Annotated in this window: 95 protein-coding genes, 2 tRNA genes and 2 pseudogenes (1 of these 99 running past the window's edge); 55 read left to right on the plus strand and 44 right to left on the minus strand. The window is 67.4% G+C overall.

The window, feature by feature from the left end; all coding sequences use genetic code 11:
* Positions 1-256: 256 nt before the first annotated feature.
* Positions 257-721, minus strand: a pseudogene (locus tag R5W23_RS30930) (transposase); the annotation flags it as partial.
* A gap of 135 nt (positions 722-856) precedes the next feature.
* On the opposite strand from R5W23_RS30930, the pseudogene R5W23_RS32850 reads away from it, so the two are divergent.
* Both R5W23_RS32850 and R5W23_RS30935 read left to right on the plus strand, forming a co-directional pair.
* Positions 857-1219: pseudogene (locus R5W23_RS32850) on the plus strand (ISAs1 family transposase); the annotation flags it as partial.
* Positions 1220-1307: 88 nt separating this feature from the next.
* Positions 1308-1997 carry an ISAs1 family transposase gene (locus R5W23_RS30935; RefSeq protein ID WP_320689715.1) on the plus strand — a complete coding sequence of 230 codons (690 nt, stop codon included), beginning with the start codon at positions 1308-1310 and terminating at the stop codon, positions 1995-1997.
* Positions 1998-2328: 331 nt separating this feature from the next.
* On the opposite strand, the gene R5W23_RS30940 is transcribed toward R5W23_RS30935, so the two are convergent.
* The gene (locus R5W23_RS30940; RefSeq protein WP_320689716.1) at positions 2329-4029 is read right to left on the minus strand and encodes a sigma-70 family RNA polymerase sigma factor; all 1701 of its coding nucleotides are present in this window, start codon (positions 4027-4029) and stop codon (positions 2329-2331) included.
* Between the two features lie 879 nt (positions 4030-4908).
* On the opposite strand from R5W23_RS30940, the gene R5W23_RS30945 reads away from it, so the two are divergent.
* Complete coding sequence (locus R5W23_RS30945) at positions 4909-6111, plus strand: hypothetical protein (RefSeq protein WP_320689717.1); 1203 nt, start codon at positions 4909-4911, stop codon at positions 6109-6111.
* Between the two features lie 78 nt (positions 6112-6189).
* Here the strand turns inward: R5W23_RS30945 and R5W23_RS30950 are convergent, their stop codons facing one another.
* Together R5W23_RS30950 and R5W23_RS30955 are read right to left on the minus strand one after the other, a co-directional pair.
* Entirely contained in the window at positions 6190-7482 is a 1293-nt protein-coding gene (locus R5W23_RS30950) for a glucose-1-phosphate adenylyltransferase (RefSeq protein WP_261190513.1), read from the minus strand.
* A 199-nt stretch (positions 7483-7681) separates the two neighbouring features.
* A complete protein-coding gene (locus tag R5W23_RS30955) occupies positions 7682-9670 on the minus strand; it encodes a protein kinase domain-containing protein (RefSeq protein WP_320689718.1) in 1989 nt (662 codons plus the stop codon).
* A 445-nt stretch (positions 9671-10115) separates the two neighbouring features.
* On the opposite strand from R5W23_RS30955, the gene R5W23_RS30960 reads away from it, so the two are divergent.
* Complete coding sequence (locus tag R5W23_RS30960) at positions 10116-11315, plus strand: ATP-grasp domain-containing protein (RefSeq protein WP_320689719.1); 1200 nt, start codon at positions 10116-10118, stop codon at positions 11313-11315.
* Between the two features lie 28 nt (positions 11316-11343).
* Here R5W23_RS30960 and R5W23_RS30965 read toward each other — a convergent pair whose 3' ends face one another.
* Complete coding sequence (locus tag R5W23_RS30965) at positions 11344-12459, minus strand: C2 family cysteine protease (RefSeq protein ID WP_320689720.1); 1116 nt, start codon at positions 12457-12459, stop codon at positions 11344-11346.
* 242 nt (positions 12460-12701) lie between these two features.
* Between R5W23_RS30965 and R5W23_RS30970 the strand changes: the two genes are divergently transcribed.
* The 14 genes from R5W23_RS30970 to R5W23_RS31035 all read left to right on the plus strand — a co-directional run bounded on the left by R5W23_RS30970 (position 12702) and on the right by R5W23_RS31035 (position 30656).
* The gene (locus R5W23_RS30970; protein ID WP_010040221.1) at positions 12702-13367 is read left to right on the plus strand and encodes a hydrolase; all 666 of its coding nucleotides are present in this window, start codon (positions 12702-12704) and stop codon (positions 13365-13367) included.
* A gap of 4 nt (positions 13368-13371) precedes the next feature.
* Complete coding sequence (locus R5W23_RS30975; RefSeq protein WP_320689721.1) at positions 13372-13953, plus strand: antibiotic biosynthesis monooxygenase; 582 nt, start codon at positions 13372-13374, stop codon at positions 13951-13953.
* The gene (locus R5W23_RS30980) at positions 13950-15791 is read left to right on the plus strand and encodes an amidohydrolase (RefSeq protein ID WP_320689722.1); all 1842 of its coding nucleotides are present in this window, start codon (positions 13950-13952) and stop codon (positions 15789-15791) included. Before R5W23_RS30975 ends, R5W23_RS30980 begins: the two co-directional genes overlap by 4 nt.
* Before the next feature lie 121 nt (positions 15792-15912).
* Positions 15913-16332 (plus strand): hypothetical protein, encoded by a 420-nt coding sequence (locus R5W23_RS30985; RefSeq protein ID WP_261190110.1) that lies wholly within the window; start codon positions 15913-15915, stop codon positions 16330-16332.
* Positions 16333-16337: 5 nt separating this feature from the next.
* Complete coding sequence (locus R5W23_RS30990; protein ID WP_261190109.1) at positions 16338-16511, plus strand: hypothetical protein; 174 nt, start codon at positions 16338-16340, stop codon at positions 16509-16511.
* Positions 16512-17142: 631 nt separating this feature from the next.
* Complete coding sequence (locus R5W23_RS30995) at positions 17143-17433, plus strand: hypothetical protein (protein ID WP_261190108.1); 291 nt, start codon at positions 17143-17145, stop codon at positions 17431-17433.
* A 449-nt stretch (positions 17434-17882) separates the two neighbouring features.
* Positions 17883-21209, plus strand: a complete 3327-nt coding sequence (locus R5W23_RS31000; RefSeq protein WP_320689723.1) for a WD40 repeat domain-containing serine/threonine-protein kinase — start codon at positions 17883-17885, stop codon at positions 21207-21209.
* 179 nt (positions 21210-21388) lie between these two features.
* The gene (locus R5W23_RS31005; RefSeq protein ID WP_320689724.1) at positions 21389-23491 is read left to right on the plus strand and encodes a catalase; all 2103 of its coding nucleotides are present in this window, start codon (positions 21389-21391) and stop codon (positions 23489-23491) included.
* Between the two features lie 77 nt (positions 23492-23568).
* Positions 23569-24081: a hypothetical protein gene (locus R5W23_RS31010; protein WP_320689725.1), complete on the plus strand. Its 513-nt coding sequence runs from the start codon at positions 23569-23571 to the stop codon at positions 24079-24081.
* A gap of 109 nt (positions 24082-24190) precedes the next feature.
* The gene (locus tag R5W23_RS31015) at positions 24191-24880 is read left to right on the plus strand and encodes a class I SAM-dependent methyltransferase (RefSeq protein ID WP_320689726.1); all 690 of its coding nucleotides are present in this window, start codon (positions 24191-24193) and stop codon (positions 24878-24880) included.
* A gap of 11 nt (positions 24881-24891) precedes the next feature.
* Positions 24892-25863 carry a carbon-nitrogen hydrolase family protein gene (locus tag R5W23_RS31020; protein ID WP_320689727.1) on the plus strand — a complete coding sequence of 324 codons (972 nt, stop codon included), beginning with the start codon at positions 24892-24894 and terminating at the stop codon, positions 25861-25863.
* 70 nt (positions 25864-25933) lie between these two features.
* The gene (locus tag R5W23_RS31025) at positions 25934-26533 is read left to right on the plus strand and encodes a MarC family protein (protein WP_320689728.1); all 600 of its coding nucleotides are present in this window, start codon (positions 25934-25936) and stop codon (positions 26531-26533) included.
* Between the two features lie 379 nt (positions 26534-26912).
* On the plus strand, positions 26913-29603 hold the full coding sequence (locus tag R5W23_RS31030; protein ID WP_320689729.1) for a VIT and vWA domain-containing protein: 2691 nt from the start codon (positions 26913-26915) through the stop codon (positions 29601-29603).
* A 153-nt stretch (positions 29604-29756) separates the two neighbouring features.
* On the plus strand, positions 29757-30656 hold the full coding sequence (locus R5W23_RS31035; protein ID WP_320689730.1) for a WD40 repeat domain-containing protein: 900 nt from the start codon (positions 29757-29759) through the stop codon (positions 30654-30656).
* A gap of 6 nt (positions 30657-30662) precedes the next feature.
* Here R5W23_RS31035 and R5W23_RS31040 read toward each other — a convergent pair whose 3' ends face one another.
* Together R5W23_RS31040 and R5W23_RS31045 are read right to left on the minus strand one after the other, a co-directional pair.
* Entirely contained in the window at positions 30663-31214 is a 552-nt protein-coding gene (locus R5W23_RS31040) for a 3'-5' exonuclease (RefSeq protein ID WP_010044456.1), read from the minus strand.
* A gap of 123 nt (positions 31215-31337) precedes the next feature.
* The gene (locus R5W23_RS31045) at positions 31338-32771 is read right to left on the minus strand and encodes an outer membrane protein assembly factor BamB family protein (RefSeq protein ID WP_320689731.1); all 1434 of its coding nucleotides are present in this window, start codon (positions 32769-32771) and stop codon (positions 31338-31340) included.
* Positions 32772-33067: 296 nt separating this feature from the next.
* Between R5W23_RS31045 and R5W23_RS31050 the strand changes: the two genes are divergently transcribed.
* From R5W23_RS31050 to R5W23_RS31065, 4 genes are all read left to right on the plus strand, one after another.
* On the plus strand, positions 33068-34144 hold the full coding sequence (locus R5W23_RS31050; RefSeq protein WP_407936178.1) for a DUF2891 domain-containing protein: 1077 nt from the start codon (positions 33068-33070) through the stop codon (positions 34142-34144).
* Positions 34145-34262: 118 nt separating this feature from the next.
* On the plus strand, positions 34263-39362 hold the full coding sequence (locus R5W23_RS31055; protein WP_320689733.1) for a PAS domain S-box protein: 5100 nt from the start codon (positions 34263-34265) through the stop codon (positions 39360-39362).
* Between the two features lie 18 nt (positions 39363-39380).
* Positions 39381-41285, plus strand: coding sequence for an ATP-binding response regulator (locus R5W23_RS31060; RefSeq protein ID WP_320689734.1), 1905 nt, complete (start codon positions 39381-39383; stop codon positions 41283-41285).
* Positions 41286-41624: 339 nt separating this feature from the next.
* On the plus strand, positions 41625-44516 hold the full coding sequence (locus tag R5W23_RS31065; RefSeq protein WP_320689735.1) for a protein kinase domain-containing protein: 2892 nt from the start codon (positions 41625-41627) through the stop codon (positions 44514-44516).
* A 95-nt stretch (positions 44517-44611) separates the two neighbouring features.
* Here R5W23_RS31065 and R5W23_RS31070 read toward each other — a convergent pair whose 3' ends face one another.
* Positions 44612-44872, minus strand: coding sequence for a hypothetical protein (locus R5W23_RS31070; protein ID WP_261189981.1), 261 nt, complete (start codon positions 44870-44872; stop codon positions 44612-44614).
* Positions 44873-45238: 366 nt separating this feature from the next.
* On the opposite strand from R5W23_RS31070, the gene R5W23_RS31075 reads away from it, so the two are divergent.
* The 3 genes from R5W23_RS31075 to R5W23_RS31085 all read left to right on the plus strand — a co-directional run bounded on the left by R5W23_RS31075 (position 45239) and on the right by R5W23_RS31085 (position 47889).
* On the plus strand, positions 45239-46174 hold the full coding sequence (locus R5W23_RS31075) for a hypothetical protein (protein ID WP_320689736.1): 936 nt from the start codon (positions 45239-45241) through the stop codon (positions 46172-46174).
* Between the two features lie 22 nt (positions 46175-46196).
* Positions 46197-47063 carry a hypothetical protein gene (locus R5W23_RS31080; protein ID WP_320689737.1) on the plus strand — a complete coding sequence of 289 codons (867 nt, stop codon included), beginning with the start codon at positions 46197-46199 and terminating at the stop codon, positions 47061-47063.
* A gap of 442 nt (positions 47064-47505) precedes the next feature.
* The gene (locus R5W23_RS31085; protein ID WP_320689738.1) at positions 47506-47889 is read left to right on the plus strand and encodes a response regulator; all 384 of its coding nucleotides are present in this window, start codon (positions 47506-47508) and stop codon (positions 47887-47889) included.
* 290 nt (positions 47890-48179) lie between these two features.
* Here R5W23_RS31085 and R5W23_RS31090 read toward each other — a convergent pair whose 3' ends face one another.
* From R5W23_RS31090 to proC, 16 genes are all read right to left on the minus strand, one after another.
* Positions 48180-50636 (minus strand): hypothetical protein, encoded by a 2457-nt coding sequence (locus R5W23_RS31090; RefSeq protein WP_320689739.1) that lies wholly within the window; start codon positions 50634-50636, stop codon positions 48180-48182.
* 139 nt (positions 50637-50775) lie between these two features.
* Positions 50776-51033, minus strand: coding sequence for a hypothetical protein (locus R5W23_RS31095; RefSeq protein ID WP_320689740.1), 258 nt, complete (start codon positions 51031-51033; stop codon positions 50776-50778).
* 115 nt (positions 51034-51148) lie between these two features.
* Positions 51149-51529, minus strand: a complete 381-nt coding sequence (locus R5W23_RS31100; protein WP_320689741.1) for a hypothetical protein — start codon at positions 51527-51529, stop codon at positions 51149-51151.
* A 479-nt stretch (positions 51530-52008) separates the two neighbouring features.
* The gene (locus R5W23_RS31105; RefSeq protein WP_320689742.1) at positions 52009-53052 is read right to left on the minus strand and encodes a hypothetical protein; all 1044 of its coding nucleotides are present in this window, start codon (positions 53050-53052) and stop codon (positions 52009-52011) included.
* A 92-nt stretch (positions 53053-53144) separates the two neighbouring features.
* Positions 53145-53525, minus strand: coding sequence for a hypothetical protein (locus R5W23_RS31110; protein WP_320689743.1), 381 nt, complete (start codon positions 53523-53525; stop codon positions 53145-53147).
* An 86-nt stretch (positions 53526-53611) separates the two neighbouring features.
* Positions 53612-54091 carry an SMI1/KNR4 family protein gene (locus R5W23_RS31115; protein WP_320689744.1) on the minus strand — a complete coding sequence of 160 codons (480 nt, stop codon included), beginning with the start codon at positions 54089-54091 and terminating at the stop codon, positions 53612-53614.
* A gap of 416 nt (positions 54092-54507) precedes the next feature.
* Positions 54508-55146 (minus strand): hypothetical protein, encoded by a 639-nt coding sequence (locus R5W23_RS31120; RefSeq protein WP_320689745.1) that lies wholly within the window; start codon positions 55144-55146, stop codon positions 54508-54510.
* Positions 55147-55252: 106 nt separating this feature from the next.
* Positions 55253-55666 carry a hypothetical protein gene (locus R5W23_RS31125; RefSeq protein WP_320689746.1) on the minus strand — a complete coding sequence of 138 codons (414 nt, stop codon included), beginning with the start codon at positions 55664-55666 and terminating at the stop codon, positions 55253-55255.
* A 125-nt stretch (positions 55667-55791) separates the two neighbouring features.
* On the minus strand, positions 55792-56337 hold the full coding sequence (locus R5W23_RS31130; RefSeq protein ID WP_320689747.1) for a hypothetical protein: 546 nt from the start codon (positions 56335-56337) through the stop codon (positions 55792-55794).
* A 135-nt stretch (positions 56338-56472) separates the two neighbouring features.
* Positions 56473-57060, minus strand: a complete 588-nt coding sequence (locus R5W23_RS31135) for a hypothetical protein (protein ID WP_320689748.1) — start codon at positions 57058-57060, stop codon at positions 56473-56475.
* Positions 57061-57170: 110 nt separating this feature from the next.
* Positions 57171-57662, minus strand: coding sequence for a DUF2314 domain-containing protein (locus R5W23_RS31140; protein WP_320689749.1), 492 nt, complete (start codon positions 57660-57662; stop codon positions 57171-57173).
* Positions 57663-57776: 114 nt separating this feature from the next.
* The gene (locus R5W23_RS31145) at positions 57777-58409 is read right to left on the minus strand and encodes a hypothetical protein (RefSeq protein WP_261187770.1); all 633 of its coding nucleotides are present in this window, start codon (positions 58407-58409) and stop codon (positions 57777-57779) included.
* Between the two features lie 837 nt (positions 58410-59246).
* A complete protein-coding gene (locus tag R5W23_RS31150; RefSeq protein ID WP_320689750.1) occupies positions 59247-59660 on the minus strand; it encodes a hypothetical protein in 414 nt (137 codons plus the stop codon).
* 34 nt (positions 59661-59694) lie between these two features.
* On the minus strand, positions 59695-59937 hold the full coding sequence (locus R5W23_RS31155; protein ID WP_320689751.1) for a hypothetical protein: 243 nt from the start codon (positions 59935-59937) through the stop codon (positions 59695-59697).
* Between the two features lie 226 nt (positions 59938-60163).
* A complete protein-coding gene (guaA, locus tag R5W23_RS31160) occupies positions 60164-61708 on the minus strand; it encodes a glutamine-hydrolyzing GMP synthase (protein WP_320689752.1) in 1545 nt (514 codons plus the stop codon).
* Positions 61709-61821: 113 nt separating this feature from the next.
* A complete protein-coding gene (proC, locus tag R5W23_RS31165; RefSeq protein WP_320689753.1) occupies positions 61822-62652 on the minus strand; it encodes a pyrroline-5-carboxylate reductase in 831 nt (276 codons plus the stop codon).
* A gap of 170 nt (positions 62653-62822) precedes the next feature.
* Here proC and R5W23_RS31170 point away from each other — a divergent pair, with 170 nt between their 5' ends.
* From R5W23_RS31170 to R5W23_RS31180, 3 genes are read left to right on the plus strand one after another with little or no spacing between them, the layout of a single operon-like run.
* Positions 62823-64232: an MFS transporter gene (locus R5W23_RS31170; protein ID WP_320689754.1), complete on the plus strand. Its 1410-nt coding sequence runs from the start codon at positions 62823-62825 to the stop codon at positions 64230-64232.
* 36 nt (positions 64233-64268) lie between these two features.
* Positions 64269-64523: a hypothetical protein gene (locus R5W23_RS31175; RefSeq protein ID WP_109570810.1), complete on the plus strand. Its 255-nt coding sequence runs from the start codon at positions 64269-64271 to the stop codon at positions 64521-64523.
* Between the two features lie 33 nt (positions 64524-64556).
* Positions 64557-64958, plus strand: coding sequence for a hypothetical protein (locus R5W23_RS31180; protein WP_320689755.1), 402 nt, complete (start codon positions 64557-64559; stop codon positions 64956-64958).
* A 176-nt stretch (positions 64959-65134) separates the two neighbouring features.
* Here R5W23_RS31180 and R5W23_RS31185 read toward each other — a convergent pair whose 3' ends face one another.
* The 7 genes from R5W23_RS31185 to R5W23_RS31215 all read right to left on the minus strand — a co-directional run bounded on the left by R5W23_RS31185 (position 65135) and on the right by R5W23_RS31215 (position 69960).
* Complete coding sequence (locus R5W23_RS31185) at positions 65135-66613, minus strand: hypothetical protein (protein ID WP_320689756.1); 1479 nt, start codon at positions 66611-66613, stop codon at positions 65135-65137.
* A gap of 83 nt (positions 66614-66696) precedes the next feature.
* Positions 66697-67011, minus strand: a complete 315-nt coding sequence (locus R5W23_RS31190; protein ID WP_261187760.1) for a P-II family nitrogen regulator — start codon at positions 67009-67011, stop codon at positions 66697-66699.
* Positions 67012-67028: 17 nt separating this feature from the next.
* Positions 67029-67376, minus strand: coding sequence for a hypothetical protein (locus tag R5W23_RS31195; RefSeq protein WP_261187759.1), 348 nt, complete (start codon positions 67374-67376; stop codon positions 67029-67031).
* A 23-nt stretch (positions 67377-67399) separates the two neighbouring features.
* Positions 67400-67978 (minus strand): hypothetical protein, encoded by a 579-nt coding sequence (locus R5W23_RS31200; protein WP_320689757.1) that lies wholly within the window; start codon positions 67976-67978, stop codon positions 67400-67402.
* Between the two features lie 4 nt (positions 67979-67982).
* On the minus strand, positions 67983-68222 hold the full coding sequence (locus R5W23_RS31205; protein WP_261187756.1) for a DUF350 domain-containing protein: 240 nt from the start codon (positions 68220-68222) through the stop codon (positions 67983-67985).
* 156 nt (positions 68223-68378) lie between these two features.
* A complete protein-coding gene (locus tag R5W23_RS31210; protein ID WP_320689758.1) occupies positions 68379-69464 on the minus strand; it encodes a DUF1559 domain-containing protein in 1086 nt (361 codons plus the stop codon).
* Positions 69465-69510: 46 nt separating this feature from the next.
* Positions 69511-69960 (minus strand): hypothetical protein, encoded by a 450-nt coding sequence (locus R5W23_RS31215; RefSeq protein ID WP_320689760.1) that lies wholly within the window; start codon positions 69958-69960, stop codon positions 69511-69513.
* Positions 69961-70202: 242 nt separating this feature from the next.
* On the opposite strand from R5W23_RS31215, the gene R5W23_RS31220 reads away from it, so the two are divergent.
* The 6 genes from R5W23_RS31220 (at position 70203) to holA (ending at position 77106) form a co-directional block, all read left to right on the plus strand.
* Positions 70203-71147, plus strand: coding sequence for a DUF1559 domain-containing protein (locus R5W23_RS31220; protein ID WP_261187751.1), 945 nt, complete (start codon positions 70203-70205; stop codon positions 71145-71147).
* 41 nt (positions 71148-71188) lie between these two features.
* Positions 71189-71620 carry a hypothetical protein gene (locus R5W23_RS31225; protein WP_320689761.1) on the plus strand — a complete coding sequence of 144 codons (432 nt, stop codon included), beginning with the start codon at positions 71189-71191 and terminating at the stop codon, positions 71618-71620.
* A 724-nt stretch (positions 71621-72344) separates the two neighbouring features.
* On the plus strand, positions 72345-73817 hold the full coding sequence (gene rho, locus R5W23_RS31230; protein ID WP_261187749.1) for a transcription termination factor Rho: 1473 nt from the start codon (positions 72345-72347) through the stop codon (positions 73815-73817).
* 86 nt (positions 73818-73903) lie between these two features.
* Complete coding sequence (locus R5W23_RS31235; RefSeq protein ID WP_320689762.1) at positions 73904-74584, plus strand: hypothetical protein; 681 nt, start codon at positions 73904-73906, stop codon at positions 74582-74584.
* Positions 74585-75414: 830 nt separating this feature from the next.
* Positions 75415-76077, plus strand: a complete 663-nt coding sequence (locus tag R5W23_RS31240) for an NAD(P)H-hydrate epimerase (protein ID WP_320689763.1) — start codon at positions 75415-75417, stop codon at positions 76075-76077.
* A 9-nt stretch (positions 76078-76086) separates the two neighbouring features.
* On the plus strand, positions 76087-77106 hold the full coding sequence (gene holA / locus R5W23_RS31245) for a DNA polymerase III subunit delta (RefSeq protein ID WP_320689764.1): 1020 nt from the start codon (positions 76087-76089) through the stop codon (positions 77104-77106).
* Positions 77107-77181: 75 nt separating this feature from the next.
* Here holA and R5W23_RS31250 read toward each other — a convergent pair whose 3' ends face one another.
* Positions 77182-77511 carry a tRNA-binding protein gene (locus tag R5W23_RS31250; RefSeq protein WP_320689765.1) on the minus strand — a complete coding sequence of 110 codons (330 nt, stop codon included), beginning with the start codon at positions 77509-77511 and terminating at the stop codon, positions 77182-77184.
* 74 nt (positions 77512-77585) lie between these two features.
* On the opposite strand from R5W23_RS31250, the gene R5W23_RS31255 reads away from it, so the two are divergent.
* The gene (locus tag R5W23_RS31255) at positions 77586-78626 is read left to right on the plus strand and encodes an aldo/keto reductase (protein ID WP_261187744.1); all 1041 of its coding nucleotides are present in this window, start codon (positions 77586-77588) and stop codon (positions 78624-78626) included.
* Positions 78627-78775: 149 nt separating this feature from the next.
* On the opposite strand, the gene R5W23_RS31260 is transcribed toward R5W23_RS31255, so the two are convergent.
* The 4 genes from R5W23_RS31260 to lptD form a co-directional block, all read right to left on the minus strand.
* Complete coding sequence (locus tag R5W23_RS31260; RefSeq protein ID WP_320689767.1) at positions 78776-79924, minus strand: hypothetical protein; 1149 nt, start codon at positions 79922-79924, stop codon at positions 78776-78778.
* 323 nt (positions 79925-80247) lie between these two features.
* Positions 80248-81000 (minus strand): succinate dehydrogenase/fumarate reductase iron-sulfur subunit, encoded by a 753-nt coding sequence (locus R5W23_RS31265; RefSeq protein WP_261187741.1) that lies wholly within the window; start codon positions 80998-81000, stop codon positions 80248-80250.
* Between the two features lie 117 nt (positions 81001-81117).
* Positions 81118-81540, minus strand: a complete 423-nt coding sequence (locus R5W23_RS31270) for a diacylglycerol kinase (protein ID WP_320689768.1) — start codon at positions 81538-81540, stop codon at positions 81118-81120.
* Positions 81541-81656: 116 nt separating this feature from the next.
* Positions 81657-84239, minus strand: a complete 2583-nt coding sequence (gene lptD / locus R5W23_RS31275) for an LPS assembly protein LptD (protein WP_261187738.1) — start codon at positions 84237-84239, stop codon at positions 81657-81659.
* Positions 84240-84818: 579 nt separating this feature from the next.
* Here lptD and R5W23_RS31280 point away from each other — a divergent pair.
* From R5W23_RS31280 to R5W23_RS31290, 3 genes are all read left to right on the plus strand, one after another.
* Positions 84819-85994, plus strand: coding sequence for a HEAT repeat domain-containing protein (locus R5W23_RS31280; RefSeq protein ID WP_320689769.1), 1176 nt, complete (start codon positions 84819-84821; stop codon positions 85992-85994).
* A 445-nt stretch (positions 85995-86439) separates the two neighbouring features.
* Entirely contained in the window at positions 86440-87672 is a 1233-nt protein-coding gene (locus R5W23_RS31285) for a HAMP domain-containing sensor histidine kinase (RefSeq protein ID WP_320689770.1), read from the plus strand.
* A 5-nt stretch (positions 87673-87677) separates the two neighbouring features.
* Positions 87678-88397, plus strand: coding sequence for a response regulator (locus R5W23_RS31290; RefSeq protein WP_010049152.1), 720 nt, complete (start codon positions 87678-87680; stop codon positions 88395-88397).
* Between the two features lie 192 nt (positions 88398-88589).
* Here R5W23_RS31290 and R5W23_RS31295 read toward each other — a convergent pair whose 3' ends face one another.
* Entirely contained in the window at positions 88590-88835 is a 246-nt protein-coding gene (locus R5W23_RS31295; RefSeq protein ID WP_320689771.1) for a hypothetical protein, read from the minus strand.
* Positions 88801-89775, minus strand: a complete 975-nt coding sequence (locus R5W23_RS31300; RefSeq protein ID WP_320689772.1) for a hypothetical protein — start codon at positions 89773-89775, stop codon at positions 88801-88803. Before R5W23_RS31300 ends, R5W23_RS31295 begins: the two co-directional genes overlap by 35 nt.
* 594 nt (positions 89776-90369) lie before the next feature.
* On the opposite strand from R5W23_RS31300, the gene R5W23_RS31305 reads away from it, so the two are divergent.
* From R5W23_RS31305 to R5W23_RS31335, 7 genes are all read left to right on the plus strand, one after another.
* Complete coding sequence (locus tag R5W23_RS31305) at positions 90370-91473, plus strand: DUF444 family protein (RefSeq protein ID WP_010034815.1); 1104 nt, start codon at positions 90370-90372, stop codon at positions 91471-91473.
* Positions 91474-91497: 24 nt separating this feature from the next.
* The gene (locus R5W23_RS31310; RefSeq protein ID WP_320689773.1) at positions 91498-91848 is read left to right on the plus strand and encodes a hypothetical protein; all 351 of its coding nucleotides are present in this window, start codon (positions 91498-91500) and stop codon (positions 91846-91848) included.
* Between the two features lie 2 nt (positions 91849-91850).
* Complete coding sequence (locus R5W23_RS31315; protein WP_320689774.1) at positions 91851-92144, plus strand: hypothetical protein; 294 nt, start codon at positions 91851-91853, stop codon at positions 92142-92144.
* 6 nt (positions 92145-92150) lie between these two features.
* Positions 92151-94556 (plus strand): transporter substrate-binding protein, encoded by a 2406-nt coding sequence (locus tag R5W23_RS31320; protein WP_320689775.1) that lies wholly within the window; start codon positions 92151-92153, stop codon positions 94554-94556.
* 60 nt (positions 94557-94616) lie between these two features.
* Positions 94617-96683 (plus strand): SpoVR family protein, encoded by a 2067-nt coding sequence (locus R5W23_RS31325; RefSeq protein WP_320689776.1) that lies wholly within the window; start codon positions 94617-94619, stop codon positions 96681-96683.
* Positions 96646-97122 carry a hypothetical protein gene (locus R5W23_RS31330; protein ID WP_320689777.1) on the plus strand — a complete coding sequence of 159 codons (477 nt, stop codon included), beginning with the start codon at positions 96646-96648 and terminating at the stop codon, positions 97120-97122. The genes R5W23_RS31325 and R5W23_RS31330 overlap by 38 nt, the downstream gene beginning before the upstream one ends.
* Before the next feature lie 397 nt (positions 97123-97519).
* The gene (locus R5W23_RS31335) at positions 97520-97783 is read left to right on the plus strand and encodes a DUF3072 domain-containing protein (RefSeq protein WP_320689778.1); all 264 of its coding nucleotides are present in this window, start codon (positions 97520-97522) and stop codon (positions 97781-97783) included.
* A gap of 18 nt (positions 97784-97801) precedes the next feature.
* On the opposite strand, the gene R5W23_RS31340 is transcribed toward R5W23_RS31335, so the two are convergent.
* From R5W23_RS31340 to R5W23_RS31355, 4 genes are all read right to left on the minus strand, one after another.
* The gene (locus R5W23_RS31340; protein ID WP_320689779.1) at positions 97802-100786 is read right to left on the minus strand and encodes a M1 family aminopeptidase; all 2985 of its coding nucleotides are present in this window, start codon (positions 100784-100786) and stop codon (positions 97802-97804) included.
* Positions 100787-100859: 73 nt separating this feature from the next.
* Positions 100860-101090 carry a Trm112 family protein gene (locus R5W23_RS31345; RefSeq protein WP_320689780.1) on the minus strand — a complete coding sequence of 77 codons (231 nt, stop codon included), beginning with the start codon at positions 101088-101090 and terminating at the stop codon, positions 100860-100862.
* Positions 101091-101725: 635 nt separating this feature from the next.
* Positions 101726-101798 (minus strand) — tRNA-Lys (locus tag R5W23_RS31350).
* Positions 101799-102222: 424 nt separating this feature from the next.
* Positions 102223-102309: transfer RNA gene (locus R5W23_RS31355), tRNA-Ser, on the minus strand.
* Positions 102310-102881: 572 nt separating this feature from the next.
* On the opposite strand from R5W23_RS31355, the gene R5W23_RS31360 reads away from it, so the two are divergent.
* The 4 genes from R5W23_RS31360 to R5W23_RS31375 are packed head-to-tail and all read left to right on the plus strand — an operon-like array spanning position 102882 to position 105264.
* The gene (locus R5W23_RS31360; protein ID WP_320689781.1) at positions 102882-103577 is read left to right on the plus strand and encodes a hypothetical protein; all 696 of its coding nucleotides are present in this window, start codon (positions 102882-102884) and stop codon (positions 103575-103577) included.
* Positions 103577-104038, plus strand: coding sequence for a hypothetical protein (locus R5W23_RS31365; RefSeq protein ID WP_320689782.1), 462 nt, complete (start codon positions 103577-103579; stop codon positions 104036-104038). Before R5W23_RS31360 ends, R5W23_RS31365 begins: the two co-directional genes overlap by 1 nt.
* Before the next feature lie 4 nt (positions 104039-104042).
* Positions 104043-104816, plus strand: a complete 774-nt coding sequence (locus R5W23_RS31370) for a hypothetical protein (protein ID WP_320689783.1) — start codon at positions 104043-104045, stop codon at positions 104814-104816.
* Positions 104809-105264: a hypothetical protein gene (locus tag R5W23_RS31375; protein ID WP_320689784.1), complete on the plus strand. Its 456-nt coding sequence runs from the start codon at positions 104809-104811 to the stop codon at positions 105262-105264. Before R5W23_RS31370 ends, R5W23_RS31375 begins: the two co-directional genes overlap by 8 nt.
* A gap of 572 nt (positions 105265-105836) precedes the next feature.
* Here R5W23_RS31375 and hemA read toward each other — a convergent pair.
* Positions 105837-107114 (minus strand): glutamyl-tRNA reductase, encoded by a 1278-nt coding sequence (gene hemA, locus R5W23_RS31380; protein ID WP_261187717.1) that lies wholly within the window; start codon positions 107112-107114, stop codon positions 105837-105839.
* On the minus strand, positions 107111-107944 hold the full coding sequence (ccsA, locus tag R5W23_RS31385; protein WP_261187715.1) for a cytochrome c biogenesis protein CcsA: 834 nt from the start codon (positions 107942-107944) through the stop codon (positions 107111-107113). Before ccsA ends, hemA begins: the two co-directional genes overlap by 4 nt.
* A gap of 384 nt (positions 107945-108328) precedes the next feature.
* Between ccsA and R5W23_RS31390 the strand changes: the two genes are divergently transcribed.
* The 6 genes from R5W23_RS31390 to miaA all read left to right on the plus strand — a co-directional run.
* Entirely contained in the window at positions 108329-111673 is a 3345-nt protein-coding gene (locus tag R5W23_RS31390; RefSeq protein ID WP_320689785.1) for a sigma-70 family RNA polymerase sigma factor, read from the plus strand.
* A gap of 155 nt (positions 111674-111828) precedes the next feature.
* Positions 111829-112794 carry a DUF1559 domain-containing protein gene (locus R5W23_RS31395; protein WP_320689786.1) on the plus strand — a complete coding sequence of 322 codons (966 nt, stop codon included), beginning with the start codon at positions 111829-111831 and terminating at the stop codon, positions 112792-112794.
* Positions 112795-112826: 32 nt separating this feature from the next.
* On the plus strand, positions 112827-113312 hold the full coding sequence (locus tag R5W23_RS31400; RefSeq protein ID WP_320689787.1) for a carboxypeptidase-like regulatory domain-containing protein: 486 nt from the start codon (positions 112827-112829) through the stop codon (positions 113310-113312).
* Positions 113309-114208 (plus strand): alpha/beta hydrolase, encoded by a 900-nt coding sequence (locus R5W23_RS31405; protein WP_320689788.1) that lies wholly within the window; start codon positions 113309-113311, stop codon positions 114206-114208. The genes R5W23_RS31400 and R5W23_RS31405 overlap by 4 nt, the downstream gene beginning before the upstream one ends.
* Before the next feature lie 199 nt (positions 114209-114407).
* The gene (locus R5W23_RS31410) at positions 114408-115031 is read left to right on the plus strand and encodes a Uma2 family endonuclease (protein ID WP_081471779.1); all 624 of its coding nucleotides are present in this window, start codon (positions 114408-114410) and stop codon (positions 115029-115031) included.
* A gap of 20 nt (positions 115032-115051) precedes the next feature.
* On the plus strand, positions 115052-115343 hold the 5' portion of the coding sequence (miaA, locus tag R5W23_RS31415; protein ID WP_320689789.1) for a tRNA (adenosine(37)-N6)-dimethylallyltransferase MiaA. 671 nt of this gene lie beyond the right edge of the window; only the first 292 of its 963 coding nucleotides appear in the window; the start codon lies at positions 115052-115054; its stop codon lies off the right edge, out of view.

Genomic DNA, 115343 nt, shown 5'->3' on the forward strand with positions numbered 1-115343 from the left:
AGAGGGTTACAGATCAATCGGATTCGGTATCACCGGCCGCCGGCAGTTGGTGACGCCGCAACCACCTCACCAGTCCCGCACCCCCTCGCTCGTACAGCACACCCTTCGCCTGCGTCGACCACGCCGTCCGCTTGGGCTCGTCGCCCGGCCACGTCGTCCTCGCGTACTCGTGCACGTGTTCGGCCGCGTGATACCAGTCCAGGATGCACGACGTGCCCTCGTCGAAGTGTCGATGGACCGCCTCCTCTAGAGCCTGTTATGAACTTGTTTCATCGACCTCTTGGGCCAGTTTCATGACGCGTGTGAGCATGAGGCCCGTGAATGCCACCCAGTGCCACCCGGCCAGAATCTCGGCGGTGCGCTCGTAGTCCCGTGCCAACCGCCGGAACCGAGCCAGCCACCCGAAGCTGCGCTCGACCACCCAGCGCCTCGGCAGCAGCACGAACCCCTTCTTGGCCTCGGGCAGCTTGACCACCTCCAGTCGGATGCCGTGGGCCGCCGCATCCGCCGCCGGCTGGTCCCCGGTGTACCCCTGGTCCACGAACGCCAGGGTGACCGTCTGCCCGGTCGCCTCCTGAACGTTTGAGGACAGATCGAACACCTGCGCCCGCTCTTGTTCGCTGGCGGCCGTCACCCGCACCGCCAGCAGCAATCCCAGCGTGTCCACGGCCACATGCACCTTGGACCCGCGGCGCCGCTTGTACCCGTGAAGTTCCCCACGAAAAGTGGACAGCTTTTAGCGGTGGGTTGGGTTATGCGTTCGTTCGTACTCATCTGGGGCAACGTTAGGGCTCACGCACTATGAAGTGGTGGCCGTGTAAGGGTTTGTGCGTATCACGGGGTCAGGAGGACACCGATGGCTTTGCCCCTGACCAGCGTCTTTGCGGACCTGCCGGACCCGCGAACCGAGACGGCGAACAAGATCCACACGCTGACGGACATCCTGACCATCGCCACCTGTGCGGTGATCGCCGGGGCCGAGGGATGGGAGGACATCGCCGAGTACGGCCGTTCTAAGGAAGCCTTCTTCCGCCGGTTCCTCGAGCTCAAGAACGGCGTCCCGAGCCACGACACCTTCTACCGGGTGTTCACCACGCTCGACCCCGACGCCTTCGCCGACCGGTTCGCCCGATGGACGGCCGAGGGGTGCGAGGCGACCGGGCTGACCCGACCCGACATCGACGGTCCGACCCACGTCGCGGTGGACGGGAAGAGTGCCCGCCGGTCGGCCAAGCCGACGTTCTCTGGGTGCCTGCACTTGGTCGAGGTGTGGGACATCGGGAGCACTGATCCTCGGCCAGCGGTCGGTGCCCGAGGGCGGGCACGAGATCACCACGTTCCGGGACGTGCTCGCCACCCTGGACCTGACGGGGGCGGTGGTGACGCTGGACGCCGCCGGGTGCCAGACCGAGACGCTGGAGGTGATCCGGGCGCGGGGCGGGGAGTACGTGGTGTGCGTGAAGGGGAACCAACCGACCCTGCGGGACGCCATCGCCGGGGTGTTCGACCGGGCGGGCGAGGCGGAGTTCGCCGGGTGCGACGGGCACACGTCGGTGACCGACGCGCACGGCCGGCACGAGGAGCGGAATGTGACGGTGGTGCACGACCCAGACGGGCTGCCGGCCGGTTGGGCGGGTGTCGGCTCGGTAGCCCTGGTGTGCCGGGACCGGCAGGTGACGGGGAAGCCGAACGAGAGCATCGCCCACTACTACCTGAGCAGCCTGCGGGTGGGGGCGGCGGAGCTGGCCGATTACATCCGCCGGCACTGGCACATTGAGGCGATGCACTGGGTACTGGACGTGGCGTTTCGGGAGGACGAGAGCCGGACCGAGGCCGGGCACGCGGGTGCCAACCTGGGGATGATCCGGCGGGTGGCTCTGTCCCTGCTCAAGCGGGCCGGGAAGAAGGGCAGTATCCACACCCGACGGCTCAGGGCGGCATGGGACGATCAGTACTTGGTTCAAGTACTCCAAGGACTCTTTCCGCATAATGCGTAAGCCCTACCATCATCCGAGACGCGGTCGGCAGCTACCTGACCAAACCTCACATCGGCTTTCCAAAACATGGCACCGCGTAACACCTACCAAAGATAGACCGCATTCGTGGCCGCGAACAGTATAAATGAGTCATCGAGGTCGACCTCGCCCGTGCGACCGCACGACCTGCCGGAGCGTGGGCCTCGATGCTGCTCTTACAGTAGCGGCGGAAGACCTGGTAGCCAAAGCAACACAGCCGTCACAAAACGATTGTTCCGGATGGCTCGGGCGTCCCAGGTCAGCCATTGGACCGAACGTTCAAGACGCCACAGAATTGACATTCCTCCGCCGGTTAAGGCACTTCGACGTTCTCTTTCGCCGCCCATTCCCGGAGCATCTTCATCCCGCGGACATTGATCTGTCGCACCCGCTCCTTTGTGATCCCGAAGTGCTGACCGATCTGCTCCAAGGTCATCTCCTCCGAGCCGTCCAAACCGGTGCGCATCCGGATCACTTCACGAGTGCGGGCGTCTAGATGATCGAGCAGCCGGTTCACCCGGGCGCGGGCTTGATCGGCCAGAGCGAGTACCTCTTGCTCGTCGGTGCGAATGTCGGCTTTCGCCTCGAACAACTCGTCGTGCCCCGTCATGTACCGCTGCTTGTGGGTCTTCGCGTCCGGGATGGACCGCGCGAAGTTCTTCATGATCGCCCACGTCGCGTAGGTCGAGAACTTGTTTCCGCGGGCGTAATCGAACTTTTCCACCGCCCGCATCAGCGACAGGTTCCCGTCGCTCACGAGGTCGTCGATGTTCTCGCCGAGAGCGAGCTTCTGCTTCGCCTGGGCGTACACCAACCGCTGGTTGCAGTTGATGAGCACGTCGCGGGTGTCGCGAATACCCTGTTTCAACTGCTCGGCCTTCCTTAATTCTTCCACCGTCGCACGGGCCGGATCAATGGCGCTCTGAAGCTGGTGCAACTTGTGCTTCAGGAAGTTCATCTTCCGGAACACGTGCTGCTCCTGCTCCTTCGTGAGCAGCGGCCACTCGTACAGATGGGCCATGTGCGGCGGCACGTCCTTCGGCGGCGTCTTGCCGGCCCGCTTGGCGTCGAACTCGCTCTGCCCCGGCATCTCGCCGGCGATCTCGGCTTCCTTCGACGGATCGTCGAAGTCCGGGTTATACATGTAATCGATCGGCTGTTGAACCAGTTCTTTGGCGCGCACCTCGTTCACCACGCGGTACATGCTGGTCCGGGTTCGGCCGAATCGTTTGGCTATGGCGCTCACGGTGTCCCCCGCGGGGTTGGCGTTCTTCAGATCGATCTCGTGTTGCCGCTTCGCCATGTAGATCTCCTGCTTTGCGGCCTCACTGAGCGGCCCGGCGGTGTGTGGGTACAGTGCCCTTTCCGGGTGGACGCGGTCAAAATTCTTGATCGTGTACCGCACCGCCTCGGGACTGCGGTGCAACTGGGACGCGATCTTCTTGCTCACCTCGGTCAGCGTCCCGCCGGCGTCACGCAGCTCCCGTGCCAGCTTCAGAATGTCTTCTTTTTCAGCGTCCGTCAGGTGGCTGAACCGGGCGCCTTTCTCCACAAGCACCTTGTGTTCCGCCACGAACTTTTCCACCGCCGCGGTCGGAAACCCGAGCTGGCTCCGCCCGTTGACTTTTACCCGCCGGGCCGCCAGCCCTTTAACGCGCCACCGCGAAATTGTTTTGGTCGAGACGTTGAACTTCTGGCTCACCTCGTCGAGCGTGAGCATCGGTTCAACGGTCTGCTCGACCGGCTGTGCCGGCAGTGACCGCTCGACCCGCCGGACGAACTGCGCGAGATCGTGCTTGAGGCTCTCACCGCTCAGCAGCAAGTCCGGGTGCGCGTCGGAGCGGAATTCGGTGACGCGAAAACAGACATACTGGTACGGATAAGCCTTGCCCGGCTCGATTTCGGTCAGCAGTTTCTGAGCGTTAGCGATCTGGAGCTGCCGGCGCGCAACCGGGGCGAACCGGGTCTGCTGCTCGGTCAGTTCCTTGAGTGCTTGATTCTTGAACGTGTTCACCGGCTCCTCCCGGCCGCGGGCGGTGCCCGCTATGGCTCATCTCTATCTGAACACCGGAACACTGGACTCCGGTGGTAAAATTGGTTCGGTACTCCAACTTGTCATTCGCCAAGGCCCAGCGGGGGTTTTAAAGCCCATTTGCTACCACGAAATACTCTTCACAGCCCGCCGGTCTTACCTAAACGCTTCGGACGGCAGTTCGTGACCGAAAAGCTCGTCTTGTACCAAGCCGTTGGATTGGATACCTTTAACCGTCCTTGAGGTTCACCTGTTCAGGCCATCCATAAGTTTCGAATAGAACGGGATGCCTTGTCGTATCGATCTCGGGGTACGTCTCGTTGCGAAGTCGCTTGTGGAAGAAGCACGTCCCTTGCCAATGAACAAAAGTTGATGCTTCAAAGACAGCCATCTGGTACGCTAGCCATTTAGTGGACTGCACTTACGCGGACGGTTTTTGCCGCGATTATTTATCCGCCAAGCAGTTGAAAGCCGATAGGGTGTCGGAAAGACACTCCGTTTTCTTCAAAGTGCTCCTTTTTGCAAACCGTTCCGTACCACTTAGATCAACTCGCGCCAAGTCTTACATTTCTCCCAATCGCTAAAGAAGCCACAGTTTAAGCGGCCGGCGGAACGAAGCCGATTTCGGCGTAAGTTCATGTCCGACCGGTTCAAAAGTCACTGTAAAATGGTGCGACATTGACCGGTGAGGATGTCATGCGACCAGCCCTTGGGTTAAGCCGAACTGTCTTCTCAGTGCTGCTTCTCGCATCATTCGCGATTCACGCGGCCGCTCAAGAGAGCGTTGTTCTGTCCGAACCGTTCAAACACGGGCACACTACCAAGGTGGACGTGCATGTCAAACTCACCGGAAAACTCTCATTGCCCCCAACCGAGAAAGGGAAACCCGCGCAACTGGTCCCGGTGATCGGTGCCAGCAAACTCACCTACGAGGAGCGGTTGCTCAAGCCTGAAACGGAAGAACTGGCCGAAGACAAGATGCTGCTCAAAACGGTACGGGTCTACCGTGACATCTCTTTCGATCGCACCGTCGGCGAGGTCAAACAGGACGCCGGCATTCGGCCGTCGGTTCGCCGGATGGTGCTGGTGCGTTCCGGGAACCGCAAGGCCCCGTTCTCACCGGACGGCCCACTCACCTGGGGCGAGATCGATGTCGTCCGCACCGACGTGTTCAACCCGGCACTGGTTCCGGGCCTGCTCCCTTCCGCGCCTGTGAAGCCCGGTCAGAGTTGGAAGGCGTCCGCTGCTGCGGTTGCCGAACTGACCGAACTCGAACAGGTTGAAGCGGGCGACATTACGGTCGAGTTCGTGGGCGTCGCGAAACTGAACGGCCGCCGGCTGGCGCGGCTGAAGCTGAACGGGACGCTGCGCGGTGTGAACCTGGACGGGCCGAGCCGCCAGAAGATTGAAGGGACCGCGTACTTCGATCTCGATGCGAGCCTCCTTCATTACTTGTCGGTCAAGGGCACGCACGAGTTGCTCGACGGCAAGGGGCAAACGCTCGGGGCCGTCGAGGGGCAGTTCACGATGACGCGGTCCGCCGTCGCGCAGATGCCCGCCGACCTCTCGGACACGTCGCTGCGCGACCTCACGCTGACGCGCACCGCGGAGAACACGCTACTCCTCTACGACAACGAGGACCTGGGAGTTCGGTTCCTGTACCCGCGGGGTTGGCGGGTGGGGGCGGTGCAGGGCAGACAGGTGACGCTCGATCACGCCCGTGGTGCCGGGGTTCTGATCACGATCGAGCCGCCCGCAAAGGTGCCCTCCGCCGACGACTACCTGAAAGAAGTGAGCGGCTTTCTGGCCAAGCAAAAGGCGCAGATAGCGGCGACCGAAAAGCCAGCGCGGTTGCGTGCCGAGCCGGTGCAACTCGACCGGTTCTCGATCGATGCGACCATCGGCGCCGATAAAGTGCGGCTGGAGTACGCGGTTCTGAAACAGTCCGACGGCGGGGTAACGGTCGCGGCCCGGTTGCCCGCAGACGATCCGTCGGTGCGCCCGGAGGTTACGCGGATCGTCCGTAGCCTGAGTGTAACGAAGAAGATTGAAGAGCGGAAGTGATCGCTCGAACGCCGGCCCTGCCAGTCTCTTTTATGAGAGGTCGGGCCGGCGATGGTTAAGTCGCATAACGACGGGCGCTCACACCACGGTACCGTCCGGGATGATCCCGCCGCGGGGCACGCAGATGATTCCGTCACGGATGTGGAACGATCCGCTCGGGCCGTCCATCTCTTGGACGCCGCTCTCGTTGGTGAGCCGGACCCCGTGACCGATCCGGCAGTCCTTATCCAGAATGGCCTGCGCGATCACGGTGTTGTTGCCGATGTTCAGGTCCGGGCGCCCCTTTTTCTTGTTCTCCTCCCGCTGCGCATCGGTCTCGAACTTGTCGGCCCCAATTACCACCGTGTCTCGGATCGAGCAGTTGTTACCGATCCTGCTCCTGACGCCGACCAGGCTCCGCTCGATCCGCGTGTCGGCCCCGATCACGCACCCGTCGGCCACAACGCTTTGTACCAGCGACGCTCCGTTGATCCGACTCGCCGGCAGGTTCCGCATCCGGGTGTAGATGACGCCTTCAGGCGCGAAGAAGTCGAACGGCGGGTTCGACCCTGCCAGTGCTAAGCTCGCTTCGTGGTAACTCCGGACGGTGCCCAGGTCCTCCCAGTACCCGTCGAACAGGTGCGCGCAAATGTTCTTGGTCTTATAGTTCCGGGGGAACACTTCTTTGCCGAAGTCGGTCGCGAGCGGTTTAGCGGTGAGCAGCTCGTACAGGACCGGCGTTTTGAACAGGTAGATCCCCATGTTAGCGAGGTAGTGGCGGTTCCGGCACTCGATCCCGCGGCGCTCGATCCACTCCGCCGACGTGTAGTACGGGGCACGCTCTTCCGGCGTTTTGGGCTTCTCCACGAACCCGGTGACGCGACTCTGGGCGTCCATGCTGAGCAGGCCGAACCCCACTGTATCGCGTTCCGGCACCGGGATCGCGGCGAGGGTGATGTCGGCCTTGCACGCCCGGTGCGTTTCGAACAGTTGGCGGAAGTCCATCCGGTACAGCTGGTCGCCCGAGAGAATGAGCACCTCGTCGGGGTCTTCGCGCTCGATGTAGGACAAGTTCTGCCGCACCGCGTCCGCGGTGCCCTGGTACCAGTCGGCGCTCTCGTTGGTTTGCTGCGCCGCCAGCACCTCGACGAACCCCTTACTAAACATGTCGAACTTGTAGGTGTTCGCGATGTGCCGGTGGAGGCTCACGCTGAGGAACTGCGTCAGCACATAAATGCTGTGCAGCTCACTGTTAATGCAGTTCGAGATCGGGATGTCGATGAGGCGGTATTTGCCCGCCACCGGGACCGCCGGCTTGGACCGGGATTTGGTGAGCGGGAACAGCCGGGTGCCCCGGCCGCCCCCCAAAATGATGGCCAAGACGGAACGCATGATGCGGAGCCTCGGAGCGAGCTGAACGAATGGGGCCGGGTGGACTGGAGAGCCGGCCGTCTGAAGTGGATGCTAACAGGGTGCCGATCGTTGACCTAGCCGAAACTCGGAAGGTCGCAACTCGTACAGTCGGGGTCGGTGCAGTTGCGCCGCGGCCCCCGACTGTACGAGTTGCGACATTTGGATACCGGGCGGGGCGTTAGGCTTTACGCGGGAGCACGTTCAACCAGAACTCGACCTTCCCGACGCGCACGTCGTCCAACCCGACCGATACGAGCCCTGGCGTCCAGCCCTCCGCGCTCTCCCACGGGACGTGAAGGTCCAGGCTCAGCCGGTGCGGCTGCCCGCGCCATTGGCACTTCATAAGGGCCTTGCCGACTCCGGCGTTCGCGACCGAAACGTGGACCGCCAGCTCGGCCCCGCGTGCCACCTCGCGAGCGAGGTACCCGGTGCCCACTTGCTCCGCGTCGCCCTGAAACGCCCGGGACAGGGTGCGGACGCTCGCCACCGCATCTGGGGGGTGCAGGAAGATCGTGAGCCGCACCGTTTGGCCCGGGGGGGCTGCCGACGGGCCGAACACGGTGACCTGAACGGCGTCGCGGGGCGCCTTCCAGAACAGCACGTTCCGCCTCAACGTCTTCCACATCGCCGAACTGGCCGGCGGCTCCCCGGGCTCCCCGGGCGGCGGGGGCCGCCGCGCGCCGGCCGCCCCGGGTTCCTCGTCGGCCGTGTGCCACTGGACCGGGGTGGGCGCCGACAGCCGCGGGTCCGGGGGCGGGGGGAGCGCCCGCCGCTCGCGGCTCCCGTCGTTCATCGCGCCGAGCAACCGATTACCCATCACCGGTCCCTCCGAAGGCACTTGCGGCACGGGCGACGGAACGGCGAGCGAACGTTCGGCCGCGCGGGCCGAGCCGGGGGCGTTGCGCGGGGTGTCGGCGCACTCGTGCGCCAGCGGGAGCGGGCCGGGCACCGTTTCGGGCGCCTCCGGCAGGTCGAACGTGACGGACGCGTCGGAGTCGTCGCGGGCGGCCGGACGCAGCACCCCGGACCCGCTCTCGGTCCACGAGATGGCCCCGCTGCCCGCCCCCCCCTTCTGCAACCGCGACAGCAGAAGCGACTCGAGCTCGATCTGATCGGACGCCGAGGGGTCCGAAGGGGGCGCGAGCGCCGAGAGCTGCTCCTCGACTTCCGCGAGCGACGCGAACCGGGCGGCCGGGTCCGGGTGCATCATCCGCTCGAGCACGGCGGCCAAGTCGTGCGGCACGCTCGTGTTAACCACTGCGACCGACGGCGGCGCCTCGCTCCGCTTGGCGCGGAACTGCTCGGCGAGCGTCGGGTGCGGGTACGGGGCCAGCCCGGTGAGCGCGAAGTACCCCACCGCCGCCAGCGCGTACTGGTCGCACGCCGGGGCGGCGCTCAACGGGTTGAGTGCCAGCTCGGGCGCCCCAAACGACAGCACCCCGGCCGCCGCGAAGGCCGCCGACAGGGAGTCGAGCAGCGCCTCGTCCGCCTCCAGGCTCTGCGCCAGAAGCGCGCCGGCCCCGAGCTCGAGCAGCCGGGGCAATCCGTCTTCGGCCAGCCGCACGCAGTCTGGGGTCAGCGCCCCGTGGGTGACCCCGCGGGCGTGGCACGCCGCGAGGGCATTCGCGAGGTGCCCCAGGAGGGCGATCGCGTCGCCCGGGGCGAGCGGGCCGTTGCCTTCCACCAGCTCAGCCAGTCCGATTCCGTCGGCGTGCGGCCAAACGAGGTAATGGAACCCGTTGGCCGAATCGACTTCGACGAGCGGCAGCACCGCCGGGTGAATGGGGCCGGCCGAGAGCGCCCGGGCGAGCTGCTTCGCTTGCCGCGCCCGCCACAGCGACCGCAGCGGCGTCACCCGCAGCGCGAACCGCCCGGGGTGCGCCACGTGGGTCGCGGCGAACAGCGGCCCGAACGTGCCGCGCCCGGCGGGGCCGGTGAGCCGGTACGGGCCGAGGGCCAGAACCGCACTCTCTCCCGCCCGCACCCGCGACGCCTGAAACGGCGTCAGCGCGCCGCGGGCGGCGAGGAACTCCACCAATGCGGCCGCCGTGCCGCCCGGGAACTCGGCCACGAGCGCGGCCAACTGGTCCAGGTCCACGACCCGGCAGCGGACCAACTCGTCGGCGAGGGTCGCAGCGTCCTTCGCGTTCGCGGGCGCAAGGGCCATTGGTGCGGTTGGGGTTGCTCGGGCCGGAGCTGAACATTGCGGTCGGGTACAATTCGGCGCGCCGTGGCGTGCCCCCGGTACAGCCTAGTACACGTTTCCGGTTGTAACGATATGAGGGCGCACAGGCGCGACCGTAACCGTTCGCGCCCGCATCGGTGTCAGGTTCGTGGATAAGAATCGTGTCAGGTGCCAGCGCCGTGGGCGTTCCGCTGCCCGATTTTCCCTCCTCATAATGAGCGGATGTGGCGGATCGGCCCGGTGGTGCCCCAACGCATCCCGATCTGCTTCACCCGCGGGGAGCACCCGCCCTGGGGCGCCGGGAGCACTATTTGCTGCCTTCCGTTTGTCCCACCCAAATTTCGTGACGCCCACACTTCGAGCCGTCCGGAGAGGGGCGTGGGTTAGGTTCTTCACCCCGTAGCCGCTGCGCGGTATCCTCTCTCCCATGTCACTCACTGTTCTCGCACTCGCATCGTACTTCAAAGGCAACCGGTTCCTCGAACGGCTCAAGGCCGAGGGGTGTACCGTGTACCTGCTCACCGTCGAGACGGCCCTGGGCGAGCCGTGGGCGCGGCACGCCTGCGACGACGTGTTCGCGGTCAAGACCTTCCTGGACAGTCGCGCACTCGTCAACTCCGTCGCGTACATCATGCGGACGCGCAAGATCGACCGCGTCGTGGCCCTCGACGACTTCGACGTGGAGGTCGGCGCGCACCTGCGCGAGCACTTCCGGCTCACCCACACCGGGCACAACGAATCGACCGCGCGCTACTTTCGCGACAAGCTCGCGATGCGGGTCCGCGCCCGCGAACTCGGCATCCGCATCCCCGACTTCACGCCGGTCTTCAACCACGACGACGTGCGCGCGTTCCTGGCGCGGGTGCCGGGGCCGTGGCTCGTCAAGCCGCGGTCGGAAGCGAGCGCGGCGGGCATCCGCAAGCTGCACACCGCCGACGAGGTGTGGAGGCGCATCGACGAACTGGGCGACGATCAGTCGTTCTGCTTGGTCGAGCAGATGGTGCCCGGCGACCTGTTCCACGTCGATTCGCTGGTCGCGAACGGGAAGGTGATCTTCGCGGAGGTGAACGCCTACTGGCGGCCGCTGCTCGACGTGTACCAGGGCGGCGGCGTGTACGCGACCCGCACGGTGCCGCGGGAGCACCCGGAAGTGGCGGCGCTGAAAGCGGCCAACGCCCAGGTGCTCGACGGGTTCGGGTTGGGCTGGGGCGCGTCGCACACCGAGTTCATGAAGGCGCACGCCGACGGGCAGGTCTACTTCATAGAGACCAGCGCCCGGGTGGGCGGGGCCAACACGGCCGAAATGGTCGAACACGCGACCGGCGTGAACCTGTGGTCGGAGTGGGCGCGGCTCGAAGTCTGTCGCGGGACCGACCACTATGAACTGCCCCAACTGAAGCAGAAGTTCGGCGGGGTGGTGATCTCGCTCGCGCGACAGGAAGAGCCCGACACGTCCGGGTTCACCGACCCGGAAATCGTGTATCGGCTGAAGATGAAGAACCACATCGGCTTCGTGGTCGCTGCCGACACGCCCGCGCGCGTCGAGCAGCTTTTAACGGCGTACATGGACCGGATCGCACGCGACTTCGGCGCGGTGCTTCCCGGAGCCGACAAGGTCTCGACTTGACGGCCCCGGGCTTGCAAGGCGTGACGGGTTACTTTGCGGGCGGAACCTCGAACGCGACCCCGGCGAACACCTTCACGAACTCCGGCAGGGGCGCCCGGAACTGGCCGTTCTTCGTCGGGTACCCGTGCTCCAGGCCCGGCTTCCCCTTCGGCGTGAACGACTGCCCGTGCGGGTTCCAGAGCACGATCTCGTCGGTTTTCGGGTCGAAGCCGATCACCGCGTAGGCGTGGTTCCCGTCCACGTTGGGCACCTTGGTCCCGCCGCTCGCGGTGCCGCACGTCACGAGTCGCTTTTCCGCGAACGCGGCGGTCAGCTTCTTGCGTAGATCGTCGAGCTTGGCGCCAAATTCTTTTTCGCTGAGCTTTTCTTCCTTGGCGAACTTGCAGGAGAACCGTTCGATCGGGTGCCCGGTAACGACCTCAATAGTGCTCCCGGCCGAACCGCCCTTCGCGAGCAGGTCGATCAGCGACGCCGGCTCGCCGTCGCCCTTGGCCTTTTCGACGCGCAGCAGCCCGACCGCCTTTTCGTACACGTTCACCCACACGCCGTCCGGGCCGGTGGTGGCGGTCAGCGCCAGTTCCGCGTCGGTAAGCGCGGGGACCGCTACGTCGCGCGCGCCCAACCGCACGAGGTACGATCCGTCACTCTGCTTGCGAATCATCTGCACGATGTCTTTAGGGTTGCGACACACCATCGAGCCGAGCGGGGCGAGGCAGAAGCAGTCGCCGAGCCGCCCCTGGTGGAGCGTTTCGAGGCTCGGCACGCCCTTCGGAAACAGCTCACGGTTCGCGCCGGAGATGCGTTCCAGGGCGGAGTTGTACATGCCGTTCAGGTTGGGGCGGTCCTTCGCGGTGCTGGCCGCGAGTTCGAGGATCGCCTCTTTCGTGAGCGCCGGCAGTTTCGTTTTCGTGTTCCGCACCGCCCGCTTCAATGAAACGACGGCGGCCGCGTCCGCGCCCTTGATCTCGGGGTTGGAAACGGCGCGGTCGATCTCTTCGCGGGTGAGGGTGCCGTTCTTGTCAACGTCCCACTTCGGGAACGACTCCTTCACCCGATCGGCGAAGGTGGGTTTTGGTGTGTCGGCCGCGCCCGCAGTAGCGACGCACAGCAGGAGCGTGAACGCGACGAGGTGACGCGCGGTCATTGGATGGGTGATCCGGGGTGGGATGAGAGGCTCTCTAACCAGGATCACGACAACGGCGCGCCGGCGGTGACAGGCGATTCCCACAACACGGACGGCCGTGCTGACCGAGACGCGGGCGCCGCGCACGGCCCTTTAGTTTGACCGTAAAGCCGTTCGCCGGCCGCCCATCTGCCGGTCTGGCGTTGACCCTCCACGCTTAGCTCCTGTGAGGCCCGACGAAGCCACAAACAGGAGAGCGATTCATGTCCGACGCGATTCACGGCCTGCTCGATCCGAAGAACTGCACCATCATCTTTATCGACCACCAACCCCAGATGACGTTCGGGGTCACCTCGATCGACCGTCAGGCGCTGCTGAATAACACCATCGGACTTGCGAAGGCCGCCAAGGTGTTCAACGTGCCTGTGATTCTCACCACTGTTGAAACGGAGGCCTTCAGCGGGAACATGTGGCCCCAGCTCACCGAACTGTTCCCGGGGCAGAAGCCGATCGAGCGGACGAGCATGAACTCGTGGGGCGACAAGAAGTTCGTCGCCGAGGTCGAGCGGATCGGCCGCAAGAAGCTCGTCATCGCCGCGCTGTGGACGGAGGTGTGCCTCGCGTTCCCGGCGATCCAGGCGATGGAAGCCGGGTACGAGGTGTACGCCGTTGAGGACGCGTCCGGCGGGACCAGCGAGGTGGCCCACCGGTGCGCCATGCAGCGGGTCGTTCAGGCCGGGGCCGTCCCGGTCACCTGGCAGCAGGTGATGCTCGAACTTCAGCAGGACTGGGCGCGGCGGGAGACCTACGACGCCGTCATGAAGATCGCGCTGGAGCACTCCGGCGCGTACGGCCAGGGCGTGGAGTACGCCTACACGATGGTCCACAAGCAGCCGCCGTACCCGACCCGGCTCAAGGCGGGGCACTGATCCGATGCCCGCCGATCCCGTCACAGTGGTCGTCACCCGCGTGGTGCGCCCCGGGCACGAGGAGGCGTTCGAGCGGGCGCTCCGGGAGTGGGTTCCGCGGTCCGTGACGCATCCCGGTCACCTCGGGGTGCTCATCCTCCGCCCGCCGGCCGGCGGGCGTGAGTACGGGGCCGTACTCCGGTTCGAGTCGTGGGGCGCCTGGGAGAACCTTCGCGATTCGGACGACTACCGGGCGTTCCTGGAAGCGATTCGGGACCATCTGGAACACGACCCGCGGGTCCATACGGCCTCCGGCCTGGAAGCGTGGGTCGCACCCGCCGGAGCGGCGTTCGTACCCGTGCCGCCCCGGTGGAAGCTCGCTCTGCTGACGTGGGCCGGGGTCAATCTGACGGCCCTGGCCCTGACCTTCATTCTCGCCCCGTTCACGGCCCGTCTTCCTTGGTTTGTGGGCTTCTTGATCTTTAACGCGGCCGTGGTCGCCGGCCTGACGTGGGTCGTCATGCCGGTTTTGAGCCGCGCGGCCCGCCGGTGGCTCCAAGGGCCGCCCGCCGGCCCCGGCCACGCACAACGGAGAATGCCGATATGACCGCGCCGGATCTGATCCTTCACAACGGCAAGATCACCACCAACGACACGCCAAGCGAGGTCTCGGCGATTGCGTTCGCCGGAGGACGGGTGGCCGCGTCCGGTACCGACGACGCCGTTCTGAAAGCTCGGGGGAGCGCGACCCGGGTCGTCGATCTGGGCGGCCGGCGCGCGATCCCGGGGCTGAACGACTCGCACCTGCACCTCATCCGGGGCGGTCTGAACTTCAACCTGGAACTCCGCTGGGACGGGGTGCCGTCGCTGGCGGACGCGCTCCGGATGCTGACGGAGCAGGCCCGGCGCACGCCGGCCCCGCAGTGGGTGCGCGTCGTGGGCGGGTGGAACGAGTTCCAGTTCGCCGAGCGGCGGATGCCCACGCTCGCCGAGGTGAACGCGGCGGCGCCGGACACCCCGGTGTTCATCTTGCACCTGTACGACCGCGCCATCCTGAACGCCGCCGCACTCCGCGCCGTCGGGTACACGAAAGACACGCCCGAGCCGCCCGGCGGCGAGATCCAGCGCGACAGGAACGGGAACCCTACCGGTATCCTCATCGCCCGGCCGAACGCGATGATCCTGTACGCCACGCTCGCGAAGGGGCCGAAGCTCGGGCCGTCGGACCAACTGAACTCGACCCGCCACTTCATGCGTGAGCTGAACCGACTCGGCGTGACCAGCGTCATCGACGCCGGCGGCGGGTTCCAAAACTACCCGGACGATTACGAAATCATCGAAGACCTGCACCGCCGCGGCGAGATGACCGTGCGCGTGGCGTACAACCTGTTCACCCAGAAGCCGAAGGAGGAATTTGAGGACTTCTCCCGGTGGGTCGCGATGACGAAGCCGGGATCGGGGAGCGACTACTACCGAATGAACGGCGCCGGGGAGATGCTCGTCTTCTCCGCCGCCGACTTCGAGGACTTCTTGGAGCCGCGCCCCGATCTCGCGCCCGGCATGGAGGGCGAACTCCACCGGGTAGTGAAGCTCCTGGCCGAGCACCGATGGCCGTTCCGGCTGCACGCCACTTACGACGAGTCGATCGGGCGGTTCCTCGACGTGTTCGAGGCGGTCGACCGCGAGGTGCCGTTCGCCGGCCTGCGGTGGTTCTTCGACCACGCCGAGACCGTTACCGAGCGCAACCTGGAGCGGATCAAGGCCCTCGGCGGGGGGATCGCCGTTCAGCACCGGATGGCGTTCCAGGGCGAGTATTTTGTGGACCGGTACGGCCCCGGGGTCGCCGCGCACACGCCGCCGATCCGCAAAATGCTGGAAATGGGCATCCCGGTCGGCGCCGGCACCGACGCGACGCGGGTCGCGAGCTTCAACCCGTGGGTGTCGCTGTACTGGATGGTGACCGGCCGCACGGTGGGCGGGCTCGCGCTGTACCCCGAGGCGAACCGGCTCGACCGGGCGACGGCGCTGCGGCTGTACACGCAGGGCTCGGCGTGGATGTCGGCCGAGGACGGGCAGAAGGGCGCGCTCGCGGTCGGCCAGCTCGGCGACCTGACCGTGCTCTCGGCGGACTACTTTACCGTTCCAGAGAACGAGATCCGGGGCATCGAATCGGTGCTGACCGTGGTGGGCGGCAAGGTGGTGTATGCCGCGGGCACGTTCGCGCCGCTCGCCCCGGCGCCGCTTCCGGTTTCGCCCGACTGGTCGCCGGTCGGCGTGTACGGCGGGTACTACTCCGGCGGGCCACAGGCGGGCGCACCGGCGCCGGCCCGCTGCTGCGCCCAGGGGTCGAAGTCTCACGGGCTGTTGCACCGCCTGTTCGGCCCGGCCCCACAGACGGGCGCCGATCCGTTCTGGGGAACCGGCTGCTCGTGCTGGGCGTTCTAAGGCGTTCGGCGTGAGGAATGTTACCCACGTTGGGTGTCTTGGGCCGGATGGTGATGTCGCAGTAGGGGAGGGGATTGGACCGCTCCAGCCGGGCCTCGATCGGCTTCATCTGAGACTTCGGATGCGGTGGACCCGGGACGGCGCGCAAGCCATGTTGGATGTCCGCCGCGAGTACCTCAACGGGTCGTGGGTGCCGATTCCGGCGACGAAGGAGCACCCGCGTCGGGCCGATGACGAGTACGAGCGAGCCGGCACCGCGAGCCTCTTCATGTTCTGTGAGCCGTTGGCCGGGTGGCGCCAGGTGCGCGCGGGGGAGCACCGGACGAAGGTGGATTGGGCCATCGAGATGGCTGCGCTGTTGAACGGCCGGTACGCGACGGCGGGGGCGGTGATCCTCGTATGTGACAACCTGAATACACACACGATCGGTGCGTTCTACGAGGCGTTCGATGCGGAAACGGCTCGGGCGCGGGTACGCCGGTTGGAGTTCCGCCACACGCCCGACATGGCAGCTGGCTCAACATCGCGGAGAACGAGTTGAGCGCGATGACCCGCCCGTGCGTCCACGGGCGCCGGTTCGAGACGAGCGACGTGTTGCGGGACCAAACGGCGGCGTGGTCACACCACACCGATGGCACCCAGCGCGTCGTCGATTGGCAGTTTCGAGTCGACGACGCGCGAGCCAAACGGGCCTCGCTGTACCCTAAAATCAAAACCTGACGCAGCAATAGTAAGTTGGCGCACGAATATTCCCCTCGGAGGTTAGACGATGAGGGGTTGGTGTAGCAGAAATGCTTCGGCGGTGCATGAAACAAAAGGACCGGCCGCAAATCATCGAGGCGTCGCCCATTCACCTCGGTGACCGCGGCCGGTCTGAATGAACTATATTCCCGTGTGGGCAGCGGGATCAAGGCCTCGCCACCGAAAAAAATGGGCACCTGAGAGGTCGCTGACGGACTCTCGGACAGTCGACGCGCGTCACCGTTTGCTTAGGTGGTTGGCGGAAAATGCTATGAATCGGTGTGGTGCGTCGCATGGTGAAAAAATTCGGCCCACCACTCGGTAACTGTCATACGGCGACCCTGCCGCTGTACTTCGTCCGTCCGGTGGCCGGTTGTGTTGCGCGCACGCGATCACGTTCCGGGATCGCCTTCGGAACACCGCCCGGGTCCGGGTCGGAAGCTGTAATGCTTCCCCGGCCCGGGCGGTTTTATTTCTCGAGCGTTTACGAATCGCCCGACGGTTGTCGCGTTCTAAAGGTGTGAGCCCGAACCCAAACCGAACGCTACTCCTGCCGGTCTCGCTTGTGCGACCCGGTGGGACTCTACACACGCCCGAACTCGAGGTTCCGATGTCTAGCGCATCCAAAGTCGAAACGCTTTCGGAAGTCGCGCCTGTGGCGGCGGAAGCGGCCAACCGGCCGCGCGAAGCCGCGATCCGGGTTGCCGTACTCGCTGCGTTGGGGCGCCCGGCCCAATTGCTGAAGGTGGCCGTGCTGCCGCTGTGGGGGAGCAAGTTCCGCGTCAACGTGTGGACCGGTGAGAGCGAGACCGGGAACCGGATCCCGAACAGCTACTTCGTGACCGCGGACGAAAAGGGCGCGATCCTTCAGTCCGACCCGCCGCTCCAGAAGCTGTACTGATACCGAATGGCGCCGCCGCTCCCACCGGACGGAGTTCTTGTGAGGGCGGTGTGCGCCGACGGCCGCCTCGCTTCCGAGACGGCCGCTTTCCGTGGCCGGGATGAACTCGTGCCAAGTCGGCTAAGCTGTTGCACTCGGATTTTGCTGCAAGTGGTTCGTAAATCGAATCGGGCGCCTCGGCAGATGGTTGCGAACCGCGCGATTTGGTATCACCTCCTTTCTCCCTCTCGAGCCGCTCTATCACTTCGAGCGGTTGCCGCTCCGGTGCCGGGCCGGCTGAGAGAATAATCTTTGGGACAGCGGTTCGCGGCGCAACGGGCCGCGCCTTCTGTTCGATCCGTTCGGACCTGTTGCTGACCCTGCGGGTGTCGGTCTCTTCACCCTGGGGCGGGGGCGGGGGCGGGCCGGTCGGGGTGAACTCTGTTTCACCGTCCCCCCGGAGACCGTTGATGTCCACGGCCCGTCAGCCGGCCGACGATAAGACCGAGCGGCTCCTGCCGGTCCCCATTCGGGGCGCGGCGGGCGCGGCGGGCGCCGCCGGTCCGCGCGACCCGGACGCGACCGGGCCGGTGGCGCCCGCGGGCGGGCTGCCGACCGTGCGCGGCTACGAACTGCTCGGCGAACTCGGCCGCGGCGGGATGGGGGTCGTGTACCTCGCCGTGCAGCAGGGCCTGCGCCGCCGCGTCGCGATCAAGATGCTGCCGCCGGGCGCCGCCGCGAACCCGCTCGATGTGGCCCGGTTCTTTGGGGAGGCGGAGGCGGTTGCTGCCGTCAAGCACCCGCACGTCGTGCAGATCCACGAGTTCGCCCTGCACGAGTCGCGGCCGTTCATGGCTATGGAACACCTGTCGGGCGGGTCGCTCGCGGCGCGCCTGCGCGCCGGCCCGCTGCCGGCGGACGACGCGGCCCGGCTCGCGGAGAAGCTGGCCCGGGCGGTGCAAGCGGCGCACGAGCAGGGCGTGGTGCACCGCGACCTGAAGCCCGGCAACGTGCTGTTCGACGCGGAGGGCGAGCCGCGCGTCACGGACTTCGGGCTGGCCAAGCACGGCGCGTCCGACCTCACCCAGACGCGGGAGGTGATGGGCACCCCGGCGTACATGGCCCCGGAGCAGGCGAGCGGGCGCACCAAGTACGCCGGCCCCGCCGCGGACGTGTACGCGCTCGGGGTGATCCTGTACGAGTGCCTCACCGGCGCGCCCCCGTTCGAGCACGCCGGCGCCGACGCGTGGCCGGTCCTCCACCGCGTGATCCACGAGCCCCCGGCCGCCCCGAGCCGCGCCGCACGGGTGCCGCTCGACCTGGACCTCATTTGCCTGCGGTGCCTGGAGAAGGGGCCGGCGGACCGCTACCCGACGGCGGCCGCCTTGGCCGACGACTTGGCGCGGTTCCTGAACCGCCAGCCCGTGTCCGTGCGCCCGCCGGGGCCGGTCGAGCGCGGGCTCAAGTGGGCGCGGCGCCGCCCCGCCGCCGCGACCGCCTGCGCGGCGGCCGCGGCCCTGACCGCGGCGCTGGCGACCGGTGCGGTGGTCGTGGGGTTCTGGCTCCGCGCGCTGGACGCGCAGCAGAAAGCCGAAACGGCCAACCGCGACCTCCGGGACCAGATGGCTCAGACGGACGAGGCGCGCGAGAACGCGCTCCGGCGGGAGGGCGAGGCGAAACGGGCCGAGCAGCTCGTGTCGCTTCAGAAACGGGACATCGAACAGGCGCTCCGCGGCGAGAGGGCCGCCAAACAGTCGCTCCAGGGGGCGCAGCAGGAACTGCTCCGCACCAAGTACTACCACGACGTCGCGCTCGCGCACCGCGAGTGGGGCGAGGGGAACGTCGAGCGCGCCGACCAGCTCCTGGCCGCCTGCCCCAAGGAGCTGCGCGGCTGGGAGTGGTGGCACTGCCGGTCGGTGGCCCACCCCGAGGCGGCTGCGTTCGTCGTCCCCAAGTGCCTGGACCTCACGTACTCGCCGGGCGGGGCGCGGCTCGTCGTGCTCACCGACGACGCGCAGGTGGAGTACCGCGATCCGGACTCGGGCGCGCTGCTCAAGCGGGTCCCGGTGCCGACCCGCGCGCCCCTGCGGCGGTGGCTGTCGGCGGACGGCCGGCGGCTGCTGACCGCGGCGCTGGACCCGAAGTACGACCACGAGCCGCTGCCCGCGGACCGCTCGCGCGCCAGCGCGGCGGACGTGCGGGACGGCGAGACCGGCGAACTGCTCGTGAGCTGGAACAGCGTCGACGGGGTGTTCCCCGAGTGCGCCGTGTCCGCCGACGGGGCGGTCGCCGTCATCAGCGGGGACCAGGAGAACTCGCGCGCGCGGTCCTACGACCTGAAGACCGGCCGGCTGATCGCGGAGCTGCCGGAGCGCCTGTCGTCCCCTTACGCGGCGCTCACGGGCGACGGCAAACTCGCGCTCGCCGTCACGATGGACGAGGAGCGGTTCGTCTCGACGACGCTCTGGGAGACGACCACCGGTCGGGTGGTGCAGCGGCTCCGGTGCGCTCACAACGGGCTGCCGGTCTCGATGTCCCAGTCGGCCCTCTCCCCCGACGGCGCCCACGTCGTGTTCGCGAGCGACAAGGGCGACCTGGGCTTTTGGAAGGTGGGGCAGCCGGCCCCGTTCCGCTATTTGACCGGCACGCACACCGGGGGCGGCTGCCGCATCGCGTTCTCGGCCGACGGGAGCCGGTGCGCCACCGCCGGCGGGGAGGACGGGATCCGCGTCTGGAAGGTCGGTACGGGCGAGCCGGTCGGCACGCTTCACGGGCACCGGGGCCGCGTCAACAAACTGCTGTTCCACCCCACCCGGGACGAACTGCTCACGCTCGACTCGCTGGGGCGGTGCAAGGTGTGGCGGGGCGGCGGCAGCCGGGCCGTCGGTTCGTTCGAGCCGCCCACCCCGTGCCCGGTCCCGGTCGCGGTCAACGACCGCGCCGATACGATGTTCGTGCCGCACATTTTCCCCGACCAGGCGAACGCGCTGCTGTTCCAGCGGGCGGGCGCGAAGCGGACGCTCGTTCCGAAAGCGGAGGGCGTCGCGCACCACCTGTTCCAACCGGGCGGGAACCTGCTCGCGGTTGCGACCGCGGGCGAGGCGAGCCCGGTGCTCCGGCTCCTCGACGCCGCGACCGGCGCGCCGGTGCGCGCGATCGCCACCCCGGCGCCGCTCGGGGCGCTCGCGTTCTCGGCCGACGGCTCCCGCGTGGCGGGCGCGCTGGTCGGCAACGAGCTGATGGCGTGGGAGGTGGCGACGGGCAAAGAGCTGTTCAGGGCCACCGGCCCGCCCGTCGCGGGCGTCGGCGCGATGTCGGGGGACGGAACCCGGATCGCGTGGGCGTCGGCGGTCCGGTTCGCCGCCATTTACGACGTGGCGAGCCGGCGCAAGCTGTGCGGGCTGCGGCTGAACCCGCCCGCAGCGATCTGCGCCGCGGCCCTGAACCGCGACGGCTCCCGGATCGCCCTTGGGACGGCGGACCGGATGGTGTACCTGTTCGACGTGCCGGCCGACGGGGCAGGGCAACTCGTGCCGCTGGAGGCGGACACGGCTCTTGCGCACGCGGCGGCGGTGCGCGCGCTGGCGTTCTCCGCGACCGGCGACCGGCTGGTCAGCGGCAGCGACGACGGGACCGTCAAAGTGTGGGACCCGCACGCGCGGCACGAGATCCTCGCGCTGAAGCTGCCCCACCGTGAGCCCGTGCGGCGGCTGCTGTTCTCACGGGACGGCAACCGGCTGATCGCGGTCGGGGAGACGCGCGGGGCCGTCATCTTCGATGGCACGCCCGCGCCGTGACCCGCGCGTCACACCGCGCACCGCCGGACACTCCTCGGCCGCTTCACTTCTGCGCCTCATGCCAGGGCTTTCCCTACCGCCGCACGGAACCCGCAGGTTCGGTGCGGCATTTGCGGGCACTCTGCTCCGCTCTACGCGGCACCGCAGAACGATCCCCTAGAAACATCGAGCAAACGCACATGGCACAGCCGAAAGACGCGGGTATGGCGAGTGGGCATGAGGTCGGGAAGGGCGGAGAGACGCACCAGACTGCGCAAGGCCAGGTGCCACCGCTCACAACGCAGCAAGGCGTTGTGGTTTCGGACGACCAGAACACGCTCCGCGCCGGCCCCCGCGGCCCGGCACTGCTCGAAGACTTCCACTTCCGCGAGAAGATCTTTCACTTCGACCACGAGCGCATCCCGGAACGCGTGGTTCACGCCCGGGGGTACGGGGCGCACGGGTTCTTCGAGAGCAACGGCCTGCTGGAAAGCGTGAGCCGGGCCGCGGTGTTCAAAAAGGGCGAGAAGACGCCGGCGTTCGTGCGGTTCTCCACGGTCGCCGGAAATAAGGGGTCTGCCGACCTGGCGCGCGACGTGCGCGGGTTCGCCGCCAAGTTCTACACGAAGGAAGGCAACTGGGATCTGGTCGGGAACAACATCCCCGTGTTCTTCATCCAGGATCCGATCAAGTTCCCGGACCTGATCCACGCCGCCAAGCAGGAGCCGGACCGCGCGTTCCCGCAGGCCCAGACCGCGCACGACAACTTCTGGGACTTCATCTCGCTCACGCCCGAGTCCATGAACATGGTCATGTGGATCATGTCGGACCGGACCATCCCGCGGTCGTTCCGGTTCATGGAGGGGTTCGGCGTTCACACGTTCCGGCTCGTGACCGCCGAAGGCAAGTCCACGTTCGTGAAGTTCCACTGGAAGCCGAAACTCGGGCTCCAGTCGGTGGTGTGGAACGAGGCGGTGAAGATCAACGGGGCCGACCCGGACTTCCACCGCCGCGACCTGTGGACCGCCATCGAGAGCGGGGCGTTCCCGGAGTGGGAGCTCGGGGTGCAACTGTTCGACGAGGAGTTCGCGGCCAAGTTCGGGTTCGACCTGCTGGACCCCACCAAGATCATACCCGAGGAGGACCTGCCGGTGAAAATCGCCGGCCGCCTGGTGCTCGACCGCAACGTGGACAACTTCTTCGCCGAGACCGAGCAGGTGGCGTTCTGCACGCAGAACGTGGTCCCGGGCATCGACTTCTCCAACGACCCGCTGCTCCAGGGGCGCAACTTCTCGTACCTGGACACGCAACTGAAGCGGCTCGGGAGCCCGAACTTCACGCACATCCCGATCAATGCGCCGCGGTGCCCGGTCCACAACTTCCAGCAGGACGGGCACATGGCGATGCGGAACCCGAAGGGGCGGGTGAACTACGAGCCGAACTCGTGGACCGGGGCCACCCCGCGCGAGCTGCCCGGGCCGCGCGAGTCGGCCCAGGGGTACAAGAGCTTCGCAGAGCCGATCCAGGCACAGAAGGTGCGCGAGCGCTCCGAGACGTTCTCGGACCACTACAGCCAGGCGCGGCAGTTCTACGTCAGCCAGACGGACATCGAGAAGCAGCACATCGCCAACGCGCTGACGTTCGAGCTGAGCAAGGTGGAGCGGGTGGACATCCGCGCCCGCATGGTGGCCCACCTGCTTAACATCGACCAGGGGCTGGCCGACGCGGTCGCGAAGGGCCTGCGGCTGAAGGAGGTGCCCAAGCCGATGCCGGCCGCGAAGCCCACCCGCCAGGACCTGAAGCCGTCGGACAAGCTGAGCATCGTCAAGAACGGCCCGAAGAGCTTCGCCGGGCGGAAGGTCGGCGCGCTCGTCACCGACGGTGTCGACGCTAACGTTCTGGCCGCGCTGGATAAGGCGCTCAAGGCGGAAGGGGCGATGCTCAAACTGGTGGCGCCCGAGGTGGGCGGGGTGAAGGACTCGGCGGGCGCGTGGCACGACGCGCACGAGAAGCTGGAGGGCGGGCCGTCGGTGCTGTTCGACGCGGTCGTGATCCTGCCGTCGAAGGAGGGCGCCGCGGCGCTCGCGAAGCTGCCCGCGGCGCGGGACTTCGTGGCCGACGCCGTGGCGCACCGGAAGTTTGTCGGGTATGCGGCGACCGCGACCCCGCTCTTTGAAAAGGCGGGCGTGGCGGATGCGCTGGACGAGGGCTTCTTGCCGCTCAACAACCCGGAGGAGTGCGAGGCGTTCGTTGCGGCGTGCCGGAAGGTGCGGTTCTGGGGCCGCGCCGCCGCCGAGCGGTAAACGTCTTTGTTGCCGGGCGCCGACGAACCCGTCGGCGCCCGCGCTCATTTCCCCCAATTACCGGCAGAGGGTTCGTGATGAGTCAGGACCGCCGATCCGTTCTTACCGCGCTCGGGCTGGCGCTTCCGTTCGGGCTGAGTTCCGGTGCCGGCGCTCTCGCCCGATCGACAACGCACGCCGCGCCGGCATTGCGGTTTCGCTCGTTCGAGGAGTCGGTTGCCGCCGCATTCGGTTCCGAAAGCGCATTGGCCGCCGATGCCGCGCTGCCCGGCGAGGCGTTCCCGTGCCGCCGGATCGAGGTGGGCCACTCGGAACTGCTGGAGAGCGGCGTGCAGGGCTGTCACAACGACCGCCCGTTCGCTGGGTTCCCGGCGGGCCACCTGCGGATTGTGCGCACCGGCGGGTGCCCGGGGCCGGTGTTCCGCGGCGTGCGGCTGTACGTGCTGACGGTCGATGTCGTGTGGACCGGTGGGCGCGCGTGCGGTGACCCGAGCCGTCCGCTCGACTTTGCACTGTTGCCGCCCGCACCCGCTTTCGGTGACGAGCAGCCGGCAGTACGAACCGGGCGCTCGGTCTCCGGGCGCGTGTGAAGCGGGCACGGCATTACCAACGTCTTGGCGCCGGCGATCTTCGCATTTCCGCCGCGGCGGCGTACACTCATTTTGTTCGCTGACCCATGCTTCTGGACTCGACGGACTGATGAGCCGACCCACCCACGCGCCGGTGCTCAACACCACCGCCGGCGACTTCCCGCTCGCAGAATGTAAACTCGACGTCGGCGGCCGTCAGTGGGCTCTGCTCCACGCCGCAGCCATCATGGACCGCGACACCGAGGACCGGTTCGTGACCGATCCGGACAACCCGCTCCCCTACGGGGCTGTCCTCTGGCCCGCGTCGATCGCACTGGCGCACGAGATCGCGGTGCGCGAGGCCGAGTTCCGCGGGCGCTCGGTACTCGAACTGGGGGCCGGGACCGGCCTGCCCGGGATCGTCGCCGCGTCGCTCGGGGCGCGCGTGGTCCAAACCGACCGGAACGAACTCGCCATCCACCTCTGCCAGACCAACTGCGCGCGGAACCAGGTTACGGGCGTCGAGCACCGTGAAGCCGACTGGACCGAGTGGACCGATACCACCCGTTACGATTGGATCATCGGGTCGGACGTGCTGTACGCGCACACCCTGCACGACGAACTGCGGTTCATCTTCCGAACCAACCTCGCGCCGGGCGGTCGGGTGTTGCTCGCGGACCCGTATCGGAACGTGAGCCGTCACTTGTTGGAGGAGATGGTCGAGGCCGGTTGGCGCGCCGCACACGCGCGGTGGTCGATCGGTGAAACCGGCGCTCCGCGCCCGGTCGCGGTGTACGAGATGTCACCGCCCGTTGCGTGAGCCGAGTCCCGATGCGGTATACGTTCCTGTTCGCCGCCGTTGCCTTGGTCGCTGTGGCGATGGTGGTTACGTGCCGGCGTCAGCCCGTTGGGGCGCCGGATACCGTACCCGCGGTCGATGCGCCTCTCGCGGGCGGGCTGAAGGCGCGTGTGGTATCGTGGGACATCGGCCTCGGATTCGCGTCCGAAGTCGACTGGATCGCCCGCGTGGTTCGGGAAACGCGTGAGGCGTCGGCGGACGGCGTCGATGTGCTCGTGTTCCCTGAGCTATTCGTCAGCGGACTGTTGGCCCACGCGCCCGACGAGTGCCCGCACGAGTGGTGTACCCGTCGCGTGAATGAGGTCTTGCTCCCCGCGGTTCAAGCCGCCGCCGGCACCGAGATGCTCGTTTGCCTAGGCAGCTACGCACATCAGGACGTGAACGTAACGCACGCGCTCAACCGCTCCCCGGTGCTTCTCAACGGGACCTGGCACTTCGCGGACAAAATCCATCCCACGCAGGGCGAACGGATCGAAGACCCGCCGATCCGGCCCGGCGAAGTGCTCCCGGTGTTCGAGTTCCGCGGAGGTCGCGTCGCGGTGGTCGTGTGCTTCACGCTGGAGATGCCGGACGTGTCCGCTGCGCTCAAGAAGGAGGGCGTTCAACTGCTCCTCGCTCCCACCGCCACGGCCGACGAGGACGGAGTCGCGCGGATCTTGCGAACCGCCTCCGGGCGGGCCGTCGAACTCGGCGCCGCGGTACTCGTGGCGCCACTGGTCGGCGAACGGGACGGCTGGAAGAACGTCGGCTCGGCCGCGTTTTACCTGCCGGCCCAGGCGGGGATCGACCACCGACCCCGCGAAAGTCCCCGACGCACCGCGGGCATCGCACGCGACGACTTCAACATTCCGTGGCAGCAATTGCTCGGCCTTCGCAAACAGGGCGTGAAGCCGGAGACGCGGCCGTTTCTGGTGGAGCAGCCCTTTCGGATCGAGAGGCGGTAGCCCTGCGTGTTCGCCCGGCGCGGCGGTCGGTAGAACGGGGAAGGGGGGACTGTCTCTCGAAGGGCGAAGTATGGGTGCCGCCGCGGTGCTGCTGTTCCTGGTGATGGACCCGCTCGGGAACATCCCGTTTTTTCTGGCGGCGCTCAAGCACGTCGATCCGGCGCGCCAGAACTTCGTGATCCGCCGCGAACTGGTGATCGCGTACCTCGTGATGGTGGCGTTCTTGTTCGTCGGGCAGTTCATGCTCGCCGCAATGCACATCTCCGAACCGGCCCTGTCCATTTCGGGCGGGGTGATCCTGTTCCTGATCGCGGTGCGGATGGTGTTCCCGTCGCCGGAGCGCCCGCTCCAGGAGGACGTGGACAGCGAGCCGTTTCTCGTGCCGCTGGCGATCCCTTACGTCGCCGGTCCGTCGGTACTCGCGGTGGAACTGCTCCTCATGAGCCGCGAACCGCAGCGGTGGCCGGAGTGGCTCGGGGCGGTGACGGTCGCGTGGCTGGGGGTTGCACTCGTGGTATCGCTCGGCGCCAAACTGCGGCACGTGTTGGGACAGCGGGGGCTGACCGCGCTGGAGCGCCTGATGGGGATGGTGCTGGTGGCGATCGCGGTGCAGATGTTCCTGACCGGGATCGAGCGGTTCATCGTGCTGATGCGCCCCGCCGGGGCGTGAGTGGAGCACAGGGTTTCCGCCCTGTGCTACGCCCGGCGACCCCTCCGGGGTGCAAGACTAAGGCAAAAGGCAAACGATTGTGCCCGTGTCGTTCTCCGCCCCAGAGGGGCCGGCGGACGTAGCACAGGGCGGGAGCCCTGTGCACACCGCTGTGCAACAACACACCTCGCGAACCCGCTGCCCGGTGGCGCGTGTCGGGTGTATCATGGGCGTGGCACTGCGCGACCGCCGGGATTCGCCGTCCCGGTCGAGTGCGTGCCGCAAGTCACACATTTCCTTTCCGAGACCGGGAGCAGGCACGCGAACTGGTGAGAATCCTGTCCGAAGTGGTGTCGAGCCGAACGTTTCATTTCACCTCAATCTCAGAACCGAGGCAGGCATGCTTAACACAGGGATTTTCTACAACTCGCGGCCGGACGGGTTCGGTGTGCTCGAAGTCGCGGATGATTCGCCCGCCCCCGACGCTCCGCGGCAGTTCGTACCCCTCAAACGGACTGAAGTGACCGGTACTGTGACCGGGCCGCTCGCGGTACTCACGCTGGCGCAGACCTTCGCGCTGCCCGATGCGGCCCCTGGTCCGATCGAGGCCGTTTACCGGTTCCCGCTCCCCGGCGACGCGGCGGTGACCGGCGTTCAGGTGCGGTTCGGGGCCGTCGAGATCCGAACCGAACTCAAGGAACGTGAAAAGGCCGAAGGCGAGCACAAAGCCGCGAAGCGCGCGGGCCGGCAGGCGGCGCTCGTGACACGCGAATCGCCCGACGTGTTCACGCTGTCGGTCGCGGGTATTCGCGCGGGCGAAGAGGTGGTTGTCCGTACCGACTACGTGCAAGTGGCGAAGGCCGAAGGGGCCGGCTGGTCGCTCCGGGTGCCGCTCACGACCGCGCCGCGCTACGTGCGCGCCGACGAGAGCCGTTCCCCGCACGCGAACGGTCAACCGCTCGCGCTGCTGCGCGACCCCGGCCACCGGTTCGCGCTGAACGTCACATTCGCCGAGGCCGAGCAGGTCCGCAGTGCCACCCACGCGCTGGCGGTTGAGGGCGACCGGGTGCAGTTGCGCGAGGGGGAGGTGACTCCGGATCGCGACTGCGTTCTCACTTGGCGGGCGAAGGCCGAAGACCGGAGCGCGCTAAGGGTGTGGACCCAACCCGACCCCGCAACGGGCAAGGCTTACTTCCTGGCACTGTGCGCGCCGCCGAAGTTTGCCGATGCGAAGAAGGTGCCCCGCGAAGTGATTCTGCTCGTGGACCACTCGGGGTCGATGTCTGGGGCAAAATGGGAAGCCGCGGACTGGGCGGTCGAGCGCTTCCTCGCCGGACTGAGCGAAGACGACGCGTTCTCGCTGGGGCTGTTCCACAGCACAACGAAGTGGTTCGGCGAGCGGACCCGCAAGGCCACGCCCGAGAACGTCCGCGCCGCGGTCGAGTTCCTCAAGCAGAACCGCGACCAGGGTGGGACCGAACTCGGGGTCGCGCTGGAACAGGCGCTCGCCCGCTCGCGGAGCGCCGAAACGCCGGCCCGGCACGTCCTGATCCTTACGGATGCCGAAGTCACCGATGCGGGGCGCATCCTGCGGCTCGCCGATCAGGAGTCGGAGAAGCCGAACCGGCGGCGGATCAGCGTGCTGTGCATCGATGCGGCTCCCAACTCGGCTCTGGCGTCGGAACTGGCCGAACGCGGCGGGGGCGTGTCGCGGTTCCTCACGAGCAACCCCGACGACGACGACGTGACCACCGCGCTCGACGAAGTGCTCGCCGACTGGTCCGCGCCCGTACTCACGGGATTGACCTTAGAAGTGAACCGCGCCGGGGTCGAAGTGACAGGACGCTCGGTCGCCCTGGTCGTGCCCGGCCCCACGAGCGCGATTGACGTCGGAGACTTGCCCGCCGGGCGCCCGGTGTGGGTGCTCGGGCGCGCGCCGCTCGGCACCGACCCACTGACGTTCCGGCTGCGCACCGGCGCCGAAACGGTCGCGGAAGTTCACGCCGATGCGAAGGGAATAACCCAGCGGCTGAAGGCTTTCTTCGGCGCCGATCGCGTCCGTCGGCTCGAGTACCTGCTCACCGGCGGGACCGAGGGCGAGGACCTGCGCACCCAGGTGACGCGACTCGGCTACGAGCCCGCGGAACTCGGCGCGGAAAAGGTGTTTGCTGAAAACGCTGGCGAGTCGGCGAAAGACGCGATTCGCAAGCTGCTCGTGTGCGAGTCGCTGGCGGCTGGAGTGCCGAGTTCGGAGACGGCGTTCGTGGCGGTGCGGTCGGAGATCGGGCAACCGGTGCAGGGGACGGTTGCGGTGGCGAACGCGCTGCCGGCGGGCTGGTCGAATCAGTTCTTGAACCTTCGGGCGGGGAGGAAGTCCGCGTCGCGCAGGTCGTTCCGCGAGTACCTCGCGGGGCCGGCCGCACTGCCGTGCCCCGCCCCCGCCATGCCGGCCGATGCCGTCGTCGAGTCGGTGGATTCGATGCTCATGGACTTCGACGCGGACGCAGCCGGCGACACGACCACGGACTACGATCCGCTGGAGCGGCAGAAGAATCTTCAGCCTCTGGGAATGAAGCGCAAGTCGAGCCCTCCGCCGCGCCCGTCGGGGCCGCCCGCGGCGAAGGCGAGCACTGCGGCACCCGGGGCGGGAGCGCCGGCCAAACTGACGCCAGAGATGATCAGTCGGCTCCGGGAAGCGTCCGCGCGAGGCCCGCGGGGCGCGCTTCCGGCTTTGGGCGATGTTTCTGTGTCGGTGAAGGCAGGGCAGCACGCACCGACGGACGGAGCGATCCTGTACGACTCCGCGACCGGGGCCGCAGGGCAGTTCACGTTCCTGTCAGTTGCCCTTGGTGACGGCGGCATCACTGCCGACAACATCGACCGCGAACTGACGCTGCTACTATTCGTGGGCGATCTCGCGGCCCCGCGGGCGCGGGTGAAGCTGGCGGACGTTCTGCGGCTGGGTGGGCGGCGCCCGCTCAACCTTCGGCGCGAGGCCGGCCAGCCGGTGCGGCTCACGCTTGAAGATCCCAACGGTGCATGGGCGGCCGGAACGCCCGCGCTAGAGATCGTACTCGGTTGGCGCGCGTAGGGGGGGCTTCTCTGTGGAGCGCGGGCATCTTGCCCGCCTCGGTAGTCCGATGGTATCGCGAGGTTAATTCGCAAACCCTATCCGCACGCGCCGCGCGGCGGGCAAAATGTCCGCCGCGCGGCGCGTGCGGCCGCGCTCCACGGAGGGGCACCGATGCGGGTGCTGAACGGTCACGCGCTGCGCGTGTCCGACGTTGCGTTCGCGCCGGACGGGCGCTCGCTGGCGTCGTGTTCCGTCGATGGCACGGTTCGCGTCTGGGACGTGGCGACCGGCACCGGGGGCGTTCTGGTTCAGGTCGCGGAACGGAGCGAGTTCGAGCCCCGTCGCGCTGTGCGACACGGGTTCGATCGGCTCGCGTTCACCGGCGACGGGCGCTACCTCGTTTGCCGTTCCGCGACCGATGGTATGGAACTCTGGGACGTTGGCGCGCGGTACCGCCGCGCCGAACTCATCCGCCGCGGCCCCGCCGAGTACGGGTCCGAACTCGCGGTCACCTCCCGCCTCATCGCCGCGAACGTCTGGCGGGCCGAACCGTTCGGGAGCGAACTGTGCCTCTGGGACGTTTCAACGCTTAGCGCCGAGGTTCTGTTCCGCACGGCCGACGCCGACTCGTTTTCCGGCCTAGCCTTCGACCGATCGGAACGCTTCCTCGCGACCAACGCGGGCGTGTTCGATGTGACGACCGGGCTGCGTGTGCTCGAAGTGCTCCTGTGGGGTGAGGTGCTGCGCTGGTCGCCGGACGGAACGCAGATCGCGGGCGGATCGAGGGGCGAAGGGGTTCAGGTGATCGACGCCGATACCGGCGACCCCGCGGCGTCGTTCCCCGTGCCGGGCGATGAGTTGCCGCGGCTTGAGTTCTCCGCACGGGGTGAGCACCTGGCGGTTGCTGCGAACAGTGCGGTCCAGATCTGGGACACGGTGAACTGGACGAGGCGCCACGAGTTCGCCTGGGAGGCCGGGCGGTTGACGTGCCTCGCGTTCTCGCCCGACGGGCACGTGGCCGCCGCGGGTACGGCCCGCGGTTCGATTGTGCTCTGGGACTGGGACGTGTGAGCCGCCTCAGTTTGCGGCCTCGGCGCTCGCCAACGCTGCGGCCGCTAATATGATCCGAGCGCAGGCTTCGGCGTCGGAGCCGGCGTGGTGGTGAATGAGCCCGATCCCGAGTCGGCGGCACACCGCCGGCAGGTTCGCGGGCTTCAGCGCCCACTTCCGTCGCGCGATCTGCACCGTACACACGAACGGCAGCGCCGGCACGTCCAACCCCGCCGCGATGCAGCAGGCGTGCAGCACCCGGCGGTCGAAGGAGGCGTTGTGTGCGGCCAGGAACTTCGCGCCCTCAATGATCGGGAGCAGGCCCCGCCACACGTCGCCGAACGGGCTCGCGTTCTGCACCATCGGCCAGGTGATGCCGTGGACCTCGGTGAACATGACCCGCGGGCGCGGCGGGCGGATCAGCACGGCCTCGCGGCGCACCACCTTATTGTTTTCGACACGGGCCAGCCCGATCGCACAGGCGCTGTCGGGGCCGTGGTCCGCGGTCTCGAAGTCGATCGCGACGAACGGGCCGTCGAGCGGCGGGAGCGGGGTGGGCTTTCGGCGCGGGGCGCTCATGGTTCGTCCGTCCGTGGCGAGTGTGTAATTAGTGTACACCGGTCGCCACCGGCACAAAAGGCGACACCGCCGAAGGCGGTGTCGGGCCGCTCCGGCGGTGCGGGTTGTGTGGCTCGTGCGGTGCTATTGCTTCGCGCCGACGCAGTACAGCGCGTCCAGCCCGCGGATTAAGAGTGACCCGTTCGCCGCCGCCGGGGTGGACCAGAACATGTCACGCCCCAGTTTGTTCACACGCACCACCTCGAACTCGCGGCCGGCTTTCAGGACGTGCGTTTGGCCGCTCTCGTCGAGACAAAAGATCTTGCCGTCCGCGGCCCACGGCGACGCCCAGAACGCCCCCGCGTTGGGGATGCGCTCCTTGGTGTACTCCGCCTTACCAGTCTTTGCGTCGAAGCAACTGATGGTACCGCCGTTGCGGTCGATCACGTACACGAAGCCGTCGTAGGCGAGGGGCGACGACGCCGCCGGCCACGCCCGCGGCGCGGACCACGCCACACCCGCGCTGGACGTTGCGCCGGCTTGCGGGGTGATGTCGCCCTTCGCGCCGGCCTTCACCGCGAACAGCGTGCCCGCCCCGCGCCCGGCGCCGGGGCCGCCGCCCTTACCGCCGCCACCGCCCTGACCGACGCCGACGTACAACCGCTCGGCGTCGGCGGTCGGGGACGCCGAACACTGCCCGCCACCGACTTCCAGTTCCCAAACCATCGTTCCGTCTTCGGGGTTGTACCCGCGGATCTTCTGCCCGCCGACCGCGACCAGATCGGTCCGGTCCTTGGTTTTCCACACGTAGGGCGTGCTCCACCCGGACTTCTCGCGGCGGTCCGCCTTCCACAGCTCCTTGCCCGTGAGCTTGTCGAACGCGACCAGGAACGATTTTTCCTCGTTGTCGCACTGAACGATCAGCTTGTCGCCAGCCAGGACGGGGGAGCTGGCGGTGCCCCACCCGGCCTGCATCGAGTACGAGCCGAGGTCCGCCTTCCACAACTCCTTACCCGTGAGGTCGAAACAGAACAGGCCGGTCATCCCGAAGTACGCGTACACCCGCTCGCCGTCGCTCACCGGGGTCTCGGTCGCGTAGGTGTTGCTGCCGTGGGTCGAGATCGTGGGCCGGGCCTCCTTTGCCACCTTCTCCCACACGGTTTTGCCGGTGCCGCGGTCGAGGCACACCAGCTTGAACTGATACGTTTGCTTTGGTGCGCCGCCTTTGCCGCCGCCGCCACCGCCGCCACCACCGCCGCCACCACCACCACCACCACCACCACCCTTACCGCCACCTCCGAACCCGCCGCCGGACTTCGGCTTGGGCTGGCCGTCCGCGTAAGCGGTCGTCATTAGTACCTTGTCGCCCACAATAATCGGAGCGGACCAAGCGGCACCTTTGACATCCACTTTCCAGGCGACGTTCTTGTCCGCGGACCATTCGGTCGGCGTTTTGGGGTCGGTAACAATGCCGGTTCCGTTGGGACCGCGGAACTGGAGCCAGTCGTCGCCCCGGGTGTCCGAGGCGAGCGCCGGGACCAGCACGGCGAGCGCGAGTACGGGGCGCAAATGGTTCATTCTTGGTAGCCCTCCGGGCGAGACGTGTACCAGAGCATTAAACTCGGTAATGCTACCTACCGGGACATGAAATCGGCGTGAGCGGGTGGCCGGGGTCCGCGCTCCGTCTGGCGCTTGTTCCGGGCACCAGTCCCCGCTCCACCGCGAGAGCCGCCGACCCCTGCACGGGCGGGCGCGCTCTCGTCTTGGTAAAGTGAGTCGTGTCGCGCCGCCGGGCTCGCGCCGCTTCCCAAGACGGATCGTCACCCATGCCTCGCTTCCTCCTGACCTTCGTCCCTCTGCTGGGGCTCGCACTCATGCCCGCTACCGAATCCGCGGCCGAACCGCCCGCCCCGCCCGCCCCAGGTGCCGAAATCCTTACCCGCGAGCGGGCGTCGGCCTTTGCGAAGCTCGCGCTCAAGGGCGCGAAGCGCGAGTTCCCCAACAAGCCTGGGCACGTGCTGCTCGACGACAAGGACGCGAAAACGCCCAAGGCGCTCCACCCCGCGTTCTACGGCTGCTACGACTGGCACTCGGCCGTTCACGGGCACTGGATGCTGGTGAAGGTGCTCCGCGCCCACCCCGACCTGCCCGAAGCGAAAGAGATCCGTGCGGTCCTGGCCGGGCACCTCACCGCAGCCAACATCAAGGTCGAAGTCGAGTACTTCAACCGCCCGGAGGCGAAGTCGTTCGAGCGGCCTTACGGTTGGACTTGGCTGCTCAAACTGGCCGAAGAGCTGCACACCTGGGACGACCCTGACGCCAAAACGTGGTCCGCGAACCTCAAACCGCTAGCCGAACTGATCGCGAACCGGTACGTCGAGTTCTTCCCGAAGCAGACGTACCCGATCCGCGCCGGGGTGCATTCCAACACCGCGTTCGGTCTCGCGTTCGCGCACGACTACGCCCGGACCACCGGTAACAAGAAGCTGCAAGAGCTGATCGAGCGGCGCGCGAAGGATTACTACGCGAAGGACGCCGACGCCCCGGCCCGGTGGGAGCCGGACGGCGCGGACTTCCTCTCGCCCAGCCTGTGCGAGGCGGACCTGATGCGCCGGGTGCTGCGGCCGGCCGAGTTCGCCACGTGGTTCCACGAGTACCTGCCCGGGGCCGCGAAGGGCGAGCCGAAGAACCTGTTCGAGCCGGCGACGGTCACCGACCGCACGGACCCGCAACTGGTCCACCTGGACGGGCTGAACCTGAGCCGCGCGTGGTGCCTGCGCGGGGTGCTGGCCGCGCTGCCGAAGGGCGACCCGGCCCGCGCGGCCCTCGGCGCGAGTGCGGCGAAACACGCGGAGGCAGGGCTGAAGCACATCGCCAGCGGGGACTACGCGGGCGAGCACTGGCTCGCCTCGTTCGCCGTCTGGATGCTATCCTTGCCGGCGCCCGAGTAACGCGCCCGCTTCTGAACCCCGTCGTTCCGCGTTCCAGGTCCGCACCCGCCCCGGCCAAGGTCCGGGCGGTATTGGGTTTCGCCTGGATCGTAGAGCGTTACAACCGGATTTTTTTTGAATGCACACGCGAGTTGTGCGGCGGCCGTGGGCGATCGCGCTGGGGCTGGCGGTCGCCTACGTGGCGACCGCGCGCCTGGGGCTGCTCCTGGCGCTTCCGCCGGACTTCAAGGCCACCGCGGTTTGGCCCCCGTCCGGGCTCGCGCTGGCCGTCGTGCTGCTCACGCGGCTCCGGGCGTGGCCGGGCGTGTGGCTTGGCGCGTTCGTCGCCAACGTGTGGGACGCGTTCTCCCCGAGCCGCGCCGGGCCGCTCGCACCGCACCTCATTTCGTCCGCCGTAATTGCCACCGGCTCCACGCTCCAGGCGCTGGCGGGCGCCGGCCTGATACGCTCGCTCGTCGGCCCGGCGGGCGCGCTGGACCGCGCCCGCGACGCGTTCCGCTTCGTGGCCATCGTCCCCCTCACGTGCCTGATCGGGGCGACCGCCGGCGCGTGCGCCGTCGGCGCGACCGGACCGGGCGGCTGGGCCGTGGCGCCCGACGTGTGGTGGACGTGGTGGATCGGCGACATAGCCGGCGCGCTGGTCGTGGCCCCGGTGGTGCTCTGCGTCGCGCGGGGCGACCGGCCCCGCCGACCGCCCGCCGAGGCCGTCGCCCTGTTCGCCCTGCTGATCGGCTCGTGCGCCGTCGTGTTCGGCGGGTGGGTGGGGGGCGGGTCCGCCCCGCTGGCGTACCTCAGCCTGCCGCTGCTGGTGTGGGCGGCGGTGCGGTTCGGCCCGCGCGGGGCCACGCTCGCGGTCGTCGTGATCGCCGCGTTCGCGGTGTGGGCCACGGTCCGCGGGACCGGCCCGTTCGTTCACGCCGACATCCACCAGGCGCTGCTGCTCCTCGACGTGTTCCTGGCCGTCGTGGTCGTCACCTCGCTGGTGCTCAGCGCGGTGCTGCGCGAGCGCGAGGCGGCGGTCGCCGCGCTGCGGGCGAGCGAGGCGAAGTTCCGCCACCTGACCGAAGCGATGCCCCAGATCGTGTGGGCGACGGCGCCCGACGGCGGAACCGCGTACCTGAACCGGCGCTGGACCGAGTACACCGGGCTGACCGGCCTGTCGGACGCGGCGCTGGCCCTCGCGCTGCACCCGGACGACGAGCCGAAAATGCGGGCCGCGTGGGCGACCGCACAGGCGGCCGGCGGCGAGTTCCAGCACGAGTTCCGCCTCCGCGCCGCGGCCGGGGCGTACCGGTGGTTTCTGGCGCGGGCGGTCCCCGTCCCCGGGCCGGGCGGGGCGCCGGGGGGGTGGCTCGGCACGTCCACGGACATTGACGACCTGAAGCGGGCGCAGGCCGACCTCGCCCGCCAGCGGGCCGAACTCCAGTTGATCCTCGACACCGTGCCGGCCCTCATCTTCTATAAGGATCGGCGGCACCGGCTGGTGCGGGTCAACAACGAGATGGCCCGCGTGGTGGGGCTGCCGCCGGACGCGCTGCTGGGGCACACCGACTCGGAACTCGGCGCCCCGCACGCCGCCGACTACCGGCGCCAGGAAGAGGAGATCATGCGCGACGGCGGCCCGGTCCGGACCGTGGTCGAGCCGCTGTTCACGTTCACGGGCACGCGCTGGCTCCAGACCACCAAGGTGCCGTACCGGGACGACACCGGGCGGGTGATCGGGCTCCTCGGGCTGTCGGTGGACGTGACCGACCAGAAACAGGCCGAGGCCGAGGTGCGGCGGCTGAACGAGGAGTTGGAGCGGCGGGTGGCCGAGCGCACCGCGGTGGCCGAGGCCCGGACGCGCGAACTTCAGAGTGCTGTGGACGCCCTGCGCGAGCAGAAGCAACTGCTCGAGACCATTCTGGACAGCCTGGGCGATGCGGTGCTGGTCGCCGACCGGGACGGCCGGGTGCTGCTCCAGAACCGCGCGTTCCAGCGGCTGCACCCGGTCCCGGCGGAACACGTAACGGCCGACGTGGCCCAACGGTACGGGGTGTACCTGCCCGACGGCGTCACGCCGTGCCCGCTCGACCGGTTGCCCATCGTCCGGGCGGTGCGCGGCGAATCCTGCGACGACGTGGAGCTGCTGATCGTCGATGCAGCCCGCCCGGACGGGGTGCCGGTGAGCGTGACCGGGCGCCCGGTGGTCGGCCCCAACGGGATCGAGGGCGGGGTGATCGTGATCCGGGACGTGAGCGCGGCGCGGCGGTCCGAGGCCGCGCTCCGCGAGAGCGAGGCGCGGTTCCGGGCGATCTTCGACCAGTCGTTCCAGTTCATCGGGCTGATGTCCACCGGCGGCACGCTGCTGGAGGCCAACCGGACCGCGCTCGCCGCCGCCGGGCTGTCCGACGCCGACGTGATCGGCAAGCCGTTTTGGGACACCGCGTGGTGGTCGCACGACCCGGAGCAGCAGGCCCGGCTCCGGGACGCGGTGGCCCGCGCCGCGGGCGGCGAGACGATCCGGTTCGAGGCCACGCACGCCGCGGCGGACGGCACCCCGATCCGGGTGGACTTCTCGCTCAAGCCGTTCCGGGACCACACCGGGGCCGTGCGGCTGCTGATCCCCGAGGGGCGCGACATCACCGCGATCCGGCGGGCCGCCGAGGAGCTGTCCGCGACCGAGGCGCTGCTCCGCCAGTTCATCAAGCACGCGCCGGCGGCGATCGCCATGCTGGACGCCGACATGCGGTACGTGCAGGCCAGCGACCGGTGGCTCACCGACTACAAGCTGAGCGAGCGGGACATCATCGGGCGGTCCCACTACGCCGTGTTCCCGGACGTCCCGGAGCGGTGGAAGGCGGTCCACCGCCGGGTGCTGGCCGGGGCGGTCGAGGCGTGCCCCGAGGAGCCGTTCCCGCGGGCCGACGGGGCCGTGGAGTGGCTCCAGTGGGAGTGCCGCCCGTGGCGCGCCGCCGGCGGCGAGGTCGGCGGGCTCATCATGTTCACCCAGGTCGTCACCGAGCGGGTGCGGGCCGACGAGGCGCTCCGCGAGAGCGAGGCGCGGTTCCGCGGGGCGTTCGACCACGCGCCCATCGGCATCGCGCTGGTGTCCCCCGAGGGCCGGTGGCTCAAGGCGAACCAGGCGCTGTGCCAGATGCTCGGGTACGAACCCGGCGAGTTGCTCGCGACCGACTTCCAGACGCTCACCCACCCGGACGACTTGAGTGCGGACGTCGAACAGGTCGAGCAGGTGCTGAGCGGCGCCCTGGCCGCGTACCAGATGGAGAAGCGGTACATCCACAAGGGCGGGCACACGATCCACGCGCTGCTGGCCGTGTCGCTGGTGCGGGGCGCCCGCGGGGAGCCGCTGTACTTCGTGTCGCAAATCAAGGACATCACCGAGCGGAAGCGGGCCGAGACGGAGCTGCGGGAGCAGGCCGCGTTCATCCAGGGGGTGCTGGACGCGATGCCGGCGCACATCGCGGTGCTGGACCGGAACGGGGCCATCGTCGCGGTGAACCGGGCCTGGCACGACACCGGCGCCGCGTCCGTCGGGGCCGACGGGCGGCTCCCGCAGACCGGGGCCGGCACCAACTACCTCGACGTGTGCGCGCGCAGCGCGGCCGCCGGGTGCGCCGACGCCGCCGCCGCCGCCGACGCGATCCGCCGGGTGCTGGACGGGCACGCCGAGCGGGCCGTGCTCGACTACGCGTGCCACGCCCGGGGCGCGCGCCGCTGGTTCCTGATGAACGTGACCCCGCTGCGGCACGGGCGCGGGGCGGCGGTGGTGTCCCACACCGACGTGACCGACCAGCGGCTCGCCGAGGAGCGGCGCCGGGAGAGCGAGGAGCGGTCCCGCAGCATCCTCGACCACTCGCCCGCGGTCGTGTACCTGAAGGACCTGGAGGGGCGGTACCAGTTCGTCAACCGGCGCGGGTGCGAGCTGCTCGGTCTCCCGCCCGAGGCGTGGGTCGGGCGGACCGCCCGCGAGCTGTTCCCGCCGGACCTGGCGGACCGGTTCGAGGCGAGCGACCGGAGCGCCCGCGCGGCGATGCGGGCGCACGAGGTGGAGGAGCACGCGACCCTCCCGGGCGGCCGGGCCGTGACCATGCTGACGGTCCAGTTCCCGCTGGTCGGGTCGGACGGGCGGCCGTACGCCATTTGCGGGATCGCCACCGACGTGACCGAGCGGAAGCGGGCCGAGGCGGCGCTGCGGGCCAGCGAGGAGCAGTACCGCGCGGTGGTGCAGGCGCTGGCCGAGGGGGTGGTGGTGCAGGACCGGGCCGGGGCGATCGTGGCGTGCAACGACCGGGCCGCCGAGATCCTCGGGCTGACCCGCGACCAGATGCTCGGGCGCACCTCCCGGGACCCGCGGTGGGGGGCGGTGTGCGAGGACGGCGCCCCGTTCCCCGGGGACGCGCACCCGGCCATGGCGGTGCTCCGCACCGGGCTGCCACAGTTCAACACCCCGATGGGGGTGCGTACCCCGGACGGCGCGCTGCGGTGGCTGTCGATCAACTCGGTCCCGCTGGCCGGCCCGGACCCGACCGGGGCCGCGGTGGTCACCTCGTTCCACGACGTGACCGCCGTCCGCGAGGCCAGCGACCGGCTCCGGGCCTCGGTGCGCGAGAAGGAGGTGATGCTCAAGGAGATCCACCACCGGGTGAAGAACAACCTCCAGATCATCTCCACCCTGCTCGAGCTCCAGGGCGACGGGCTGACCGACCCGGCGGCGGTGGCCGCGTTCCGCGAGAGCCGGGGCCGGGTCCGGTCCATGTCGCTGATCCACGAGCGGCTGTACCGCTCCGAGGACCTCGCGGGGGTCGAGTTCGGGCCGTACCTGCGCGGGCTGGCGGAGGACCTGTTCCGCGCGTACCGGGCCGACGACGAGGCAGTCCGGCTGGAGGTCGCGGCGTCCGTGCCGCCCCTCCCGCTGGACCTCGCGATCCCGTGCGGGCTGCTGGTCAACGAACTCATCTCGAATTGCTTAAAGTACGCGTTCGTGGGTCGTTCGCGTGGTAACATACAGGTGTCGCTCGTCCGCACCGGAGCCGGGTCGTTCGTTCTAACAGTCGCCGATGATGGGGTCGGGATGCCCGCCGGGTTCGACATTGAGAACGCGCCCTCGTTCGGGCTCCAGCTCGTGAGCACGCTGGCGGCGCAACTGCGCGGCGCGGTCGAGCTGGCACCCGGCCCCGGAACGCGCGTGACCGTTCAGTTCCCGGCCCGCGGGTAGGCCCGTCAGAGAGCAACCATGTCACTGGCCAGTGTGCTCGTCGTCGAGGACGAGCGGATCATCGCGCTCGGCATTCAGAAGCGGCTCACCAGCATGGGGTACGCGGTGGCCGGGCTGGCCGCCAGCGGCGCCGAGGCGCTGGAGCGGGTGGCCGCGCTGCGCCCCGACTTGGTGCTCATGGACATCCGGCTCGAAGGGGACATGGACGGGATCGAGGCGGCGGCCCGGGTGCGCGGCCAGTTCGACCTGCCGGTGGTGTACCTGACCGCCAACTCGGACCCCGAGACCCTGCGCCGCGCCAAGGTCACCGAGCCGTTCGGGTACGTGCTCAAGCCGTACGAGGACCGGGACCTCCAGACCTCGCTGGAGATGGCCCTGTACAAGCACAAGATGGAGCGCCGGCTGCGCGAGAACGAGCGGTGGCTGGCGGCCACCCTCGGGAGCATCGGGGACGGGGTGATCGCGACCGACGAGGCGGGCCGGGTGCGGTTCATGAACGCGCTCGCCGAGCGGCTCACCGGCTGGCCCGCGGCCGGGGCCGTCGGGCGCCCGGTGACGGAGGTGTTCCCGGTGGCGGCGGAGCGGACCCGGGAGCCGGTCCCCAACCCGGCGGTGGAGGCGCTGAGCACCGGCCAACCGGCCGCGATCGCCGAGGGCACGGTCCTGATCCGCCCGGACGGCGCGGCGCTGCCGATCGACGACAGCGCCGCACCGATCTGCGCCCCGGACGGCCGCGTCTCGGGGGCGGTGCTGGTGTTCCGGGACGCGACCGAGCGCCGCCGGATGGAAGAGCACCTGCGGCAGGCCGCCAAGATGGAGGCCGTGAGCCGGCTCGCGGGGGGCATCGCGCATGACTTCAACAACATCATGACCGTGATCGCGGGGTTCAGCGACCTGATCCTGTCGGACGCGCTGCACCCGGCCGACGCCCGCGCGCACCTATTGGAGGTTAAGGCCGCGAGCGAGCGGGCCGCGGGCCTGACGCGGCAGATCCTGGCGTTCAGCCGAAAGCAGACCCTGCTCACGTGCGCGCTGAGCTTGAACACCGTGCTCCACGACACCGCGGGGATGGTGCGCCGCCTCGTCGGCGCCCACATCGAGTACGTGACCGAGCCGGACCAGCGCCTGGGGCTGGTCACGGCCGATCCCACCCAGCTCACGCAGGTGGTCATGAACTTGGTGCTCAACGCCCGTGACGCGATGCCGGGCGGCGGTACGCTCACCGCGCGGACCGCGCTGGTGCGGGTCGGCGGCGGGGCGCCGGTGCCCGTCCCGGGGCTGCCGCCGGGGGAGTACGCGGTGCTCGAGATGTCGGACACCGGGGTCGGGATGAGCGACGAGGTGCGGGAACGGATCTTTGAGCCGTTTTTTACCACTAAGGGGCCGCAGAACTCCGGACTCGGCCTTTCGACCGTGTACGGGGTCATCAAGCAGACCGGCGGTGATGTCGCGGTGGAGAGCGCTCCCGGGCGCGGCGCGACGTTCCGCGTGTTCCTGCCGGTGACGGCCTCTGCGCCCGAAGCGGTGGTGACGGCCGGCCCGGACCGCGGCACCGAAACGGTGCTGGTGGTCGATGACGACCCCGGCGTGCGCCGGGTCGTCACCCTGTTACTGTCACAGAAGGGGTACGCGGTTCTCGACGCCGGGTCCGGCGCCGAAGCGCTCGAACTGCTGGCCGCCGCGAACCGCCCAATTCATCTGCTCCTCACCGATGTCGTGATGCCCGGGATGAGCGGGGGTGTGCTGGCCGAGCGGGTCCGCGCGTTGCGCCCGGGGGCGCGGGTGCTGTTCGTATCGGGGTACTCGGAGGACGCGCTGGTTGAACGGGGCCTGGCACAGGCGACCGCCACGTTACTCGCCAAGCCGTTCACGGCCACCTCACTCACGCGGGCCGTGCGCGAGGCCCTCGACCGCCGCCAGTAGCCTTCACGCCGCTACAGCCTTCATGCCGCCGCCGGCGGACCGGTGTTTCGAAAGGGACACACTCCTTTTCGTGCGAGTCCCGCACGATTTGCGTCCCGGCGTAAGGCGCAAATTCGTCCGTGCCATCCACTTTGGACCCGGCAGGAGTTGAGAGGCCCTTTCATCTCTCGTCTGACTCCGTCGTTCGGGAAACCTCCGATTTTTCTCTCTCTGGGAGGGGTTTGCGTTCTACAGCCAGATACCGGTTGAGTTTGTTACAGATTGCACAATCGCTCCAGCCGCCCGGGGAGCCACCGGTTTTGGTGTCGGACATAGGGCCGCTATCGTTCGAGGAGCGCCGTGCATCCTACAAGGGTTCTGCCGACCGCCGAGCCGCGCGGTGTCCCCGCGTTCGAGTCCGACAATACGGATCTGCCGACCGCGCACCTGCCGCCGGCCGCCCCGCCCGCCCTGACGCCCGCGCCGCGCGGCTCGGTGGGGCCGCTGTTCGTTCCGCCGTCGTCGGGCGGGCCGAGCTTCTCCGGGGCGATGTGGTCCGATTGGGACGATTCGGACGGCGGCGGGCTGGTGGCCGGGGGGCGCCGCCCCCCGCGGGTCGGGGACATGCTGTGCGGGTTCGAGCTGGTCGGCGAGCTCGGGCGGGGCGCGTTCGCCCGGGTGTACCTGGCCCGCCAGCAGGCGCTCGCCGGCCGCGAGGTGGCGCTCAAGGTCACCCAGCGCCCGACCCACGAGGCCGAGCGCCTGGCCCGGCTCCAGCACACCAACATCGTGCCCGTGTATTCGGTCCACGCGGACCAGGGCGTTCAGCTCATTTGCATGCCGTTCCTGGGCAAGGTCACGATCGCCGACCTGCTCCGGGCACACCGCGCGGACCGGTCGTCGCGGGGCGCAGGGCGCAAGACGTCGGGAACCCGGGCGGCGCGAACCACCGTCGGGGACAACCGGGGGGCGGGGTCCGACGGGCGAACGGTCGCGCCGCGGTTGCCCGCGTGGACCTGGAACGCGGACGGCCCGCCGCCCATCGTCGGGGACCCCCGCGCGGTGGTTCAGGCCCTGGCCCAACTCGCCGCGGGGCTGAGCCACGCGCACCAGCGGGGCATCCTGCACCTGGACATCAAGCCGGCCAACGTGCTGCTCGCGGACACCGGCGAGCCGATGCTGCTCGACTTCAACCTGGCGTTCGACGCCACCCGCCCGGACCGCGACATGGTCGGCGGGACCATGCCGTACATGGCGCCCGAGCAGTTGCACAACATGCGGAACCGCGGTTCCGGCGCGCTCGACGACCGCACCGACCTCTACGGGTTGGGGGCGATGGCGTTCGAGATGCTGACGGGCGAGTTGCCGTTCGCGTCGGACGCGCGGGGGGCAAAGGGGATCGAGGAGCAACTCGCCGCCCGGCTCCGGCCGCTCCCCTCGATCCGCGCGCGGAACCCCGAGGTGAGCCCGGCGGTCGAGGCGATCGTCCGCAAGCTGCTCGCGCCCGCCCCGGCGGACCGGTACCAGACCGCCGACGAGCTGCGCGTTGACCTGGACCGGCATCTGAACGACCTGCCCCTGGAGTACGCCCGTGAGCCGTCGGCGGTCGAGCGGCTCGGGAAGTGGCGGCGGCGGAACCCCGGGCTGGCGGCGCGGCTGCTGGTGGCGTGCCTGATCGGTCTGGCCCTCGGGCTCGGGGGGGCGGTTCACCAGCGGGCCGAGAGCAACGCGCGGGCCGGTGCGATGGAGCACGCCCGCGCCGCCCGGGCGGCGCTCGACGCGGCCCGGCTCGACCTCGCTTTGGTCGGCGACCCGGCGGCGACGGCCCGGGGGGTGAAACGCACCGAGGAACTGGTCGCGGCGTACGGGTGCGACGTTCCGGGGTGGCAGGATCGGCCGGGGGTGCAGCGGCTGACGGCGGCCGAACGTGCCACCCTCGCCGGCGACCTTGGCGAACTGATGTTCTTGCTGGCGCAGGTGAAGTGGGGCGAAATGGATGTCCTGCCGGAATCCGAGCGGCGGCAGCGGGCGGCGGACGCGTGGAAGTTGAACCGCGCGGCCCGCGGCTGCTTCGCGCCGGACGAGGTGCCCCCGGCGATCGACCGGCAGGCCGCACTGATCGGCCCCCACGTGGGCGAAGAGGTCCAGGTCACGGACCTGCCCGCGCCGCTGGCCGTGTCCGGCGCACGCGCGGCCTTCCTTGAGGCCGCGTTCGCCCTTCGGTCCGGACGGTACGCGACGGCGGTCCAACTGCTCGACGCCCTCGTCGGCGAGCAACCGGCCCACGGGGCCGCCCAGTTCTGTTTCGCGTACAGCCTCCACCAACTCGGGCACCACTCGCGCGCCCTTGAGCGCTACGCCGTGGCCCGGGCGCTGCTCCCCAAGGACCCGCGCCCCCTGTTCGGTCGCGGGCTGATCTACGGGGTCCGCGGCAAGCCGGACCTCGCTGAGGCGGAGTTCACCAAGGCGCTGGCGCTGGACCCCGAGCACGTCGAGTCGTACCGGAACCGCGGGCTGGCCCGCTACCGCCTGGCCAAGCGGGACGAACAGCTCGTGTCGAGGGCGGGGGCGGTGCGGGCGAAGTACCAGGAGGCCGTCGCCGACTACACGTCCGCCCTGGACCGCGGCTGTTCGGAGTTCCAGGTGCTCTTGCTCCGGGCCAGCGCCCGCGACCGGTTCGACCCCGCCGGCGCGAAGGCGGACCGGTCGGCCGCCCAGGCGCTCGAGCCGAAAGTGGAAATGGACTACCTGATCCGCGGGTGGGGGCGGAAAGACCAGGACCCGAAGGGGGCGCTGAGCGACCTGCGTAAGGCGGCGGAGCTGAACCCGCGCTCGGTGGTCGCCCTTCAGAACCAAGCGCACATCCTGGCGGACCTGCTGAAAGACCCCGCGGGCGCGCTGGTGGTAACGAAGCGGGTCGTCGAACTGAGCCCCGATTTCGCACCGGGTCGAGCCGGGCACGCCATCATCCTGGCCCGACTCGGGCGCCGGGCCGAAGCTCACAAAGAGATCGAGCAGGCGCGGTTGCTCTCTAATGACGCCGCCGTTCTGTATCAGGCCGCCTGCGTGTACTCTCTGACCTCGGTGGAAGAGCCCGCCGACCGGCTGGAAGCGCTCAAACTGTTGCGCCGGGCGATACGCGAGGGATTCACCGGGCTGCACGAACTCGCCGAAGATCCCGACCTCGTTCCCCTCCGGGCGCAGCCCGAGTTCAAAGCCGTTCATTCGGCTGCGTTTAACTTGCTCAAGTAGCCTTCGCCCGGAACGAACGCACCGCGGCCCCGCATCCGAACAACTCGGATGCGGGGCCGCGGTGCGTTTTTGCGCGCATCAAGCCGACCGGTCACTTACGGCAGGATGTACGGATCGGTCGATCCCTTGGTGATGCTATTGGTGTCGCTCGGCGTGGCGGGGGTGGTAGTGGTCGCGTCGATAATGGCCGTCCCGATCGCAACACCGATGTCCACGACGACGGGCGTGGTGGGCGGCGGCGGCGGCACCGGGTCGGTCGGGGCCGGCCCCGGCAGACCGATCGGGTCGATCGGGGTCGGGCCGCTCGGGTTCTCGCGGTTTTCGAGCGCGAACAGGGACAGACGGGCGCGGTTCATGGAAGCCTCGGGTCGGAGGGGGACCAATTCGCGTTTGACGCGATTCGGCTTTCACTGAAAATCAGTCAACACCCGCATTTTGCCGACCCACCAAACACTGGTCCAGAGGAATTTGTACACCTAATCGAGTTTTTAGGATCGCCTTATCCGGTGTGGCAGCAAAATTCAGGCCCGAGATAGAATTTGTTTTGTTTTAGCGCGAATGATGAGGCCGGGCCAAGTCACGCCGGTCGAGAATCAGCCCGACCAAACTCAGGCCGGAACGCATTCGGTCGAGTCTGAAAATTTGACGGCCGATCACGATTCGCTTTCCCGCGGCCGGAAACGGTTCTATCTTCTACACCGCTCTGGAACAGGAGGTTCGATGTGCGCGTTCGGAAGATGATTCTGGCGCCGGCCGCTCTCGCCGTGTCGGCACTCCTAGCCGCCGGCTTGGCGACGCAACTCGGGCAACCGCCGGCCGCGCCGCCAGTGTGGGCCGGCGATTACGACGTGACCGCCGGCCCGCCGGAGATGATTGCCCCGGGCACGGTCGTGGAACAGGGGCCGCCGAAGGGGTGGTCGCACCTCGTCATCAAGAGCCTCCCCCGGGTGCGCGAGACGGAAACGGGCCGGGTGCCCGCCGTGCCCCTGATCGGCCGCAACTTGACGGTCCGCATGGCCGGGTGGATGTTCACCGCCTTCACCGCGGATGTGACGCGAGAGTCGCCCGGACCGGCTGCTCCGTACCGACTGCGCGCGGTCGGGCTTGGGTTGGGGGCGCACGGCACCAACGGCGACACGGTGGTCACTACCGAGACGGCGTCCCAGAACGGCGTCCAAATGGACTGGATCAAGCGCCAGGTGCTCGACACCGGGTACAAGATTCAGGGGCAGGCGGTGATTCCGGCGCGCGGCCCGGCGTTTGCACTCATCGATACCCCCGTTATCGTTCGGTGCGCGAATCGGAACCGGATGGTCCGCTACCGCTACGCCCTGTTGGCGAACCCGGAGACGGGGGCACTGGACGTGCTGCTTTGGGTGCTCGGTGCCGAAGGCGGTGAGTGCGGCGACCTGACCCGGGCGGTACAACTTGAACCGAATTGCGTCGATAAGGCAGAACTGATCCCCGATCCGACGGAGTTCAACGGGCCGCGCCCTTCGGACCTGTCATTCGCGGTGGACAAGTTGCCGCCGCACCGGGTAGAGATGGTGCTCCCACCCGAACTGCGCGAGCGGGCCGCCCGGACCCGGTTCGCCCCGGACGAGGCCCGTGCCCTCGAGACCGATTTGCGGAAGCTGATTGTCGGACATCGCCCCTGACGTTCCAAGGACGATTCACCCCATGCACGCTCTCCTCCTTGCGGCGCTCGCCGCGACGCCCGCCCAGCCCCCGGCCGACAACCACGCCGAACAGAACTCGCTGTTCAAGCGCCTGACCGGCACGGGGCTGGAGGTCGGCGGCGGGGCGACGGCCAAGTTCCCGGCGCCGACGATGTCCGACGGCCTCTCCGCCGACAAACAGAAGGAGATCATCAAGGGGCTGATCGGCAGCGATTACAGTTACGACGAGTTCGTGCGCGACTCGCTGGTGGCGCCGCAACTGCTGCGGATTCGTGACGTGAAGCCGGCCGACCCGAAAGCCCCGGCCCGGGGGGTGGACGTGTGGTTCATCGCCTACGGTGACTTCAAGCGCCTTCAGGACGACAAGTTCCTGGACCGGTTTCTGAACGCGGGCAAAAGCAGCGGGGGCGGCAAAGGGGGGCCGTTGAAGCCCGAAGATCTGGCGAAGCGCAAAATCGAGATCAAGAAGGGCGACGAGAAGCGCGAGGGGTACGGCACGTTCGAGTTCGACTTCTTGGAGAAGGTGCGGCTGACCGGCACCGGGCACGCGGTCTGGAGCCGCAACGCCGACTCGCTGGTGGCCGCCGCCGAGATCGACCCGCGGTTCGCGGGCGACAAGGAGTTCCCGAACCAGTGGCGCGCGCTCGGCGGCGACAAGCCGGGGCCGGCGAACCCGTGGGCCGGGGCCGCCATGTATCTGAAAATCACGAAGTTGTCCGACCCGGTCGGGGCCGTGTTCGTGGAGCAGCACGTCATCTTCGCCGAACCGACCGGGTGGTTCGACGGCGCCAACCTGCTCCGCTCCAAACTGCCCATCGCGGTGCAACAGAACGTGCGCAACATGCGCCAAGAGTTCAAGAAGAAGTGACCCGCCGCCGGTACGAATGTGAGCAACAGCCGCTCTCACCTCGTCGAGTGGGGGGCGGCTTTTACCGTGGTGCTTGGTGCGGTCGTTAGCCGCCCGCTCTCCTACCCCTCGCGATTACGGCCGACATTGAGCGGTTATCGTTTGTGCGGCCGATTGTTGGCTTGCGTAATCTGCACAATCCGCACGATCGGATTGTGGTGACGAAAAGTTGTGCTTTTGAATCTGCTTCGCGCACATCTCTGGTCACGTCGTTGCCATCCTTTATTAACGCCGGATCGGGATTGGGTAGCTGACCGAACTGGCCCAATGTGCCGTTTTTCCCCAACTCTGGAGGCCGGGCCTCGCAGAGCCGTTGACGGTTGAGACGCCCGGCGCGTGAGTTGCATTAGGATTCGATCTTTGTCGGAGGATTCCGGCTCAAACTGGCGGCAGGGAGGGGATCATGTCGGCACCGGTGGGCTCGCTCGTACTTGTCGTGGACGATGACCCCGCGGTGCGGGCGGTTGTCTCATCAATGGTCACGCATCTGGGGCACACGGCGCTTGTGGCGACGTGTGGTGCCGAGGCCGTGGCCTTGGCAGCGGAGCACAACCCGCCCGCCGCCCTCCTTGATGTCTTGATGCCCGGCATGGACGGGCCGGCGACGTTGGACGCCCTGCGGGCCTGCGACCCCGGGATCCAGTGCGCGTTTCTGACCGGGAACTCCGGCGCGTACGGGCCGGACGAACTGCTCGGCCGCGGCGCGGTCACGGTGCTGGCGAAGCCGGTCACCCTGACCGCCCTCGGTGCAGCGCTCGAACTAGTGCTCTCGCTCGCGACCGTTTGATACCGGGCGCGATTGAATGGCGCCGATGATTGAACCCACCTCCCGCCGGTGGGCGGAACATCTCAATCTTGCGGCCACTATCCTTCGGCAGGGGACAGTGACTTTAAGTTCGTGGGGGGCGGTCGCGATACGGGACACCCGCATGCGACTCCGGTTGCTGACGCGGGTCTGCCGTCATGCGCGGTCGTTGCAGCGCCCACGGGGCGAGCCACGCCCGAGCCCGCCCAAGTGGGCGAGATCGGGGCGCTGTCATCGGGCGCGTGCGAGGTGCGAGAAGCCGCGCCCGGCCGTCATTTGGGGAACGTGATGCTGTCCAAGAACCGCTTCGCTTTCGCTGCGTCCAGTTTCCCGTCGAGTGCGTAAGCGCCGGCAATGTAACCGGTCGTCTCGTTGTGCGTCTGGCGACACGCGCAGAGATCGTCGGGGGTGTAAACGTGTTCCAGTGCGTCCCGGCCGCCCCAGGTGATCTTGTTTTGGGCGCTGAGCTTTGCCCCCTGCGCTGGCCCCATCACCGAGTCGGCCAGGGAGTTCAGCGCCGTCTGTCGGGCCGCGGCCGTCGTGCCGGGGACGAACTCGATCGCGAGTACCGTCAACGCGGCCGGCCCGTCGGTGATGCGGTGTATCCAGACGGACTGGAACGTCTGCTTTTGAGACGCGGTGAGGCGTAGGCTGCGCCGCGAGGTGCTCTTCACCGGCGGCACCTGCGCGGCGAAACTCGGGCCGAACCCTTCGCCGGACTTGTACGCCGTCCATTCGACCGGCTTCGGCGGCACGAGCGGCGGCGCGTTCTTGTCGAACGAGAAGCTGTCCAGAAATGCCTGCACGACGGACGGGCTGATCGCATCGTACACGGTCGGCTTCATGTCGCTCGGGTGCGTGGTTCTCTTGATGACGGCTATGTATGCTGCGTCGTTGCCGCACGTAATCCTGGCAGTGCTTGCCGAGTCCGGGTACGTGCGATCGATCGCATCGCGACCGGCCCAGGAGACGTTCTTGTCCGTATACACGGTCGGCTTGCCCACATAGACCGCTTGGAACCGGGCTAGCGCGTCTACGACTTTCTGCCGATCGGCCTCTGCGGTGTCCGGCAGGAACCGGACGACGCCGACCAAAAAAGTCGTGTCCAGTTCGTCCGCACGATACCACTCCAGCGACTTGATTTTGACACCTGCGGGCGCGGCGTCGTACGGCAGTGGGGGGACACGGTGAACGTTCTTGGGCATCGCGGCCCGGAACGCACCATCGGCCGGCCGGTGCTCGGCCCAGTCGGGCGCCAGCAGGCGGTCGAGCGGCCCGGGCTTGGCCGCGAGGATCTCGAAGGCCCCAAAAAACTGCTCGACCTCCTTGTCACGCGGCATGCGCGGGCTTTTGATGCCCGCCGCGTAAATCGTGTCGCCGGCCTGAACGTACCGCACGATCCCGCTGGTGCCGTACAGTTCGCGGCTTTTGCGCACGTCCATCCGGTGCTCCTCGCCCAGCGGCCAACCGCCGAAATCGACGCGCCGCCGGCCGTTGGACGAGTTCGGCACGCCCTGCTGCTGGACGAACCGGGCGACCCTCTCGCGCTGCGGGTACGTCGGTGCGGCGGCGAATCGCACGAAACCGGCGAAGTAGGTGCGCGTCCAACCGCCGGGGGCCTTGACCGTGTACTCGCGGAACTCGGTCGCCTTCGCCCCGTCGAGCGTGTCGGCGCTCATGGCCTTCGAGTCGCCCGGGAAGGCGGCCTTAAAGTTACCGGGTGAAGTGTACGCGGGCCAGACGTCGGGCGTCGCGGGGTCGGGATCGGGGTCCCCCGGGTCGCCGCCGAGGACCACGTGAGCGTCGAAGAACTGCGCCACGGCGTCCGCCGGAGGCGCCTGGTTCTGAGCCCGGTACCCGATCAGGTGCAAGGTCGAACCGGCCAGGTGCCAGCGGACGACGCCGGTGCTCCCGACGGAGTTGTACACGACCATCTTGTTCTCGTCCCACTCACGCCCGCCGACCGTGACCTTCGTTGTCATCGGCGTGCCGCCGAATTCCAACGGCGCGGCGCACAAGGTGGTCAGCCATTTCTTCGCGTCCTCGATCTCCGACGGGCGCACGTTGTCGGCGAAGCGGACGTAGCCCGCGAAGAACGAGACGCTCGGTTTACCCAGCGCAGAGCCCCCAGCCCGGTACTCGCGGATGTCGCTGGTCACCTTGACGTTACCGTTCGGCTTCCAGTCCTTTCGCTCGGGCGCGCCGGGGAACCGGGCCTTGAACACGTTACCGGGCTCCGTGTACTCCTCCCAGTTGTCGAGCGATACGGTCTCCGGCGCTGGGGCTAAGTGCGTGGCTCTGTAACGCTTTACGGCCCAGTAAACTCCGAACGCCCCGCCCCCCGCCATGAGCAGGAAAACAAGTAGGCAACCGACCAACAACCCGACTAGAGCGCGCTTCCTCTTGGGGGGGGCGTCGGGCTCGTCAGCCGCGTCGCCCGACCTCGGGCGACGCATTGCCCGCGTCGGCGTCGCGTCGCCCGCGTCGGGACCCGGGATCGGCTCGCCGCGCGGGCGAGCGGCGGCCCGTGTGGAGGGGCGCGCGATCGGCAGGGACGCGTCGTCGTCCACCACCTCGAACGCCGGGGGGGCGTCGTTCACCACCTCGAACGCCGACGGGGGGACCGAGCAGGCGGTCTGGCACTTCGGGCACTTCACCCGCTTCCCGGCGGCGGCGGCCGGGGCGTTCAACTTCGCCGAACAGTTCGGGCAACTAACGGGAATCGACATGAGGGCGTCCGAAAAAGGCAAGGGCGCGAACAATTAAGCTTACCTGCCGCCGGTGAACCAACCACCGGCACGGGAACAGGTGGAGCGGGAAAGCAAATGTGTGCTGGCGTTCAGGTGCGGCGACCGGTTGGGCTCTTGCTTACTCATTGACGGTGAATGTCGTGTGGCCGCCGATGAATACGAACTCGTCTCCGTTGATAAAGAATACGCACTCCATACCGACGGTCGACACAAACCTGTAAGTCGGCCGCGCGTTGAGGAACGCCGTCGCCACACGCTCAAGCCGACCGCGTGCCGCCACCCATTCCAGCTTGTCTGGTTCGCTACGACCGCGCAGCAACCGTTGCACGGCAGCCGCCTGAGATGTCAGATCCAGCAAATGGGACGAATCGCTCATGCGGACGAATAGTAAGCCCACCTGCGCCGCTGTCACCGGATGAGCGATGCGCCCCGAATCAGCCGGCGTCGTCAGAAGCCGTGACGGGGTTCGGCGTGCATTTGCGGCCCTGCGGCTACCCGTTGCAGCGGATCGACGGTGCCCACACCACCTGCCCACCTTGTGACACTGAGAAGTCGTCGAGGTTGACCAGCACCGGCGGGGGAAGTTGCTCCGCCAGCACGCCCATCACCCGGTGATACCACCGCTCCCACTCGTCGTCGGTACCGTGCCACGGTACGCCGGGCAGGCTGAGAACGCAGAACGAGCCCGGCCGCGGGGATCGGGCCAGAAGCCACCCAAGGAACTCCGCGCAAACGTTGTGAACATCGTTCCCAAATCCGCCGTTGGCTCTGGCTTCGAGCACCAACTCGGCGGGAGTGCGGGACCAAGAGCCGTGAACCGCCGCACTCGCCTGGCGCTCGGCCGGGCTGTGGAAGACGACCATGCCATTCACACACTGCTCCACATCCGCTGCCCTCGGGTTGCCGAAGAACAAACTTACCTGCACCGCCCGTCCCGATGAGTGATGCGTCCCCAATCAGCCAGATGGCGGTGTCGGGTGCATCGCCGGGTTCGGCTCGCGGAGCCCGCCTCAACCGCGTAGCAGCAGCAGGCCTCCGCAGGCCACAGCCGTTCCCGCTAACGGGAAGGTGACACAAGCGGCAGGCCACCAGAACGTGAGACCCACGTCCCACGATGGGACCAAGTGCAAGTTCATCAGGACGAAGTCCCACAGCATCAGGCCGACCCAACCGGTACCGACCACGATCAACACCGCATCGGCGACCCATCGGACAACCCGCTGCCACGAGCGAACCCGGCTCATCCGCACGCCTCCGGTTGCCGAACAATGCACTCATCTGCACCGCCACAACCGAGCAGCGATGCGTAACAAGTCAGTCGGCGGTGTCAGGTGCCGGGCCGGGTTCGATGCTACTTCTTGCCCAGCACCAAGTCCACCACCCAGCAACCGCGGACGTGCGGGCCGGGGCCGCGGCAGTGGTCAAGGATGTCCGCGCTGTCGCAGCCGGCATCTTGAAGCGCGTCAGCGAGAACCGGCATGGCGGAGAACTCACGCGACGCGTACATCTGCCGGGCGAGCGCTAACGCGTTCTCTGTGCGCCAGGCGGGATCGAAGGCGACCGGGCGGAACGGGTTGCCAAAGATGTCGAAAAGCAGCGGAACCTTTTGCTGTATCTGCTCGTGATCTGGAGGAACAAACCCGGCTTTGGGACTCATCGGGCGTTGTGGCGTTGGGATGAACTCATACCGCGCATCGGTGCTGGTTTCTTGAGCGACGCCGTAGGCACCGTGCGACCGTCTGTAGTCGTCCGAGGCGAGACCTCTTGCCGCCCCAATCGCGTGGAGCGCGCGAGCAGACAATTGCTGTGGATCGCCAAGCCCGCGGTAATGGGGTTCAAGGTCGGCGAACAAGGCGGGGGCGGCACCGGCTTTGAACTCCGCTTCGCTGATCCTGCCGTCGGCGTAGTCTTCCGCGAGTTCTACGAGCCGTCGCGCCGCGTCCCACTGGATCAGATCCCACACGTCCCGACAACAGGCGCACCCGAAGAGGATGTGTCGGCGATCTTCGCCGGGCCGGTCCCGTTGTTCGTCGAGCAGATACGCCACCATCCAGATGAGGTGCGGAGCCGCCAGCCATTCCGCCTCGTTGAGTTGGCGATCCTCCTGCACCCACACCGGCGCGTTCTTCTTCCAATCGGCTTGGTTGGTTTCCCCTTCTGCCTGCGCGGGCGCTGGAGCGGGCGGCTGTTGCAAGGGCGCGCCCTCGAACGCCGCAACGAAGTCCTCAAGCCGGACAGGACCGCCGGGGACGCGGGCCAGCGATTGCTCCTGCCAGTACCGAAGTCGCCCCGCCCGCCGAGCGTGGGGAACTGAAACGACGAGGCGGTCGTACTCCTCTGGCCCGAGGGATTCGAGAACGGTCCTGCGGAGGGAATCGCGGCGATCGGTATCCATCCACACGCCCTCTATTGCCGAACTGAAAGCTCACCAACCCGGCCGCGACTTCAGTGCGCGACCACGATGCGCACTGAGCGCTGGGAAGCAAACTACGTGGTCTGGTCCGGTGCCGCGCCGGGTTCGGCGTCTGGCTCGTCGCCCCCGCCCGGCCGCCGCGTCCCGAGCGACCACAGCACCGCGTAGGCGTCCCGCTGGAGCCGCAGCTCCCACGGGGCGCGGGGGAGGCCCGCTAGCCAGAGGAACGGGAAGTTCCACCACCGCCACCGGGACAGGTCGGCCGTGAACGAAACGAACAGCCCGCCCGCCTCCGGGTCGTGGAAGGCGCCCAGGGCGAAGCTGACCGGCCCGCGACGGCAGACGTACTCGGTGTTGCCGGTGGCCGGGTCCAACCGCCGCAGGGTTGTGCGGATGCCGGCCGCCTCCAACCCGGCAATAAGGGCCGGGAGTTGCGTTGCGGGCAACGACATCATCAGGGGCGCTCCCACCGCCGAAGCCCTCCGGGTGCCGAACCTGAAGCTCACCGGCCGCGCACCACGCGCCCGGTGTGACAAACAAGCTATGTGCAGCCGTCCGGTGCCGCTCCGGGTTCGGTGCCTGGCCCTTTTCCCCGTGCGCGGTCGTATAGGTCCCGCCACTCGACCCGCTGAGGGACGAGTTCCAGGTATTCCGCCCAGGACGCGAACTCGGCCGGCAGAACGATGGACCCACCTGCGTGTTCGTATCGCCACACCCGCTCCCGCGGGCTCTCCAGGTTGACCAGGATATGGTTGCCGCTTTCCGGGAACCCGCCGACCAGAATGAAGTCTGTCGGCCACGGGTCGCTGTCATCGCCGAACTGGACGTACAACGAGCCGTCTCGGACCTCCGCATTCCGCTGGACGATCTCGTCGGCCTCCAAGTACAACTCGATCGCGTCTGGGCACCGCGCCTTGACTGCCCGTAACTCGGCCGCGTGGTCCCGGAGGAAGTTACGGTAGTGTGCCGGGAGCGGAGCGCCGAGGGACGCCTCAATTCGGGCCAAATCCGCCTCCGTCATTCGCGCCTCCGCCGCCGAACGTACCGCGCACCTGCACCGCCACCACCGGATAAGCGGTGCGCCCCCCTTCAGCCGGCGGCGTCAGGCCCCGCGCCGGGTTCAGCGTCCGCCGGCAGGATGTCACCGATGTGCTGGCCCAACTTTACGGCCCCGACCTGGATGAGTTGCCGCAGTCGCCCGCTTGCGGGAGCGCAGACGTGCATCTCGCATTCCCATAGCTCACCCGGATCGGTATGCACCTCGCAAATTACGTCACCCAAGGCGACGATGTCTCCCTCTGGTGCTAACCACCTTGCCAACCTCGCCGACCACGCAGTCGTTACAGGGACACGGATTGGAGTCATGTGTCACTCTGCGACTGAATGAAAAATGAGCTCGCCTGCACCGCCATCACACGATGAGCGGTGCGTCCCGAATCAGCGGGCGGTGTCCGGTGCCGCGCCGGGTTCGGCCCGTCCGCTATCCCCATTGCTCGCCTCACGGTCCGTTGGCCCGCCCCGCCCGCCCCGCCGCGACCGACGGACCAGCCACAACCCGGCGGACACCAGCGCGACCGGGGCAGCACAGGCAACGACGCAGCACTGATAGCCCTGGTCCTTGGTGGTGCGGACTAGCTCCGGCCGGCCGTCCGGGGTGAGCTCGACCCGGTAGCGGAGGGTGATCTCGTCCGCGCCCCAGACCGGCACCGCCTCCTTGAACGGCAACTCCCGGACGACCGCTGCCGGCACCCGTCCGGCCGCCGCCGCCTCGGCCAAGGCCGCCGGCGTCGTGAACTCGGCCGCCGCGGCCCGCGGGACGATGACGAACTGGACACGGTCGATCCGGTCCCGATGTACCGGGACTGTGACCGGTTGGCCCGGCCCGAGCTCGACGGCTTCGGTCCCGAACCCCGGGCGGTGGACCAGGAAGACGTACCCCGGGAGCCGGTCGGCGGTCGTGATCAAGTGGGTGGGGCGGGCGGTCCGCACCCCCGGGAGGCCCATGTCGGCCCGTGCCGCGGGAGCGGCGACCGCCACCAGACTGACCACCGCCCACAGTACGACTCGCGACGCCACCAGTGCCCCTCACCCACAAACACACGTCGGCCGAATAATCAAACTCACCGGCCCGGCCGCGACACCAAGCCGCGATACGAACACTCGGCGAGTACCGGAAAAAGGGCTACGCCGCGGTGTCCGGTACAGTGGCGGGTGTCGCGTGGGAACAGTAGAGCGCACCTTCGGGCAGAATGAGCAAACGCGCGCAGACGCCCAACAGGTCATCTGCCCACGTCACGTACCCCGTGGACTCATGCACCGCGGTCCCGTCGGTAAGCCGGCATCGCACCTCGAACCTCTCCTCATGATCGATGCGGAATCGCGCAGAGGCGGACGCACCGGATGCCAGATCGCCAAACCGGATGGTCTCTCCGCCGACCGCGACTGTCAGGTCATGAACCCCTTGCCCGGATGAGTTAGTTACCGTCAGCCGGTTTCGGGTCGCCGCCCACACGTTGGCGACCGTGGCGACCGCGGCGACCGGTGCCAGGCCGATCATCGCCAACGCACACATCAACCGCCGCCGACACTGGCGCATCACTGCCTCCGTGGCCGAACGATGAGCTCACCGGCCCGGCCGCGACACCCGCGACCAACACGACAAACGGATGAGCGACACGAAACCGGACAACTGGCCGGGTCCGGTGCCGCGCCGGGCTCGGCCTAACGACCTGCGGCGACCAGTGCGTCGCGTACCCGGCTCGCGACAACTTCGTCATCCCACGTGGTGGCCCGGAGGTTTGCCACGATGTCGGCCGGGAGAGGGTATCCGGCCCGAACCAGAACGCGGATTGACATCGCTGCTTCACGCCGAACCTTTGGTACCGGGTCGCTCAGCAGTCCGGCGAGCGCGGGCAGTGCGGCGGTCGCGGCAGCATTCGGCTCGCGGGCTTCAGGAACGAAGTGCCGCAAGGCCTCGGCGGCCGCCGCCCGGTCCTTGGCGTCCGTGGCGACGAGCTGGCGGATGCAGCCGGCGACCGCTTCGTCCGGCGCGCCCGGTCCGGACTCTGGCACCTCGGCACCGATCGCCGCAAGGGCCGCGCGGACCTCCGGGTGGATATCCGCTACGTCCGACGGATCAACGTCGTGTTCGACCAGAAGCCGAAGCAAGCCTGCGGTAACCTCCTGCCGCTGCCGCTTGTTGCGGACGCGCGCTTGGATCAGCGGCCACACGTCCGCGAACAGCTCGGCTCCGGCTCGCCATGACATCCGCATTCCTCGCCTTGCCGAACGATGCCGCTCACCGGCCCGGCCGCCCTCCAGCGCGCGACCACGACGCGCCGTGAGCGCCGGGAGACAAACTACGTGGCCGGGTCCGGTGCCGCGCCAAGTGCGGCGTTGAACCTACTCCTTGCCGAGCACCATGTCCACCACCCAGCAACCGCGGACGTGCGGCTCCGGTCCGCGGCAGTGAGCGAGTGCGTCGGCGTCGGCGCACCCGGCGTCCTGAAGCGCGTCGGCTAGGATCGGTAGGCGGTCGAAGGAGCGATCCGCGTAGATGCCCCGGGCCAAGGCAAGCACGGTCTCGGACTGCCAAGCCGGAGCCAACGCCAACCGCCGGAAGGGGTTGCCGAACACCTCACGGATCAGGGCCAGTTGCTGCGCCTGCTCGGCCTCGCCGATCCACGCCCGGCCGCACGCCGGCGACCCGCGGACCGACCAACTCGCCGCGTCGAACCCGGTCCGGGCCAGCAGCGGGTGCCAGCCCGGGAACCCCGCCGGATAGCCGTCCGGCGGGACACCCGACTCGGCCCACGACTCGGCGAACTGCAGCGCCCGGGCCGCGGCCGGTGGGGGCTCGCCGTCGTTCGCCTCCGCCCAGCGCCAGAAAGCGCAGGCGAACAGGCGGAATCGGCGGTCGGAGCCGCGGCGGCGGACCCACTCCAGCAGCTTGCGGGGGTCGTCGCAGCGGTCCCAAGCATCCGCCGTCATCCGCTGCGTCTCCGGTGCCGAACGATGAAGCTCGCCTGCACCGCCCCCTCCCAGGGAGCAGTGCGTCCCAAACCACTTGGCGGTGTCAGGTGCCGCGCCGGGTTCGGCTCCTATGCACTCCGATCGGCTCGCTGCTGATCGTACCAGTCGGCGAGGTAGCACGCCGGCGGGTCGCTGCGGCACTCGGCGAATTGCTCGGGCGTGTACTGGCGGAACAGCACCTTGAGGGTGAACCCACCGTGCAGCACTCCGCCGGACACGTAGAACCAGTCGCTTACCCGGTCGATTGTGAACGGCACTCGGTCACCGCATGCGAGCCCGCGCAACCACCCGGGATCGTTGCACAGGGTTCCGGTCATGCCGTCGGGTCCGAACGTCACCTCGTTAACCCACATATGTTCCCCGGTTGTCGGGGCATGGCGACTCGGGAAGAAAACCTTGACACCGCAGTCCTCGACGGCGCGTGCCGCCCGCTCCAAGGCCTCGCGGTATTGGTCGAACGCCCGCTGCGCCACACTGACCGCAGTGGCCATCTCAGGGTCCGATCCGTCAAGCCAGAGGATGTTCGGAGTGTACGTCGTCGGCTTGTCCGCATCCGCCATCCGTGCGCCCTCCGGGTGCCGAACTTACAGCTCACCTACACCGCCACAGCACAGGCCGCGGTGCGTCCCAAATCCGCGGGCAGTGTCAGGTGCCGCGCTGGGTTCGGCTCGATGCTACTCCTTACCCAACACCAAGTCCACGACCCAACACCCGCGCACATGCGGACCAGGGCCGCGGCAGTGGGTGAGCAACTCGGCGTCATCGCACCCGGCATCTTGGAGCGCGTCGGCGAGGATCGGCATCGCACTGAAGTCGCGGGACTCGTACATCCGCTGCGCCAGCGATACCGCGGTTTCGGTCCGCCACGCCGGGGAAAAGGCAACCGGCTGGAATGGGTTCCCGAAGATGTCGCGGACAAGGTCCGACTGCGCCGCCGGTTCGCCGGTAAGGCCGGCCGCCTCTGCCGCGGTCAGCACTTCGAGTGCGACGCCCTCGGCAAGCTCGTGCTCATGGCAACCTCCGGCAACGGCGTTTGCGGCGCGCCCCCAGGCCTCGAACCTTTTGTCGTTCCGGCGGTCGGGGTGCTCGGCGTAGTACGCCACAACCTCGAACGCTTCGGCGTATGCCCTCTCCAAGTCGTCGGCTGTCGCGGCCCCGTCGGCGCACCGCTCCGTCGCGTCGAGCGCCTTCAGGCTTCTGGGATCAACGATTAGGTGCAAGTGGCGACGGCAACAAGCGACGCCGAAGAGGCGGCTCCGACGCTCCGGTAGGGCGTTGCGCTCATCGCCGCGCACAAAGCGCAGCATCCAACACGCATCTTCGCATTCCAGCCACTGCGCCTCGGTCAAGGTGCGCCTCGGGTTGCCGAACAGACCGCTCACCTGCACCGCCACCATCGGATGAGCGGTGCGTCCCGAATCAGAAGGCGGTGTTAGGTGCCGCGCCGGGTTCGGCCTCTTGGGCACTCCGTGCTGGTGCCGGGCCGCAGCGGTAGGTGCAGACAACACCGCAGTTAGTGCAGGCGATACACCCACCGCCCGGACCCGCGCTGTGGTTGGTGCGCTCCCCGCATTCGCTGCACGACCCGCTGAGCAATGGACTCGGCGGGCAGTAGTCCTCCGGCAACTCGCCAGCGTTCTGGAGAATCTGTTGCACCCCCAACAGCCGACGGTGCTTGAGCCGGACGAACTCCAGACGCGGAAAGACGCGCTCGACCAGCTCGGCGTTGGCCGTCTACCACGCAGACCACGGCGGGACGCTGAGCGGTGCAGCAAGGGCTTGTCGGAAGTACGCCAAGCATTCCTCCACCGCGAAGCCCCTCTGTGTGCCGAAGCAGTGCTTAGTGTGCTAAAGACCGTCCCTGTCGCCTCAAGGCTGGTACAAACCTGTGGGTTTGTACCAGCCTTGAGGTGGAGCCGCAAGACTACTGTCGTGACCTCTGCATAGCGTGAAGGTCGCGTGAATGGAGACGGGTGTTCGTGTGGCCTGACGGGTGTTGTGGCCGTAAGCCCGACCGGACCGGGAGGGCCTACCAAGCGGGCGGCGCGAGACCTGTTTCTTAAATTTGCGACCGCTGGTTTTCCGAAATGAGCCCGCGGTTGCACACCACGGGCCACTCTCTGATACGTCCGGGCCGCAACCAGTTACACCGCGGGCGCGCCGCTCGCCTCTGCGGACTCCCGCGCCTTGCGGGCCTTCCGCGCCTGGATGAACGAGTTCACGCACAACCCGACGAACACCACGCACACCAGAATCATCAGTTCGCCGGAGATCGCCGACTTCTTCGTCGGATCGAACTCGCCGGTTTTGCTGATCTGGCGGACGAGGGGCATGAACCCGCCGAGCGCGCCGAGGAGGCCGATCATCGCCGCGAGGTGCATCACGTGCTTGCGGATCTTGTCGTTGAACGCCAGCGCGCCACACAGCACCAAAGCCGCTCCGAAGAACGCCGGGATCAGCGCCGTCATCGGCGGCGGTTGCACCTCCGAGGTGCCGTAGCCCACGATCCCGACCAGAACCAGCAGCGCGCCGCAAATCATCGTCGGCCAAGCCATCATCGGCGTGTTCCTTGTGGTACGAAGGGGGAAGGTCTTAACCGCGTTCCCCGGTGGAGATTAACTGTAGGAGGTCGCGTACCAACTGGTCCGGACCTTCCACGTCCACCAGCCACGCGTCCGCGAACACTGTCAACTCGCCCGCCGGGAACCGGTAGCGGTGTAACCCCACACCCAGGGCTTCGGTGTCCCCCTCCGGTGAGCCGCCCAGCTCGTAAATGGCCGCGAGGAGACGGTCGCGGGTGGCGTAGTCGTCGGACGCACAGATGTCGGCTCGCACGGCTGGAACGCCTCCACCGTTATGGCTTTCCAAAGACAGTAGTCACCGCAGAGAGCACGAGAGGGCACAGAGAGAAGGCAATAATAGCAAGGGGGAGCTTGAGAAAGCCATGCGCCACCGAACGTCGAAATCGAGTGGGATTGCGAAATTGCTTTGGCTCGATCTTCTCTGCGCCCTCTGTGCTCTCTGCGGTGACTACGACCTCATTCCGCGTTCCAAACCCCGATCACTCCCACTCGATCGTGGCGGGCGGCTTGCTGCTGATGTCGTACACCACGCGGTTGATGCCCTTCACCCGGTTGATGATCGCCGTGGCGGCCCGGGCGAGCAGGTCCTCGGGCAGGCGCGACCAGTCCGCGGTCATGAAATCGTCGGTCTGCACGCACCGCAAGCAGATGGTGCTCTCGTAGGTGCGCCCGTCGCCCATCACGCCGACGCTCTGAACCGGCAGCAGCACCGCGAACGCCTGCGACGTTTTCCGGTACCAGCCCGCCTTGCGCAGCTCTTCCAGGAAGATCGTGTCGGCCTTGCGGATCGTTTGGAGCTTCGGCTCGGTCACCTCGCCGAGGCACCGCACCGCGAGCCCCGGCCCGGGGAACGGGTGCCGCCACACCACGTCTTCCGGCAGGCCGAGTTCGGTGCCCAGGTGCCGCACCTCGTCCTTGAACAGGTCGCGCAGCGGCTCGATCAGCTCGAACCCAAGCTCCGCGGGGAGCCCGCCGACGTTGTGATGCAGCTTGATCGTCGCCGCCGGGCCGTCCGGGGAGCCGCCGCTCTCGATCACGTCCGGGTACAGAGTGCCCTGGGCGAGGAAGTGGGCGTCGGGGATGCTCTTGGCCTCCTCCTTGAACACGTCGATGAACACCTTCCCGATGATCTTGCGCTTCTGCTGCGGGTCGGTGACGCCGGCGAGCGCCGTCAGGAACCGCTCCCGCGCGTCCACGGCGTGCAGGTCGGCCTTGAACCAGTCGCGGAACGTGTGCTTCACCAGCTCCGTTTCGCCCTCGCGCATGAGGCCGTTGTCGACGTAGATGCACGCCACCTGCGGCCCGATGGCCTTCACCAGCAGGGCCGCGCAGACGCTCGAATCGACCCCGCCGGACAGCCCGCAGATGACGCGCCTGGTGCCCACCTTGCGCCGGATCTCGGCGACCGTGTTCTCGATGAACGCGGCCATCTTCCACTGGCCGGAGCAGCCGCACACGTCGCGGAGGAAGTTCGCGAGGATCTGGCCGCCGTGCGGGGTGTGGGCCACCTCCGGGTGGAACTGGAGCCCGAAGATGGGGCGCGACGTGTGCTTCACCGCCGCCAGCGGGCAGGCGTCCGTGGCCGCGAGCGGCACGAAGTCGCCGCTCACGTTCTGCACCTGGTCGCCGTGGCTCATCCACACGATCGACTCGGGCGGGTAGCCCTTGAAGATGGTGTCCGGGTCGGTCACGCTCAGGGTCGCGCGGCCGTACTCGCGGGTGTGGGCCGCGCCGCCCACCTTGCCGCCCAGGAAGTGACACGCGAGCTGCATCCCGTAGCAGATGCCGAGCACCGGGATGCCGAGGTCGAAGACCGCGGGGTCGCAGTGCGGCGCGCCCGGCTCGTACACACTCGCGGGGCCGCCGGAGAGGATGATCCCTTTCGGGTTCAGCTCCTTCACGCGGGCCGCGGAGATGTCGTGCCGCACCACCTGGCAGAACACGTTCAGCTCGCGCACCCGCCGGGCGATCAGTTGCCCGAACTGCGAGCCGAAGTCGAGAATCAGGACCAGTTCGTTTGTCATGTGTGGAACCAGTAACGGCTTCACCGCAGGGGGCACGCGAGGGCGCGAGAAAACACGGGCCGTGCGTTAGCTTCTTTTCTGCACCCGTATCGTGCCCCCTGCGGTGAACTCTTTTATTCCTTCTTCCCCAACTCTCCGGCGCGCCGCGCGGCGGCCTCGACCGCGCCGATGGCCGCGGCGCGGAACGCGGACCGCTCCAACTCGTGGATGCCCGCGATCGTGGTGCCGCCGGGGCTCGCGACGGCGTCCTTGAGCGCGCCCGGGTGCAGGCCGGTTTCGAGCACCATCTTCGCGGCGCCGAGGACCGTTTGGGCCGCGAGCGCCTGGGCCACCGGCCGCGGCAGGCCGGACTTCACGCCGCCGTCGGCCAGGGCCTCGATGAACATGTACACGTAGGCGGGGCCGCTGCCGCTCAGGCCGGTCACGGCGTCGAGCAGGTTTTCGGGCAGGTGGAACGCTTGGCCCACGGCGCCGAACAGCTTCCCGACGAGAGCGGTGTCGGTGTTGTCCGGCTGCGGGTTCCGCGTGGCGTACCCGCTCGCGCTCGCGCCCACCAGACACGGGGTGTTGGGCATCACGCGGGCCAGCCGCGCGGTACCGAATTCGGCCGCAAGCGTATTCAGGGTGACGCCCGCGGCGATCGAGATGACGAAGTGCCGCGGTTCCAGTGCGGGCTTGATTTCGACCGCGACCGCCGAGACGTTGTGCGGCTTCACGGCCACGACCAGCACGTCGCACTGCGCGGCCACGGCGGCGTTCGACGCGACGGCCTCGATGCCGGTGGCCGACTGGAACTTCGCGCGCGTCTCGGGGTACGGGTCCGCCGCCCGGCTGCGCGCCGCGTCGAGGAGCCCGGCCTTCGCCCACGCCGCCCCGAGGGCCGTGGCCATCTGGCCGGCGCCGAGGAACCCGATTGACAGCGGGAACAGATCCTCATGCGTCATCGGAATGCGAACCCCACGGGCCGGCACAGGGGGAAAAGATTCATCCTAGTGACTGCGGCCCGTTCGCGGAAATGCTGGCTTCCGGTTCGGCGGCCGTGTAATGTCTCGGGAACTGTCCTCACCACACGCGGGGCCGCCCGGCCGCCCCGCGCGCCTCGTACCGAGCTGCCATGTCCGTTGATCCTTCCGCACCCGCGCCGGTCGCGCCGCGCACCGGCTGGGCCAGCCTGCGAGACCTGACCGGCTACCAATGGTTCGTGTTCGTCGTGTGCTGCCTGGCCTGGGACCTCGACTGCATGGACCAGCAGCTCTTCGTGCTGGCCCGCGAGCCGGCCCTGTCGGCCCTGATGCATAAGGACGCCACGTCCAAGGAGGTCGGGTACATGGGGTCGTGGGCCACCGCGGTGTTCCTCATCGGGTGGGGGCTCGGGGGCATCGGGTTCGGGGTGCTCGGCGACCGGCTCGGCCGGGTGAAAACGCTCACTGCCACCATCGGCCTGTACGCCCTCTTTACCGGGCTCAGCGCGCTGTCGGTCACCGAGTGGGACTTCATGCTCTACCGGCTGCTGACCGGGTTCGGCGTGGGCGGGGCGTTCGCGTCCGCGGTGGTGCTCCTGGCCGAAACGGTGCCGGACAACGCCCGGCCGTACGCGCTGGGGCTGTTCCAGGCGTCGAGCGTGCTCGGGAACTGCACCGCGGCGCTCACCAGCATGTACCTCGGGTCGCTCCAGAAGCAAGGCGCCTTCCCGCCCGACGGGTGGCTCACCCCGTGGCGGGTGATGTTCCTGCTCGGCATCCTGCCGGGCCTTTTGCTCGTCGTGGTCCAGTTCTCCCTGCGGGAGCCGCAGAAGTGGCTCGCCCTGCGGGCCGCGGAAGCGACCGGGGCGCGGCCGTCGCCGTGGCAGCAGTTCGCGGGCACGCTCACCGGCATCTGCACCACCGCCCCGTGGAACAAGCGACTGGTCCTCGCCCTGCTGCTCACCGGGGCCGGGGTGATCGGGCTGTGGGGCATCGGGTTCTTCTCGCCCAAACTCGTCGGGCTCGCCCTCGAGGAAACGCTGAAGTCGGAGGGGCTGTCCGGCGACCAGCTCAAGGGCGAGACCGGGCGCTGGCGCGGGATCACGTCGCTGGTGCAGAACGCCGGGTCGTTCCTGGGCATCTTCGCGTTCAGTTGGGTGACGGGCATTTTCGGCCGCCGGCCGACCTTCGCCGCGTTCTTCGTGCTGGCGGCGGTTTCGACCGCGGGGACGTTCTGGTCGCTGGAAACCCGGTCGGACATCTTCTGGATGATCCCGGTCATGGGGTTCTGCCAGCTCGCGCTGTTCGGCGGGTACGCGATCTACCTGCCGGAGCTGTTCCCGACGAAGTTCCGCAGCACCGGCACGAGCTTCTGCTACAACGCGGGGCGGGTGGTGGCGGCCGGCGGGCTGTTTGTTATGGGTCAGCTGCCGAGCCAGTTCACCGGCGACACCGCGACCCAGTTCCGCTACGCCTGCGTCACGATGTGCGCGGTGTTCCTGGTCGGACTGCTGGTGCTCCCGTTCCTGCCCGAGACGAAAGACAAACCGCTGCCGGAGTAGTATGCTTTCGGCGAACCCGAACACGGAGCCAGAGCGATGACCGTACCGGACTGGTTGCAGACGCGCGGCGGGGCGCTGAAGCCCGGGGTGCGCACCGAAACGACGTTCGTGATGCTCGAAGGGAACCCGCAGTACAAGCTCGAGGTGCGGCCCGCCGCGGGCAAGTTCGCGTGCGCGGTGAGCAGCACCGTCAACGGCAAGCGGCTCGACGACGCCGCCGCAACGTACCCCACCGCCGCCGACGCGCTGGCGGGCGGGCTCAATCAGCTCCGCGATAAGCTCGGCTGGTGAGCGTCGGGTTCGGCACCCCGGAGGGCGCTTCCGATGTCGTTTTCAACGGACATGGCGAAGTTGGTTGCGGACCAGTTGTCGCGGTTCGTGACCCTGAACCGGCACCAACTCGCCGGACAGGTGGCCAATCTCGACTTCTGGATCGGGCAAGTTCGCCACGTACTCGCGGGGATCGACGGGTACGGGGCGCGATTCGTCCGGATGCAGGCCGCTCAAGAGCATTACGTTGGTCATAACGGGGCGATCACGCCAGGAACCGAGGGGTACGACCCGCGGACCTCACCCGTCGCCCCTCGGCGTGTGCCGGACCGCGAACTGCGGCAGGCGCGGCGGGGGGTGGTGGACGCCGCACGGCGGCTGTTGGAGCGGTGTCGCGAGGAGAGGTTGGTCGCCGGCGAGGCTGTAGCCGCTTTGCTCGCCGAGTTCGCGGAGTAGGGGCACGCTGAACCCGTCGCGGCACCGGATCGCGGTAAAACGCGCGATTGCTCGCCCGTGTCATGGCTGGTAGGTGTCAAGGCAAAAGGGAAAGGCAAGCGGCCCGATCAGGCTGCCCTTCGCCTTTCCCTTTTGCCTTTCCCTTTTGCCTTTTCACTTTCTACTTTTGACTTGTTTCACCGTCGGTTCTTCACTAAGAACGAGATCCCGCCCTTCGCCCCGCCGGCGCTGAGGTGCGCCGACTGGTCGAACCCGAAGGCCTTGAGCACGCGAATCACCGTTTCGCCCTCTTGGGCGCTGCCCACCTCGAACAACTGGCGGCCGCTCTCCGTTACCGCCCAGCGGCCGTTGACCTGCTGCGTCTTCAGGGCGGCGGGGTCGAAGTTGCGGCCCTGTGACGCGAGCGCGACGCGCGTGGGCGGCTTGCCGTCAACGAGGAAGAACGTCATCCCGGACACGCCCCCCAGCTTGCAGAACTCGGTGAACCGCCCGTCCCGGATGGTGCGGGCGGCCTCGCGGGCGGCCCACTCCGTCGGCCCGAACCGCCCGAGCACCTCCGGCCCGAACGCCACGACCCACTCCAACCCGTCCTTCCGCGCCTCGACCCCCCGCGGGTCGATCTTGATCATCTCGCCCGTGAACCCGACCCCCGGAACCGGGATGCCGGTGCGCGTGAGGCCTTCGATTTGGCTTTGTACCACCATCGCGCCGCCCGAGATGGCCTTCACCGGGTCCGCCGAGGCGAACAGGTAGCTCATGATCGGTTGCGTCGGCGGACCCACAATGCCGAGCCGGTTGAATCCGTAGTGCTGGATCGCCGCGCCGGCCTGCTCCGCGCCCCCTTTGTCCGTTCCGAAGTTGAGGAGGATGTTGCTGTCGTCGCGGACCACCCACACGCCGCGAACCGGTTCCACACGGGTCGAGCGGAGGTCGATCGGCAGCACGAACTTGGCCCCGCCGGCGCCCGCCCGCGGGGTGCTCGCTCCGCCCGATTGCAGCACTTCTCCGGTGCCGCCCTCTTTGGCTTCTGGCACCGCGCCGCCGGTGACCGCGGGGCGGCCGTTGGTGAGCCCGTATTCCACCACCGGTTTCGCCCCGCCGATGGCGACCCACTCGGTGGGACGCAGCTCGCGCAGCACGCGGGCGAGATCCTGAGCGCTGGCCTCGCTTTCGCCGGTGTTCCGAAGGACCTTCTGGCCGGTCCACACCTCCCACCCGCTGATCGTGCGTCTCACCGCCACGTCCGTTGCACGGAGCGCGAATTTCTGCTCGGCGTATGGCAGCGGCATTTGCGACCCGAACGCCGGCGCCGGCTTCGCCGCGGGCGGGTTCGCCTGCCCTTGAGTTACGTTCGGCGGCGCGCCGGTGAGTGACGGGAGCCGTCCCGGCATTGGGGGCGCGGTAGGTTGCGCGGGTTGGAGCGACCCCGGTTGCGGTTGCGCGCCCGGCTGAAGCGGGAACCCCTGCGGCGGGTACGGGTTCGGGACCACTGGCGGGTTCGATGCGGGTTGCGACTGCGGGAACGGGCTCGGGGTGAGCGGGCGCGTCGGTAACTGTTGCGGGTACGGGTTCGGAATCGGCACGAGAGGTTGCTGCGCGGCAGCAAGGTTCGCGGTCAGAATGGCCCCCAGACTCGTCGCGATCAGCTTCCGCATCGGCCCGCTCCGAAAGGCGACGGATTCCGTCTCTTCGGTACGTATCGACCGTGCGGGTTGGGGAGGTTGAGCCGAAAATGTGGTCAGAACACGAGTGACTCGGGCCACGCGAGTGGCACGACGAACACCTTGCCGTCCCCGATGCGGCCGGTCCGCGCGACCTTGGGCACGAGGTCTTTCAGTTGGGCCGCCTGCTCGTCGGTGGCCCAGACGGTGATTTCCACTTTCGGTAAGTACGCGGCGCTGTACTCCGACCCGCGGTACCGGTCGAGGTAGCCCTTCTGGCGGCCGTACCCCTTCGCCTCGCGCACCGCGCACGCCGTCGCGCCCAGCTCGGCGATGACCTGGAGCACTGCCTCCGCGCGGAAGGGCTTGACCACAATCGTCAGTTGTTTCATGCGATCACGCGGACGGGTTAGCGGCGGCCCATCGTGAAGTAGATCCACACGCCGAGCAGGGCGAACACCGAAACGATGCCGACGAACCCCAGCAGGTTGATGACGATCGCGAGGTTGCGCTTGCGGGTCGGCAGGTGCGCGTGCGGCTTCCGCTCGTCGTACTCGTGTCCGCACTCTTCGCAGATCACCGCCCGGCACACCATCGCCCCGATCGTGCCCAGGTACCACGGCCACGGCCCCGGGCGCACGGATCGGGCGCCGCACTCCGGGCAGGGCACGTCCGTGTTGTTGCGCGGCCCGCGGCGCCGCCGGGCCGGGCGCCGCGTTTCGTCGTCGCGGTCGTCGTCGTAATCGTCACTGGGCATTGCGGTTCCCTCGACCGATTCGTTCAACTGCTCGCCGAAGACGCCGACGCGGACCCGGTGCTGCCGAAGCCGCCGCGCGAGATTGAAGAGCCGGACGGCGGCTTTGTGCTGGCGACGGAACTCGGACCCGATGCCGCGGCGTGAACCGGGTGCGATCCGGTACCACTCGGCGCACGATATGGTGTTGTTGTATTCGGCGTGCGGTACCCGGAACCGCCGCTCACCCAAGAACTCGAACGCGCCGGGGCGCTGTGGTACACGGGGCCGGTTCGGTACGCGGAGCCGAACACGACGATCGGCGGCACCCACACGCCGTGGTGGTACACCCACAGGTGGCCGTGACGGTCGCGCGGGATGCCGGGTTCGGGGACGGGCCGACCTTCGCCATCGAGCACCCGATTGCCCTGTTCGTCCACCTTCCACTGCGGCTGGACCGCGTTACCGTTTTCGTCGTACCAAGTTTCATCGACCGGTTCGTTGGCGTCCGCCGCCGTCTGCTCGCGCGGGCCGTCGTCGGACTGGCCGCACCCGGAGGCGGTGAGGCACCCGGTGAGCGTCAGCCCGGTGAGCAACTTCAGGGTGATTGTGCGTGACATTTTCATGGGGTTAGCCGCCGATCGCGCGGACCACGATCAGGCTGATCCCGAGCACCACGGCGGCGAGGACCACGCCCACCGCGACGTTCCCCTTCGCCAGTTCTTCCTCAACGTTCAGCTTCGGTGTGATCCACTCGAACACCTTGAACCCGAGTGCCAAGAGCGCGATCCCGAGCAGCCCGAACGCGGTCGCGGCTAACAGGGACAGCCCGAAGGTTTCGGGGCTCCAGCTTTCGGCGAGAAGTGTCATCGGAAATCGTGTCGCTCGGGTTGCGCGCGGGACCGGCCTACTGTAAGCACAGGTTCGCCGGTTTTCACGCTCGATTTTTGCGAATCGCACGCGATTAACGAAATGCGGCCGGCCCGGGGATTGGTTCCCCGGGCCGGCCGCGCTCATCGGGCTGCGTTAGTAGTTGCCGATCACCTCGCCACCGGCGCGGGTGCCGAGTGCGGAGAAGATGCCGCTGTCCAGGCTGTCGCGAAGGAACTTGACGCTCCCGTCGGCGAACAGGAAGTTCGCGCCGCCGCTGTGGCCGCTCCCGGCGCTCAGCTCGTAGGCTGCGAACCCGGCGCTCCCGCCGGCGACGCGGGGGGTGTTGATCTTCACCGCGGTCGAGAACAGGAACTCCGACATGTCGCCCTGGTTGCTGGTGTCCGCGTCGTCGCCGCCGATCGCCCAGTGGTCCTTACGGCCCTGGCCGCTGGCGTTGTTCTCGCGGGTCAGGCCCATGTCCGGGATCGCGAGCCGGTCGGTCAGCACCTCGCCGATGGCGATCGTGTTCGAGGTGCCGTCGGTGATCGCGGTCATGGTCACCCCGCTGGTCATCCCGCCGTAGCTCTGGCCGTCCCGCGTGATCCGCTGGTGGACCTGTTTGGCGATGAAGATCCCGTCGAGGGTGTGGATGTCCTCGGTGCCGCTGTTGGTCGAGCCCCACGGGGTGTTGGCGGTGATGCGGCGGCGGTCGTCGGTGATCACCCCGGACACGCACCCGGAGTAGTTGGCCGGCGCGCGGCGCTGGACGATCCAGTTGTCGCCCGAGATGTCCGGGATGTTGTCCGGCAGGCCCGACGACGGGCACGTGAACATTTTGAACTTCATCTCACACGCGCCAATGTTCCGGAGGTCCGGGTTCGAACTGGTGATGTCACCGGGGACCCCGGGCAGCCCTTGCGCCCACTGCCGGTTCGCGAGGCTGTCCTCCTGGAACGTCAGGGCCTTAAAAACGTTGTCCTGCTCCATGTACGGCAGGATGAACGCGGTCCACGCGCTGCCGACGTTGAACTCGATGCCCAGCGGCCAGCCCTGCTGGGCGTCGTGGAACGAGTGGCAGGCGAGCCCGAGCTGCTTGAGGTTGTTCTGGCAGCTCATGCGGGCGGCGGCCTCGCGGACCTTCTGGACGGCGGGCAGCAGGAGCCCGATGAGGATCGCGATGATCGCGATCACCACGAGCAACTCGATGAGCGTGAAACCGGACCGGCGGCGCGAGGGCATCGGCAGCTCCTTGGGAAAATGAGAATGAAACGGGCGATGCGGGCGGTCACTGGGCGGACAGATCGAAGTTGGCTTCGGCGCCTTCTTTCGTAACCGTCAGCCGCTCGGGCGTGTCGCTCAACGACTCGTACTTCGAGGGCAACAGGTTCTTGACCCCGCCGGGCACCTCGCTCGGCTTCGTCTCCGGTGGCACCGGTTTGCCCTTGCTGTCGATCCACGCGACGAACGTAACCTTGTAAGTGCCGGGGAAGATGCCCTTGGTCCCGTTCGGGTGCTGGATCTCGAACTCGCCCTTGTCGTTGGTCATCCCGAACCCGTACCCGTGCTTGTTCGGGTCGAAGCCTTCGACATCCGGGAACAGACCCACCTTGCAGTGCGGGACGGGCTTCCCGCCGACCTTGACGACACCTTTGACGGTCACCATCGGCGGCTTCCCGCACCCGGGCACCGCTACGACGGCCGCGGCTATAAGCAGTAACGAGACAGCCCAACGCATGACGCACCTCGCGAAGATGTGGTGTTACGGTACACATCGTAAACGAAGATCACATGAAGCTGCGTTGAAGATGTATTACAGAAAATCATATTGTGATATACAGATCGCTCCCGGCGTCCCGGCCTGCTCGTTTCGTGTGACACGAGAAAAAGTTGTGGCGTTCTGGTGATAGTCCTGTTAGTATTCCAAGCGGCTCGGATAATCGTTTCGCATTTCCGACTCGTTTCTCCACGAGGGTCGCCATGTTTTCATTTCGCCAGCGGCGCGGGTTCACGCTCATCGAGCTGCTCGTGGTGATCGCGATCATCGCGATCCTCATCGGGCTCCTGCTGCCCGCCGTCCAGAAGGTCCGCGAGGCCGCCGCGCGCATGTCGTGTTCGAACAACCTGAAGCAACTGGCTCTGGCCGCACACAGCCACCACGACGCCCTCGGCGGTTTGCCGCCCGGGAGCTTCGGGCCGATGACCGGCGACTACAACTTTCCGTCCGGCTGGGGGGACCCGTCCCTCGGGTCGTCGGTGCCCTGGGGGCACTTCAGTTGGGCCGTTCGGGTTCTCCCCTATGTCGAGGCGGACAACCTGTACAACCGGTTCAACCTGAGCGTCCCGGCGTACGCGTCGGCGATCTGGGAGAACGGCTCGAACCGCGGCCCGGCGGGTAACACCGCCAACCAGTTCGCGTGTACCAACGCGCCCAAAGTGTTCCGGTGCCCGTCGGCCCGGCCGGTGGGCAACCCGAACGAGATGAAGGACTACGCGATGAACGCCAGCAGCGGCAGCGACAACTGCTGCGCCGAGCGGATGACCCAGCAGAACGGGATCGGGTGGGTGAACAGCAAGGTGCGGATGACGGAGGTGACCGACGGGACCAGCAACACGTTCCTGTTCCTGGAAAAGGCGGCGTGGGCGAACCAGAGCTGGCTGGACGCCAACCAGGGCGCCAACCACTTCGCCTGGGTCCACCACCCGACGCAGGGGATGGTGACCGCCCGCGAGTACGGCGGCGGCACCCCGTTCCCGCCGAACGCGACCGTTTACAACAACCGGGCGGCCGTCGGCAGCCACACGAACGGGGTGCTGGCCGCGTGGGTGGACGGGCGGGTCGCGCTCGTGAACAACAACATCGATTTCAACGCCTACCAGTGGATGTTCACCCGGGCGGGGGGTGAGGTGCTTCCGAACTATTGATTCGGCACGAAGTGCCTTACCCTCACAACCGGAGCGGACACATGGCCACCTTTCTCCGGGCGGCGGCGACCGCCCTTCTGTTCCTTGCGCTCGTCGGTGCCGGCGGCTGTAGCGACGGGCCGAAAATCGTTCCCGTGTCGGGGACCGTTACCCGGAACGGGCAACCCGTGCCGCACATGACGGTCAACTTTGAGCCGGCGACCGGGCGCCCGAGTTGGGGCGTGTCGGACGAGAGCGGGCGGTTCACCCTGGAGTACGACGCGAGCACCAAGGGGGCCGTCGTTGGTACTCACAAGGTCTGGGTGGCATGGCGCCCCGCCAGCCCGAAGGAGGAAATCGATGCCGCGAAGGGGCGCGGAAAGAAGCCGGCCGATCTCGGTGCGATTCAGCAGAAGTACGGAGCGGTGGACAAATCACCGCTCCGGGTGGAAGTGACGGAACCCGTTCAGAACCTCGATATCAAACTGGACTGATACCGAACCCGGTTGATGAGTGCCTGCGATTGGGAGCGGGCTCTGCCGATGGCAGCCGATGCCCGCGAGGGGTTACTCATCAATCGGATTCGGTACGACCCGCGAGACCCGTACAGGCGGTTGCGGCTGCGGGTGATTCGTTTCGGAGCCGCACCGGGCCGGCACGGTACAACCGCGCCGGCCCGCATCTCCTCGCATCCTGACTCGTGTTGGCTGGATTTTTTGCGGTATCGCGTCTAGAATCATATTGACGCGACTCACGGATGACGTAGACTGCCGGTAAGTTGGAAGCCCGCACTTTCCAGCGTGTAGGGCCGCAATGAGCGGCTCACAACGCATCTTGACTTCCCCACCCGAATTTTGGCACTGTGAGTTAAACGCCCGGCACTCGTCCATTTAGCCGAAGACGCGTACTGCCAAAAAGGTGAGTGGTCGAAGAGGCAAGTGACCCAAAGAGGCGAATCGCTGAGTCCGAACTGCACTCACCGAGTTCTGTGACCTTTCCCGGAGTGCGGCGCCGAACGGCGAGGGAATTGCTGACCAGTTGCAAAGCGTTTCGCCCCGTGTGGGAAGTCTGTGCGTACCCTCTGACTTGAGTTTCGCCTGAGTTGGGCTCGCCGGGAAGTGGTCCCGTGCGGCCCTTTGGTGGCACAATTGCCACGTCCGACCGGCGGCGGAAAACCGCCCCGAGTCCTGTTCATCCCTTCCGACCGAGGATCGAGCTATGCCCGACGCCAAAGGCGTCGAAGGGTCGCCGCTGCCGCGCCCCTCACTTCGTGCTGCCGCAATCGCCGGCAAGCGTCCCTTCCGGAAACCCGAAGGTCCGGCCCCGGTCGCCGCGGCGCCGCCCGCCGCTCCCCCGCCCGTCGAGCGCCCGGAGCGGGAGCGGCCCGAGCGCCCGGAGCGGCCCGAACGTCAGCGCCCCGCGGGCAGCGGGGCGCGCCTCGACGACCTGTACCGGATGCCGATGCCCGAGCTGTTCGCGCTCGCGGAAAAAGAGGGCATCCGCGAGCACACCGGGATGAGCCGCGCGCAGCTCATCGTGGGCGTGGTGCGGCGCCAGATCGAGCGCGGCGAAGTGGTCCGCGGGTCCGGCACCCTGGAGGTTCTGCCCGACGGCTACGGGTTCCTCCGCAGCCAGGCGCACAACTACCTCGCCAGCCCCGAAGACATCTACGTCTCCCCCAGCCAGATCCGGCGCATGAGCCTGCGGACCGGGCTGGTGGTCGAAGGGCCGATCCGGCTGCCGATCGAGAACCAGGACAACTTCGCGCTGATGCAGATCGAACTCGTCAACGGGAAGCACCCGGACGAGGGCACCGGCGTCACCAGCTTCGAAGACCTGACCCCGCTGCACCCGAACGAGCGGCTCAAGCTCGAAACGACGCCCGACGACCTGTCGATGCGGATCGTCGACCTCATCACCCCCATCGGCAAGGGCCAGCGCGGGCTGATCGTCGCGCCGCCCCGCACCGGTAAGACCATCCTCCTCTCGAAGATGGCCAACGCCATCCTCAAGAACCACCCCGAGTCGTACGTCTTCGTGCTGCTGGTGGACGAGCGGCCGGAAGAAGTGACCGAGATGCAGCGGCTCGTCCAGAGCCCGAACGCCGAGGTGGTGGCGAGCACGTTCGACGAGCCGCCGGAAGAGCACATCCACGTGTCCGAGATCGTCCTGGAGAAGGCGAAGCGGATGGTGGAAATGCGGCGGGACGTCATCATCCTGCTCGACTCGATCACCCGTCTGGCCCGCGCCCACAACACCGAAGCCCCCGGCGGCGGTAAGCTCCTGTCCGGCGGTCTCGATTCCAACGCGATGCAGAAGCCGAAGCGGTTCTTCGGTGCCGCGCGGAACGTCGAGGAGGGCGGCTCGCTGACCATCCTCGCGACGGCCCTCGTGGACACCGGCTCGAAGATGGACGAGGTCATCTTCGAGGAGTTCAAGGGCACGGGTAACAGCGAGCTGCACCTGGACCGCCGGCTCGTCGAGAAGCGCGTGTACCCCGCGATCGACGCGGTGCGCAGCGGGACGCGCAAGGAAGAACTCCTCATGCACCCGGAGGAGTACGAGAAGGTGCGCATCCTGCGCCGCGTGCTGGCCGACATGCACCCGGTGGAAGCGATGGAGATGCTCATCAACAAGTCGAAGAAGACGAAGTCGAACCTGGAGTTCCTACTCTCGATGAACCTGGGCTGATGGCCGAGGTGAGCGAGTCGCTTCAACGCACCCCCGAGACGCGGTTCGACCGTGACTCGGGGGTGCGCTGCTTTTGAGAACCCGCGATGACCGAAGAAGAATGGTTGGCCTGGCGGCGACCGCTGAGGTTACTCCGTTACCTTCACAAAGCCGCCACACACTCCGATCGGAAGTTTCGCCTGCTCGGTGTGGTGTGCTGTCGTCGGGTCGTGGAGCAGATTTCGGACGTAACGCTCGCGGAGGTGATCGACGGATGTGAGGAGGTGGCGGAAGAACTGAGTGCCGAAGAGTGGAACCCGGTGCTGCTTGGTCGATTGGACCGGCTGAGAAAACGAGCAGAAGAATCTCACGGATTGAGAACCGTAACTGACCAGGAAGAGTATGAATTCACGTTCGCGGTTGAGCAGCTCACGTCATTCCCGATCCATCCCGAGTATTGTCTCGATTCGTGCATGTCAGCCCTTTGCGGTCACGATGATTACGACACCGGCCAAGGCGAGTTGCTATTTCAGGTTGATTTACTCCGCGAGATCTTTGGCAACCCGTTTCGGCCGGCCGAGTTCGCGCCCGAGTGGCGCACCTCAACCGCGGTCGCCCTCGCACGCGAGATGTACGACACCCGCGACTTCTCCGCGATGCCGATCCTGGCCGACGCACTTCAGGACGCGGGCTGCGAACACCCGGACGTACTCGCTCACTGCCGTGACCCGCATCAGGTGCATGTGCGCGGGTGCTGGGTGATCGACTTGGTGTTGGGGTATGAGTAGGCCGGCGGGCGTGGCGCAGGACTTCCGCCCTGCGCCACGCCCGCCGGCCTACTCCAGGGCGGAAAGCCACTGGAGGGTGGGCATCCACCGGTTTCCAGGTCGGGCACGCAACTGCTCCCGGCAGTCTGGGGCGGTGGTTCAGGTCGGTCCGGGAGGAGGGCGTTACCGCACGACCCGCTACCCCAACGGGCAGCAGGTTCACCTCTGGGTGCTGAGACAAGAGTAACACGCAGACCCGTTTGAGGGTTTCGTTTCGCGATGGGAGCCGTGCCCCGCAACCGCTCGTGCCATCAGTATCTATAGGGGGGCGGATGAGCGTTGCGCGACGGTGCGCCGGGAGCACGTTGGGGCGTGGCATTCACGGCTCCAGGGCGTCAGGTGTAACGGGGGTTACAGTTCGACCCCTGAACTGCGGTTAGCGCGACGAGTGGCGGTTCATTCCTCCCGAATGGCCCTTGAAGCCACCGGGATACGGGCGGTTCGAGCGGTTTCGGCGCTATTTCGGTTGGCGATAGAGCGGGACGGTAAACGACCATGACGGGACCGCTGGTGGGGCAGTAGCGGGCAGGGAACTGGCGACTTGATACCCTCCGAACTACCACCCGCTACCCCCACAACTACCCATTCGCTGCCGTTCCGCTACCCACGAATCGCTTGCATAACCGGCAAATGCGGCTCACGTGACCGGCTGACGAGGTCCCTTGCAGTGTCTGGGCGAGAGGCGCAAGGTTCTTTCCACGAAGGGCTTACGTGCGGTTAAGTGGTGTGGTCGCTCACCGTGAACTTTGTGGCTGGTGTGCTGAACGATTGGTGATATTGAGGCCAACAGCATGTTCACGCTGTCGCGCAGTGAGGTTCGCGAACTCGACCGCCGGGCGGTCGAGGAGTTCGGCGTTCCGAGCGTGGTGCTCATGGAGAACGCGGGCCGTGGGGCCGCCGAACTGCTGATGCGCCTGAACCCGGATCGCAAGCCGGTGGTGATCCTGTGCGGACCGGGCAACAACGGCGGCGACGGGTTCGTGATCGCCCGCCACCTCGATAACGCCGGCTGGCCGGTCTGGACGATCGATCACCCCGGAGCGTCGCAATCGACTGGCGATGCCGCGATAAACCGAACAATCGTCGAGCGATCGACTATACCCGTGCTGCCTTGGCTTTCGGAAGTGCTACCTACTCCGGCTGGCTGGCTTGTCGATGCGCTCTTCGGTACGGGCCTCAACCGTTCCTTGGATGAAAGCTACGCCCACTATTTTCGCGCGCTCGGCACTTCCGAGTACCAGACCCTCGCGATCGACATCCCTTCCGGTCTCGACTGCGACACCGGCGAACCGCTCGGGCCGACCGTTCGGGCGGCTCACACCGCTACCTTCGTCGCTCACAAGCGCGGCTTCCTCAACCCAAAGTCGAAGGAATGGACCGGCGAAATTCACGTGATCGACATTGGCGCCCCGCGGGCACTTGTGGATCAATACAGAACGAGCACCGGCACATAAGGCGAGGACATGGACGCACTGCAATTCCTGTCGGCGAAGGACGCGAAGCGGCACCCGGTGTACGCGCTCGTCGGTGACGAGGACTTTCTCAAGCGCCACGCCCGCGAGCGCATCGTTTCGATCGCCATCGGCGACGAGGACCCCTCGTTCGCAGTCAGCGCGTCGGCGGGCGACAAACTGGACTTCTCCACCGCCCGCAACGAACTCGAAACGTTGCCGTTCCTGGCCCCGTGCCGTGTGCTGATTGTGGACGCGGCCGACAAGTTCGTCACCGAGAACCGTCAGGCGCTCGAAGCCTACGCCGCGAAACCCAGTGCCGTCGGGGTGCTGGTGCTCGACGTGAAAACGTTTCCCGAAAACACGAAGCTCGCCAAGGCGCTGCCGGACGGGGCCAAGATCGTCTGCAAAGCGCCGCCGGAGTACAAGATCGGCGCTTGGTGTGTGGAGTGGGCCAAAACCGCTCACAAGAAGAAGCTCGCGACTGAGGCCGCCGAACTGCTCGTCGAGCGGGTCGGCACTTCGATGGGGTTGCTCGATCAAGAACTCGGCAAGCTCGCGAACGCGATCGGCGCGAAGCCCGCCATCTCGGCCGACGACGTGGACGCGCTGGTCGGGCGGAGCAAGGCCGCGGACGTGTTCCGCATCATGGACGCGATCGGGGATGGCAAACCGGCGCAGGCGCTCAGCATTCTTCAAGAACTGTTCGCGGAGGGCGAAGACCCGATGGCGGTGATCGGCCCGCTCACCGCGCAACTGCGGAAGCTCGCGACCGTCGGGCGCTTAGTGGTCGTGGAGAAACTCCCGATGGGGTCGGCAATGGACGCCGCCAACGTGCCCAAGTGGGAGAAGGCGCGGGTGAACTGCGAGAAGCAACTGAAGCACCTCGGCGGCCCTCGGCTGCTCAAACTCCCGGACTGGCTGGTGGAGATCAACTACGGGCTCAAGGGCGGGAACCCGTTACCCGAGCGGGTGCAAGTCGAGCGGCTCATCGTGATGCTCGCCCGCCCGCGCGAAGACGTGAAGAAATAAGCAGTATTCACCGCAGAGGGCGCAGAGAGTTGACTTCCCTGCGCCCTCCCGAGCCCTCTGTGGTGAATACGGCATTCAGAACATACGACCGCCGAGCGGCACCTCCCGGTCCGGTGCGAGGAGTACGACGTGTCCACTCTCGTCAGGCGCGCCCAGAACCAGCACCTCCGAGTTGAACCCGTTCACCTTCCGCACGCCCAAGTTGACGGCGGCCACGACCAGCCGCCCGACCAGCGTATCGGGCGTGTAGAGCGCGACCAGTTGCGCGCTGGACTGCTTGATCCCGAGCGGGCCGAAATCGATCCAGAGTTTGAACGCGGGCTTGCGGGCGCCCGCGTTGGGCTCGGCGCGGACGATCCGCCCCACCCGCACGTCGACCAGTCCGAATGCTTCCAGCGGTTGCATACCACGGCCCCTGCGGTGCGCAATTTGCTCAAGCTCTGCCGGTCATGCCTCCTGATATGCTACAGGGCCGTCCCATGCAACGCCGCGAGTTCATTCACGCCGCCGCGACCGCCGGGGTTGTTCCCCCGCTCCTCACCGGGCGCGGGACGGGGGCCGAGCCCGACAAGGGGCCGGCGCTGCTCCGCTTCGACACCGCCAACGAAGTCGTGCGCGGCGACATGCGGTACCGGAAGCTGGGGAGTACCGGGGTCGAGGTGTCGTGCGTCGGGGTCGGCGGGCACCACATCGGCCGCCCGGCGGACGACGCCGAGGGCATCAAGATCATTCGCACCGCGCTCGACGCGGGCATGAACTTCCTCGACAACTGCTGGGACTACCACGACGGCCTCAGCGAACTCCGTATGGGCAAAGCGCTTCAGGACGGCTACCGCAAGAAGGCGTTCCTGATGACCAAAATTGACGGCCGGACGAAGGCGGCCGCGGCGAAGCAGATCGACCAGTGCCTTTTACGGCTCCGTACCGATGTAATCGATCTCGTTCAGCATCACGAGATGATCCGGATGGAGGACGCGGACCGCGTGTTCGGCGAGGGCGGGGCGCAGGAGGCCGTCGAGGCGGCCCGGAAGGCGGGCAAGATCCGGTTCGTGGGGTTCACCGGGCACAAGGACCCGCTCGCGCACTTGCGAACGCTCGAGGTGGCGAAAGAGAACGGCTTCCGGTTCGACGCGGTGCAGATGCCGCTCAACGTGCTCGACGCGCACTTCCGCAGCTTCGCCCGCAACGTGCTGCCGGCGCTGGTGAAGGAGCAGATCGGCGTGCTGGGCATGAAGTCGATGGGCGACGGGCTGGTCCTTCAGAGCAAGGCGGCGACCGCGGTGGAGTGCCTCAACTACGCGCTTACGCTCCCGACTTCCGTGGTCATCACCGGCATGGAAACGATGGAACGGTTGAAACAGGCGCTCGACGTGGTCAAGAACTTCAAACCGCTTACTGAAGAACAAGTGACCGCTCTGTTGGGGCGGACAAAAGAGGCTGCGGCGAAGGGACGCTACGAGCGGTTTAAAACCACACCCGACTTCGACGGGACCGCGAAGCACCCGGAGTGGATGGGGTGATTCTCTTGATTCGCGCTATCGGGGTTGATGGGGACACTGGCTCGGGCGTCTCGAACTCGCTCAGAACCCAGGCGGTTGGGACGCCGAGATGAACGCGAAACGTTCCGCCCGCTTCGGGCACGTTTCGCGATTCCGCATTCGACGCACGGTTATTTCGCGGCGCGGTATGTGAGGCCGAGCCCGCTCACGTTGGCGCTCTTCCGGCCGACGATACCCGTGACCGGAGCGCCGTTGCTGCTGATATCCGTGGGCCAGCCGCCAGTGCCTCCCAACCGCTCGCTTATGTACGAGTCGTTTTTGTCGAGCCACTCGCCGTTCGCCTTCATGAATGTGACGGTAATGGCGTCGATGGCGAGCGCGGCCCGAACGTTCACCGCTCCGACCACGTACCCGGGTTTGGCCAACAACCGCGTGCCCGATTGGGTCGGGGTGCCGTGAACTTGCCCGAGCGCGTAGGCGTTGTTGACCCAGTAGATCGGCCGGATCGCGCCGATGATGTCGTTGTTGACAAATTTGCTGTACCACACGTCGAACCCGACGAGCCACCCGCCGGCCGGGGCTTCGTCGCGGAACGTCGGGTCGGCCGGGTGCCCCGCGATCTTCTCGGCCGGCGGCGTCGGGCGGAACGGGGTGACGGCCGGGTTAGGCAGTGGTGCAGCCGGCGGGGGAGGGGGCGGGGGCAGGTCGCTCGGGCGGCCGAGTGTCGGGCCGCCGAACGGCGGTACGGGTGCGCCAAACGGTGGTGATGGGTTCATCGGGGGCGTCATCGGTTGCGCGGGCGCCGGACTCCAATTTCCGGGTCCGGGTGTGGCGCCGTCGGTCAGCCGGAACGACTCGATGAACGTCTTCACCCGCGGGTTTGATAGCCGGGCGTCGGCGCCGGCCGCCAAGACGGTGTAGAACCGCTCCCGCGTTGCGAGCACCCGGCCCGAGTAGAACCAGCGACCGCCGTTGGCTTCGATCTCGAACTCGCGCCACCCGTCGCCGTTGTTGCTTTGGCCCTGTGATCGGGTGCCGCTGGCGCCGACGGTGCCCGCCAGACCCGAGACGGCGCCGTCGAGGTCCACCCCGCCGGGCGGGACGGCGGCCGAAGCGACGGCGTAGCTCTCGTTCGGCCGCCCGGCCTCGTAAACCGTCATTCGCAGCCCGTTCTCGTCCCGTTCGGAGCGGCTCGGCGAACCGGGCATGAGGACCGTGTACCCGCCTTCCGGTGGCATGAACGGCCGGAAGGACTGCTGCCCGCACCCGGCGATCGGAATCAGCAGGGCGAGCGCGAGTGTCGGAGCGAATTGGCGCATGGCGGACCTCAAAGCGAGCGACTTTGGCTCCGCGGGCGAATACTCGCGCGGTCAAAGCACAGAACCAGTATTCCGCGCGCCAGCGACAGATGCAAGACTGTCGTTGTCTGTAACGCTGGCGGATCGCGTCGTTGCGAACGTGTCGCGTCAAGATAGGGGCGGGCATGTCGGACGAGAGAGGGCTGCTTGATGCGATTTGGTGGCAGCGCGCGAGCCCGGCACCGTACTCGGAAAACGTCACGGGGCCGCGGCTCGGCCCCAATGCCGCTGCTGAGTTGGCCGGGCAGATTGGGACCGAGCGGGTGCGCGTCTAACAACGGCGCTTACTTCACCGTGGCGCTGACGGTGCTGGCGATGAAGTCGCGGTTGAGCTGCGCGATGTGCGTCACCGAGATCTCCTTCGGGCACGCCGCCTCGCACTCGTTGATGTTGGTGCAGTGCCCGAACCCCTCGCGGTCGTGCTGGGCCACCATCCCCCGCACCCGCTCCTTCCGCTCCGGCTGGCCCTGGGGCAGTTGTGCCAAGTGGCTCACCTTCGCCGAGAGGAAGAGCATCGCGCTGGCGTTGGGGCACGCCGCCACGCACGCCCCGCACCCGATGCACTCCGCCGCGTCCATCGCGCGGTCCTGGTCCACCTTCGCGATCGGCAGGCAGTTCCCGTCCGGGGCGCCGCCGGTGTTCACGCTCACGAACCCGCCGCTCTGGATGATCCGGTCGAACGCGGACCGGTCGCACACCAGATCTTTCACCACCGGGAACGGGCCGGCGCGCCACGGCTCGAGGTAGATCTCGGCCCCGTCGGCGAAGCTCCGCATGTGCAACTGGCAGGTCGTGGTGGCCCGCTCCGGGCCGTGGGCCAGCCCGTTGATCATCATCGCGCAACTGCCGCAGATGCCCTCGCGGCAGTCGTGGTCGAACGCGACCGGCTCCTCGCCCTTGCGGATGAGCTGCTCGTTGAGCGTGTCCAGCATTTCGAGGAACGACATGTCTGGGCTGATGCCGTCGAGCGGGTACTTGACCATCTGCCCGTTCGCGGTGCGCGACTTCTGGCGCCAGACGTGGAGCGTGAGCTTCATTTGCGTTGGTCCCGGGAAGGTTGTGCGCCCCATTTTACGCGGTTCGGGGCGCCGCGTCTCGCGTACCGGGTAACCGCAGCCGGGCCGCGGCGCTAACTCGGGCGCCCGACCCGGGCCTTAAACGATGACGTGGAACACCAGCAGCAGTTTGCGGCCGAAGATGACGCCCCCGACGGCGAGCGCCGTCAGCGTGGCGACCAGGACCGCGCCCGCGGCGGTCTCGAGGCACGGGGACACGCGGTCGCGGACTTCCTGCTCCAGGCCCTGGAACAGCAGCTCGATCGAGCTGTTAATGAGTTCCGCGGTAGTAACGAGCCCGATGCACCCGATGATCAGGCACCACTCCCAGTGGTCGCATTCGAGCACCGCGGCGGCGGTCAGCGCGACCACCGCACAGAAGAAGTGAACGGAAAAGCTGGACTGCCCGCGGACCCCGCACTTGACGCCGCGGACCGCCTCGCGGAACTTGTCGCGCCACTGCCGCGGCTTCTTCGCCGCGGGCGGCTCCTCCTCGACCGCGTACCACCGGTCCGCGCGCATAACCCCCTCCGGTTCGGCTTCGGGTCCCGTGTACCAGCTTCCGGTTCGGCGCCGGGCGGCACAATGTGGGTACGTTGCAATTGGGCCGGGCGTGCGGCCCGCGGGCCGCGCATTCGCTACCGCCGGTTGCTGAACTGCTGGCCGTTGAGCGGGGTGCCTGCGAACCGCCCGCCGAGCGCCGCGGCCAGGTTCGGCACGATCAGGAACTGGAACCCGAAGTTGTTCACGAACGCGTTGTACGTGAACCCGATGGTGGTCGTCAGGTCGCTGCCGGTGCGGGTCATCGTGAGCGAGTTCGAGAGCGACTGCTGGAGCCCGAAGTCGTAGCTGGCCCCGACGTTCACGTAGTACCGCGAACTCAACTGGTACCCCATCGAGAGCGTGACCGCCTTGCTGTTGATCGGGTCCGTCTGCCGGTACCCGAGGTACACGTTGGTGCGGTCGGTGCGGTCCAGGTACGCGCCCACGTTCCAGTACCGGCTGCCGCCCTCGTACGGCTCGAACCACCCGTTCGAGACGATCGACGTGCGGTCGCCGACGTTCCACACGGTGCCGTACTCCAGGAACGCGAACGGGTGCCCGAAGTTGTCCCGGTTGGCGTCCGGGAAGTACGACGCGGACACGTCGAGCGTCAGGAAGTCGACCGTGTGCTCCATACCCGGGTACCCGCGCTTCGTCTGGAGCCGCTGCCGCAGGTCCATTTGCAGCACGTTGATGTCGTCGCGGGTGTCCACGCGGTTATCGACCAGCCGCCGGATGGCGTACGACTGCGGGTCGAACACGGGCGAGGTCTGGAGCCGGAGCCCGTTCGGTCCCGGTAGAAACGTCGTCTGGAACGGGCGGAGGTTGCGGTACGACTGGTCCACGGCGTCGTCGTTGAGCCGGTCCAGTTGCGGGAACCGGTTGTACGGCTCGTTCGACCGCGCGTAGCGGTAGTTGAACCCGAAGACCGCCTTGTGATACAGGCCCCGCAGGTTCAGCAACTCGCTGCTCACGTCGCCGTAGAGGCGCGAGAACGGCACGCTGGCCCGGGCGCCGCCGCCGCCGTACACCCGCCCGGTCTCGTTCCCGGTCAGGTCGCTGGTGTACTCGGTCAGGTCGAGCAGAGCGTACGGGTCCAGCTTCACCGGCCCGAGGGCCAGCGGGACGCTCACCTCCTGCGACAGGTCGAATCGGCCGGTGTCCACCCGGCGGTCGGTGGTCAGGACCGGGTACGGCGACTGCTCCGCGGGCCGCAGTTGCGCGTACCCGGCGTTGGCCCGTGCGCTGTACACGAACAGGTCGTCGAGGAACGTCTGCCCGATCAGGTGCCCGTCCACGCGGGGCAGCCAGTTGGTCGAGGTCACCCAGTCGCGCCCCATCCGCTCCTGGATCAGCCCGCTCGCACCGTAATTGCGGTTCTGCCAGGTCAGGTACCCGAACGTCTCCTGGTTCGGTCCGCGGTCGTGCTCCTGCTTGTAGAATTGTTCGAGGAAGTTCTTGTCGCTCAGGTACGCGAACTGACCCTGGAAGTAGAGCCGGTCGGTCACTTCCTGCTGGTGCCGCCACTGCGCCCGGCCGCGGAACCCGCGCGGGTCCGGCTCGAGCCCGCGGTACCCGCCGAGCAGGTCGAACCCGTCGTCGTCGATCCCGTACAGCCTGATCGCGCCGCTGCCGGCGGAGGGCTCGGTGGGTTCCGACGGCGGGAGCCGGTAGCTGTAGTCGGTCCCGAAGGCCGGGCCGCGCTTGCTCAGGTAATCCAGGTTGAGCCGCCACGTGTGGTTGGAGGGCGCGCGCAGCGCGAGCAACTCGAACACGTCGAAGCTGGAGTAGAACGATGACCCGTATTGTCTGTTCTGACTGAAACTGAAACCGGTGAGCGGGCCGAGTGGGTCGCTCGCGTCGAACCGGGTACGGGGCAGATAGAATACGGGCACCCCGGCGAGCCGCGTCACGACGTTCTTGCCGGTGACGATCTGTTCGGTAGTCGTAACCGGTTCGCCCGTTTCCAGATCACGGAACGGGATGCCGAAGATGTTGCGCCGGACGAGCTTGCGCTCGCTGAGCGTGAACTCTTGCGAGTCCAGCCGCAGCCCCGGATCGCTGGGCATCTTGCTCGCGTTCACCGAACCGCCGAGCACCTGCCAGTTTTCCAAATCCAGCCGCCGCACCTCCTGGCCCCGCAGGTGGAAGGCGTCCGGGATGTTCGGCACGGCCATTTCGAGGTCCGCCCGCAGAGCGACGGCGCGGTTTTCGGACGCATCGTAGTACACCTGCTCGGCCCGAAGCGTCTGCGTGATCGGCTTAGCCCCGCCGCGGACCATACGGATGATAACGTTCCCGGACAGGTAGAACTCGATCTTATCCTTCTCGCCGGTGGTGAACCCGTTGACGGCGCCGCCCTTCTTTTCCCGCTTCAGCCAGATCACCGCCTCGTCGGTGGCGAACTCGGTCTTCTGCTTGCCGTCAGCACTGGATAGGTTGACGATCACCCCGCCGGTGATGAGCACCCGCTCGGTGCCGTCGGGCAGGTCCGCTTTGTCCTCGGTGAGCGGGGTGCCGTACCGGCGGATGTAATCGACGGCGACGTTCTTGCTCTTGGGCGTCGGGATGACGGCCCCGTTCGGGAGCGTGAAGTCGGGCTCGTATGGGATGCCGCCGGGCTCGCGGGCGGGCGGCTGGTAAACGGTTTGTGGGCGCACCGGTTGCGGAGCGCTCATGAGATTGTCGGTGGGGAGTGAGAACCCGCTGTACGGCTCGTCTGGGAACCGCGCGCTGGGGCGGGCCCCCGGCAGCGGTTGCGCCCCAAGGGGCACGCCGCCCGCCAGCACCGCCGCAACGGCCAGTCCGGCCCACGTTATCGACCGCCCGCTCCCCACGCGGCGCCCCCACTTTCCGACCACGTTGTGTGCGTTGAAGGACGCGGACTATAGGCGCGCCGCCGGGCGAATCAAGGCGGAGTCTTGCGGCCCTGGTCCGCACCCGGCGCACGCGGCTGCCAAAACACCAAAAATCCGTCCGGGGAGCAAACTTCCGGGAATCGCGACAGTATTTACCACGGCGGGAAATCAGTACGTGAGGTGTTGCGGCGTGCGAAGTGGTTTTGGGCTCTTTGCCCTCCGCTCGGCTTGCGGCTTGTCTGGGGCGTCGGTGCGTCGCGCGGCCAGCAAGGGCGAAACTGTTTGACCCGCGCGCGACGGGCGTCATATCATCCAGGTTGCCCGGGCCGGCTCTCCGAGGGAGACACCGTCATGTTCGCCGCCGCACGAGTTGTTGGAGTGTGTGTGTGTGTGGCTCTTGTGGCACCGACGACCGGGGCGGCGCGGGCCGATGACAAAGACCCGGTGTATGAGGGGAAGACGTTCTCGCAGTGGGTGAGCACAGTCCAGAACGACAAGTCCGCGCGGCAGCGGGCGCTGGCGGTTGACGCGCTGAGCAAGATCTGGCTGCTCGAACCGAAGACCGACGCCGTTAGCCACATCACCGCGACGCTCCGGACCGACCCGAGTGCGGCCGTTCGTGCTCAGTGCGCGATCGTCCTCGCCGGGCTTCGCGACACCGACATGGAGCGGCACGGGGCTAAACCGCTTATTGAGGTGCTCAGGACCGAAAAAGAGTCGCGCGTCCGCAAGCAGATCATCGCCGCGATGGCCAAGCACCCGGCGGTGTGCGCCGCGGGCGTCGAGTCGCTCATCGCGGTCTTGAAGGATGCCGACCCCGCCGTCCGGGTCCAGGCCGCCGAAGCCCTGGCCCTCGCGGGCGCGAAAGCCAGCTCCGCGGCCGGGCCGCTCGCCGAACTCCTGAAGGACGGCGAGAAGCCGGTGCGCGTCGCGGCCGTTTACGCGCTCGGCCGTATCGCACCCGAGGCGGGTACCACAATCGCGGAGACGCTCGCCGCGATGCTGGCGACCGAAAAGGAGGTCGAGATCAAGCGCGAGGTGCTTTCGTCGCTGGGGCTGCTGGGAGAAAAGTCCGGGCCGGTCGTAACGGCTCTCACGGCGGCGCTCGCGGACAAAGATGACGACGTGAGGCGCGGCGCGGCCCGCACACTGGGCACGTTCGGCACCGCTGCTGCGGGCGCGGCGGACGAACTGTTCAAAGTGCTAACCACCGACCCCACCAAGGACATTCGCGTGGACGCGGTGCGGGCGTTCGGCTCGGCTTTGGGGCCGAACGGGGTAAAAGCGCGGCTCGCGGACCTCCGCCCGCTGCTCGACCTCAAAAAGCAACCGGATTACGAGGTTCGGCTCGCGCTCATTGATGAGGTCGCGGCGCTCGGGTACGAGCACCTCGGAGCCGATTTGGCGTCAACGGATAAGGCCGTGAAGGCTGCGGCCGAGGAGACGCTGCGGGCATTGCGGTTGCGCCTCGCCGATCCGCAGGTAAAGGTGCGTGAGGCGGCCAGAATCGCGGTGCGCAAGATCGAAGAGAAGCCCGAGCCCAAAAAGGAGCCCGCGCCGAAGAAGCTGCCATGAAGTGAACGGCTCGGCGGCCCGTGCGGAGCTGGTTCGCCGCTCTGTATTGCGCGCTTTTGATGTTTGGGGCGATTACGCGAGACGCGTGCGCGGGAACGGTGTTTGCTTTCTTGGGCTCAGAGGCCGGGGCGTTGGTGTGCCTGTTCGCCAGATCGGAACGTTGGTGCCACGAGAACCTGATAGAACTATCCACGCCCCAACGCCGACCGTCGGACGCAACGGCTACGAAGGCCCGGTAGCCGCCCGCTCGGCCGGCATTATGATCGCTTTTGAAGACGCTTTCGCGATCTTCATGTTGTTCTGCACATCTTGCCGATTCGTGCGAAGCGATACAACCCGGTTGACTTCGTTTTGGACCGTTCTAGATACAGGATGAATTCCCTGAATTCAGCTATTGCCATAGCTCGCCCCGATGAATTCGCATTGACGGTTGGGAGCGTCGCAGATGTCCACCCCGGGTACCCTGTCAGCAGCCCTCGCGTTTGTGCCGAATTGGTGGCAGGAGTCCGCCGACCCGGCCGCGTTCGACGTGCTGCTCGTAAACTGGGCCCGTGCGTGCGGGTGGCGTGCGTGCGGGTTCGTGTGGTCCGGTGAGGGGCCGCCCGTTGTGAAGACGGTGCAGGCCGGGGCGCCGCTCGAGTTGCCCGCGCCCCCGGAAGTGCCCGACGCGCTCCGCCGGCTCAAAAATGGTGAGACCACGGTGGCGTACTCGCTCCCCGGCACGACCGGGCGCGTGTTCGCCGCCGTTCAACCGGCCGGGCGCCCCACCGGGGTGCTGTGGGCCGAAAAGTCCGCCGGCAACCCCTGGACCGATTCGGACCGCTCGTACATGGCGCTGGTCGCCAAGACCGTCGAGCGGGCGCCGACCCTTTCCGCCGTCGTGGGTCCGGTTCTCGACCCCGACCGCCTGTACCAGCGGCTCGGCGACGTGGCCGTGATCGCCGGCCGCATGGCCCACGACTTCGACAACCTGCTGCAAGGGATCATCGGGTTTTCGGACCTCACGCTTCCCCTGCTCCAACCGGGCTCGCAGCCGGCGAACTTCATAGGCGAGATCGGGAAGGTGGGCCAGCGCGGGATCCAGTTCACCCAGCAGTTGCATCACCTGAGCCGTAGCGGGCAAGTGAAGCCCAGCCCCGGTGCCGTGCCGCTGGCCGTTACCAAAGAAGAGACCCGCCTCAAGCTCGTCGCCCCCGGCGTGCGGATCGAAAAAGACCTGGCGCCGAACCTGCCGCCGGTGGCGGTGGAGGCCGGCCCCCTCCAGATCGTGCTCGGCCACTTGATGGAGAACGCCGTGGAGGCGTGCCAGGCCGGCGGGGTGGTGCGGGTGACCGCCCGCCCGGTCGAACTGAGCGACGCCGACTCACGCGGCTACCTCGGGCGCGCTGGGGTCGGCGGGTACCTGCAAATCACCGTTTCCGATACCGGCCCGGGCATCAAGCCGGAGGTGCGGCGGCGGCTGTTCGTTGAACCGTTCTTCACCACCAAGGTGCGGCACCGCGGGCTCGGGCTGGCCATCGCGTACCGGGTCCTGTGCTCGCACCGCGGTGGCATCCAGATCGAATCCGTGCCCGCGCCGGGGACCGGTACGCAGGTGCGCGTCGCGCTGCCGCTGGCGGCCGTGCGGCCGCCGGCGGTCGCACCCGGGACCATCACCGCTACCGCCGTCGGAGGCTGAACACCGTGCCGTACGATCTTGACGACTACCGACTGACCCAAACACCCAAGCCGATGTACCCTATGACTCCTCCACCGAAAGCGCAACCGCAGCCCGCGCCACGGGAGCTGCAGTCGTCGGGTGACATCCACATCCTGATTCTGGACGACGACCCCCACACCTGTGCGGTCATCCAGGCGGCGCTGAACAACCGCGACTTCGTCACGGAAGTGGTGTCCGACCCGATGATGGTGCAGTCGGCCCTCTCGTCGGGCCAGCGGTACCACCTGATCGTCCTCGACTACGTGCTCCCGGGCCTGGAGCCGGAGCAAGTGTTCGGCTGGATCCGCGACCACCAGCCCGACGCGAACATCGTCGTGGTGACCGGGTACCCGTCGGTGGACAGCGCGATCAACTGCCTCCGCGCCAAGACCTGCGACTACCTGACCAAGCCGTTCCAGATCGAGCAGCTCCGCGAGATCGTGTACCGGTGCCTGGAGAGCCAGGGCCTGTTGCGCATGACCGAGGACGCGCTCAAAGAGGCGCTCGGCGCGGCGATCCGCGAACGCCGCAAGGCGCTGAGCCTCACCCTCTCGAACATGAGCGACCGGACCGGGGTCTCGCTGGGGTACCTGAGCCAGATCGAACTGGGCAAGAACTCGGCGTCCATCGAAACCCTCTACCGCATCTGCCTCGCGCTCGGGATGAAGATGAGCGAGCTGTTCCAGTCGGTTCAGCGGGCGTAAACCACAGGAGCAGCGAGCGGGGGCTCACGGCTCAGGTTATGCCATAAATCGGTCTTGCTTTTTTGAGGATGTGGATCATGGGTGTGGGCTTGCGGAGCCCGCGCCAGAGGGTGAGCCAGCCAGACACCCCATCCCGGGCGCGGTTCATGTGCCCGCCGAGCCGCCCGAGCGCTTGCACGAATGCCCCGCCGATCAGTTCGGGTCGGAGCGCCCGGTGCGCCAGGTGCTCAACGCCTGGACCGCGGTGGCCCCGGCCAGCGGGGCCGCCGGTTGATCGCGTGGGGCCGGGTCTCGGGCCGCGTCCCGCAGGCCCCGCAGGCCCCCCGCCGCGGACAACGTCTCCGGCGTGCGGTGCTGCAGCCGCTCCACGCCGCACCCGCTCTTGAGGTACTTGTGGTACCTCTCAATGATCGGCCGTTGGCAATACCAACTGACCACCTCCCGCACCCCCGCGGCCGTGTCCAGGGCCCAATCGGTGAGCCAGAACCACTCCACCGGGTCGCCCCCGGTCGGCGGGTTCGGTTCCCACACCCGCAACGCCTACACCACCACCGGGGCCGACCCATACGGGTCCGACAGCTCGACCCGCACCTCGGCCGCCGACAGGTCCGCGGTGCTGGTCGAGCCCCCCGTGCGGGCCGCACCGCACCACCCCCGACCAGGCGGCCGTCGCCGGGCGCGCCCGCAGGTGGGCGTGCAAATTGGCCCCCACCGACAGCACCCGGTCGTGCCGGGACCGGACCACGAACCGGTGGCTCCCGGCGACCAGAGCCGACAGGTACTCGAACGTGTTCGACCCGCGAGGGCTCACGTGCACCCAATGCCGCCCGTCTGGGGCCGGGTCCACGGCGTCCAACCCGAGCACCCACAGCCGGCTCTCGCGGTCCCGCCGCTGACGCCTCTGGGCCGTGGTCTCGCCCCGGTTGGAGCGGGTCGGCGGGCGCCGGTGCAGGGGCTGGGCGACCAACCCCAGGACCGCCCCGGTGCCCGCGCCCACGGCCAAGCTGTTGTGGCACTCCCAGCCGGTGCCGTGCCCGTTACCGATCGGCCCCGTCCGGGGCAGGACCCGGCCCGAGTAATCCAGTTCGGTGGTGTCATGCAGCACCAGCACCGGACCCGGATGAGCGGCCATGCGGGCCCGGGTGTGCGCCCGGTGCGGGGCGGTGACCGCATCGTGGGTCGCCTCGGGGCGACCCGCGATGCGGTTGAGCACGCGGTAGTCGGCCGGGGCGGCGAACTGGTCCGGCCGGCTCTCGGCCCCGCTAGTCACCAACAGGTCGGTCAACGACGCCAACCGCTGGTTCACCCGCGCGTCGCCCAGATCAACGCCCCCGAAGTGGATCGACCCAAACCCCGCTCCCGGAAACGTATCAGTCATGGCGGCCCTCCTTGCCGGACTCCCACGTCAGCCGCGCTGGCACCCCATGTCAACCCCACTTGTGGCATAACCTGAGGCTTTAGACGCGAGCCCCGGTGCCGGCCTGACGTGGCCGGCACCGGGGCTCGCGTCTAAATTGTCGTTTGAGTGGCGCGTGCGGTCGTGAAGTTAGCGTGAACTGCGGTGTAACGCCGCGGACGGTTCCTGGTGCCGATCAGGTCAAGTCGCCTCCCGGCCGAGTTTCAAAGTTCGAAACTCACGCCGCGAGGCGTGCCGAAGGACGAAAGTAGCTCGGCCGCACGCGCCCTCTCTGGAAGCCAACTGTTTCTGCTTGCCGCACCTTATCGCATTTCGCACATCGCTTTTGTCAGGTTAGGCTCCGCTCTGAGCGGCGCGGCGTGTGACATCAGCCAGTTGAACCCTTGCGCGGTGACGGCCCGTTCTGCATGGCGGCAGATTTCCTGCCCCGTCGGACACCCTGTTTAGCTTCTCCCCGCCCCGGTTCGTCTGGTACGATTCCTGTACGCGATAGCGCGGAGGCGCAAGCACGCGCCGAAAACCGAGACGCCACCCAACCCCGAGGCACGATTCGCCGTGGGACAGAAAATTGAGCAAGACCTCCAGCGGTTCCGCAAGCTGGTGCGCGGAAAGGTGAAGAGCAACCTGTCCAAGTACATCAGCCGCGGGGAGATGATCGGCAAGAAGGGGAAGGACTTCGTGTCCATCCCGATCCCGTCCATCAACCTGCCGCAGTTCCGCTACGGGCAGAAGAATTCGGGCGGCGTCGGGGTCGGCCCCGGCCAGCCCGGGCAGCCGCTCACGCAGCCGCAGGACGGCGAGGGCGAGCCGCAGGCCGGCGACTCGCCCGGCGGGCACATCCTCGAAGTGGACCTCACGATGGAGGAACTGGCCGAGATCCTGGGGGAGGAGCTGGCGCTGCCCCGCATCGAGCCGCGAGGTAAGGAGAACGTCGTCACCGAGAAGGACAAGTACACCAGCATCCGGAGCGTGGGGCCGGAGTCGCTGCGGCACTTCAAGCGGACCTTCAAGCGGGCGCTACAGCGGCAGATTTCGGCGGGGTCGTACAACCCGCTCGTCCCCACCGTCATCCCGCAGCGCGAGGACAAGCGGTACCGCGCCTGGAAAGAGGTGCCCAAGCCGGACGCCGTCGCGTGCGTGATCTACATGATGGACGTGTCTGGCTCGATGACCGACGAGCAGAAGGAGATCGTCCGCATCGAGTCGTTCTGGATCGACACCTGGATCAAAAAGCACTACCAGGGCGTCGAAACTGTTTACATCATCCACGACGCCGTGGCGCAAGAGGTTGATGAGCACACGTTTTACCACACGCGGGAGAGCGGCGGCACCAAGATCAGCAGCGCCTACGAGCTGTGCAACAAGATCATCGACGCCCGGTTCCCGCCGAGCCAGTGGAACGTGTACGCGTTCCACTTCTCCGACGGCGACAACTGGGGCGACGACGTGCCCAAGTGCAAGGAGCTGCTAGGGAAGACGATGCTGGCGAAGCTGAACCTGTTCGGGTACGGGCAGGTGGAGTCGCCGTACGGCAGCGGCGAGTTCTTCGACCACGTCCACGAGCTGGTGGACGACCACGAAAACGTGGTGACGAGCCGCATCCCGGACCGCGACGCGATCCTGGGCAGCATCAAGGAGTTCCTCAAGACCGGGCGGTAACCGAAGCGGGGGGGGGGCGCGGCAATGTTCAAGAGCGTGCAGTACGCCGGGTTCGAAGACCGTCCCGAGTTGCGTGCGCGAGCCGAGCAACTGGAGACGGTGTTGGCCGACGAGGTCACGGCCTGGCGCGGCGACGTGGAGGTGCGCTGGGCACCGGCCGCGGACCCGGAAGCGGTCCTGGATCTGACGCTCGCGATCACACGCCCGAACGGCGTGGCGGCGAGACACACCGGTACGTTCGTACCCGGCGACTTCAGTCACCCGCGGTGGCTCGCCAGCCGCTGCAACCGCGTCTGGTTCGACCTGCTCGGCGCCCTACTCGACCAGCAGCACCAGCGGGTGGAAGCCGCCATTCCGGAACCCGTGGAGGCGTAACGGTGGCGAAGTCGCCCGCGGAGCTGGTTCGTGAGTTGAACAACGAGATCATTATTCTCAGAGAGCGGGATGTTACACAGCGACGCGAACTCGACATTGTAAGCGACGGGCTGAAAGCCGAGCAGGACGCGCGCCAGCGGCTCGAGGTCGAGATTGCGGCCCTCAGGCAGCAGCTTCAGGACCACATCAAGCACGCCGACCTCGTGGACGGGCGCCGCTGGACCCTGATCCTCGCGCTGTTCGGAGCGGCACTGTCGCTGGCGTCGGGGCTGATCGTTACGCTCGCGAAGAAGTAGAAGCCCATGACCGACCCGGACTCGACCGAGCAGACCTGGCCGCGCGTGCCGTCGAGCGACGTCACCGAGCGCATCCGCTCCCCGTACTCGTTTCTCGGCCCGGCCCAGGCCCCGGACGAGATCGGCCGGTTCGCCGATTACCGCGTGCTCCGGCTGCTCGGGGCCGGCGGGATGGGGCTCGTGTTCGCGGCCGAGGACCTCGGCCTCCGGCGGCCGATCGCGCTCAAGGTGCTCAAGCCCGAACTGGCCGCCGACCCCGAAAGCCGCGAGCGGTTCCTCCGCGAGGGCCGGGCCGCGGCCGGGATCACCTCCGACTACACCGTCACCGTGCTGCACGTCGGCGAGTCGGCCGGGCTGCCGTTCCTGGTCATGCCGCTGCTGGTGGGCGAGACGCTCCAGGCCCGCATCGAGGGGGCGGACTCCCTGGACCTGCGGACCGCCCTCGTGATCGCCCGCGACACCGCCGCCGGGCTGGCCGCGGCGCACGCGCAGGGGCTCATCCACCGGGACATCAAGCCGGCAAACATCTGGCTCGAACGGACCGACGCGGTCGAGTGCAACCGGGAGACGAAAACCTGCGGGGAGACGTCCGACGCGCTCGGCCGCCCCCCGAAGTGCGCGGTCCGCGCCAAGCTGCTCGACTTCGGGCTGGCCCGCAAGCCCCTGCACGAGACCAGCCTCACCAGCACCGGGTTCATCGTCGGCACGCCCAACTACATGTCCCCCGAGCAGGCCGGCGGGCACGAGGTGGACGCCCGCGGCGACCTGTTCGCGCTCGGGTGCGTGATGTATCTCATGCTGACCGGCGAGCTGCCGTTCAAGGGGCCGTCCGCGATGGCGGTGATGATGGCCTTGGCGAACAAGCACCCGGAGCCGGTGCGGCAGAAGAACCCGACCGTGCCCCGGGAGGTGTCGGACCTCGTGACCCGCCTGCTCGCCAAGCGCCCCGGGGAGCGGGTGCAGACCGCGACCGAGGTGGTGTGCGACCTCGAAGCGGCGCTCGCCGGGATGTCCGCGTCCGGCCCGTCGGTTCCGATGCCGCGTCCGGTGAAGGTGGAGCCCGACACCGCCGTCCCGGGGTCGAGCGAGACGCGGCGGGTCGAACCGGTTCCGCCCGATCGGGGCGGGCGGCGCCAGACCGTCGCGCTGGGGACCGCGCTCGCGCTCGCGCTGGGGCTGTCCGCCGTTCTCGGGTGGAAGCTGTTCCGCGCGCCCGCGGCCGGACCCGAGCCCATCGTGATCGGTGTGCTGCACTCGCAGAGCGGCACGATGGCGGTGAGCGAGAACCCGGTCATCGACGCGACCCTGCTCGCCGTGGAGGAGGTGAACGCGGCCGGCGGGGTCAACGGGCGCCCGGTCCGGGCGGTGGTGGTGGACGGCAAATCCGACCCGGACGAGTTCGCGCGCCAGGCCGAGCGGCTGCTGACCGAGGAGAAGTGCGCGGCGGTGTTCGGGTGCTGGACCAGCGCGTCGCGCAAGGCCGTCCGGGCCGTGGTCGAGCGCAACGGCGGGCTGCTGTTCTACCCGGTGCAGTACGAGGGGCTGGAGGAGTCGCCGCGCATCGTGTACCTCGGCCCGGCCCCGAACCAGCAGCTCATTCCCGCGGTCGATTTCGTCATCGACGGGCTCAAGAAGAAGCGGGTCGCGCTGGTGGGGTCGGATTACATCTTCCCGCACACCGCGCACCAGATCATCCGCGACCGGATCGGCGAGCGCAACCGAACCGGGGCCGGGGTCGAGGTGGTGGCGGAGGTGTTCCTGCCGCTCGGCTCGACCGACGCCCGGGACGCGCTCGCCCGCGTGCGGCTCGGGAACGCGGACGTGGTCATCAACACCATCAACGGCACCTCGAACGCCGCGTTCTTCCGCGGGCTGCGCGGCTCCGGCCCGCCGGTGCCCACCGTCTCGGTCAGCATCACCGAGAACGAGGTGCGGGGGCTGAGCCCCGCAGCACTGGTCGATGATTACTTGGTGGCGAGCTACTTCCAGACAATCGACCGGGCGGAGAGCCGGGAGTTCGTGCGCAAGATCCGCGAGAAGTACGGCCCGGACCGGCCCGCGAGCGACATGATGGCCGCGGCGTATTCCGGCGTCCACTTGTGGGCGCGGGCCGCGGCGGCGGCGAACAGCGTCGAGCCCGCGGAGGTGCTGGCGAAGGTGCGCGGGGCCGCGTTCGACGGCCCCAGGGGGCGCGTAAAGGTCGATCCCGAGAGCCAGCACGCCTGGCTGCCGGTGCGGGTGGGCAAGGTGCGCCCGAACGGGGACGTGGTCCTCGTCCCCGGCGCCGGGTCGGAGGCGCCGGTGCGCCCGGTGCCGTACCCGCCCACCCGGACCCGGCACGCGTGGGACCAGTTCCTCCGCCAGCTCGAAATGGACTGGGGCGGCAAGTGGCAGCCGCCGGCCAAACACTGACGCGCCGCGCTCGTGTATGATGGAGCGGGGCACGCCGGGCCGGTGTGGGAGGAGTCGGAGATGAACCTGGGCTTTTACAACACGAACCTGCCGCCGCACCTGCGCGTCTTGAAGGACGAGATCGAGGGCTACGCGCGCGGGTTCGGGCTCGACTTCTACGAAACCATTTTCGAGGTCGTGGACGCCGACGACCTGAACGAGATCGCTGCCTACGGCGGGTTCCCGACGCGGTACCCGCACTGGTCGTTCGGGATGCAGTACGAGGAGCTGAAAAAGAGCTACGAGTACGGCCTCTCGAAGATCTACGAGATGGTCATCAACAACGACCCGTGCTACGCCTACCTGATGCGGTGCAACCACACCGTCGATCAGAAGCTGGTGATGGCCCACGTGTACGGCCACTGCCTCGCACCGGAAACTGAAGTCGTCACCGAAGACGGCTCCAAGGCGATGTGCGATGTGCGTGTCGGTGATCTCGTTTTGACGCATACAGGCGAGTTCAAACCGGTGCGCGTCGTGGCTCGGCGGCATTACACCGGACCCATCTATCGCATGAAGGTGGAGGGCGCGCCGGCCAGTGCGAGCGTGCGCATCACCGGCGAACACCCTGTCGCGGTCCTGCATCAGAGCGGGTTGAAGTGGGTGCCAGCGGCGCAACTCGGCGCCGGACATTTCGTGGGGCTACCACACGTCCGGGCGGTGAGTGCGCCGAGTGCATCCGGGGACGCACGGCAGGGCCTTTGGTTCACGCCTCACGAAGAGGACCACTGTCACCGTGAGGAATTCGGGTTCACGTGGCAAATTCTCGCTCGGCCGGTAGTTGAGCATTACAGCGGTTACGTTTACAACTTTTCGGTCCAAGAGGACGAGAGCTACACGCTCGCTGCGGGGTTCGCGGTTCACAACTGCGACTTTTTCAAGAACAACGCCTACTTCGCGCACACGTCCCGCAAGATGATGGACGAGATCGCGAACCACGGGGCGCGCATCCGGCACTTCGTGGAGCGGTTCGGCGAGGACGAGGTCGAGGCGTTCATGGACCGGTGCATGTCCATTGACGACCTGATCGACATCCACTCGGTCGCCATCCGCCGCCGCGACGACCACGCGCGGTACGACTTCGCCGCCCCGGCCGACGGGGAGCCGGCGGCCGACGGCGCCGCGCCGCGGTTCAAGGCGAAGTCGTACATGTCGGACTACATCAACCCGCCGGAGGCGCTCCGGACCGACGACGAGGCCAAGAAGACGGCCGCGGCGCGGGCCGCGCGGTTCCCGGAGCGGCCCGAGAAGGACGTGCTGCTGTTCCTCATCGAGCACGCGCCGCTCAAGGGCTGGCAGCGCGACCTGTTGAGCATCGTCCGGGACGAGGCGTACTATTTTTATCCGCAAGCTCAAACGAAGATAATTAACGAGGGGTGGGCGAGCTTCTGGCACAGCACCATCATGACGCAGAAGGTGCTGGACCCGTCGGAGGTGATCGACTACGCGGACCACCACTCGGGCACGATGGCGACCAGCTCGCGGCGGCTCAACCCGTACAAGGTCGGCATCGAGCTGCTGCGGGACATCGAGCGGCGCTGGAACATGGGTCAGTTCGGCCCGGAGTGGGAGAACTGCGAGGACATGGACAAGAAGCGCACCTGGGACAAGCAGCTCGGGCTCGGGCGGCAGAAGATCTTCGAGGTGCGCAAGATCCACAACGACATCACCTTTATCGACACGTTCCTGACGCCGGAGTTCTGCAAGGAGCACAACCTGTTCTCGTTCAACTACCAGGAGCCGACCAAGAACTACGTGATCGAGAGCCGCGAGTTCCAGAAGGTCAAGCAGCGGCTACTGTTCGGCCTGACGAACTTCGGGAAGCCGTGGATCTACGTGGTGGACGGCAACCACCGCAACCGCGGCGAACTGATGTTGCGGCACGAGCACCAGGGGGTAGATTTGAAGGTGGACGAGGCGCGCGACGTGCTGGCCAACATCCAGTACATGTGGTCGCGGCCGGTTCACCTGGAGACGCTCAGCGACGGCCAGCCCGTGGTGCTGAGCTTCGACGGTACCGAACACGCTTCACACGTAACCGGAGGGTCCGATGACGCTGTCCGAAAAGCTGCTGCCAAAGCTAAATGAGTGGCGCCCGGCCGGCCCCGGCCGGCACTCGTTCGGCCAGACGTTCGCGGACGAAGGGTGGGGCGTTCAACTGGCGGCCGACAAGACCGACGCGCTGGCCGCGCTGGTGTGGGAACTGGCGCTTGTGCGTACCGGAGACGCGCCCGCGGGGCTGACCCTGCGGGCGTGGGCGGAGCGGACCGCGGCCCGGGCCGTGGGGCTGCTGGAACCGCTCAAGTTGCTGGAAGTGGACGAAGCGCGTGGCGAGGCGCTGCTCCGCAGCGCGGCGCCCGCCAAGAAGGGCGAGCAGGTCGCCTACTATGAGGTAAAGCTGTTCGGCACCGCCCGTGCCGAGCTGCGCCGGTTCGCCGCGACCCGCACCGCCAGCGGTCGCACGCAGGTGGCCTTCGCCCTGACCCATGAGGTGCTGGCGAAGCTCGCTGGCGACATCGCGGGCTGAGAGCCCGTCTCGCCGGGTACTACCAGCCCACAGGTAGTTAACCCGGCCGTAAGCGTTTACAGGGGTACCGGGTGCGATTTTCCGGTCTTTTGGCACACCTCTGGGCGTTGTTGTAGGGCAACGCAGCGATCCAAACTCGGTTGAAGCCCGCAGAGTCGAAACGTCGTAACTCCTTAATTTCCAATCATTACGTCGCTTTGCCGGGTGGATCGTGCGGTTGCCGAGGCTACCCACACTAAACCCTGACGCGGCCCTGACGGTATACGGAACAGATTTGCACGATCTGTTGCGGCTAAATTCTGACGTGCCGTGCTGCGATTCTTGAAGGCCGTGTGTCGTGAGTGCGGCACACGGCTTGCATCACTTCCGTTCATCGCCCAATAAACGGAGGTACAGTATGAGCGCCAACAACTCTCAGCCGCAACAGCCCGCGGATGCGATTAAAGACCCGAAGGATTGGGTGACCGGTGACGAACCCATGACGGGCGCGCAGGAATCATACGTGAACACGCTCGCGCGTCAGGCCGGGCAAGACGTGCCCGAAGACATGACGAAGGCGGAAGCGTCCGAAAAGATCGAAGAACTGCGGGAACAGACCGGCAAAACGAAACGCGCCGCGAAGCCAAAGTCCGCTCGCGCGAGCCGAAAGAAGAGCGCGTGATCTCGTTCGCAGTCGCATTCAGAACGCGTGTTGCACGCCGAACCAGAACTGGAGCGGCGTGCCGCCGTTGAGCGACTTCCCGACATCAAAGCGCAGAGTCGCCCGTTCGATGAAGCTGAAAATCGCCACGTCCATACGCAACCCCGCACCGATTGCGTGCGCCACGTTCCCGCCGACCGTTTGCCCGTTTGCGTACACCGCACCCACGTCGTAGAACGTTGCGAGGTACAGGTTCCGCGCGCCGACGGAGTGGTCGAGAATGTCCCATGTGACGTTCCGCGCCAGCGGGTAACGGAGTTCCACGTTCGCCACCCACAAGGCGCTGCCTTGGCGCTCCGCCAAATCGAACCCTCTGAACAGCGTGCCGCCGCCGAGCGCAAAGAATTGCCCGCGTTCGGGACTCGCCCACTGCCCCAGTACGCGGGCCGCCAGCCGCGTGTAGCGAAACGGTCCGGTCCAGTCCGGCAGGGTGTGAACCAGCGCCAGCTCCGCCCGGCCTTGCGCAAGCGGCTTCCACCCGTTCGCGAAATCGCTCTGACCGCCGGCGGCCATCGCGTCCACCCACAGCCCGCACTCCGGGTCCCAATACGGCGTGTTCAAGTTCAGCCGAACGTGCCAACCGGCCATCCACAAGCGGTCGTACCGCTCGCCCCCGCGGGCCAGTGTGTCGAACCGCTGGAACGGCAGAAAGTTGTCTTGATAAGTTGCGAACGCCTCGTCGTAGAACATCGGCGGCAAATACTGACTCGACGTCTCCTTATGGATGTTGCGGAAGTACACCGACCCGCGCTGCGCCCCACTTGCCCCGTCCAGTCCGCCCCAAGGGCCGCCGATTCGTGTCTCCCAGTTCGCACCGATCTCACGGTGCTCCAACATGATGCGTCCGTCCACACCGGCAACTGCGTCGCGATAGTCTGAACGGATCGCGGTGTACGCGCCGGCGGCGTACCGCTCGGTCCGAAGCGCGCCGGCGCGGAGCCCGAGCATCGTGGAGCGCGTGTACCAGGGGTCTTGCGCCGACGGCCCCCACACCCACGGCCCGACCACGACGTTGAGCCGGTCGTAAGACGTGGTGAGCGCCGTCTCGTCCAGTTGCGTGTACAGCGGCGTCGCCCGGACACTCGCCCCGGGCTTCCACCGGTTGTTCCCGGGGTTCGCGTCCAGTAACACACCGTCGGGGTCAACCGTAACCTGATCGGGTTCGAACGGCAGCTCCGCGTCGATTCGCCAGCGGTTGTCGCCGAGCGGAGTCGCGGTGGCGTTGTACTGCTCGAACTGCACCGGTTCCGTAAACGGGCCGACCGGCAAGCGGGCGGTCGAGTCCCCTTTCGTGAACGCGACCAACGTCGGCTCCGTGAACTCACGGCTCTGTTTCACCGTCACGGACACGCTGTAGCCGCCGCGGGTACGCGGCCCGCCGAGCGGCCCCACTTTCACACGCTCAACGGACCAGTCCGTCATCCCGGTCCCGAACACCCAGCGCTGAAAGAACTCGGACCAATCACGCCCGGTGTAGGACTCGAGTTCCGCCCGCAGTTGCACCGACGACAAAATGCCCCAAGAGTACTTCTGGGCGACGCCCCGGATGAAATCCGTGAACGCGGCTTCTCCGAGCCGATCTTCGATGAGCATGAACACCTTCGAGCCGCGGTCGTAGGCGCCCGTGAACAGCCCGAACAGGTGCTTGTATTGCGGGAGCTCTTGCGCCGCCGGCGTCATCTCGCCGTTGCGGATCGCGTGATACATGCTGCCGTTGCGATAGTTCTCGCGGTGAATGTTGGGCAACCACTCCAGCCCCTGCGGCCACTTCAAGAACGGGTTGTTCTTCCCGCGCTTCCGGTCAATGAACCGGTGCGTAAAGAACGCGGCCGCCCCCTCGTCGAGGTAGGGTTCGGCGTAGCCGTTCGTGCCGATCAGGTTGTACCACCACTGGTGGCACGTCTCGTGCGACACGAGGTATTCGACGTAGTTCCGCGCCAGGTGCGGCATCCCGAACACCCGCTCGTCGATCATGACGAGGCCGCCGCACTCGTTCCCGTTCCACCCGAAGTACGACTCGGCAACGGTGAACTGCGTGTACGGGTAGTCCCCGAACCATTGCGAGTAGACCGGGATCGCGTCGCCGACCATCTTCAGGATTTCGGTCGCGTAGAACTCGTGTTCGGGAAACGCGAGGCACTTGAGTTGGACCTCCCGACCGCTCGGCAACTTTGTGGAACTGGTGAACTCCTTGTAGCGTGCCGACGCGAGCACCGCGAAGTCACGCCCGGTGAACGGCAGGTACTCGATCCGCTTCTTCCCGTCCGCCAGCTTCGTTTCCGACTTCGCAACCGCCGAACACGCGACCAGCTCCTTTTCGGCCACGGTCACGGCAGCCTGGAACACCCCGGCTTCGTTGTACCAGGGCTGGTGCCACGGTACGAACGGCATCGGCTTCCACCCGTCGTCACTGTAAACCGCCAGTAAAGGAATGGCGTTTGTGAGGTACGTAACCCCTTCGTAGTATCCCCAGCGTCCTTGCTTGTTGGGCAACCGCAAGTCGCACACGAGTTCGATCGAAACCGTCTGACCGGCCGCGACCGGCGCGGGGAGTCGGAAACGTAACGCGGTCGGGTTCTTTTCGTCATAACTGTAAGGAAGGTCAACCGGTTCGGCGCCCGAGCCGAGCAACCGGGCGCCGACAACCTCACCCGTCTTGCCGTCGCGGTCGATCCCGAGAGACGGCTGAAGTCGCAACAGTTCGAGCGTTTTCGCGAAGAGCAGGGCCTCGCCGGCGGGAACCTGGAAGTGCGGGTAGAAGTTGAACGCCAACTCACTTGTGGGCGTTTTTGCCGTGTTCGTCCAGGTTACACGTTCACGAATGGTGGCCCGGTGCGTGCGGTTATCGAGAGAAATGTCGAGGTCGTACCGAGGGAGCTTGTCTGCGACGGCGGGCGCAGGCTCGGCGGCTCGCGCAGGCGGCGAGAAACCGATGAGCAGCGCGAACGCGACCGCAGCTCGCACTAGCCAACGCAACAGAGATAAATAGAGCGTTCCCACAGCCCCGGAATAGCGTCGGCGGGGAAACTCTGCTAGTTCAATTCAGGCTTTTCCGGCGGTTCGCCCGCCGCTGACAGGGAAGTTGGCTCAGTTCCCGCATCCCAACTGGCAGTTCCGCTTCGTCGGGGACAAGAACAGGAAGCCCTTGCTTGACGGGAAAATGCACGTGGCAGCCGGTACAGCGAATCTGCTGTTCTTCGCGGACCAGATTGGCCTGGCGTTCTGGGTCGAGTGGGCAGCGGAGCTGCGCGAGAAATGCCTCATCCACCTTGGTTTACCTCACGAAATTTCGGAGCCAACATCAGGATAACAAAAGCGGTACTTGTTTAGCGCCCTGGCAGCAGGGGAGGGTCTGAGCAGTCGTCTACCCCAGGCTCGCCGGGTCGTGCTGACGATCTCTGGGGCGTGCGGATGAAAACGTAGGCCATTTGGAGAACTGTTGATACAGTCACGCCACACGGTTTCGGACGCCGACTACGCTCGCTTTGAACGCCGACTGCATGTGATCTGGCCGGAATCACGGGTCGGTTCATCAATGCGAGTGCCGCTGAACCTGGGCGAGGACGCGGACATCACGCATGCCGCCGCTCTGGTGACGGCAGCCCCGCTATGATCTTACTGTAGTGACTATCTACACGCCTGAGTTCGGCAGTGATCCGGCCGTATTCGGAGTGGTTCTCGAAGGATGTTGAACGCATCTGTCCAGATATCGTGTCGAGTTGAACTGGCAGAACAGATCGTGACGGCGGTCAGAATAGTCTTCTAGAATCTCGAAGGAGCAATTCGAGAGACGCGACATGCGAAAATACGCGGTAGAATGCCGCTCTTTAAATACTTTATGCCGCACTCCGGACAGTTCCGAAATGCGGCATAAAACATTTAGCCGGCAAGATTTAGAACTAGTGCCCCCTCTCGGGCTCGAACCGAGGACCCGCTGATTAAGAGTCAGCTGCTCTACCAACTGAGCTAAAGGGGCTTCGCTAATCTTCATTATGGGGAACGGGGTGCCCGGCTTCAAGAGGCTGAACCCAAAAACTTGCCAAGGAGGAGGGGGATCGTCTTTCACGCCGTCAGGTTTCAGGCGGCGAGTGAGACCGAGTAGTCACCCCATCAGAGATCGTCACCTAACGTTGCTTCGTGTCCATCCCCGCCTGCGCCGCCTGATTCCCCAACAACTCGCCCGACACCTTCAAGCGGGCGGCAATCGCTGTTCTCGAAGTAACACCGATACCAGACGCAACTGCGGAGGTAGCCGGTCACCTTGCCTGCGCGGAACGAGTTGGACGTGGAAATACCATCCTCTGGATGGCCGCCTGACACAAGCGGGACCGTTTGAGGCGACTTAGAAATGCAGACGGTCCGTGTGGCAAGCATTTTTGCCACACGGACCGACAAGAAAGCGGAGAGGGAGGGATTCGAACCCTCGATACCCTTGCGGGTATATCGGTTTTCGAGACCGACGCATTCGACCACTCTGCCACCTCTCCAAGTGGCTAAAATCCTGACGTTCGAGCACTCTAAACTGCGAGCCTTACCGCTCATCTGTCAAGAAGCAGTAAACGAGTTGCATCGGCGAGTTACGGCCGACGAATGCAACACGACCTTAACGCTTCCAGCAGCTAAAGCTGCCGCTTGTTGCAGTTTATAAATCTGCGCGTGCCGAAGCAATCCCCGGCCGACCCAAGAAACCACACTCCGTGTTCCCGCTCACCCGCACCCAACAGGCACGTGGCAGAACAAAACGATCTACTGCCAAATCTGCTCCTTCGGTCGGCAATGGTGCAGGAGCGACAGGCACGGAGGGTAGCGGTTGGAAGAAGGCTTCGAAGAACACAGAGGTAGGGTAGGGCCAGGAATCGACCGGCCCGGGGTGTGTTGCAACTTGACCAGCGGTTATCACCGCTCCTTCACCGAAGAGGTACGTCGCTGCGCTCGTCGCCTTTGATGGTAATGTGGTGGGACGCCGAATCGGCGATGTGGTCGGACAAGCAGCGGGCCGCGGTGTGGGCCGTGGTCACAGAAATGCCACTGCTCGAAGTGTTGGAAACCGAGACCCGTGATGAATAGTCGGTTCGTGGTTCGACGCCTGAACTGGCGCCCGGCTGGTGAGCACTTCATCCGGTTGCCGGGTGAGGTGCGGTTGGGCGCGTTCGATACGTTCGACGCCGCCAGCGCGGACCGCCACACTCGCGAGGCCGAGGTGCGGGGGCGGGTGAACCCGTTCAAGTGCGGCACCGCGTGGCACGCGCTGACCGTCATGCCCGAGCCGGTGTTCCGTGATTGGGTCCGCGATGTGGGGCTCGAACCGCCGCCCGCGAACACGCTGGCGGGCTGGCTCGCGTGGTGGGATGGCACGCAGCACGCCCGAACGGCGGAGCAGACGGAGCGAGTTTGGGACGGGTTAACGCGGGTGCGGTTCTTCGACACAGTCGAACGTCCGGCGGGTGAAGTGGCATTTGCGGTGGTGCGGGTGACGTGGGAGTACAACGACGCGTGGTACGAACCCAGCGCTGAGGGCGGGCGCACGGTTAAAGCGTTCCGCAGCCGCGCGCGCGCCGAGGCCGAACGCGAGCGGCTCGAAGCCGAGGCTCGGCGGCAGTGGGACAACCGTCACTGGGTGCAAGCGGTACGATGGGAGTTGGCGGACTGGCCGTCGCTTGGCGACCGGGTTGGTACCGACAGTGAGAAGGCGTTCGATCGACTTGGCGTGCGGTTGTATGAGGTGATCGAGGTCGATCTCGGTGAGGGCACATAATGGCCGCCCAGGTCGCATTTCTGGTCGTCCGGGGGAGCCTCACGCCTTACGGATACGGGCTGCTGTCACTGTCCGAAGATGAGCATTTTCAGCCACTTGAAGCGGACGATCGCGGCCGGGTGTGGGTGCCCGAGGTGGTTTTCCCCACGCGCGCGGCCGCCGAGCGAGAACGCGAACGGCGAGAACTCGCCGCACACGAACTGCTGAACCCGTTTTGGCTCGGTCCCGTGGATTACTTGTCGTATTGCACGGAAGAAGGCGTCCGCGAGCGGGTGCGCGAGTTCGGTATTACCCCGCCGGAACCGGTTCGCGACCCCTCCCGCTGCGATGGCGATCTGAGCGACTGGGCGACGTGGTGGGACGCCGAATCGGCGACGTGGTCGGACGAGCAGCGCGCCGACGTGTGGGCGCTGCTCGACAAGGTGCGGCTCTTTGAGGTGCTGGAAGTCGAGTTGGAGTGACCCGGTGCCAGACGCAGTCTTGGAGTACGCGATCCGGCGGCTGAACTGGCGGCGCACCCACTACGGGATCGTGCGCATGCCCGGGGCGGTTACGCAGGCGATACTGCCCATGCTCGAAGAGGCCGAAGCGGACCGCTCGCGCCGCGAGGCTGAAGTTCGGCAGCGGGTCGCGAACCCATTCATTTGCGGCCCCAGCCATGCGGCGCGGTCACGGCTCCCGGAACCGATCTTCGCGGACTGGCTTCGCGATGCCAGCATCGAACCGCCGGTTGCGCAGGTGCAAGCGGTGAACTGGACGGAGTGGTGGGAGCAAACGCACAAGGGGCTCGCGCCGGAACAGGTCGCGCACGTTTGGGCGGGGCTCGATCGTGTGCGGTTCTTCGAGGTGGTCGCACGACCCGCGGGGAGCGTTGGCTACGCGGTGGTGAAGATCGAGTGGGAGTACAACGACGACTGGTACGAACCTGGAGCCGAGGGCGGAACGCCGCTCAACGTTTTTCGCACTCGCGCCGCGGCCGAAGCACTCTGGCGTCAACTGGAGCAGCAAGAGCGAGCGGACTATGTCTTGGACCCGGACGACCCGCTGCAATCCGAACCGTCTGGCGTTCGGTTTGAAACGACGCGCTGGAGCGCCGACGTGCTCTGGCCGATGGGCCTGGCCCGAGAGGGGCTGCTGCACTACGAGTACGCGACGTTCGCACAGGGCGACACGGCCCCATTTTATGATATCGTTGAGGTCGATCTGTTGGGCATACGTGCAGGAGATGTCGGTGGCTGAGAACCCCTGCATGTTCCTGGTCGCTCGGATCGGGTGGTGCGTCGACTCCAGTGATGGCCAGACCTGCCAATATCACGATCTCATGAACCGGGCGGGCGAAGATCGGCGGTTCGTGCCGGTCGCGGCGTTCACAATCCGTGAAGACGCGGAACGCCGGATGCGCGAATTGGAACTGGAGGCGGCGCGGCTGTTCAACCCGTTTTGGCGAATCGGCCCACTGTTCGCGCTCGCATCGCAACCGGAGGCGCTCTTGCCTCGCCTCGCCGTCATTGCGGGCTCGCTCCCAAGCGACGCCGTGGCGAACGGTTCTGCGAGCCGTCGCGTGTGGTGCGAGTGGTGGGACGAACACGTTCCCGACTGGTCCGACGAAACGCTTTGGGAAGTGTGGAGCTTGTTCGATCAAATCCGGTTCTACGCGGTGCTGGAAATCGAGGTGGGCGATGAGTGATGTGCCTGCGCCGTTGAGTCAAGAGGATCGAACGTTCCTGTGCGCCCTGGCCGACATCCCCGAGGATCGCACGACGTGGCTCCTGTGTGGTGACTGGCTAGACGACCGCCGCGGTAGTGGCTCGCATTCCCTGGTTTTACCAAGGTTGGGAACCGAGAACGGGCGGTGCCATCTGGTGAGTATGGGGCTTGGCCGGGCGCGCGGTGCGCACCGGATGACCGAAGCCATCCAGGTGGCGCGAACCGGAAAAGCTCGCGCGAGTTGTAACGGGGGTTACAGTGCGGCACACGCAGCCGGCTCAGTGGGGTGCGGACGGGGCATTCGCTGCCATTGAGCTGCCAAGTCGCTACCGAATCGCTGGTCGGTCGCTACCACCGAATCGCGCCCGCAAAACCCGGATAATGCTTGCGGGCGAACAGAACGCCGCTTCGGCATGGGATAAGCATCGCGCTGCAACGTGTTGTTGTGGAACATATTGCGGCGCGTGCGGCTGGATGCGCGGTTCCGCCCTCTCGGGCGGGAACCGACGCCGGTGGCTGCTCACGAGCCGTGAAATCGGCCGCGAACTGGTATCAGCCGTTGTTCAGCCGGAACAGTTTGCGGAGGGCGTCGCGCAAGCTGCCGCTGTGCCCCTCGCGGCTCGCTTCGCTCAGCGCCGCAATCGGGCCGTGCAGCAGTTTGTTCTGGAACAGCCGGAAGGTCCCTTCGATCAGCGACTTATCTGCGGCGGTGAGTTTGCCGTTCAGCTTGCCCAGCATCGGCTCGAGCAGCGCGGCGCGGAGCTTGTCGATCTCGGCGGTGAGTTGCCCGATCACCGGGCCGTTCGCACGCCGGTTCCAGTCCTCCACGAACTTCGACACCTCGGTGTCAATGATCTGCTCGGCCGCCGGCAGGTGCCGCCGCCGCTCGCCCAGACAGCGGTCGGCTTCGCGGGCGAGGTCGTCCACGTTGAACACGCTCACGGCGTCGCCGTCGTGGATGGCCGGGTCGAAGTCGCGCGGCACCGCCATGTCGAAAACCACGAGCGGGCGCCCGGCGCGGTGCCGCCGCACCTTCTCGTCGAACCGCCGGGCCGGAACGATCGGCTCCGGCGCGCCGGTGGTGCTCAGCACGATGTCGGCACGCACCAGCGCGTCGTCCAGTTGCGCCCACGGCACCACCGTACCGCCGCAATCGGCGGCGACCGCCGCGGCCTTGTCGGCGTTGCGGTTGGTCACCAGGATCGCCGCCGGCTGCTCCTCGGCGAGGTGCTTGAGCGTGAGCCGCCCCATCTTCCCCGCGCCGATGACCAGCACGGTTTTGTCGGTGAACGTGTCGAACACCTGGCGGACGAAGTCCACCGCGGCGCTGGAAACGGACACGTGGCCCTGCCCGATGCCCGTCTCGGTGCGCACCCGCTTCGACACCCGCAGGGCGCTGGGGAACAGCGCGTTCAGCAGCGGGCCGGTGGCGGTGGCCTTGTGCGCGGACTCGTAGGCGTCTTTCACCTGCCCGGCGATCTGCCCCTCGCCCAGCACAACGCTGTCGAGTCCGGCGGCGACGCGGAACAGGTGCTTCGCGGCGTCGGCGTCGGCGTGCTCGTACAGGTGCGGCAGGATCGCGTCCGCGGGTACGCCGTGAACCTCCGAGAGGAACTCGGCCATGAGCGGGGCGTGCAGGGCCGCGACGGTGTCCTGACGCGCGACGTAGATCTCGACCCGGTTGCACGTCCCGACGACGACGGCTTCGGCGTCGAACCGCGCGTTGAGTTCGGTGAGCGCCCGCCGGGCTTTTTCGTCGTTGAACGCGAGCTTCTCGCGCAACTCGACGCTGGCGGACGCGACGTTACAGCCGATGGCGCGGAGGTTCACTTGCCACCCCCGATCGCGAACGGGTGCGCCGCGCCCAGCGCCACGAGCAGAAGGGCAAACGCCGCGATGGAGAAGAGCGCCAGCCGCCGGGCCGGGAGGTGCACCGCGTACCGCAGGTACAGCAGAACGAGGAACAGCACCCACAGCCCGGCCGACGACAGCACCTTGACCGAGAACCAGTTCTCGCCGAGCGCGTGGTTGCTCTCCAGCAGCAGGGTGCCAACGAGCAACCCGACGGTGAGCATCGGGAACGCGATGTTGATCGCCCGCCGGTTCATGTGTTCGAGCCGCTCCAGGCTGAGCATCGGCACCACCGCCCGCGGGCTCACCTTGTTCCGCAGCCGCCGCGACTGAATCAAATACATGACGCTGGCCAGGAAGCTTACGCTCACGCCCACGGAGGCACAGAGGATCAGCACCCCGTGAACGCCGCCCCAGAACCGCTCACCGGAGGTCCACTGCGCCAGATCGACCGCGGCGTACTCCGGCTCGACGGTGAGCAGCACCCGGGACGTGATCACGAGCCCGATCACGACCGGCAGCACGAACACGGCCCACGCTTGTTTCGCGTGGTGAACGGTGCCGTAGAAGTAGAACAGCGCGAGCACCCAGGCGAGCAGCAGCACGGACCCGAACGGCACCGCGGGCGACGGCTGGTTCACGAGCAGGTACGCGGAGTGGGCGAACAGCCCGGCGGCGCCGAACGCCAGACCCGTGAGGCGCCATCCGGCCGCGGGCCACAGCAGCCGGCCCGTTTCCAGTAGGAACGCGCACAGGTAGCTGAGCCCGATGCAGTAGTGGTGAATGTTCTGTACGAGTGAGCCGGTCATGGCGCGCGGCTTGAACCTCGCAGTTTCGGGAAGCTAGCCGACATTATACGGCTTCCGTCGCGGCCCGCTCCTGAACCGGTACGGGTCGAACGCCGACCGGCCAAAGTGGGGGCGGTACCGGAACCGATCAAGGCCCCTGTTCCTGGTGAGGGGCGCACCCGTTGTCGCGTGTGCGTTCGGAAAGTGTTTGCCGAGGAAGGTGTTACGGCTGCAAGGTGCGGCACGCTTTCTTGCCGCTGCGTCCGGGCTTGATCGGCTCCGGCCGCGTCCTTGGCCGTCCGGTTCCGTTTCGCGGTCGATATCGACGTGAAAAAATCGCGAAATCGACCCATTTGAGCCGCCGCGGGCGGAATGAGTGTTGTGAAGACCCGATCGAGGCATTCGATGTCGACCCGCGTTCGGCCCGCCTTATCTGAAGTGATCCGCCAGTTCGCATGCGGGTCGCGGCAGGACCGTGCGCGCGATGCCGATTTGCTCTCGGCGTTCGCGCACCAACAGGACGATCAGGCGTTCGCCGACCTCGTCGCCCGGCACGGGCCTCTGGTGTGGGGCGTGTGCAGCCGCGGGCTGGTCGATCCCAACGACGCCGAGGACGCGTTCCAGGCGACGTTTCTCGCGCTGGCCCGTCAGGCCGGTGCGCTCGCGGATCGCGCCCGCACGCACGAGACCCTGGCGGGGTGGCTCTACCTGACGGCCCAGCGGATCGCGCACAACCTGCGGCGGTCGCAAGCGCGGCGGTGCGAACACGAACAGAAAGCGGCTGCCGACTGGAGCGAGCGGGCGGCCGCCCCGGCTTCGCCCGCCTTTGAGCTGGGCGGGGTACTGGACGAGGAACTGGGGCAACTCCCCGCTCGGTTCCGCGAGCCTCTTGTGCTTTGCTACTTCCAGGGCAAGACGCACGCCGACGCGGCCCGACAGTTGGGGTGCCCGGTCGGGACCGTGTCGGGGCGGCTGGCTCGGGCGTGTGAACTTCTTCGCGATCGCCTCGCCCGCCGCGGTGTTGCTCTTGCCGTCGGTCAGGTGGCGGTGGTTCTCGCGACGGCCGGTTCGACGGCCCGCGCAGCGGTCGCACCTGTACCGGCCCGGCTGGCGGACGCTACCGCCGCCGCGGCCCGGCCGTTTGTGACGGGTGACGGCGCGGGCACCGCGGCGGGGCGCCTCGCTCTCGGCGTGCCCCCGGTTCGCGCCGGCGTGAACATCAAATTTGTTGGCGTGCTGGCCGTCGCGTTCCTCGGCGTGACGGTCGCCGCGGCGGTGGGGTTGGGGCCGGCGCCGACCCCGCCGGCCGACGGGCGCTCCGCTTCCCCTCCAGAGGTTCGCGACGGCGGCCATGCGTTCGGTGATCCGTTGCCGACAGGGGCGATCGCCCGCCTGGGGACGCTTCGCTTCCGGACCGGGCGGATGGGGTTCACGTCGAGCGTCGCTTTCGGCCCGGGGGCCAAATCGCTGCTGTCGGCGCACGGCGACGACGTTGTTCACGTTTGGGACCCGGTTACCGGCCGCGAACGGCCGCGCCTGGACGCCCCGCGGTTTTGTACTGCGGTCAGCGCGACCCCGGACGGGCGGCGCCTTGTCGGCGTTGGAGCCTCTGAGGTTTGGGCGTGGGATCTTGCGGCCAACCCGCCGGCCGTGCTTTGGAAGACGCAACAGCCCCGGATCGTGGGCGGGAGCATTGCAATTTCGCCAAATGGGCGCCTGGTCGCCTACGGTTCGGTGAAGGGGACGGTCGTGCTGCTGGACGCGGCCACGGGTGACGAACTGCGCACGTTACCTGCGGTCGGTTCCGGCTTGACCTTCGCGCCGGATTCGAGGCGCCTCGCGGCCTGGTCTCACGAGTCGGCCGTGAACGCGAGCGTCGCGGTGACGGACGTGTCGGTGTGGAACGTTGCGGACGGGACGCACGAGTACACCCTGGAGGTCGCCCCGAAGGGCGGAGCGGTTTCGGCCGTCGCGTTCTCTCCGGACGGCACCACCGTGGCCACGGCTGCGGGTGATCGCCGCTTGCGGCTCTGGAGCGCGGCGGACGGAACGTGGCGGGCCGATCTGACCGCAGACGCCGACCCGCTCGCCTACGTCGGGTTCCAGCCCGACGGCACATTGATCGAGGCGGGCGGTGGTCGAGTTCGGTTCTGGGATACGGTGCGGGGGGCGCAGTCGAGGTCGCCGGTTCGGGCCGAGGACACCGCGGACGCGTACCTCCTCTCGGGAGACGGAACCCTCCTGGCTCGGGCCGGGCTGTTCGGCGCCGGAATGCGCGAGGTCGCGACCGGCCGCGAGATCGGCGCGGGCGCGGGGATGCCGGACGGGTTGGTCCACGCCGTCGCGTTCGCCCCGGACGGCCGGTCCGTCGTAACGGCGGCGTACAGCGAGTCGGCCGGGGGCTCGTTGTACCTCTGGGATGCGACCGACGGCAAACTCCGGGGTCAGGCCGGTATCGGCACGGGACACATTATCTGGGGCCTCGACATCGCTCCGGACGGGGCGGTGTCGGTGGCGAGCGTGCCGCTGTACCGAAACCCCGCGCCGCGGACTCGCGTCATGACGTGGGCGGAGGGGCTTGGTCGTCCGCCGGCCAGCTATGCGCTGCCGGCCGGGACCCGGTGCGGGGCGTCGTCGCCCGACCGCCGTTACGTGGCCGCCGCGACCGGCGACCGGGTTGTGCTCTGTGATCGCGCGACCGGTCAAGAGGTGCGAACACTCCCAATCAAGTGTCAGGCGAACAGCCTCGCGTTTTCGGCCGACGGGAGCTGCGTCGGGGCGCTGGACGTCTCCGCGCGGCGGGTGACCGTTTGCTCGCTGGTGGACGGCCGCCAGACGGTATGGCCGCGGGACGACGGCGCGGCCGTTCAATTCTCGCTGTCGCCGCTGGCTCTATCGCCGGACGGGCGGTTGTTCGCGGTGTGCGTTGCCGGACGCGACGGCCGGCTGCGGGTGATCGAAACTGCGACCGGGGCGGAATTGTGGCAGGCGGACGCGCGGCTGAGCGGGCTCCCCGCGCCCGAGTTCGCGTTCTCCCCGGACGGGCGCACCCTCGCGGCAGCCGGCCGGGACGGGACGGTGCGGGTGTGGGAGGTGGCGAGCGGCGAGGAGCGGCACCGCTTCTCCGGGCACCGCGCCGGGGTGTTCTCGGTGGCGTACAGCCCCGACTCGCGGCGCGTGGCATCGGCGAGTTACGACTGCACCGCCCTGGTGTGGGACGTCGGGACGCTCCCGTCGGTGCCGAAGAATCGGGCGGCCCCCGACGAACTCTGGGCCGCCCTGACGGGGCACGAGGCGGCACCGGCCTACCGCGCGATTGCAGCGCTGGTCGATTCGCCCGGTGTTGCGGTTCCGCTGCTCCGCTCCAAACTCGCTCCGCCTGCCGCACCGCCCGAGCGCGTGCGGGAATGGCTGACGGACCTGGGGAGCAACGAGTTCGCGACCCGTGAGGCCGCGAGCCGCGAACTGGCGCAGCGGGGCGATCAGGTGTTCCCGGAACTCAAACAGGCGTTCGCCGCCGCCGGTTCGCCCGAGGTGCGGGCGCGGCTCCGGCGGTTGCTGGAGCGGCTCGGGTCTCAGTCACCCGACAGCCGGGCGGTTGTACGGGGTGTCGAGGTTCTGGAACGGTTGGGAGCGGACCCGGCCGCCCGGGAACTCTTACGAGAACTCGCGGGTGCGCCGGCCGAGACCTTGCTCGGGCGCGAGTCACGGGCGGCGTACCGGCGGCTCGTGTCAGCCCCTGCGCAGTGAAGACCGGGGCGACCGAACGAGCGTTGCCGAAGGCTTGATTTCTCCAACCGGCGCCGGGATTGGGCGCTGGGCCGAACCGCTCTCTCTCCTGCGGTTCGGCCGATTCGTCGAGACGATACCGGTCCACGTTATCTCTTTCATTTAGGGGGGAGTTTATGACTCGGGGTACGCGACGTTCGGCGTTCACGCTGATCGAGTTGCTGGTGGTGATCGCGATTATTGCCATACTCATCGGCCTCCTGCTGCCGGCCGTTCAGAAAGTCCGGGAGGCGGCGGCCCGGATGAAATGCAGCAACCACCTCAAGCAGATAAGCCTGGCCGCGCACAACTACCACGACGCCAACCAGAGTTTCCCGCAAACGTCTCTTACGGGCAGCACCGTGGCCTCCGGGTACTCGACCTGCTTCGTGGCTCTGCTCCCGTATCTGGAGCAGTCCGCCCTGTACGACGCGCTTCGAGCCAAGGCGGTTGCGGCGAACCGGAAGTACGTGGGCGGGGTGGGCGACGGCGGGGCGACCTCGCTCGACGCCACACCGATCCCGCTGCTCATTTGCCCGTCCGACAAGATGCCCAGCCCGGCGGTCGGCCAGGAACCCGGCAGCAACTTCTACCACGGCCTTACCAGCTATCACCCGGTTGCCACCGGCCTGGACAAATCGAACAGCAAGTGGGGCACCGATGGCGCGATCCCGAACGTGCAAACGGTCAAGATCCTCGACATCACCGACGGCACGTCGAACACGCTGCTGTTCGGGGAGTGGACGAATTTCGATCCCAACTTTGTGAGCTGGGCGCCGTTCGTGGGCAGCGACTCGCGGTACGAGCTGTGGATCTTCGCGGGCGTCTGGGATTCGAGCAGTTCGGGTTGCTTGGCCACGGGCGGCCTGCCGTTCAACTACCGGCTCCCCGCGGCGCCGTCCGGGACCACGTTGGCCACCGCGCTGAACACGATCCAGCTCCGCGCGCAGGCGTTCGGCAGCAGCCACAGCGGCGGGGCGAACGTGTCCTTTGCGGACGGGTCCGTCCGGTTCATTTCGAACAACATCAACAGCTCCCCGCTGGTTCTGCCGGCGCTCTGCTCACGCGCCGGTGGCGAGCCCATCGACGCCACCGCGTACTGACCGCACCGCCGCACCCGAGGAGGCATTCAATCGTGCGTCGCTACTATTTTGCTCCGCTGCTGTTCGCCGCCCTGGTCTGCGGGTGCGAGCGGCAACCGGAGTTCGCACCGGTCGAAGGGACGGTCACCCGAGCCGGGCGGCCGGTCGCCAACATCGAAGTCACCTTCTACGCCGACGAGCCCACGCGCGGGCCGCGGTCGACGGCGCTCACCGACGCCAACGGCCGGTACCGGCTGCGCGCCGACACGGGGGAAGACGGGGCGGTGGTCGGCGCCCACCGGGTGTGCCTGTACGACCGCGATCCCGCGTTCATCATGTCCCTGAACATGGGCACGATCGCCGCGTTCGATAAGGGGCGGTTGCCGCCGGAACTGGCGGGCAAGTTGCCGCCCGGAGCGACCATGCCCGGTAAGGCGCCGGTCTCGCGCGTGCCGGACAGGTACATGCAGCCGTGGGAGTCGCCATTGCGGGCGGAGGTGAAGCCCGGCCCACAAACCCACGACTTCCAACTCCCATGACCGCTTCGACCCGTGGGGGCCGCTCCGTCGTGACCCGGCGCCGGGCGGTCGTGCTCGCCGTCGTTTGTGGGGCCGGCGTGCTGGCCGCGTGGCTGACGTGGCCGGCGCCGGACCGCGGGATGGTGTACGCGGCGCCGGGCGGAACGCCGCTGACCCTGGAGATCGATTACCCGGCCGGACCGGGGCCGCACCCGGTCGTGCTGTTCGCGCCGCACCGCGGCGACTGGGACGGCTCGTTCAAGCGCGAGGACCGTTGCCGCATTCTGGTGAAGGCCCTCACACGCTCCGGATACGCGGTCGCGACCATCCACTACCGACTCATTGGCGAACACCGGTTCCCGGCGCAGATCCATGACGGCAAGGCCGCTGTCCGTTGGTTACGGGCCAACGCCGGGCGCCTGGGGCTGGCGGCCGACCGGGTCGGCGCGATTGGAGTGTCTGCCGGGGGCTATGGGGTGTGCATGCTCGGCACCACCGGCCCGGGTGACGGGTTCGACGACCTCGGCGAAGATCCTGCGGCCGGTCGCGTCCAGGCGGTTGTCGCCCTCGGCGCGCCGGTCGATTGGACCGGCGGCGACTGGTCGACGTTCGTCGAGGCGCACTACCTCCGCCCGTTCCTGGGCAAGACGTTTGCCGAAGACCCTGCTTTGTACTCGCGTGCGTCGCCGGGCGCATACGCCACTTCAGACGATCCGCCGGTCCTGCTCGTCCACTCGGCCCACGACCAGTTGGTACCGGTGGCTCAGGCCCGCGCGTTCGCCGCGAAGCTGCGCCGGGCGGGTGTAACCGTTGAACTGGTGGAAGAGGCCGGCGCGGAGCACGTGTGGGGCGGCCCGCGGTTGGAGAACACGCTCACGTCCGTCGTCAAATTCCTCGACGCGAACCTGCGCCGCTGATCGGGCGCGACCGGTGACGTTTGCCGTTCGTGGCGTTGGAAAAGGGGAGGGCATGATGCCGCAGCCGTGGTGAATTGAAGCAACCAGCGCCCGTCGTCCTTCAGTGCGAACGGCGCGACGGGGAACATGTTCGCGGCTGCTGGCCTGTTGGCCTCGTTCTCGGGAATGAGTGACGGTACGCTGTGTGTGGAGGTGAAGCATGTCTACCGCGATTCGGCCGCCGGCTCTCGCAACCACCCCACCACCCCGCGGCGGGGCGCATCGCCTTGCGCCGCATCACTGGACGATTGGTGAATACCGCCAGTTGGCTCGCGCCGGGTTATTTCATGACGTGAAGACGATGTTGCTGCACGGGGAGTTGTACGTGATGCCCATGCCGAATCCCCCTCACGACATGGCCCTCAACTTGACCTACGAGTTCTTACGTGTTGTTTGTCCTGCCGGTCACTACGTCCGCAACCAGCAAGGTTTTGACATCGGTACCGACAACGATCCCGGGCCGGATCTGGCTGTCGTACTCGGTTCAATCCGCAGCACTACAACGACACCTACCCGTGCGGCCCTGATCGTTGAGGTCGCCGACACGACGCTCTTTACTGACACTACGACGAAAGCTGAGCTGTACGCGACCGCTGGAGTACCTGAGTATTGGGTGATCGATCTTGAGCACCGCCAACTGCGCGTGTTTCGTGATCCACAACCGCTACCTGCTGGACTCGGAGCCACGGCCTACCGCACGCACGCCACGTTCGGTTCGACGGATCACGTCTCGACCCTCTTCGCCCCGACCGTATCGGTGTCGGTGAGCGACCTCTTACCCTGAGCACTGCTACAATTTGGTTCATGTCCGCATTCGACAACGCCGTTATCCTGACCGGGCCGACCGCCTGTGGGAAGTCCGCGCTGGCCCTCGACCTCGCCGAACGCATCGGCGGCGAGGTCGTCGGGCTCGACTCCATGACCGTCTACCGCGGCATGGACATCGGCACCGCGAAGCCGTCCTCGGCGGAACGGGCGCGGGTCCCGCACCACCTGATCGACGTTCTCGACCCGTGGGAGTCGCTGACGGTCGCCTGGTGGCTCGAGCGGGCCGAGGCCGCGTGTGCCGACATTACCGCACGGGGGAAGGTGCCGA

It is taken from the genome of Gemmata algarum (assembly GCF_034097035.1).
In the GTDB taxonomy this organism is placed as follows: Bacteria; Planctomycetota; Planctomycetia; order Gemmatales; family Gemmataceae; genus Gemmata; species Gemmata algarum.

What these genes read in the sequence shown, in the direction of transcription:
- R5W23_RS30950 (WP_261190513.1), bottom strand. Translation starts at nt 7,482, where the DNA reads ATGCGTTCCGTCTTGGCCATCATTTTGGGGGGCGGCCGGGGCACCCGG.
- R5W23_RS30955 (WP_320689718.1), bottom strand. Translation starts at nt 9,670, where the DNA reads ATGGCCCTTGCGCCCGCGAACGCGAAGGACGCTGCGACCCTCGCCGAC.
- R5W23_RS30960 (WP_320689719.1), top strand. Translation starts at nt 10,116, where the DNA reads ATGTCACTCACTGTTCTCGCACTCGCATCGTACTTCAAAGGCAACCGG.
- R5W23_RS30965 (WP_320689720.1), bottom strand. Translation starts at nt 12,459, where the DNA reads ATGACCGCGCGTCACCTCGTCGCGTTCACGCTCCTGCTGTGCGTCGCT.
- R5W23_RS30970 (WP_010040221.1), top strand. Translation starts at nt 12,702, where the DNA reads ATGTCCGACGCGATTCACGGCCTGCTCGATCCGAAGAACTGCACCATC.
- R5W23_RS30975 (WP_320689721.1), top strand. Translation starts at nt 13,372, where the DNA reads ATGCCCGCCGATCCCGTCACAGTGGTCGTCACCCGCGTGGTGCGCCCC.
- R5W23_RS30980 (WP_320689722.1), top strand. Translation starts at nt 13,950, where the DNA reads ATGACCGCGCCGGATCTGATCCTTCACAACGGCAAGATCACCACCAAC.
- R5W23_RS30985 (WP_261190110.1), top strand. Translation starts at nt 15,913, where the DNA reads ATGCGGTGGACCCGGGACGGCGCGCAAGCCATGTTGGATGTCCGCCGC.
- R5W23_RS30990 (WP_261190109.1), top strand. Translation starts at nt 16,338, where the DNA reads ATGACCCGCCCGTGCGTCCACGGGCGCCGGTTCGAGACGAGCGACGTG.
- R5W23_RS30995 (WP_261190108.1), top strand. Translation starts at nt 17,143, where the DNA reads ATGTCTAGCGCATCCAAAGTCGAAACGCTTTCGGAAGTCGCGCCTGTG.
- R5W23_RS31000 (WP_320689723.1), top strand. Translation starts at nt 17,883, where the DNA reads ATGTCCACGGCCCGTCAGCCGGCCGACGATAAGACCGAGCGGCTCCTG.
- R5W23_RS31005 (WP_320689724.1), top strand. Translation starts at nt 21,389, where the DNA reads ATGGCACAGCCGAAAGACGCGGGTATGGCGAGTGGGCATGAGGTCGGG.
- R5W23_RS31010 (WP_320689725.1), top strand. Translation starts at nt 23,569, where the DNA reads ATGAGTCAGGACCGCCGATCCGTTCTTACCGCGCTCGGGCTGGCGCTT.
- R5W23_RS31015 (WP_320689726.1), top strand. Translation starts at nt 24,191, where the DNA reads ATGAGCCGACCCACCCACGCGCCGGTGCTCAACACCACCGCCGGCGAC.
- R5W23_RS31020 (WP_320689727.1), top strand. Translation starts at nt 24,892, where the DNA reads ATGCGGTATACGTTCCTGTTCGCCGCCGTTGCCTTGGTCGCTGTGGCG.
- R5W23_RS31025 (WP_320689728.1), top strand. Translation starts at nt 25,934, where the DNA reads ATGGGTGCCGCCGCGGTGCTGCTGTTCCTGGTGATGGACCCGCTCGGG.
- R5W23_RS31030 (WP_320689729.1), top strand. Translation starts at nt 26,913, where the DNA reads ATGCTTAACACAGGGATTTTCTACAACTCGCGGCCGGACGGGTTCGGT.
- R5W23_RS31035 (WP_320689730.1), top strand. Translation starts at nt 29,757, where the DNA reads ATGCGGGTGCTGAACGGTCACGCGCTGCGCGTGTCCGACGTTGCGTTC.
- R5W23_RS31040 (WP_010044456.1), bottom strand. Translation starts at nt 31,214, where the DNA reads ATGAGCGCCCCGCGCCGAAAGCCCACCCCGCTCCCGCCGCTCGACGGC.
- R5W23_RS31045 (WP_320689731.1), bottom strand. Translation starts at nt 32,771, where the DNA reads ATGAACCATTTGCGCCCCGTACTCGCGCTCGCCGTGCTGGTCCCGGCG.
- R5W23_RS31050 (WP_407936178.1), top strand. Translation starts at nt 33,068, where the DNA reads ATGCCCGCTACCGAATCCGCGGCCGAACCGCCCGCCCCGCCCGCCCCA.
- R5W23_RS31055 (WP_320689733.1), top strand. Translation starts at nt 34,263, where the DNA reads ATGCACACGCGAGTTGTGCGGCGGCCGTGGGCGATCGCGCTGGGGCTG.
- R5W23_RS31060 (WP_320689734.1), top strand. Translation starts at nt 39,381, where the DNA reads ATGTCACTGGCCAGTGTGCTCGTCGTCGAGGACGAGCGGATCATCGCG.
- R5W23_RS31070 (WP_261189981.1), bottom strand. Translation starts at nt 44,872, where the DNA reads ATGAACCGCGCCCGTCTGTCCCTGTTCGCGCTCGAAAACCGCGAGAAC.
- R5W23_RS31080 (WP_320689737.1), top strand. Translation starts at nt 46,197, where the DNA reads ATGCACGCTCTCCTCCTTGCGGCGCTCGCCGCGACGCCCGCCCAGCCC.
- R5W23_RS31085 (WP_320689738.1), top strand. Translation starts at nt 47,506, where the DNA reads ATGTCGGCACCGGTGGGCTCGCTCGTACTTGTCGTGGACGATGACCCC.
- R5W23_RS31090 (WP_320689739.1), bottom strand. Translation starts at nt 50,636, where the DNA reads ATGTCGATTCCCGTTAGTTGCCCGAACTGTTCGGCGAAGTTGAACGCC.
- R5W23_RS31095 (WP_320689740.1), bottom strand. Translation starts at nt 51,033, where the DNA reads ATGAGCGATTCGTCCCATTTGCTGGATCTGACATCTCAGGCGGCTGCC.
- R5W23_RS31105 (WP_320689742.1), bottom strand. Translation starts at nt 53,052, where the DNA reads ATGGATACCGATCGCCGCGATTCCCTCCGCAGGACCGTTCTCGAATCC.
- R5W23_RS31110 (WP_320689743.1), bottom strand. Translation starts at nt 53,525, where the DNA reads ATGATGTCGTTGCCCGCAACGCAACTCCCGGCCCTTATTGCCGGGTTG.
- R5W23_RS31115 (WP_320689744.1), bottom strand. Translation starts at nt 54,091, where the DNA reads ATGACGGAGGCGGATTTGGCCCGAATTGAGGCGTCCCTCGGCGCTCCG.
- R5W23_RS31125 (WP_320689746.1), bottom strand. Translation starts at nt 55,666, where the DNA reads ATGCGCCAGTGTCGGCGGCGGTTGATGTGTGCGTTGGCGATGATCGGC.
- R5W23_RS31130 (WP_320689747.1), bottom strand. Translation starts at nt 56,337, where the DNA reads ATGTCATGGCGAGCCGGAGCCGAGCTGTTCGCGGACGTGTGGCCGCTG.
- R5W23_RS31135 (WP_320689748.1), bottom strand. Translation starts at nt 57,060, where the DNA reads ATGACGGCGGATGCTTGGGACCGCTGCGACGACCCCCGCAAGCTGCTG.
- R5W23_RS31140 (WP_320689749.1), bottom strand. Translation starts at nt 57,662, where the DNA reads ATGGCGGATGCGGACAAGCCGACGACGTACACTCCGAACATCCTCTGG.
- R5W23_RS31145 (WP_261187770.1), bottom strand. Translation starts at nt 58,409, where the DNA reads ATGCTGCGCTTTGTGCGCGGCGATGAGCGCAACGCCCTACCGGAGCGT.
- R5W23_RS31150 (WP_320689750.1), bottom strand. Translation starts at nt 59,660, where the DNA reads ATGATGGCTTGGCCGACGATGATTTGCGGCGCGCTGCTGGTTCTGGTC.
- guaA (WP_320689752.1), bottom strand. Translation starts at nt 61,708, where the DNA reads ATGACAAACGAACTGGTCCTGATTCTCGACTTCGGCTCGCAGTTCGGG.
- proC (WP_320689753.1), bottom strand. Translation starts at nt 62,652, where the DNA reads ATGACGCATGAGGATCTGTTCCCGCTGTCAATCGGGTTCCTCGGCGCC.
- R5W23_RS31170 (WP_320689754.1), top strand. Translation starts at nt 62,823, where the DNA reads ATGTCCGTTGATCCTTCCGCACCCGCGCCGGTCGCGCCGCGCACCGGC.
- R5W23_RS31175 (WP_109570810.1), top strand. Translation starts at nt 64,269, where the DNA reads ATGACCGTACCGGACTGGTTGCAGACGCGCGGCGGGGCGCTGAAGCCC.
- R5W23_RS31180 (WP_320689755.1), top strand. Translation starts at nt 64,557, where the DNA reads ATGTCGTTTTCAACGGACATGGCGAAGTTGGTTGCGGACCAGTTGTCG.
- R5W23_RS31185 (WP_320689756.1), bottom strand. Translation starts at nt 66,613, where the DNA reads ATGCGGAAGCTGATCGCGACGAGTCTGGGGGCCATTCTGACCGCGAAC.
- R5W23_RS31190 (WP_261187760.1), bottom strand. Translation starts at nt 67,011, where the DNA reads ATGAAACAACTGACGATTGTGGTCAAGCCCTTCCGCGCGGAGGCAGTG.
- R5W23_RS31195 (WP_261187759.1), bottom strand. Translation starts at nt 67,376, where the DNA reads ATGCCCAGTGACGATTACGACGACGACCGCGACGACGAAACGCGGCGC.
- R5W23_RS31200 (WP_320689757.1), bottom strand. Translation starts at nt 67,978, where the DNA reads ATGAAAATGTCACGCACAATCACCCTGAAGTTGCTCACCGGGCTGACG.
- R5W23_RS31205 (WP_261187756.1), bottom strand. Translation starts at nt 68,222, where the DNA reads ATGACACTTCTCGCCGAAAGCTGGAGCCCCGAAACCTTCGGGCTGTCC.
- R5W23_RS31210 (WP_320689758.1), bottom strand. Translation starts at nt 69,464, where the DNA reads ATGCCCTCGCGCCGCCGGTCCGGTTTCACGCTCATCGAGTTGCTCGTG.
- R5W23_RS31215 (WP_320689760.1), bottom strand. Translation starts at nt 69,960, where the DNA reads ATGCGTTGGGCTGTCTCGTTACTGCTTATAGCCGCGGCCGTCGTAGCG.
- R5W23_RS31220 (WP_261187751.1), top strand. Translation starts at nt 70,203, where the DNA reads ATGTTTTCATTTCGCCAGCGGCGCGGGTTCACGCTCATCGAGCTGCTC.
- R5W23_RS31225 (WP_320689761.1), top strand. Translation starts at nt 71,189, where the DNA reads ATGGCCACCTTTCTCCGGGCGGCGGCGACCGCCCTTCTGTTCCTTGCG.
- rho (WP_261187749.1), top strand. Translation starts at nt 72,345, where the DNA reads ATGCCCGACGCCAAAGGCGTCGAAGGGTCGCCGCTGCCGCGCCCCTCA.
- R5W23_RS31235 (WP_320689762.1), top strand. Translation starts at nt 73,904, where the DNA reads ATGACCGAAGAAGAATGGTTGGCCTGGCGGCGACCGCTGAGGTTACTC.
- R5W23_RS31240 (WP_320689763.1), top strand. Translation starts at nt 75,415, where the DNA reads ATGTTCACGCTGTCGCGCAGTGAGGTTCGCGAACTCGACCGCCGGGCG.
- holA (WP_320689764.1), top strand. Translation starts at nt 76,087, where the DNA reads ATGGACGCACTGCAATTCCTGTCGGCGAAGGACGCGAAGCGGCACCCG.
- R5W23_RS31250 (WP_320689765.1), bottom strand. Translation starts at nt 77,511, where the DNA reads ATGCAACCGCTGGAAGCATTCGGACTGGTCGACGTGCGGGTGGGGCGG.
- R5W23_RS31255 (WP_261187744.1), top strand. Translation starts at nt 77,586, where the DNA reads ATGCAACGCCGCGAGTTCATTCACGCCGCCGCGACCGCCGGGGTTGTT.
- R5W23_RS31260 (WP_320689767.1), bottom strand. Translation starts at nt 79,924, where the DNA reads ATGCGCCAATTCGCTCCGACACTCGCGCTCGCCCTGCTGATTCCGATC.
- R5W23_RS31265 (WP_261187741.1), bottom strand. Translation starts at nt 81,000, where the DNA reads ATGAAGCTCACGCTCCACGTCTGGCGCCAGAAGTCGCGCACCGCGAAC.
- R5W23_RS31270 (WP_320689768.1), bottom strand. Translation starts at nt 81,540, where the DNA reads ATGCGCGCGGACCGGTGGTACGCGGTCGAGGAGGAGCCGCCCGCGGCG.
- lptD (WP_261187738.1), bottom strand. Translation starts at nt 84,239, where the DNA reads ATGAGCGCTCCGCAACCGGTGCGCCCACAAACCGTTTACCAGCCGCCC.
- R5W23_RS31285 (WP_320689770.1), top strand. Translation starts at nt 86,440, where the DNA reads ATGTCCACCCCGGGTACCCTGTCAGCAGCCCTCGCGTTTGTGCCGAAT.
- R5W23_RS31300 (WP_320689772.1), bottom strand. Translation starts at nt 89,775, where the DNA reads ATGACTGATACGTTTCCGGGAGCGGGGTTTGGGTCGATCCACTTCGGG.
- R5W23_RS31310 (WP_320689773.1), top strand. Translation starts at nt 91,498, where the DNA reads ATGTTCAAGAGCGTGCAGTACGCCGGGTTCGAAGACCGTCCCGAGTTG.
- R5W23_RS31320 (WP_320689775.1), top strand. Translation starts at nt 92,151, where the DNA reads ATGACCGACCCGGACTCGACCGAGCAGACCTGGCCGCGCGTGCCGTCG.
- R5W23_RS31325 (WP_320689776.1), top strand. Translation starts at nt 94,617, where the DNA reads ATGAACCTGGGCTTTTACAACACGAACCTGCCGCCGCACCTGCGCGTC.
- R5W23_RS31330 (WP_320689777.1), top strand. Translation starts at nt 96,646, where the DNA reads ATGACGCTGTCCGAAAAGCTGCTGCCAAAGCTAAATGAGTGGCGCCCG.
- R5W23_RS31335 (WP_320689778.1), top strand. Translation starts at nt 97,520, where the DNA reads ATGAGCGCCAACAACTCTCAGCCGCAACAGCCCGCGGATGCGATTAAA.
- R5W23_RS31360 (WP_320689781.1), top strand. Translation starts at nt 102,882, where the DNA reads ATGAATAGTCGGTTCGTGGTTCGACGCCTGAACTGGCGCCCGGCTGGT.
- R5W23_RS31365 (WP_320689782.1), top strand. Translation starts at nt 103,577, where the DNA reads ATGGCCGCCCAGGTCGCATTTCTGGTCGTCCGGGGGAGCCTCACGCCT.
- ccsA (WP_261187715.1), bottom strand. Translation starts at nt 107,944, where the DNA reads ATGACCGGCTCACTCGTACAGAACATTCACCACTACTGCATCGGGCTC.
- R5W23_RS31390 (WP_320689785.1), top strand. Translation starts at nt 108,329, where the DNA reads ATGTCGACCCGCGTTCGGCCCGCCTTATCTGAAGTGATCCGCCAGTTC.
- R5W23_RS31395 (WP_320689786.1), top strand. Translation starts at nt 111,829, where the DNA reads ATGACTCGGGGTACGCGACGTTCGGCGTTCACGCTGATCGAGTTGCTG.
- R5W23_RS31405 (WP_320689788.1), top strand. Translation starts at nt 113,309, where the DNA reads ATGACCGCTTCGACCCGTGGGGGCCGCTCCGTCGTGACCCGGCGCCGG.
- R5W23_RS31410 (WP_081471779.1), top strand. Translation starts at nt 114,408, where the DNA reads ATGTCTACCGCGATTCGGCCGCCGGCTCTCGCAACCACCCCACCACCC.